Genomic DNA, 115,343 nt, shown 5'->3' with positions numbered 1-115,343 from the left:
AACCCTGCTCAACTGCCGCCGACAGGCTTTGCGCGAAGCCCAGCGAATCCTGCTGCAGCTTGGTGATGCGGTTGCCCTTGCTCGGATCGTTCGTGTACAGGCTGAAGGCGGGAGCCAGCGAACCGACCACCTCATTGAACAGCTGGCTGGCGGCGGCGTTGTCCAGATCGGTGAAGTCGAACACCTGGCCCGGCTGCAGATAGCGGGCGGGCACGAAGTTCTTCACGAACAGGATCGGATCGACGATCTTCAGCGTGTACGAGCCACGCGTGACCGCACCCACCTGGGTGTTGAGGAAGCCGTCGTCCCAGTAGATTTCCGACTGGGTGCCGAAGCGGTTGTCCGGCAGTTCCTTCAGCGACACGAAGTAAGCCGCCTGCTGCGAGCCCGGCTGGCCGCCGAACTTGAAGCGCTCCCAGCTCTGCTTGATGAAGGTGCTGACCAGGCCGTCGCCGGCGAAGATCGACTGCGAGTTCAGATCGTCCGAGCGCCATTCGTAGCCACCGGGCTCGGCGACGAAGGCGGTGATCGCGCCGTCCTGGAACAGCAGCAGGCCGTAGCCTTCCGGCACCACGATCTTCGAGCCGTTGCTGATGATGTTGGACGAGCCGCTGGTGTTGGAGCCGCGGCCGGCATTGGTGCCCTGCGGCACCGCCGCGAACAGGGCCGCCGTGGACGGCAGGCCCGCCGGCACGGTGTAGAAGTCCTTCCACTGGTCGGCCAGCACACCGCCTACCGCACCCTTGACCGCCTGTATAAGACCCATGTCCAACTCCCTGTGATTCGAGGACAGGCACCATGCCTGCCGAGCTGGACTGAATATAGCAGCGGGCAGGGACTGCTGTGGTGCCGGAAGATGATTCCAGTTCAGGCTCCGCTGGTGGCCTGTGGGCCGCCCCGGATCGCCTGGAGTACCGCGGCCATGTCCAGCCCTCCCAGCCCCATCCGCTGCGCCCGCGCGAACAGTGCATCGCTGGCGTCGATCAGGGGCGCCTGCATGCCCGCCTCGTGCGCGGCACCGGCCACCAGGCCGCTGTTTTTCAGAACATCGGTGATCGAGGCCTGGACCGCGAAGTCCTCGCGGATCATCTTGTCCAGCTTGATCCTCGATACCTCGCTGGCCATCGGCCCGGCGTTGAGTACTTCGGCGAAGCGCTCCAGGGCAATGCCGTGGACCTTGGCGAAGTGGACGGCCTCGCCCAGTGCGGTGACCAGCGTGATCAGATACAGGTTCACTGCCAGCTTCATGCGTAACGCCGCTGGCACCTGACCGCACGCGACGCACTGCCGGCCGAGGGGCGCAAGCAGGTGCGAGGCTTCTGCCACGTCAGCGGCGTCGCCGGCCAGCATGATGACCAGTTGCGCGGCTTCCGCCTGCACCCGCGAGCCGGAGACCGGCGCTTCCACGTAGCGCCCGCCTGCCGCGCGGATCTGTTCGCCCAACGCTTGGGAATAGGCTGCCGAGCTGGTGCCCATGTTGATCACCAGGCGGCCTTTGACGCGGGCAGGGAAGGTCGGCGTGTTCCGATCCAGCACGCTGTCGATGGCCTCGTCGTTGGCCAGCATGAGCAGGATCGTCCCGCACGCGTCGAACACGTCCTGCCGTTGCGTGATGGGCTGCACGCCGGCGGTGCGTGCAGCCTCGTGGTTTCGGCCGGAGCGGGACCAGCCCAGCACGGCGTGCCCGGCCCGCGCGAGGTGGCCCGCCATCGGCGTGCCCATCACGCCCAGGCCGATGAATCCCAATGGCATGGGAGGCTCCCGATCATGGCAAGGCGTCGATCATGCCGCAGATCGGCAAAGGGCGCGCAGGCCGTGCAGGTCGACATTCCCCCGCGTTGCATTGCTGGCAAAGATAATCACCGATATTCACGTGATTATCATCACGATTTTCTCGAAACTCGCTTTCGATAATCCCGGGGCCGAATGCGCGTATCTGCGTTTGAGGCGCCGGGATCCGTCCGACGTCCGCATCGTCGACCTACCGACGGCAACCTCCTGGGGGCATGGGGGCGGACAGTGTGCAGGTTCACCTGCGTGTGCTGCGGCTGGCGCGAGGCGCGGCGGGGGCGTCGCAGCATCACGCAATGAAGCCGCACGGTACCCATTGCGCGATCACCCGCTGCAACGGCAGCGGGTTGCCATTCGAAAGGGGAGTTTCAATGCACAGGCAAGTCAGTGAGATGTTGCAGCGCGCCTATCGACCCCACCGGTCCTTGCCAGACCTGTTGGGCGCGTTCGTGAAGGAGTTCTCGCAACACCATGCATTGCGTGGCGGCAGCGTCCATCTGCGCGGTTCCAGTGCTGGCCATACGGACGTGACTGCGGTGGCGGTAACGGACGACAACACCGCTGCCCGCCAGCGCTTGCCGATCCGCTATGGCAGCGAGGTACTGGGTGAGCTGCATCTGGAAGGTGAAGAGGGCCGGCTGGACGGTAGTGCCCTGGCGCTGGGTGAACAGTTTGCCCAGCGCTGTGCACACCTGATCAAGCGCTACGAGGCCAAGGCCTGGGCCGAACAGGCGCTGAGCCGACCGCTGCTGCTGGTCGGCGCCGGTGAGGCGCTGAAGCAGATGGACGAGTTCGTCGAACGCGCGGCGGCCAGTCCGCTGCCGGTACTGCTGCGTGGCGAGTTCGGTACCGAGAAAATGGAACTGGCCGCCGCCCTGCACAGTGGTGGCCGATACCGGCAAGGCCCGTTTGTCGAGGTGAACTGTGTCCATCCACAGGGCGAAGCCTGCGACTGGTTCGCGCGCGCGCAGGGCGGAACGCTGTACTTCCATGAAGTCGACGAACTGCCGGTGTCGCTGCAGGGCCAGCTGTCACATCGCATGCGTGGGCTGCCCGCCGCGCATGCCGATGCGCAGGCGACCGGTCCGACACGGGTGATCGCCTCGACCAGCGCGGACCTTGAACAACGGGTGAGGGAGAAGCAGTTCTCGCGCGCCCTGCTGGCCGGACTGGAGTTCCTGACCGTGGATATTCCGCCGCTGCGCGAACGGGTGGAGGACATCGCCGCGCTGGCGGCACGTTCGCTGGAGCTGCACGGGTTCAATCCCCATGTGCTGGGTGACGATGTGCTGGAAGCTTTGTGTGCGCATGACTGGCCCGGCAACCTGCTGGAGATGGAGCGGGTGGTGGTGCGGTTGGCGGTGATGACCGGTGGCCGCTGCATCCGTCGCGACGATCTGGCACGCCACGCGCCGGATCTGGCAGCGGGCAATGTCGCCATCGATGCCGGGCGCGCGCCGCAACTACCGCCCGGGGTTGAGGAAGCTGCCGCTCCCGAGCCTGGGCAGCAGGACGCGCCGAGGGCTGCGCATGAAGGCCTGCACGATGGCCTGAAGCGTGCCCTGGCCTATCTGAAGGACCACGCTGCCGAGCCGCTCACACTGGGTGACCTCGCCCGCCAGGCCCATGTCAGCCAGTCTCACCTGGGATTCCTGTTTCGCAGCGAGCTGGGTACGACGTTCAAGCTGCTTCTGCAGCAACTGCGCATCGAGCATGCCAAGCAGCTGCTGCGGGATGGGCAACGCCTGCGCATTACCGATGTCGCACTGCAGGTTGGCTTCGGTGACCTGAGCCACTTCGAAAAGAGCTTCCGACGCGCGGTGGGGGTCAGCCCGCGCAGCTACCGTCGAACGCCGGATCAGTAAAGCAAACGCCCCGGTGCAGGCGCGGGCCTGCCCGGGGTGCTGGGATGGCAGATCAGGCGTTACCGTGCGTTTGCTTCAGCAGCGCGCTGCACGGCCTGCTCGGCGGCTTCGTCCGCGCGGCGTGCCGCTTCGGCGGCGGCCTCGACAGCGCGTTGCGAAACCTCCATCGCGGCGCGGATGCCTTCTTCACTGGCAGCCATCGCGGCGTCCGCCAGCTCCTGGGCGATTTCCATCGGGGTTTTGCCCGCCGGATGGGCGGGAGTAGGCTTACCGGGAAGCGGGGTCGGGAAGGTCATCGTCGGTGCTCCTGCTGGGGATGAGGGGAGAACACCGTCGCTGCGTTCCCCCAGGATGTGGCGCAATGCCGCCTGGGCATCGGCCAGGATCTTCTGCGCTTGTTGTCGGGCCGCCATGCGTCCGGCAGCAACGGCCGTGCCTGCCGCCGAAGCGAGGGCCTCCGTCGCTGCCTGCACGCCATCGCCACCCGGCGCCGGAAGCGGGTTCACACCGTATCCGCCTGATAGCCAACCTGTGCTTCATCGCCCAGGTAGCGGCGGGTTCGGCGGTAGTCCTGCAGGGTGATCACATTGTCCTCCACCTGCACCAGCGCCTGCGCCCTGGAGCCATCGATCGCGAACTGCACGCTGGCACCATCCTGGCCGAGCTGGCCACGGGAGACCGGATGCTCGTTGAGGAACTCCTGCGCATCGCGCAACTGCCAACGCGCGGCCTCGCGCAGCCGGCTGTCGTCCAGCAGCAAGTCGGGATCGTTGTCGAAGCATGCGGCCATCTGCTGGGCGGCCAGCGAGATGCGGGCGTAGCCGATCTGCCGGTTCGCGGCCAGGCTTGCGGCGATCGCCTCGCGCACCTGCTCCGGCGACGGCAGCTGTGGCAACTGCGGCCCGTCCAGGAAGCCGAACAGGATCGGCAGCACCTGCTGCAACGCCCGGGTGGCACGCGTCAGCCGATGCTCGCGGCCGCCGCCACCTGCGCTCACCCGCTGGTAGAAGCGGAAGTAGTCGGCAAACTCGATGGGCCTGCGCGCGTGCAGCAGCGCGAAGCTGGCGGCGTCGGCCAGGTCCTCGCGCCCTGCGGCGGACATTCCCACCTCACCGGCGAGCTGGTGGAGCGCCACCGATTCACGAAAATCCAGTTGCTGCAGCAGCGGAGCATCGGCTGCGCCAATCGAGGCCAGGAACGCACGCGAGGCGCCGAGTTCGGTATTGGTCAGCAGCCGATGTCTTGCCAGTACTCCCTGTGCCTCGCTGTGCGACAGGCGCGTGTCATCGCCAAACTCGATGTCGCGCAGGGCACCGAGGTCACTGGTACCGAGACTGAGCAGCTTGATCGGGCCGATCTGCAACCCGATGCGCGGCAACCATGTCATGCGCGAACCGTGCAGACCCTGCTGCACCCCATCGAGCATCGTACCCTCGTCGGAGAAGGCGTAACGGTGCTCATGCGATTCCATGGCCCACTTCAGCCAGTGCTCGCCGCCGTCGATGAACTGAAGGACATGCCTGCAGGATTGACTGATCTGGTTGGCCTGGGGGATGGAACGACCGGCAATGAAAACGCTCATGCGTGGCTCTCCTGGCGGCCTCACTGGGCCGGAAAATCCTTGAGGACGGTCGCAGCGGCACTGCCGACCCGGGTGAAGTCGTTGGTGGCCCCCTGCATCATGGTCTGCGCCTGCGTGAGCACCCTCGCATACTTTTCGTCCCCCGTCGCCAGGTACTGGGCCATTGCCACGCCGGCTGCGGTGGTCGCGATGGTTGAGACATTGCGCAGTGCGTCGGCGGCATCCTGCACGGCGATCGCTGCAGACTGGGCTACCGACTGGTAGGCCTTGCCGGCGCCACTGGTCTTCACCACGGTCGCGGACATGGTGGCCGTCTGCACCTGGTTGATCACATCGATGACCTGGGCGTTGACGTTGCTCGGGTCCATACGGGCTCCTTGATGGGCGGGTGCGGCCGCAGGCGGCCTGTGTAGTGTCAGGCCCCGGCGTCAGTGTTGCCTGTGGCCGGGGAAGAGGGGGATTCTGGCGCGGAATCCTGGGCGGGACCTGCGGCCGGATCCGGACCGGACGAGGGGTCGGGCGCAGGACCGGGCGCGGGCGCTGCCGCATTGCCTGCGAGCGTTTCGAGTGCATGCAGGCTGCTGGTAGCGGCCGCAGCGTCGGCAGTGGCACCGTGGGTCTGTGCCTGCAGGACGCTGATGGCGGTCTTTCCTTCTGCGGTGGCCGCGGCGATCACTGCCGCAGGCGAAGGGGGCGCCGGCACCGGGCCGGGCAGGGGGATGACCTGCGGCGGTGGCGGCGGAGGAGGTTCCGGAGCGGGCGGCGGCACCGGCCAGGGGGCATTGATCATCTTCGCGCAGGTCGCGGTGACCGCTGCGTTGCTGACCATGCCCGCACCCTGCTGGCGCGCGACGGCGTTGTGCATGGCGGTGCCCAACGTCTCCAGCATCACCATGTCCAGCATGCTGAAGGACTGCGCCGGCCCCTGGGCCACCAGCAGGGTCGAGGCGGCGCTGACGCTGTCGACGATCTGGCTGTTGACGGTGTTCTCACTGCTCATGACGGAACGGCTCCCTTCTGGATGATCAGGGCCAGGACCTGGGCCAGGCTTGCCCCGGCGGTCACCTGGCCGCGTTGCTGGTTGGCCACCGCGTTCTGCATTGCCAGGCCAAGACTGTCGGCCATCGCCAGGTACGTGGCGGACATCGCGAACGAGGGGGCGAGGGCGATCGCCATCCCGGAGCCAGTGCTGGTTGCAGCCAGCAGGTAGCCGGTGGCAGGCGATCCGGCCATCGATCAGGGGCCCGACGTGACGCCGCCCTGAGCGGGGGCGCGGCGGTTGGCGTCACGCCGGGCCGACACGTCAGCGCAGGCCCAGGATTTCGCGGGTGGCCACGCCGTTGGAGGCGGTGTCGATCGCATACAGCGTGGACACCCCCTGGGTGGTCGACGCCTGCATGGTCACGTAGGACTGCTGCTGGTTGTTGGTGGCGTTGTGCGCCGCGTTGGACAGTGCCTGGCTGGTGGCCACGAACAGGTTGCCCATTGCGATGGCCGGCGCATCACCAAGCACCTTGGTGTTGACCTGCGAGACCGAATCGGTGATCTGGCTGTTGACGGCGGTGGGAAATGCCATGGTGGAAGCTCCTAGGGTGGACAGCACTACAGGAACGGAGATTGCCGGCACTCAATGGAATCAGCCGAGAATCTTCCGGGTGGCGGCGCCGGTGGCGCCGGTATCGACGGCGTAGAGCAGCGAGACGCCCATCGTGGTCGCGGCCTGTGCCGTGACATACATCTGCTGCTGGGCGAGCGTCGCGTTGTGGGCGGCATTGGCCAGCGCCTGCGCGGTGGCCTGGTACAGCGCGCCCATTGCCGTGGCAGGCGCCACGCCCAGCACCTGCAGGTTGGCCTGGCTGACCGAGTCGGTGATCTGGTCGTTGACGGCCGTGGGAAATGCCATGGCTCAGCTCCTTGCCTGCCGGCGCATCACGCGCCGAGGATCTGCTTGGTGGCCACGCCGGTGGTGGCAGTATCGATCGCGTACAGGGTGGCCACGCCCATGGTGGTGGCTGCCTGCGCCGTCACATAGGACTGCTGTTGGGCGTTGGTGGCGTTGTGGGCGGCGTTGGCCAGCGCCTGCGCGGTGGCCTGGTAGAGGTTGCCCATGGCCACGGCGGGGCCGTCGCCCAGCACTTTGGTATTGACCTGGGTGACTGAATCGGTGATCTGGTCGTTCACAGCGGTTGGGAATGCCATGTCTATCTCCTTGAGGTTGGCGGGTCAGCTACGGAACGACAGATCAGGAACCCAGGCCGCGGACGCGGGTGCTGAGGATTTCCTTGCTCGCTACCGCCGTGGTGGCGGTATCGATCGAGTACAGCGTGGCCACACCCATGGTGGTGGCCGACTGCGCGGTCACGTAGGACTGCTGCTGTGCGTTGGTGGCGTTGTGCGCGGCGTTGGCCAGTGCCTGGGCGGTGGCCTGGTACAGATTGCCCACCGCCACGGCGGGCGCGTCGCCCAGCACCTTGGTGTTGGCCTGGGTGACCGAATCGGTGATCTGGTCGTTTACCGCGGTTGGAAATGCCATGTCCTGCTCCTGCGAAAAGGTGGAAGTGCGTGGTATCCAGTGTCACGGTGCGTTGCCTGCAGCGGCCTGGGCTTCACCGTGGGGCCAGAGTAGGAAATGGCGTCGCCGCCGGATTGGCGGAATCGACGGAGAATGCGGGGGGATCACCGTGAAGGTGCGACGTGAATGCGGCGGAACTGATGATCAGCGCCGTCATCGCCAGAGCTGGCGGGTTGCCCCGGGGCACACACAGGGCGTGCACACGGGGGCCGCGATTCGGCGGCGACGGGCAGCGGCCACGTCGTCGCCGAATCGGGCGGGTCAGAGCATGTACGGGATCTTGAACGCCAGGGTGAAGTCCGGCGCATCCGGGGTCAGGCCGATGCCGAGCAGGGTCACCAAGGTGGTGTGCTGGTTCAGCGCATAGGTCACGCCCAGATTCAGTGACGCTGCGTTGGCGTCACTGCCGATCACCTTCATCCACTTGCCGCCCTCGAAGCGGGTAGAGGCGCGGGCGCTGATGCGGTCACTGAAGGACAGGCTGAGGCTGGTGCGCTCGTTGAACGCGAACGCCACGCCCGCGCCGAAGTACACCGAGCCGCCCAGCTTCACGTCACCGGGATTGACCGTGTCCGGATTGCTGTCGATGTCGTTGAACCCGCGCGGAATCGAGTGCACGTAGCCGATGTTGGCGAACAGGATCGCCGGGTCGGCGGTCTTGACCATCGACAGGCCGACATTGGCCTGCCACACGCCATTGCCAGTGGGTTGCTCGCGTGGCACGGCGAAACGGATGTAGTCATCGTCGTCGCGCTCGATGACCTTCCAGTCCAGGCCGTAGGGCGCTCGCCCGGTCGGCGCGGTCACGCCGGCAGTGAGCACGGTTTCCGGGCGCCAGCCGCGCTCGCCGAACAGGCGGTAGTTCGCACTCAGACCGATATCACCCAGGCCGTTGCCGTTGGTTTCCTCCTGCGCGATGGCCGCCGCTGCGCCACCGGCACCACCCTTCTGGTAGACCGTGCGTCGCGCCAGGTAAGGCACATCCAGATTCAGCGTCAGGTTGGGGCTGACGCCCCAGCGAGCCGCAACGTTGTAGGTCAACGAATCGGATTCGACGTTCTCGATGGCGATGTTGCCGAGGAAGATCGCGTCCAGGGCAAGGAAGCCGTTGAGGGTGAGCTGCTTGCGGTCGTAGCGGGCGTAGGTAAGGCTGTTCTCGATGGTGAAGCGCCGCGAGAACAGCGCGGATTGCTGCTGCTTGACATCATCCACGCTGCGCCTCGACTCCTGCTTGGCCTGCTGCGCCTCGGCGGCGGTGCTGGCGTAGCCTTCGCTGCTGGGTGGAACGGCTGCGGCGGCTGCCGCGGCCAGCGGCGCGGCGGGCGTCGCTGTGGCTGGGCCCACCCGGCCACTCAATCGTGCCTGCATCGCCTGCACCTGCATATCCAGTTCGCGCAGCCGCCGCACTTCCTGTGCGTAATTGGCCTTCAGCTGTTCCAACTGGTTGGCCAGCGCCTGCACGTCGGCGCCGTCGTCCCCTGTGGTCGGGGCCGCGAGCGCGGTGCCCGCCAGCGCCGCCAGCGCCAGCGGGGTGATCCTCAGAAGGGTGTGCATGTTCGTGTCCTGCGTTGTGAAGCGCTTCCCCCAATGCCGCGCCGCGCTACTGGCCCGGCCCCATGCCGCGGTTCAACGCAATCGCCTGGGCCACGTTCTGGCTCAACGGCAGGTTGCCGCCCACGGTGTTGCGAACCAGCTCCAGCCGCAGTTGGTTGCTGGCGATCTGGCCATCACCGGCCAGGGCAATGCCCTGGCCGACGCTGCCATTGCGGATCCACTGTTGCACCAGGCCCTGGCCATCCACCTGCAGGAGCAGGCGGGCCTGGTTGCCATCGAGCACCGCGGTCGCGGTTGCGCCGGACTGCTGCGCGCTGACCGAACGCGCACCCTCGCTCGCTGCAGAAGGCACCTCGCCATCACGCACGCTCAGCGTGGTGACATTGCGAGCGACGTTGCCATCGCCGGCCACCTGTACGCTCTGCACCAGGCCGCTGGCGTTGGCCAGGCCGCTGCTGTCGATGCTGCGGCCGCGGGTGTCCGGCAGTGGCGCATCAGCAGCGGTCACATGCACGCTGGGCTGGAAGCTCAGCTTCGGCGCACCGCCGCCGCGGAAGTCCATGGCCAGGGTCAATGCGCCCTGCAGGGTGGCGCCGTTGCCGGCCTGCCACTGCGAAACCATGGTCACCCCGAACCAGGCCACGTTGTTGCCGCCCACGGTGTAGCGGCCTCGCATCAGGCTCAGTTCCGGGTCCGGAATTTCCTTCAGGCCGCGACCGGGCGTGCCCTCTGCCGCCTGCAGGGACAGGGCAGGGAAGGCCAGCAGCAGGGCCATCATCAGCGGTTGACGGAACATGGTCGAACCTCCTTCAGAACAGGTCGGCATGGCTGAAGCCGAAGTCGACCAGTTCGGCATCGGTGATGGGCCCCTGCCGCGCATACAGCGCGCGCGCACTGGGCCGTTCGCTGGGTTGCAGCAGGGCGGTGTTGCGGTCGAAGTCGCTGCCGATCACCACGAACACTGCGCGTGATGGCCAGGCCGCAAGGAATTCAGGCAGCGCCAGGCTGCGGTTGCCAAGGATCGGGTCGGCCACCTCGACGATGCCGTTGCGGACCTGCTTGAGCACCACGAAATGGCGGAAGCCGCGCACGTCCATCAGCACCAGGCCGGGGACGCGCAAGGTGCGCAGACGGGATTCGTCGATACGGTAGCCGCGGCCGCGCATGCCCAGCGATTCCACGTAGCGCTTGATGTCGAGCAGCGAAAAACCGCGCTCGGCCACCAGTGCGGGATCGGAGACCCCCATCATCCCCTCGATCACCGTCGCCTCGTCGGTATCCAGGTGGTAGGCGTGGCGCAGGATGGTGGCCAGTGCGGCGGCCCCGCAGCTGTAATCGGTGTGTTGGCGCACCACGTTGCGGTAGCGTCGCTCCTGCATGCTCTCCACCTTCTGCTGCAGCAACGCGCCATTGGGCAGTACGCCGCTGAAGCGCACCTCGCCCGCGCACGCGGAGGCGGTACCCAGCAGCAACAGCATCGCCAGCAGGCGCATCGAGAGGCGGCAACGGATCATCACGTTCTCCGGCAGCAGGGGGGAGCCCCTGTCCCAAGGGGGAGGAGGAACAGGGGCTCCCGGGAACCCGGCCATTGGCGGACGGCCGGGGTGTTGCGCTTACTCGCCGCTGCCACCACCGCCGCCGGTGCTGGGCTGGGCGACAGCCAGGGCCAGGCTGTTGGCCTGCAGGTTGCCGGTGCCCGCCGCCACGTTCACGCCGATGTTGCCGGAGGCGCCAGAGAAGGCACTGCCGGACAACGCCGAGGTGTTGGTCGCGTTGACGTTCACCCAGCGCGTGGTGCTGACCGTGCCGCTGAGGCTGGCGTACAGATCGGCCACGCCCAGTTCGACGAACTGGCTGGTACCGCTCTCACGCGTATCGAAGCCCAGGCCGCCCACCCCCGGCCGGTTGGGGTTCATCGTGGCGTTCTGGATCTCGTTGTCCAGGTCGATGTGGCCGGTGCTGTTGCCACCCGGGTGCGGCAGCTCGCCATTCCACGTATCCAGGTAGTAGTTGGCCATCTGGTAGGCGTTGCCGGTGCCGCGGTAGGTGCCCGCGCCATAGGCCAGGGTCAGGCCGCTGACGCCGCCACGCATGCCGACCTGCACGGTGTCCGTGTAGGACTGCACGAAGCCGGCGTTGCTGACCGTGTTGCCGGTGGAGACCTGGTTGGAGCTGATGCTCGACTGCGCCACTGCGGTGGTCGCTACCGAGGCCGCGAGCGCGTTCTTCTGCTCGTTGTTGTTGCCCGAGGCGATGTTCACGCCGATGTTGCCCGAAGCACCACCGAAGGCGTTGCCGCCGAGGCCCGCGGCGTTGGTGACGCCGGAGTTCATGGTGGCGTTGCCGAAGCCGGCCTGGTTCACGAACACTTCGGCATCGGCCATGCCGAAGCTGAAGGATGCATCGGCCGCGGACAGCGACGCGGCGTTGTCCTGGGCGTTGTTGTCGCCGGACACCACGTTGAAGCCGAGGTTGCCCGAAGCGCCGGCACCGACACTGTCGCCGATGGAGGCACTATTGGTGACCAGGCTGTTGCTGGTGGCGTTGTTGCTGATCGACTGCCGGTTGTCGATCACCGCGATGGCGGCGGAGTCTAGATCGATGTCGCCGGTGATGTTCGGGTCACCGGAGAAGTTGATGTCGGTGCTCAGGCGCAGGTCCTTCTCCAGGTTCACGTCGACGCCGTGGTTGTTCTTTTCCTTGCGTTCGTCGGCCTGGATGTTGCTGTGCTTCTGCACATTGACGTTGACGGTGCGGTTGCGTACGTCGTTGTCGGTATGGTTGTGGGTGTCGTTGCGGGTTTCGCTGACGGTGTGGTTGTGGTTGATGTTCGCATTGGCGTTCTGGTTGTCCCAGCCATTGGCCGCAGCGGCGGTCGAGGCAGTGGCAATCGCCATGGCGAGCATGGTCTGTTTGACGGTCGCTTTCATGGTGCCCTCTCTCTCATCAGGTGGTGCATCGGTTGGGTGGTTGTCACGGGCGGTCCTGCACGACCAGGCCAAGCACGTTGGCTGTCTCGTTGCCGCTGCCCGCGATCTGATTGAGTTGCAGGACCCCGTCGAATCCCCGCAGTGCGGTGCTGGCTACACCGGCGCTGCGGGTCCCCGTCGCAACGCCGCGACCGGCGTCGTCCCGCCCCCCTGCCAACGCGGAACCTTCGGCGGCCAGGGCCGTGTCGTCGGATTCGCGTATGCCCTGTCGAGCCAACGTCGCGCTGACGACGTTGAGCGTCGTGTTGGCGATGCCGCTGGCCTGGTTGATCGAAGCGATGCCGCTGGCACCGGCCAACGCGTTGCCGCCGATGAGCGCGGACGCCTCCATCGGCGCCGACAGCACCCGGTTGCCGCGCTGCAGCTGCTGGGCGCTGATGGCTACGTCGGCGAGTCCGCCGTGGGCAATGCCGCGCAGATTGGCCTGCAGGTTGAGGTCGCCGGCGGCCTGGTTCACGGCGATGGCACCGCTGGCGCCGGCCAGTGCGTTGCCGTCGATGCGGGCGACGTTGAGGTAGGCGAGCATGCCGCTGTAGTCATCGGCCAGTGCGCCCAGCGGCGTCGCGCCGAGCAACAGCAGCAGCCAGCGCAGGCGTTTCATTTTCCACCTGCCGGGGCAGTGCCCTGCAGCGGGAACTGGGCCAGTGCGCCGCGCACGGTATCGGCGATACCGCGGGTACTGCTGCCGACCGCGCCCAGCGGGCCGCTCATGGCACCGCCCAGGCTGCTGCCGACCATGCCATCGCCGCCTCGCCCCAGGGTGCCGCCCAGGGCCTGTTGGGTCACGCGCTCTACCGTTGTGCCGCCAGGCGCCGCGACCATGGCCGTGTGGCCTGCACCCATCCCGGCATAGTCGTCGTCGCTGAGCTCGTCCATGCCAGTCGAGGAGCCACCGCTGCCGAGCGCTGCGGCAATCTCGCGCTGCGGCTTCGGGTCGGCAATCAACGCCATCCCCGGTGGCGCCATGCGATAGGCCGGACGTGCCGATACGTCGCGTAACAGGACGATTTCGCCCGGTTGCGGCTTCACCCCTTGGCGGGCGCCCGATGCGGCCGCAATTCCCGGCAGCAGCAACAGCAGGACGGCCACTGAAGGGGCGATTCTGCGAAGAACTGGGGTGACACCGTCCATGCCGATCTCCCGCGATGGGTGCGGCGGAACCACGCATCAACCGTGCCAACTGCAGAACGCCCAACAGGCAACACGGGGCGGACGCGGTGCGAGGCTTCGCTGCTGCCTGGGTGTTACAGGCACGTCGAAGAAATGTTGCGATTGCGCCGTGCCCAGCGCCGCAGGGCAAGGCGCCCGGTGGACTGTCGCATTGTTGTTACAGGTGTCGGTGCGGACTGCAACGGTGCGGCTTCAGCCGAGCATTCCTTGACGCGGCGCTCATTGCGCTGCCGTTTAGCGAAGCGCTAGGATCCGCCTAACAAAGGCCGCCGCGGTGGCCGTAGAGGTCTCGGCGGAGGGTGGCACGCCGGTGATTGGCTGACAGTCCGCCGACGGTGTCCGGATGCTGGGGGAAGCATGGCAGCGGTCCCGGAAGCTTCTACATCACGTTGCGTGCTGTGGTTTGGTGAGCCGTCGGCCAGCGAGCGCAGTGCGCTGGCTGCGGCAGGCTGGTATGTGCGCAGCATCCATCCTGATCCGGCCATGGCGATCGGCCTGCGCGGACGCGATCGTTTGCTCGCCGTGCTTGATCTACGGCACCTGGATGCAGCCGCGCTGCAACTGCTGCTGCCGTGGATCGAGCAACATCAGCACCTGCCGTGGCTGGCGGTAATGCCGCCGAGTCCAGGTGCCGTTCCGCCCGCGTGGTTGCCGTTGCTGCAGCGCTGCCTGGCACGTTTTACGTTGCCGTTCGGGTTGCAGGACATGGTCAGCGCAATGCGCCAGCAGTTCGATGCTGACGACCCGCCGCCGGATGAAGCGTGCAATGGCAGCACGCCACGTGCACTGATCGGCGAGAGCCCGGCACTGCACGCGGTGCGTACCGTCCTGCACAAGTTCGCACCGGTGGAGTTGCCGGTGCTGGTCACCGGCGAGACCGGCACCGGCAAGGAGCTGGCAGCGCATGCACTGCACGCGCTGTCAGGTCGCGCCGGCAAGCGGTTCATTGCGGTCAACTGCGGTGCGATCCCGGCCAACCTGGTGCAATCGGAACTGTTCGGGCACGAGCGCGGTTCCTTCACCGGTGCCGACAAGCGCCAGATTGGCGTGTTCGAGTCGGCCCATGGTGGCACCGTCTTCCTCGATGAGGTGGGCGACCTGCCCGCCGAAGCACAGACCAGCCTGCTGCGGGTGCTGCAGGAGGGCACCTTCGAGCGTGTCGGCAGCAGCCAGCCCCTGCGCGCCGATGTGCGGGTGCTTGCCGCGACCCATGTCGAGCTGGAGCAGGCGGTGGCGCAGGGGCGGTTCCGCAGTGATCTTTACTACCGGCTCAACGTGTTGCGGCTGCCGATGCCGCCGCTGCGCGAGCGCGGAGGCGACGTGCAGCTGTTGGCCGAGCACTTCCTGCGCTGCTTCCGCCTGCGCCATGCGGTGCGCGCACGTGGCTTCGCCCCGGCAGCGTTGCAGGCCCTGCGGCGCTTCGACTGGCCCGGCAACGTACGCGAACTGCTCAATCGCGTGCAGCGGGCGGCGATCATGGCCGAGGGCGAGCTGATCAGCGAGCGCGATCTGGAACTGGGCGCACCGGCCCCGAGCTTGCCGGGTGCAATGCTGCACGACGCACGCGGCCAGGCCGAGCGCGATGTGCTGCTGCAGACCCTGCGCCAGACCGGCTACAACGTCTCCGAATGCGCGCGGCAGATGCAGATCTCGCGGGTCACGGTGTATCGGCTGTGCCGCAAGCACCGGCTGGAACTGCCTGCGCAGCGCTGATCAGCCGGCCGGCAGGTGCTTGAACAGGCGCAACGGCTTGCCCGCGACGCGCTCGATCACGCCCTTGGCTTCCAGGTCCAGCTGCACCGCCTTCAACCACCAACCGGCGGTGGCCCCAGCAGGGAACAGGGAGGCGGGCAGGTGCGGCAACAGCGCCTGTTTCGCCTGCGCAACCGTCAGGCCCGGCGGTTGCGCAGGCAAGCTCCAGAGCAAGGCGTGGCGCATGGCGAGATACTTGGCGCGATCCACGCGCTGGATGTGACCGGGCGTGGTGATGCTTTCGATCTCGATCCGCTCGGGCTCAGACATGGCTGTCTCCGGCGACGTCGATGCGTGGGCTGCGGAAGCCCATGGCGATCCACGCCTTCATCAACCGGGCATAGAACCGCAGTGACCGGGTTTTCAGGTTCGGCACATCGTCGGGAAGGACAGACGCATCAGGAAGATCACTGACCATCGTCCGCATCTCCACGGCGGGTCTTGTCGATGCTGGCCACAACAGGCCATACAGACTCAGCCAATGGCCGCCGCTGAACTCCAGGAAAAGCGGCGTATTGCAGCAGCTCGCCAGGACGCGGCGGCTGCCGCCCCTGCTGGACAACCGCAACGCGCGCAGCAAGGGATGTCCTGCATCGATGCTGACGCGATCCTTGCGATGCATTACGAAAAGCGTCTGGCCATGCGGGCCCAGTACGTCCGGTGCTCGAGGCATCGACTGCAGCATGGCGCCGACCTTGCGGCAGCTGTCGCAGCAGCATTCGACGGTGGCAATGGGTTGGCCCGTGGCGGTCAGGCGGACCTGGCCGCAGGCGCAGGCGAGGGACTGATGGGGGGGCATCTGCATTTTCTCCTGGGGTGTTCATTCTCTCGACGAACCGGGGCTGCGAAAATCGACAACATCCACCGTCAAGGGCGCTTCATCTGGTAGCGGATGCGGTACAGATCCAGCCCTGTGCCGTCCGCGCGCCGCGCCGAATAGGTCAACGAGCCGGGTTGCGAGCCATCGAGCATTGCGCCGTAACTGTCGCCGGAGGCCTCGTTCAAGGGGGCCGGCAACGCATGGCCCGCGTCATAACGGCCCCCACGAGCGTAGGCAATGAACTGGCGCACCGGTGCATTGCCGAAGTCCAGAGCGCGGGCAAACACTACCGTTCGGCCGTCGCCCAGGAAGGTGGCATCGAACTCCTGTGCCGCGGTGTTGAGGTCGCCGGGCAGCGGCCGCGCGGGCTGCGCCACGCCACGGACCATCGCTGCGACGTAGAGGTCATGGCCGCCCGCACCGCCTGCACGATCGCTGGAGAACAGCAGTGTGCCTGCGTCCGGCGAGAGCATTGGCGCGAACTCATCGGCCGCGCTGTTCACTGCGGGGCCAAGATTGACCGGCTCCCCGAATCGACCCTCGCTACCCATGCTGACCCGATACAGATCGTCGCCGCCCTGGCCGCCTGCACGATCCGAACAGAAGTACACCACACGGCCATTGGCGGAGAACGCGGGATCGAACTCACGTCCCGGCGTGTTGAACGAGACCGGCGTCGCCGGTCGCCAGCGCTGCCCGTCGTGGCGCGAGACCCAGATGTCATACCCACCCGGACCTCCGGGCCGGTTGCGGCTGAACCACAGTGCGGTTTTTCCGTCCGGGCTCAAGGTCAGTCGAATCTCGTCGTACTGCGTGGAGGCAACGCCCGGGGCAAAGCGTTCGCCGGGGCCGACGATCTGCAGCACCCTTGATGGAGACGCGGGAGGCGACGCAGAAACCAGCAGCATCACGGCCAGTAGCGCCTTCATGCCTGTCGCTCGAAATCGCTGACCCAGTTGGTTTCCCAACTGCGCCCACCATCGGTCGAGGCCGCCTGTTCCCAGCGCGCCGAACGCGGTGTGATGCGTGACCAGATCACCCGCGTCTGGATCGCTCGCCCGTCGTGCTGGTCTTCGCCGAAGAAGCAGCCGACTCCGGCCTCGAAACCACCGCGCAGTGGCGCGCCGATCCGCGTCGGCTCCCGGCCATCCAGCCACCAGCTCAGCCAGTGCCGCTCAGCCGCATCCCAGGCGCGGATGCCCATGCCGCGCAGCGGCGCTCCAGGTACGTCCATCAGATTGTCACCGACGTTGCCGAAGCCTCCCAGTACCGGCCAGTTGTGCAGGGTGCCGTTGAACGCGTCCCAAGCATCGCTGCCTGTCAGCCGAGCGCGCAGGCGACGATGGCGCACGTTCCAATGGCCCACCAGGAAATCAAAATCACCCGGTGCATCCGGCAGCCTCGGAAGTGGAGAGGGGGTCGCAGCAGTGCGGCGGAACCAGTTGCGCCAGTTCACTTCCCAATGCGCACCGGCATCGTCGGAGAACGCCTGTTCCCACCACGGCTCCTCGCCGTGGATGTCATGCCAGCGGAACCACACGTCGATCGGGCGCCCGTCGATCCGGTCGGTGCCGCGGAAGCTACCGGCATCGCCCTCGAAAGCGCCGCGCACGGGGGCTTCGATGTGGGCAGGGTTGCGGCCATCGATCCACCAGATCGACCACATGGAAGACACCGGATCAAATGCACGCACGCCCAGGCCCCTGTAGGGGCCCGAAGGCAGCGCCATGACGTTGTCATCGATGGTGCCGAGTCCGCCCAGGGTCAGCCAGACCGCGCTGGAGCCAGTGAAGGACTCCCAACGGGTATCGCCGGCCAGGCGCTCCTTGAGGCGTTGGTGCCGGACATGCCAGTTGCCCTGCAGCCATTTCCAGTCTTCGCTGTGGCTGGCCAGGGCCCACCCGGAGGGCAGGACGCTGGACGCCGCCGTAGCGGTCAGGGTGGCCAGGAACTGCCGTCGATCCATGTGCGTGATCCCCTACCGAAGGTGCCTCCATCGTTGCGGGTGCGCGGGGGATTGACCACGCAGATATCGGGGCTCAGGCTAAGTCACACTTATGGTCACCCAACGCCAGCTGCCATCGCTTGCCGCCATCCGCGCCTTCGAGGCGGCGGCGCGGCTGGGCAGCTTCGCGCGTGCCGCCGAAGAGCTCGACACCACTGCGGCATCAGTGAGCTACCACGTGCAGCGTCTGGAGGCCCAGACTGGTACCTGCCTGTTCCTGCGCCACGCACAGCATGTGGAACTGACGGTTGCCGGTGCCAGCATCGCGCAGGAGGCCACACGGGCGTTCGATGCACTTCGTGCCAGTTTCATGCGCGCTGGGGACATGGATGCAGCGCGACTGCGCCTGTCCGTATTGCCAACGCTGGGCACCAGTTGGTTGACGCCGCGACTGGGCGGCTTCCGCGCGCGTCACCGGGAGCTTGTGCTGGAGCTGGATCTATCGGCGGAACCGCAGGACCTGGCAGCGGGTCGCTTCGACGCGGCCATCCGCAACGGGCATGGGGACTGGCCCGGCTTGCAGGCCACGCCCCTGTTTCCCAGCGTATTCACACCGCTGTGCGCACCGTCGCTGCTGCCGGCCGCACGTGACCTGGGTCGTGGCGGGCTGGATGTCGCGCTGCTCGGGCGACCAGACTGGTGGGCAGTGTGGTTCTCCGCTCATGGACAGATTGCACCGCCGGCGCGGGAGAATTTTGTTGCACCATTTGCTGTCGAGCACCTGGACATCGGTGCGGCGATTGCGGGGCAGGGGATCGCCATTGGTTCGCCGATCCTGTTCCAGGCAGAGCTGGACAGCGGGCGACTGGTACAGGCTCATCCAGGTGTGGCCAGTGACGGCCGCAGTTTCTGGTTCGTGGCACCAACTGCGCGCAGCGGCAGCATCAAGGTCAGCGCGTTCCGTGATTGGCTTGGCGAGCAGGCGGCTGAGGCACGGCGTGCAGCACGCCATCATCTGGCCCAAGCGGTGACACCGTGAACCAGAGCCCCGAACTACTGCGACGCCTGCTGCGTGCCAAGGACCGGATGGACCGCGCCAGCCACGAAGAGTGGTCAGTCGCGCGCTTGGCCGAGGTCAGTGCGGTATCGCCGGCGCACTTCGCGCGCTCGTTCAAGCAGGCCTTCGGGCTGCCGCCACACCGCTACCTGCTCAGCCGCCGCATCGAGCGGGCGGTGGCCATGCTGCGCGACACCGATCTGCCGGTGACCGAGATTGCCGCCCAGACCGGCTGGTCCAGCCTGGGTACGTTCGGCCGCATCTTCCGTGACATCACCGGCGATAGTCCGGGCAATGTGCGGGAGCGCGAGCGCGCCGGCCAATCGATACCCGTCACTGTGCCGGAATGCCACGCACGTGCCGCGCAGCGCCCGGACCTCAACATCGCAGTTTTGGAGAAGCGCCGCCGCCAGGCCGTTGCTAACGTGGATCCCACCTGAGGGAGGTCCCATGACAAACACTGTGAACACGGTCGGCCTGTATGTGCGCGACCAGGACGAAGCGCTTGCGTTCTACGTCGACACGCTTGGCTTTGAGGTGCACACCGACGTACGCAATGGCAGCTATCGCTGGCTTACCATACGCAGCCCCGGCCAGGGCGGTTTCCAGCTGGGTCTGTTCGTGCCGGGTCCGCCTACCCATGACGCGGCCACGGCTCTGGCGCTGCAGCAGCTGGTGGCCAAGGGCGCGATGCCGCCGCTGGTACTGGCGGTTGAGGACTGCCGGGCACGCCATGTGGAATGGCAGGCGAAGGGTGTCGAGTTCACCCAGGAGCCTATTGAACGCTATGGTGCGGTGGATGCGGGATTCCGTGATCCATCCGGCAATGGCTGGAAAATGATCGAAGCGCACTCCGAGGCGAGGCGCCAGCAATGAATCGCGGCCACTGGGCACGGCCTGTGCACCGCTGGACATCGATCGTTTTCACGCTGGCGGTGATCGCCAATTTCGTGGCGCGCGCGATGGGGCAGGGCGAGCCACCGGCGTGGATTACCTATGCGCCGCTGCCACCCTTGTTCCTGCAGCTGTTGACCGGCCTGTATCTGTTTGCCCTGCATTACGCAGGCATGCGCCGCAGCGCCTCGCTGGGCGCTGCGGGCTGAGAACGGATCAGGCGACTGCGTCGACCGCGTGGGCGGCAAGCAGGGCGGGCAGGTCTTCCATGCGCTGGAAGATCACCTGCGCACCCGCGGCACGCAGGGCCTCCGGCGTACTGTGGTGCGGACCGCCTTCGCTGAAGCCGAACACGGTGGCGCCGGCGGCCACACCGGCCGTTGCACCGGTAACGGTGTCCTCGATCACCGCGCAGCGTTTCGGGTCCACGCCCAGCGCAGCGGCGGCGGCCAGATAGACATCCGGATGGGGTTTGGTGTGCGGCATGTCCTGGCCGCTGAACACGTGGGCACCGAAGGCGTCGAGGATGCCAACCTTGCCCAGTTGCAGCTTCACCTTGTGCAGGTCCGCACCGGACGCACAGGCAATCCTTCCGCCGGTGGCGACGGCGATCGCACGCACCGCCTCGGGTGCACCCTGGATTGCAACCAGGTCGCGTTCCAGTGCCCGGTTGCGCTGCTGGCGGAATGCTTCCAGCCATTCTTCGGTGAACGGCTTGCCGGTGCGTTCTTCGATCAGTCCGGCCAGGTGGGCCACGGACTGGCCCAGGAACACCTCACCGGCCTGCGCCGGGGTCAGCGGCCAGCCGCGCTCGGTCAGCATCTCCGAGAGCACGCGGGCTACCAGCGGCTCGGAATCAACCAGTACGCCATCGCAGTCGAACAGCACGGCATCGAAGGGGAAACGGGACATCTACAACTCCTGGGGCAATGCAGCGGGGCAATCACCCGTCATTTTCCCACAGCCGCGCAAGCGGGGCACCCGTGGCCATGCCGAGCACCCCGCGTCCTTCCAACAGGATGATCAGCCCAGATCACAGCCCGTCGGCTGCGGCCAGGTGGTGGCCGGCAGCATGTTCTTGAGCGAAGCCGGCGCATTGATGGCCACGTAGCTGGCGCCGAGCAGCTCTTCCAGGTCGGCGATGGTCACCAGATAGTTGTCCAGGCTGCCGAGGTTGGCCTCATTGGGGATGATCCAGCTGATCGCCTTGGCGGTACCGGTGTTCGGGTCACGGGTGATGACGGTCTTCCAGAAGAACTCCGGCGTGGGAATACCGTGGCTGGCCAGGAAGTAGTCATTGGAGGCATCGCCATAGACCACGCCGCCATAGACATCCACCGGCGCGATGTCGCGGTAGCATTCGGCCACGTTCTCGGCCTTCACCCAGATGCCCTGGTTGAAGCTGGACACCTGCGGGACGATGTTGGTCATGTAGTTGGCGCGTCGGATGTAGGTCGCGTCGTAGTCCATGTGGTTGGAGGTCACCAGATGGCCGCGGTCATAGCCGCTGCGGATGCTGGCATACGACGCAGTGCTGTTCTGGCCGAGGCAACCGGCCGGCAGGTCCGGGTCCTTGTAGAAACTGGAAGGGCGCGCGGCGGAGCCGGTGTCGGCGGTGAGCGTGTACTCGTAGCGGGTTGCGCTGTGGATGCTGCAGTCGTAGGTCAGCACGAAGCCGCCCTTGTTGAGAGTAACGACCTGGGCCTGGGCAGCGCCGGCGAAGGCGCTGAGGATGAACACGAAGAAGAAGCTTGCAAGGCGCATTGCGGTTCTCCAGCAGAAGTTCAGGGCGCAGCCGTCCGCCACGACCGTGCCGGGGCGAGGTCATGTGAGGACGGGGCGTAACCGCGATGACAGGGCCGCAGAGGCCGTGCGGTGTCGTAAGCGTCACAAGCTGTCGCCTTTCGGTCAACGACGAAAGGGCGAAGCTGTGACCGCGCGCATGCACCGGACCTGTGTCAGATTTCGTGGCACGTGGATGAAACGCGCGCGTGCTAGGGCATTTCAGCGGTGCAGCGCCGCACTGCTGCTCATGGCATCACCCATACCAGTGCGTATTGAAGGGCGTCATCGCCGTGTCATCAAAAACTGTGCACCACGTCAAATTTTAAGGTAGTGTCGATTCCGCTACCGGGGGGTAGCGGGGTGCACGGCGTCGGGGACTACGCGTCGCACCTGCAATTGAAGCACCAGACATCACAGCGCCGGCGCTGACGCCGGCGTGCATCTCGGGCTTTCAATGGAAGGGGTATTCGATGCGCAATGCATGGATCAAACGAAACAAGTGGATCGCACTAGGCCTGGTCGCAGGTGCGGCATTGGCTGCGGCGGCGGTGAGTGTAGGCGGCATGGCCCCGTCCACGCCGTCAAAGACGGGCAACCCCTCGCTGGATGCGCGCGCCGGTGGTCCTGCTGCGCCCGCTGCCGCCGGGCCAGGAAGCGGACTGGGCGAGCTCTCGCACCGCTACATCGTGGTGTACCGCGAAGAGCCATTGGCCACCTACAAGGGTGACATCCAGGGTCTTCCCGCACCGGAACGCAAACGTCCCTCCGCCAGTGCCGCGCGCGCAGCGGCAGCCACCGGCAGCGTTGCCACCGACCGTATCGCGGTGCAGGGTGCCCGCTCACGTGACTACGTACGGTTTCTGGCTGACCGCCAGAGCCAGCACGAAGCGCGCATCAACTCGGCACTCGGTCGCAGCGTGAAGGTGGAGCGCCGCATGCAGCACGCGATCAATGCATCGGTGCTGCAGATGAATCCGCAGGAAGCCGAGCGCGTACGTGCATTGCCGGACGTGCAGTTGGTGGAAGAGTACCGCGAGTATGAGCAGGACACCGACGTCGGACCGGGCCTGATCGGCGCGTCGGTACTGTGGAGCGCCTCACCCACGCCATTCCGTGGCGAGGGCATCGTCATCGGCGTCATCGATTCGGGTATCAATTTCGGTAGTCCTGCGTTCACTGCCCGCGCCGAAGACGGCTACGAGCACATCAACCCGCTGGGCGCGGGCAATTACCTGGGCACCTGTGCGCCTGGTGGCGCCGATGAGGGCCGCTGCAACAGCAAGCTGATCGGCGGCTACGACTTTGTCTGCGCCGCACCGGGTAACCAGTGCGGCGTGGCCGATGTCCGCGAGGAACCCGGTTTCGGCGATACCAATGGTCATGGCAGCCACACCGCATCGACTGCGGCTGGCAATCCGCACATGGCGTCGTACCGCGGCAACCAGATCCATATTTCCGGTGCTGCGCCGCGCGCCAACATCATCGCCTACGACACCTGCTACACCGAGATCTCCACAGGCCGCGGCCTGTGCCCGAATACGTCGACACTGGCGGCGGTGAACCAGGCGCTGGCCGATGGCGTGGTCGATGTCATCAACTACTCCATTGCCGGCGGCACTGCACCGTGGGGTGAAGCGGTGTCGCTGGCGTTCCTCAACGCGTCGGACGCAGGCATCTACGTCGCGACCTCGGCCGGCAACTCCGGTCCGGGCCCGAACACGATGGGCCATCTGGAACCGTGGACCGGCAGCACGGCCGCCGCCACCCATGGCCGTGGTGACATCGAACTGTATGCGGCGGTCAGTGGCCCGGGCAGCGTACCGCCCGCACTGGGCGTCATTCTGCTGACCGAAGGTTCGGGTGGCGTACCGTTCAGCACGCCGATTGCAGCGACCACGCCGCTACGCGTCAGTGCCGGCATCGACAGCGCCAACGATGGTTGTACGGCCTTCCCGGCCAGCACCTTCCAGGGTGCGATTGCGGTGATCCGTCGCGGCTCGTGCAACTTCAGCGACAAGGTCAACAATGCCGCCGCCGCGGGTGCGATCGCGGTACTGATCGGCAACAACCAGCCGACGCCGATCCTGCCGAACGTTGCCGGGGCCTCGATTCCGGCCTTCGCCATCGATCAGGCCGACGCCGACGCGCTGCGGACCTTTGCCAGCAGCGTCGGCAACACCGCCACCGCTGGCATCGCCTATCCGGCGACCAAGGTCAGCAACACGCCGGACGTACTGGGCGATTTCAGCTCGCGTGGTCCCGCCGGCATCTTCGATCTGGTGAAGCCAGACGTCACTGCGCCGGGCGTGCGCGTGCTCGCCGTGGTCGCTGGCAATGAAGTGACCGGTTCGGAAAATGCCGTTGGCCTGATGGACGGAACCTCGATGGCCTCGCCGCACCATGCCGGCGCCGCTGCCCTGTTGCGCCAGGCCCGTCCGGACTGGACCGTGCAGGAAGTACGTTCGGCATTGATGATGACCGCACGCCAGGAAGTGCTGAAGGAGGACGGCGTGACACCCGCCGATGCGTTTGCGATGGGTGCCGGTCGTATCCAGGTCGACCAGGCGCTGCGCGCAGGGTTGGTGCTGAATGAAACCAAGGCCAACTTCTTCGCTGCCGATCCAGGCAACGGTGGCAACGTGGCTTCGCTCAACATCGCCAGCATGGGCAAGCGCACCTGCACCGACAGTTGCACCTTCACCCGCGTGTTCCGCAACGTGCTGCCGACCCGGCAGACCTGGACGGCGAAGGTGCAGGGCTTGACCGCCGTTGTCTCGCCGTCGGTCTTCACCCTTGCGCCGGGCGAGAGCAAGGCGGTGCGGGTGATCGTTACCACCGGATCGGTACCCAACGATGGCAGCTGGCGCTTCGCCAGGCTGACTCTGGCACCGCAGGGCGGCGATACCAGTCAGCCGCTGCTGCGCTTGCCGATTGCGGTTTCGGTACCGCCGCCGCAGATCGCAGCCACGCCGCCGTCGAACACGCTGAGCCTGCCGGCCGGTGGCAACGGCCTGTTGAACCTGCAGATCGCCAACACGGGAGGCTCGCCGCTGGAATGGCAGATCGACAACACCGGGTTGGGTACGCGCACCCTGGTCGCACAGGCACCGAACAATGCCAATGGCCGCCGCTCCACGCGTTTCACCGACGCTGCCACGGTCGGCGCACGCGCGCAGCTGTCTGCAGATGACTTCACCCTCGGCGAGGCAACCGGCATCAGGCGCATCGTCGCCGATGGTTTCGTCAACGGTGGCAGCCTGGCCACTTCGACCAACATCAACTGGTCGATCTACCGCGATGTCGCCGGCAATCCGGAAGGCAATCCGGAATCCAGCCCGCAACTGGCGGTGTGGTCATACACCTCATCGGCAACCGGTGTTGGTGTAAGCACGTCCGGCTTTGCCAGCATCAACCTGGACCTGGCGGCAGCGGGACAGAACGTGAACCTGGCGGCAGGGCGCTACTGGTTGGTGGTTTCGGTGCGTGCGCCGCTGGCAACCAGCTGGTTCTGGTTCAATGCCACCAGCGGCGACAACGTCTACCGAAGCGCGATCATCAACCCTGATGGCAGCGGTGCGTGGTCGGCCACCAGTGGTGCACCTGGCCTGGCGTTCGGCCTCGGCGGCAGCAATTCCTGCGGTGCCACCTGGATCGGCGCACCGACCCGTGCCCTGGGCCGCATCGTGGCCGGTGGCAACCAGGCCACGCAGGTATCGATCAGCGCCGCCGGGCTTGCACCCGGCAGCTACTCCGGCTTCGTCTGCGTGGGCAGCAACGACCCGATCACGCCGAAGACCGCCGTACGCGTGGCGTTGACCGTGACGCCGTAGGGCGACGCGGGCACCCGGACCGGCCCTGCGCAGGGGCCGGCCCGGATCCAACTGTTTCCGGCGCTGGCCGGGAACCTTCCTTGATGGACCTTGGGGGTACCGTGAAGACGATGCACAAGCACATCCTTGCCGTGGCGCTGGCCATGGCAACCGCGCCGGCGTGGGCCGGCGATACCTGCCAGCTGGACGATGGTTTCGGCGGCGTGTCCAACGGCGGCGCCAGTGCCGGCGGTGCCGCCTCGATGGCCTGCGGCAATGGTGCCGATGCCAGCGGCGATCTCTCGGCCGCTGTGGGTACCGGTGCCAGTGCCAGCGGCACCGGAAGCACCGCCATCGGCGCTGCCAGCAGTGCCTCGGGCAACCAGAGCGCTGCAGTGGGCGTAGGCGCATCGGCCACGGGTGCCAACAGCAGTGCGATCGGCGACAGTTCGACCGCCAGCGGCGACTTCAGCAGCGCCAGCGGCTCGGGCAGCTCCGCCACCGGCTCGTTCGCCACGGCATCGGGTGCCGGCAGCAATGCCACCGGCGAGAACAGCACGGCCGTGGGCAGCCTGTCCGAAGCCAGCGGCGCCAACAGCAGCGCCGTTGGCAACGGCGCGGTGGCCACCGCCAACGACAGCGTCGCACTCGGTAATGGATCAGTGGCTGACCGTGCCAATTCCGTATCCGTTGGCAGTGCCGGCAACGAACGCCAGTTGACCAACGTTGCTGCCGCCACCCAGGGCACCGATGCGGTCAACCTCAACCAGATGAACACCGCCAACGCCAGTACGCTGTCGTCGGCCAACAGCTATGCCGATGCCCGCGCCACCGCCACGGTCAATTCGGTCAACGCGTATACCGATGCGAGCAGCGCGGCAACGCTCTCTTCAGCCAATGGCTACGCAGATACGAAGGCTGCAGCTGCGGTGACCACCTCCAAGGCCTACACGGACGCCAGCAGCGCCAGCACGCTTTCATCGGCCAACACCTACACCGATACCAAGTCCGCGCAGGCGGTAACCACTGCCAATGCCTACACCGATCAGCGCCTGGCCCAGTTCTCGCTGGACAACAACGGCCTGCGGCAGGAGATGGAGCGTCGCCTGCGCCACCAGGACCAGCGCATCGACCGCATGGGTGCGATGAGTTCGGCGATGTTGAACATGGCCATCAACGCCGCTGGTTCGCAGAGTCCGCGCGGCCGCATCGCCGTCGGCGCCGGCTTCCAGGGCGGTGAGCAGGCGCTGTCGGTCGGTTACGGCAAGCGCATCGGCGAGCGCGCCTCGTTCTCCCTGGGCGGTGCCTTCAGCAACGGCGAGAAGTCGGCCGGCATGGGCTTCGGCGTGGATCTGTAAGCGCACGGTCGGGCAGGGGGCAGGTATCGCCCCCTGTTCAGCCTGCAACCGCGCGCAACATGCCGCGAACGTCATGTTGCGTCGCAAGGTGCCAGTCACCATTCGCACTGGTACGGTCCGACCCGTTGCACCACCAACGACGGGGACAGACGACGATGCGCAAGATATTGCTGCTGTTGATCCTGCTGACAGGGCTGGCGCCCACCGCCTGGGCGGCCACGGTCAAGACTACCCACCGCACCATTCCCAGCTGGGATGGAACGCCTCTCGGGGCCTTCGTCATCGAACCGCAGGACGCGGGCAGCGGCCGCTATCCGCTGCTGGTGATGCCCAGCAGCTGGGCAGTTCCGAGCGTGGAATATGTGGGCGTGGCCCAGTCATTGGCGCGACGTGGCTACGTGGTCATCAGCTACAGTTCGCGCGGCTTCTGGGAATCGGGCGGCGCCATCGACATTGCCGGACCGGCCACGGTCGAAGATGTCAGCGCCCTGATCGACTGGGCGCTGGACAACACCCAGGCTGATCCGGCGCGGATCGGCGTCTCCGGCATCTCCTACGGCGCCGGCACCAGCCTGCTGGCGGCGGCGCGCGACCCGCGGATCAAGGCGGTAGCGGCCCTGAGCGGTTGGGCTGACCTGCAGGCGTCGCTGTACAGCAACGACACCCCCAGCGCACAGGGCATCGCCCTGCTGGTGGCGGCCGGGCTGGCCACGGGGCGCCCAGGTGCGGAGCTGGCCACCATCAACCGCAGCGTGCTGCTCGGCAACTACCAGGGTGCGGTGGATTCGCTGTTGCCGGTTGCGGCTCAGCGCAGCCCCGGCGCCAGCATCGACGAGATCAACGCAAACCAGCCAGCCATTTTCCTGGCCAACGCGTTCAACGACAGCCTGTTCCCGCCGGGCCAGCTGGTGGATTTCTTCAATCGCCTGAAGGGGCCCAAGCAGCTGCAGCTGCGCCACGGCGACCACGCACTCAACGAGGCCTTCGGTGCGCTGGGAATTCCCAATGAGGTCTATGACCAGGTGGGGGCGTGGTTCGATCACTACCTGAAAGGCACGCCCAATGGGATCGAGCGCCAGGCGGCGGTGCAACTGAAGTCGCAGAAGGGCAGCTGGAGCCGCTATCCGGACTGGCAGGCCACCAACAGTGGCGCCGTCAGCTACGGACTGACCGCACCGGGCGGGCTGCTGCTGCCCACCGGTGGCCTGGCAGAGAACGGGCGTACCACGGGCTGGAACTATCGCATCGGCAGTGGCCTGCTGACGGCCGCCAACTCCGGCATCGTGATGGCGTCTGGCGCGCTGCAGATGATCAATCTGCCACCGGGGGCCTACGTGCCGTTCGTCGGACGCAATGCCGCCGGTGTCTGGCAGGGGCCGATCTACTGGAGCGCACAGCGCCTGGATGGTGCCCCCGAAGTGCGCGTAACCGTCACCCCCAGCCGCGCCAACACCACGCTGTATGCGTACCTGTACGCGGAAGATGTGCTGGGCAATGGCCAGCTGATCAGCCACAAGCCCTACACGCTACGCGGTGCCACGCCGGGCCAGCCGAAGACGCTCGACCTGCGCCTGGAGGCGAGCAGCTGGAACATTCCGGCCGGCAGCCGCCTGACCCTGGTGGTCGATACGGTGGATCTGCGCTATGCGGGCATCAGCCAGCTCGGTGGTGCGGTGACCTTCAGTTCGCCGGCCAATGCACCTTCGGTACTGAAGGTGCCGTTGCATTGATGGGGTGCCGCGCCCGTTGCGGCGGGCTCGGCATAGCAGGCCGGAAAGCTGCCAGACTGCAGATTGATCCAGGGCAGGGTTGAATCGATGACGATCACGGGGCTGCTGATGGGTGCGCTGCTTGCCGCTCCGGGCGCGCAGGATGCACCGACCGACTGGTCGGCCACACTGATGAAGGATCTGGATGCCGCCGACGCGGCCATGCGCGGCAGTCATCCAGGCATGGTTGACCGGCAGAATCCCGGTTTCGTTGCACAGCTGGACGATGCGTTGGCGCTTGCACGCTCACGTACGGGCCGTGTCGGCAGTTTCGCCGGGTACTGGTGGGCGATGAAGGGCTATGCGGCGGCGTTCAATGATGGCCATGTCAGCCTCAATGCACTTGCCGGTGCGCCCGAGCTGCCGACACGTTGGCCCGGCTTCCTGACCGGCTTCGACGGCGACAGGCAGGTGGTCATGACCGTGGAGGGTGGCCCGGGCCATCCGCCACTGGGCGCGCGATTGCTGTCGTGTGATGGCATTGATGCACAGACACTGGCTGCACGCCGGGTGGGTGACTTCAGCGGGCGCTGGAATCTGCAGGCCAGCCGCATCCTGACCGGCGGCGAAGTGATGCTGGACCAGGGCAATCCGTTCGTGACTACGCTGCACTCCTGCATTTTCGGAGCGGGTGGGCATGAGAAGGCCTATGCGCTGCAGTGGAAGCCGCTTGACCTGGAAACCCGCAAGCAGCGCCTGGCCGACACCCGCCGCAGTTTCCGCCCGGCCAATGATTGGCACACGATGCCCGATGGCGGCTACTGGATCACTACCAGCAGCTTCAACGCCGACCCGACCGAGCAGAACTTCAGGGAACTGACCGGCCTGCTTGAGCAGCTTTCGCTGAAAACCGAAGCGCTTCAGCAGGCGCCGCTGGTGGTGCTCGACGTACGTGGCAACAGTGGCGGTGCTTCGCAATGGAGCATTGAACTGTCACGATTGATCTGGGGGCGTACTGCCGTGGATGCGCTGCCTGACCACAGCTGGGTCGAATGGCGGACGTCCGATGCCAACATCGCCCAGCTCCGCGGGTTCCTGCAGAAGTTGAAGCAGGCGCCCGACGCATCGCCCGAGCTGCTGCGCATGCTGGAAACCGTGACGGCGGGAATGACGCAGGCGGCTGAGAGAGGGGAGGCGCTGTGGCATGACCCTTCCAGCATCCCGGCGGGTGAGGCATCGAAGCCGGTCCGTGCCGGATCAACGCGCAGCGGCAGGGTGGTGGTGCTGACCGACGCCTCCTGTGGCTCGGCCTGCCTGGATGCACTGGACCTGTGGAAGCAGCTGGGTGCAGAGCAGGTAGGCGTGGAGACCTCGGCCGACAGCCTTTACATGGATGTACGGCCGGAACGGTTGCCCAGCGGGCTGGCCAGGATCTCGGTGCCGATGAAGGTTTTTCGGGGACGGGTGCGTGGTTCGAATCAACCGCATGTTCCCCATCGCCGGTATGAGGGCGACATGAGAGACACTGCGGCACTGGAAGCATGGATATCGGGCAAATGATCCGGGCCTGGCGGCTCGGCAATCAATCGCACCAGAGCGTTAAACCTTTTCATCGGCATCTGCATCCAAGTCGCGATGAGCACAGCGCCCGCTGCGCCACGCTTTGGGAAGGAGCCTTTCAATGCATGCAATTCCCCGCGCAGCATTCCGATGCATGGTGATGATCCTGCTGGGGCCGCTCACGGCCAGCGCTGCGGTCACCGAGATCCCCTTCGAGCTGGGCAAAGACCATCGGATCTACGTCGAAGGCGCAATCAACGGTTCGCGCCCGCTTCGCCTCCTCGTCGATACCGGCGCATCGGCGCTGGCGGTTGCCAGGCACGTTCAACAGGATGCAAAGCTGGTCATTGACGACCAGAGCGAGAATACCGGCTCCGACGGAGTGACTTTTCTCGACTACAGCACGCATAACTCCGTCCAGATCGGCGCCATGCGGCGACCGATGGGAGCCGTAGTGATCGACTACCAGGGGAGACCCTTCGATGCGGTGCTGGGCTGGACCTTCTTCCTGGGAAGGGTTCTGGAGATCGACTACGACCGCAGCGTGCTGCGCGTGCATGACGATCTACCCGAACTCGTCGGGTATGTCAGGGCCAACGTGCGCTGGATCGACAATACCCCGGCCATCCAGGTCGCGCTCAGCAACGGCAGTCGTACCTTCATGCCCTGGCTTGCACTGGACACGGGCAGCAATGGCAGCATCGATCTGGCCTATGCATTCGGTGCTACCCATGATCTGCAGGCGGCGTTCCCGGAGCGGTTGGGAACATCACAGTTCAGCGGCAGCGCGGGCCGCAAGATCAGGGCGGTGGACGTGCGCGTGCCTGTGGCGACCATTTCAAGCCTGCAGCTGAAAGATGCCAAGGCCTCGATCACCCTTGATGACGATGGCTCCGGCGGTGAAGGAATCCTTGGCAGTGAGGCGCTGCAGCAGTTCAATCTCCTGCTCGATACCCGCACCGGCAGCGTCTACCTTCGGCTCAATCAGGGCACTGCGGCGCGGACTGCAGAGTAATCGGGCAACCGGTCCGATCAGCGCCGGACGTCGAACTGCTCGCTTTCCAGCAGCGCCCAGACCTCGGCCTCGCGCACGGGACTGAAGTCCCCGGGAATGGAGTGCTTCAATGCGCCTGCGGCCAGACCGAAACGGACGGTGTTCTCTGCATCAAACCCGGACACCAGGCCATGCAGGATGCCGGCCGCAAATGCATCGCCGCCACCAATCCGGTCAACGATGCCGGGCAGTGGTCGCGAGGGTGCCTGTGCGCGGGTGCCGTCGCGCCCGAGCAGCAGCGCACCCAGTACGTGATGATCGGCGCTGACCACCTCGCGCTGGGTACAGGCCAGCCACTGCAGTTGCGGGAAGCTGGCGAAGGCGGCAGCTGCGGCGGCTTCAACGCGGGCAACTACATCGTCCTGGGCAAAGCGCAGCCCAAGCACCAGTTCGATATCGCGATGATCGGCAAAGATGATATCCGCTTCGGCGAACAGCTCCCGCAGGATGGCGGCAGCGTTGCCACCCCAGCGCTGCCAGAGCGAAGGGCGGTAGTTGCCGTCGAAAGACACACGCACGCCTGCCTTGCGTGCGGCCCGTGCAGCGCTCAATACGGATTCTGCAACATTGGCGCCCAAGGCCGGACTGACGCCGGAAAGGTGCAGCCACTGCGTATCACGTAGCAGCGTCGGCCAGTCATGGTCGGCAAGGGTACCGTTGGCGAATGCCGAACCCGCCCGGTCATAGACCACCTCACTGGCGCGCTGCAGTGCGCCGGTGGCCAGGAAATACAGGCCCATGCGATCACGTTGAACCTGATGCACGCCGCACGTACCCACTCGATGCCGGCGTAGTTCAGCCACCGCATGCCGCCCCAGTGCATTGTCGGGAACAGTACTGATCATCTCGACGTCATGCCCGAAGCATGACAGTGACACGGCCACGTTCGCCTCAGCTCCGCCCACATGAACCTGCAGCTGAGGTGATTGCAGCAGTAGTTCATGGCCCGGTGCACCCAGGCGCAACAGCAATTCACCGAAACACACGATGCGACTCATCGGTTCTCTCTCAGCACGGGGACGGGCAGCCCAGCATGCCCAGGTCGATGGCATCGGCCATGCGCCGGTAGCCTTCGTCATTGGGGTGCAGGTGGTCGCGAGTGATGTCGTTGGGCAACGATTCCGCGGCCTTCGGGTCACGCAGCGCGGCATCGAAATCGATGATGCCATCGAACCCGGTCTTCCCGCCGCGTGCCCACTGGTTGATCGTTGTGCGGGTCGCTGCGGACACGGGCTCGTAGCGCTCGGAACCGCCGAATGGGGTCAACGTACCCAGCCAGGCGCGGATGCCGTGCGCATGCAGTCGCGCTGCAACCTGCTGATAGCCCATCAGCATGTCCGCCGCAGTACGGCCAGGCACCGGCTGCGTACCGCCGCCATGGCGGATATCGTTGATGCCTTCGAACAGGATTACCTGGTCGGCGTCGGCCACCGCGATCACATCGCGGTCCAAACGTGACAGGGCGCTGTGGCTGCGGCCATGGTCGAGCAGTTTGTTGCCGCTGATGCCTTGGTTGAGCACCACGAAGCGGTCCGGGCAGGCCTGCTGCAGGCGCTGCGCCAGGCGCTCCGGCCACTGGTTGAAGGTGCCACGGCGGGCGGTGGCACCTTCCGTGATGGAATCACCTAGTGCCACGATCACCTGGGGACGATCAGCGCGCTGCACCATCACTGCCGAGAACACGTTCTGCTGGTAGCTCAGCCGCACGCTGTCAGCAACCGATGTCTGCCTGCCGTCCGCTACCCGCACTTCGGTGCGGCGCACGGCGGGATGGGTAGGCTGCGGGAAGTAGGCCGTCACGCTGATCTCCTGCAGCGGCGCCACCGGCATCGGTACCGGGTCGCTCAGCAGCGCGGCACCCACCGGCACCTCGATGACCGCGCGGCCATCCACCGTTACCGGCAGAGGAGCGGACTTGCCGTTCTTCACTCCTACGCGCAGGTCCTCGACCCGTAACGGCGCAGTGCCGAGTTCGTTGCTGATGCGCAGCCGCAACGCGTCGCCACGGCTGCCGATCCGCATGTCCTGGCGCACGGTCTGCGCGGCGAACTGTACCGGTGCCTCGGGCATTCCGTCCTTGCGGTCGGGTGCCGGTGACGCGGTCCATGCGGTGACCCAGACCGGCGCCGCCCATGCGGCGGGGGCGGTCATGGCGGAACAGAGTGTCAATGAAAGTAGAAGTGTCCAGCGCTGCATGGGCAGGAGTCCGGTCAGGTATCAGGAGAAGTAGGTGCCGCCGTTGACGTCCAGGTTCGCGCCGGTGATGAAGGCCGCCGCATCCGAGGCCAGGTAGACCGCCGCATCCGCCGCTTCTTCCGGCAGGCCCTGCCGGCGCAGCGGAGTGGCGCCCGCCACCGCAGTGCGCACTTCCGGCTTGGTGAACTGGTCATGGAAGCGGGTGGCGATCATGCCGCAGCACAGCGCGTTCACGCGGATGCCCTTCGGACCCAGCTCCTTGGCCATGGCGCGAGTGAAAGTCATCACCGCCGCCTTGGCGGTGGCATAGATCGACGCGCCAGGGCCACCACCATCACGGCCGGCCTGCGAGGCGAAATTGACGATGGCCGCGCCTTCGCGCATGTGCGGCACCACCGCGTGCGTGGTCAGGTAGGTCGAGGTCAGGTTCAGGTCCATCACGGTGTGGAAGAACGCCGGGTCGATCTCGGCCAGCGGTCGACGCTGCACCATGCCACCGGCCACGTTCACCAGCAGGTCAATGCGCTCGCCGAACGCGGCCTGTGCCGAAGCGACCAGGCCGGCCACGGCAGCGGCATCGGTGACGTCGGCGCGATGGGCGATAGCCTGGCCGCCGGCCGCCTCGATGATCGCCAGCGTCTCCAGTGCACTGGCTTCGTCATTGGCGTAATTGAGGCAGACACGGGCGCCTGCAGCGGCCAGCTTGATCGAGACGGCGCGGCCGATATCGCGGCCACCGCCGGTGACAATGGCCACCTTGTCCTGGAACGACATGCGGAAAACTCCTTGGTTTGCGGGGGAATGGATGTACTTGGAAGAGAAGGAGACCCAGGCTCAGCCGCCGCGACGGTCGAGCTTGTGGATCGGCCCGGTCCACCACCACAGTGCAGCCAGCGACAGCGGCACCAGCGCGGCGACGAGGATGAAGATCGGGGCATAGGAGTGGCGGGTCAGCACCGGCACCAGCCAGGTGGTGATCAAGGTGCCGGCGACCGCCGCCAGGCCACCCAGGCCGGCCAGCGTGCCAACCGAGCGACCGTCGAACAGATCGCCGGGCAGGGTCTGGATGTTGCCGATGGCCACCTGGAATCCGAACAGCACCGCAGCGATCGCCAGCACGGCCAGCAGTGGCTGGTTGGCCAGCACCGCGCCCAGCAGGGCGGGGGCCATGATCACGCAGCCCAGCGTGATGGCCAGCTTGCGTGCACGGTCCACGCTGTGCCCCGCGCGGATCATGCGACCCGACAGCCAGCCGCCGCTGAGGCTGCCCAGCATTGCGCCGACAAACGGCACCCAGGCGAACAGGCCGATCTGCTTGATGTCGAAGCCGAACGTTTCAGCCAGGTAGATCGGCAGCCAGGACACGAACAGCCACCAGATCGGGTCCAACAGGAAGCGGCAGGCGAGCATGCCCCAGCTCTGGCGATGGGCCAGCAGCTCGCGCACGCTGGCCTTCGGCGCCGCCTCTGTCTGTTGCCCGGCCTGGTCTTCCATGATCAAGCGGCGTTCGGCATCGCTCACCCACGGATGCTTGTCTGGCCCGGCTCGGTACACGAACAGCCACGGCAGCAACCACAGGAAGCCGATCGCACCAACCAGCACGAAGGTACCGCGCCAACCCAGCCACAGGTACAGGCCGGCGATGGCCGGTGCGGAGACGATCGCGCCGATCGACGCACCTGCGTTGAACACGCCTTGCGCCAACGCGCGTTCGCGCGCCGGGAACCACTCGGCATTGGCCTTCACCGCGCCGGGCCACGCGCCTGCCTCGCTGATGCCGAGCATTGCCCTCACCAGGCTGAAGGACAGCATCGAATGGGTGATCGAGTGCAGAGCGATGGAGATCGACCACACGCTGATCGACAGGGCGAAACCCAGCCGAGTGCCGATCATGTCGAACAGGCGCCCGAACAGGAACTGGCCGGCGGCGTAGAACAGCATGAACACCGTTACCAGCAGGGCATAGTCGTCCTTGGTCGCGCCTACTTCCTTGGCGATTTCCGGCCACATCACCGCCAGCGCATTGCGGTCGATGTAGTTGATGACCGTAGCCACGGCGATCAGGCCAACGATCAGCCAGCGTACGGCCGACCGCACCGGCACCTTGCGCAGATTGGCCACCACCGCAGGGCCGTTCATTTTTCATCACCCTTGCTGCGGTCGATGCGCGCGTGGCTGCCGCTCCAGCGGTAGGCATGGCCGTCCACGGTCACGCTGTGCTCGCCCTTGGCGCTGCTGTCGTCGGCCACGCCCAGCGCGATGCGTGCACCGCTGGCCAGGCGCAGCTCGATCACTTCTGCGTCGCTGCCACGGGTGCGCACCACCTCGCGGATGCGGCTGTCGGCACCGTGCACGTACTCGGCGGTGCCGTTGTACTCGCCGTGGGGTTCCAGCACGCTGAAGAAAGTCACATCCTTCTGTCCTTCCACGCGCTGCAGCAGTGCAGGTTCACGGCGCAGGTTGAATTCGGGATCGTTGGCGCCGCTTTCCACCAGCAGTGCCTGCGATGGTGCGCTGCTGCCGAAACGATAGGTGTAGAAGCGACCATCCAGCAGCCAAGCCAGCGAGCGCGGTTCGCTGCCAGGCTTGCTGCGGGCATCCAGCCACAGGTGCTGGTAACCGTTGTCCGCACCCAGCACCGGGCGCTGTGCGGGGAAATGTTCGGCCTCGAAGCCGGTGCTGACGATATGCCCGTTGAAGTGCAGCGGCAGGTCGTAGCGCGCGGTCTTGTCACCGTGTACCTGCATCAGGTCCAGCACCACCGGAAGGGCAAGGTCCGGGTGGCGCAGCAGTGCCTGGGTACGGGTGAAGACCACGCCAGGGTAGGCGTCGCGCATCATTGCCGAGGCTATCTGGGTATCGGCATCGGCCTGGAAGAAACGCACCTGCGGCGCATGTTCCTCGCCGCGCTTCCAGTCGCCCTTGAAGTGGCTCTGCTCGTCCACCACCAGGGTGTTGTGGGCCACGGTCTGCTTGGCCCAGCTGCGGTTCTCGGCCAGGTAGATGCCGCCGCGCTTGGCTTCCACGTTGAGGAAGCGGGCGGCGCCGTAGTCGGTCACCACCGGGTTGCCTTTGTCGTAGAACAGCCAGTTGAGCTTGTCGAAGTGGCCATGGCCCATGCCCTGCATGGTGTCCTTCTGCACCAGCGCCTGGCCGCGTTCGCCGTTCATGCGCAGGATCGCCAGGCCGCCGCGATCGCCGTCGGGCCCGTCGCGCAGCAGCATCGGTCGATAATCGAAGGGCTTGGCCTTGTTGGCGGCCAGTGCCTGCGCCACTTGCAGGCCTTCGGGCGACAGCAGCAGGCGCTTCTGCTGCTGTGCCACCGACAGCAGGCGATCGTCGCCGGTGCGTGCATAGGCGATGCCGATGCCAGCCACCAGCTCCTCGGTATCGATGCCTTTGTCGAGGATGGCGTCGTTGATCGGGAAGAACAGGCCGCCGTAGCTGGTCTGCACCAACACGTCCACTGCCTTCAGCAGTACGCCATCGCGACGCTGGAAGATCTTCCGCTGCGGCTCGTTGCGCTCGATGGCGTTGGCGAACAGCAGGAACGGCGCCAACGCATAGCGCTGGTAGTAGGGGCCTTCCTCGTAATAGCCATCGGGCGAGAACAGTAGGTCGATCTGGCGCAGGAAGCCAAACTGGTCGTTCTTCTGGCTGCCACGCAGGGATTTCTCCACCAGCTCCGGGTCGCGCAGCACGTAGCCGGTCATGCCGGTCGCAGCCACCGCCCAGGTCGCATGGTTGTGGATCTGGTCGTAGTTCTTCGGCTCGCTCACCAGGAACTCCGCCATCGGTCGCAACACCTTCGATTCGATGGTGTTGCGATCCTCGGTGGACAATGCATCACGGATCGCGTCGTAACCCTGGATGGCGTTGACCAGCCACACCGAATCGTTCAGTACCTGCCAGAACACGCGGCCGGGAATCTGCCCGCGGCCTTCCGGATGCGGCCCAAGCGTGGGGTAGAGCTTCGCGTACTGCAGCAGCATGTCGCGCGCGTAATCAACATAGGCCTTGTCGCCGGTCAGCCGGTACAGCGTGCCGGCCGCAAGCAGCGCCTGGTAGTTGCGCTTGTGCTGTTCATGGGTGCGGCCACCGCCTTTGTCCCTGGGCACCGGCACGTCGATACCGGCTTTCATCATCTCCTGCAGAGTCTTCTGCGAGCGTGCCTGTTCCTTGGCAAACCACGGGTAACGGCTGCCTTCGCTGGCCATCTGCTGCCATTGCGCGGCAGTCACCAGCACTGGTGCGGCATCGGCCTGGCGCGCTGATGCCGAAGGTGCCGCCAGCAGCGGCGCAGCGGGAAGCAGGGCGAACGGAACGGTCAAGGCCAGGACCAGGGAAACGGACAACGGTTGCAACCTCATCGATCAACTCCGGTGCTGGTGCGTGACAGGGCAACCTCGCCCACCTTGGGATACCAGTCCACCCCGGTTGCTGTGCGCGCCGTCATCGCCAGGCCGGGATCTGCGCCGGCAGTTGGCAGGGCGGGCGCGGGTACCCATAAATCGTTGGCGGACTGCTGCAGGGTGATCGTGCGGCCTTCGACACCGCCAGGAAACACCGGGCTGGCCTGCGGTGACTGCAGGTTGCCGCTGAAGCTGATGCCGGCCAGCGAACTGGCGGCGTTGGGCGGGTTCCTGCTGGTGCGGTTGACGATCAGGTTGCCGGTGAAGCGGCTGTTGCTGGCGGCGACCACGATGCCCTTGGCTTCATCATGGCCGACGCCGAAACTGATCTTCGCCACATCCACGAAGGTGTTGCGGCTGATCGCGGCGTTGACCACCGGCGCATAACCGGACAGCGGCGGATCGGCTTGCGCATCCATCACCGCCAGCGCGGAACGGTTGCTGGAACCGGCCAGCCGTTCGAAGTAGTTGTTGCTGACGGTCTGGTCGGCATTGATGATGCGCACGCCGCCGGTGCCGGCCTTGTCATCGCCCAGGAACACGTTGTCGATCACGCGGTTGCCGTTGCCGTGGCGTAGCGTGAGCGCGCCGGCCGAGCGGTAGAACACGTTGCCGCGGTAGGTATTGCCGCCGGACTTGTTGCTGATGATCTCGGTCTCGCCGTCGCAGCCTTCGAACCAGTTGTTCTCCACCGTACTGTTGGAATCGCTCAACGAGGTGTCGCTGGTGCCGACGCGGATCGTTTCGCCACCGTTGACGCCCAGCGCCGGGCGCGGCCCGAACCAGTTGTGGTCGATACGGTGCTGGTTGTCCAGGCCCTGGGTGGCATCGCGCACCACCACCACGGTGGGGCCGGCATTGGTCTTGCCGCGCAGCTGGCTGTGGTCGAGGCGGTTGTGGCTGCCATAGAAGGAAACCCAGTAGTCCTGGTCGCTGGCATCGGGGTTGGTGTAGTCGTCGATCACCAGGCCGGTGACGCGGCTGCTGCTGGCGACCGCCTTGCTGGATTCGCGGAACGCCACCACCGCGTCGCCGGGTGCGTAGCCGTTGCGGAACACCAGATTGGACACCTGCAGGTAGCTACCCGCCAGGCGCAGGTCCGAGCGTCCGCTGAGGACGACCTTGCCGGCCGTCTGCGCGCGCAACACGATCGGCGCTGCGTCCGTTCCTTGGCCTTTCAGCAGGAGGCGGGCGTCGGTCCAGGTGCCGTCAGCCAACACGATCTCATCACCGGGCTGCAGCGCCGAGGCGGCCGTAGCGAACTCAGCGACATCGTGGACGAGCCAGCTGGCTGCACTTGCCGCTGAAGTGGTCAGGCACATTGCCAGACCAGTGGCCAGGCAAAACAGTGATGAATTATTGAGTGGGTGTCGCACGAGCGAGCGAATGCGCATGAAATCCTTCCAGAGGCGGCCGTGCCGTCGTTTCAGGGTGGGCTTGCATACCACTTCGGCGTCCTTTGTAAGCCAGCTTTGGCGCAAAGTCATGCTGCACAAGCACATTAAATGGCGGACAAGTGGTATGAAACAAAGGCATTTGAATAATTGCATACCAGTTGGTTGACATTTTCATGTCGCCGTGCCGAAGCTGCATCCCACGCCTGCCGTGCAGGCGATCCTTTGGGAGGAGGAAACCATGCGGCGACCCGCCGGAGCAGTGCACAGCATCTCGTTGTCCCCCACACCGCTGATCGTGGCGCTGCTCGCCGCATTGGCGGGCATACCCACTGCCCAGGCGCAGTCAGGCAAGGACGGGGCGGGGCAGGATCCCACCACGCTGGACCAGGTGCAGGTCACCGGCATCCGCGAGTCCATGCAGAGTTCGATCAACAAGAAGCGCGACGATACGGTCATTGCCGATGTGCTCTCCGCCGACGACATCGGCGACCTGCCGGCGCCGTCGCTGGCCGATGCCATCGAGACCCTGACCGGTGCCGCCTCGACCCGCGACAAGACCGGTGCCTCGGAGATCTCGATCCGTGGCCTGGGCGCCTTCCTCAGCAGCACCAACTTCAACGGTCGCGAGATCACCAACGGCAGTGGCGACCGCTCGGTCAACTTCAACATGTTCCCGGCCGAGCTGATCAACACGGTGGCCATCTACAAGACCCAGCGCGCCGACATCATCGAAGGTGGCGTGGCCGGCACCATCGGCCTGGAAACGGTACGGCCATTGGAGTACGGCAAGCGCTCGGCGCAGATCGATATGCGTGGCAGCTGGGCCGAGTATGACAAGAAGTACCGCGACGACGACGGCATCGGCTACCGCGGCACCGCCAGCTACATCGACCAGTTCGAGTTCGGCAATGGGCAGAAGCTGGGTATATCGCTGGGCTTCCAGCGCCTGGAAGGTTCCGATCCGGAAGAGAGCATCACCAGCGGTTCCACCTGGTATGCCTGCGATGGCATGCAGAACGTGGCCAATGCCAACTGTGGCGAAGTCAGTGCGCAGGCCATCGCCAACGGCGCGCCGTATTACCTGGTGCCGAGCAGTCGCATCTATCGCCTCAAGCAGGAGCGCAACGATCGGCAGAGCGAGTTTGCCGCACTGCAGTGGCGGCCCAATGACGTGGTCGAATTGAATGTCGACTTCGAGCACACCCAGCGCAACTGGTACGAGAACCGCAGCGACCTGAGCCTGTCCAATGCGCGCCGCGGCATCACCCAGCGCGAGGTGGACGACGAGGGTATCGTGAGACACCTGCATGGCAGCACTTCGATCGATTCCACCTCCAATCGCTATTGGCGCGGAGAGGAATACACCGGCGGCGGCCTGAATCTGATCCTGCGGCCAAGCGCGGCGTGGGAACTGTCCACCGATCTTTCCTACTCGCACACCAATCGTCTCGACAGCGAGCGCATGACCCGGCTGCGCGCGAACCAGCGCGACGTCAACAACGCTATCGTGCCCGGCATCAGCAGTGGCGCCACCGGGTACGTGGACTACGACTGGGACTGGCATGGCGAAGTGCCCAGTGTTGCCCTGGCGCCGAACTTCGACCCCAACAACTGGGACGCCTACACCGGCGCGGCGCGCGTCACTTCCAGCGCAACGGAGAACGACCACAAGATCAAGGCCGGCCGCTTCGATGCCAGCTTCATGCCGGAATCGGGCTTCTTCACCCGCATCAAGGGCGGCGTGCGCGCCAGCCAGGCCGACTACCGCCTGCGAGACAACACCCTGGTGACCGACTACGACCAGCGCGTGGCGGCCGACAAGGCGAAGATCATCGCCGCCAGCCAGGCCTGCCGCGCGCCGTTCCCGCAGGATGACTTCATGGATGCCGCCAGCGGCAACACGATTTCGTCCTGGGCCTACTTCGATCCGAACTGCCTGTACCAGTCGTTCCGTGGCAGCCTGGACAGCGGCCTCGATCCGGGCTTCCAGGATCCGAACAATGTCGATATCACCGAGAAGACCCGCGCGCTCTACCTGATGGGCGAGTTCAGCAGCTCGTTGTTCGGGCTGCCGGTGACCGGCAACCTGGGCCTGCGCTGGGTGAAGACCGATGTGCGTTCCGAAGGGGTACGTACCGGCCTGCGCATTGAAGACAACGGAGACGGTACGATCCGTCTGCAGCCCACCGGCGACTACAGCACCCAGGTGTTCAAGGCGGGCAACGACAAGCTGCTGCCCAGCCTGAACGCGGCTTTCGAACTGCGGCCGGACCTGTTGCTGCGGGTCGGCGCCTACCGCGCGATGTCGCGGCCGGATATCGCCGCGCTGGGCGCAGGGCGCACCATCAACGTCAGCAGCGATGCCACCTACGGCAATCTGGCCGATGCGCTGGACGACATCAGCGCCAGTGGCAACCCGGCTGCACAACCCCTGATGTCCTGGAACGGGGACCTGTCGCTGGAGTGGTACCCGAACCCGGACACCCTGCTGGCCGGTGCGGTGTACTGGAAAAAGTTCAACGGCGGCACCGCCACGGCGCTGGTGCCGGAGACCTACACCATCGATGGACAGAGCGTGACCGTGCCGGTGCGGCAGCAGGTGACCACCGACGAAGACAGCACGCTGACCGGCTTCGAGCTGAGCGCTACCCATCGACTGTCGTACCTGCCCAAGCCTTTCGACGGGCTGGGCTTCAAGGTCAGCTACAACTACGCCGATGCCGACTACCAGACCCAGGATTCGCGGCTGGGCGAGCAGCTGGCCAGTGATGGCACGATCATTCCGGCCATCGTGCCACCGGCGGGTCTGAGCGGTTTCTCGCGGCACGTGCTGTCCGGTTCGATCTACTGGGACGTTGGGCGCTTCAACATCCAGGCCATCGGCAAGTTCCGCTCGCACTATTACCAGGACTTCACTGGCAATACCGCTCAGCAGAACCGCTACTACGACGACAACACCAGCGTCGACCTGCGCCTGCGCTACCGGGTAAACAAGCAGTTGTCGCTGTCGCTGGAACTGATGAACCTGACCAACGAGCCGCGCGTGGCCTACCAGCCGCTTTATGGGAACTTCCGCGAAGTGGTGACCTACGGGCGGCGTGCGTATTTCGGTGTACGATACAAGTTCTGAACAGGGCGGCGCGGCCAGTGGTCGCGCCGTCGCTCCAACCGGACCCTTGCCGGCCGCGGTGGCAGGGCAGGGACCCGGAAGGAATCGCCAAGGGTCAGCCGCATGTCCGCCAACCGCCTTTACCAGACCATCGCCGCCAAGCTACGCAAGCTGATCGAGGACGGCGAATTTCCGCCGGGCTCGCGCCTGCCGGGCGAACGTGAGCTGGCCGAACGGTTCGGCGTCAGCCGGGTGACCATCCGCGAGGCCGAGATCGCACTGGAAGCACAGGGTTGGATCGCCATCCGCATCGGCTCCGGCGTGCATGTGAAGCCGCGGCCGACGCAGGTTCCGGGTGGGTTGCCGGATGTCAGTGCCTTCGACCTCACCGCTGCCCGCGCGGTATTCGAGGCCGAGGCTGCCGCGCTGGCCGCCAGCAACCTGGATGATGCCGGTATCGCCGAACTGCAGGTGTTGGCCGAAGCGCTGTGCCGTCGCGACCTGAGTGACGAGGAAGCCGGCGAGTACGATCGCCGTTTCCATCTGACCATTGCGCGCCTGTCAGGCAATCCGGTGGTGGAGTACTTCGTGCAGCAGATCTGGCGCATGCGCAGCGAGCTGCCGCGCGTCACCGAGGTCTATTCGCGGGTCTGCCATGACGATGGCGCCAGCCGAGCCGACGAGCACATGGCGATCTTCGAAGCCTTGCGTGCGCGTGATCCGGTGGCCGCGCGCAATGCGATGCGCCATCACTTCCAGCGCCTGTTCGAAGCGATGCTGCAGGCCACCGAGAGCCAGGCGCTGGAAGAGATCCGCCGCCGCACGCAGCAGGATCGCGAGCGGTTCATGGCGACGACGCGGATTTGATTCCGGGAAAGATCCTGGCCCGCCCCCACCACGCCCGTTGCCCCAGAACGGGGCTGCCACAACATTTGCTGGCCAATTGATGTCGCCGGGAGTGCCAATAGCGGTAGCTAGGAGCCAGCTCGTGCGCGCTTCCGCTTGAAATCCAGCGGCCTTTCATGACTCTTTTGAGCAGTCCCTACCAGATACTCGACGTATTTTAAGTACTCCGCACAATCTTCAGGACTCATCTGGAGTATGTAAGTAGGGCGTTTGCCAACTCCGCCGCGAGAAGTGCCCACCGCGCACGCGTGCCAGCGTGCGCGATCGTCCCGCTTCATCCAGACGCGATCGTGTAGATCGTCGACGACGCAGAACGTAGGCTTCATTCTAAATTCGCCCATACGAGCAGCAAATCGGTTCGCGACGCCTTGGGTTACTTTGATTGGCCCTCCGTCGGATCTGCCCGGATTTCCTTTGTAGATGAAATTAGTCTTCTTGTTCTTACCGATCACCTGCAGCAGATCATCGGCATACTTCACCTCAGCCGCAGCCCGTTCGTCTGCTGTCTCGGGCGTATCACTCCAAGGTGCTTCGCGCTTGAACAGGAATGGATCAAGGATTGTGATCTCGACAGCGTCTAGTAACCAGCTTTTCAGGAAGTCGTCAGCTAAGGCTCGGCCTTGCGCCACCGCCTTCGATGATGGCCCTCCTGCAACGATGAGCTGAGAGAAATCCCCCATTGGCGGCCCATCTCTGAATCGGCAAACTGCCGTTTCACTCGAACGTATCGACTCGATGCTCCTAAGAATGGACGCAGTTTCTTTGGAAACATGCTGTTCCAATCTCTGCTGCTGTTCTTCGAAAATGTCCAGCATTCTGTGTTCCAGACGGTATTCCCACAGTCGTTCCTCACGCAGGCTCCAAAGCAGCCGTTCATCGGAAACGATGCTTCGCACAAAGCAATACAGATCCTGTTCTTCCCCGGGCCATGGGCGCCCCGCTAGTTCGAGGTAGTCTCCGATGCGGCGAGCAATGTGCTCGGCCAACCTATCGCGCATATTCATCCTTGAGTTGCCCTTCGGAAAGTCGGTTTACACAAATGTATACGAATTCCACAATAGAATTGGCAGTCAAATGTCGTTGTTACGCTTGGCCGACGATGCGCCGTTGCCAGTAGCCTGGGGCTCGAACATCGATCACCAAGGCTTGACGCCCACATCATGCAGCCCCCGCAGCTTCTTCTTATTGATCTTGCCCACGCTGGTGCGCTCGATCGAATCCACGAAACTGACCCGCTCCGGAATCGCATAACGTGAGATATCCCCGGCGCGGCTACGGGCTGCGATCAGTTCGATGATCTCTGTCTCGCTTACTTCACTGCCCGGCTGCCTGACCACCAGCGGCAACGGCCGCTCGCCCCATTTCGTGTCGGCGATACCGATCACCGCGACCTCGCTGACCGCCGGATGCAGCGCGATGATGTCCTCCAGCGCAAGCGATGAGATCCACTCGCCACCGGTCTTGATCACATCCTTGATGCGGTCGGTCACGCGCAGGTAGCCGCCGCTGTCGATGTTGCCGATGTCCCCGGTGTGCAGGTAGCCGCCTGCCCACAATGCCGCCGATGCATCCGGATTGTGCAGGTAGCCCTGGGTGAGCCAGGGCGCCCGCACCACGACCTCGCCGGTGGCGATGCCATCGTGGGCGACATCGTTCATGTCCGGATCGACAATGCGCAGGTCCACCAGCGGCACCGGAATGCCGGCCTTGGTTCGCAGCGACAGAACCTCATCCATATCAATCACGGCATCCGCATCGATCTGCGCCAGGGTCAGCAGCGGGCAGGTCTCGGACATGCCGTAGCCACCGAAGATGTCGATGCCGCGTGCCAGTGCCCGCAGCGCCAATGCCCGCGGCAGGGCCGCGCCGCCGATGATCACCTTCCAGTTGCCCAGGTCCGTCTCCGCCGCGAGCGGGTGTTCCAGCAGCATGTGCAGGATGGTTGGTACGCAGTGCGAGAAGGTCACTTTCTCGCGGGCAATCAATGCCAGCAGGTTGGCTGGCAGATAACGGCCGGGGTAGACCTGCTTGATGCCCAGCAGTGTCGCCACATACGGCAGGCCCCAAGCGTGCACGTGGAACATGGGGGTGATCGGCATGTAGACATCGCCGCGGTGCAGGCGTCCCTGGTTGGCCGCGCTGCCCAGCGCCGCCATCCCCGTCAGCGAGTGCAGGACCAGCTGCCGATGGCTGAAGTAGACACCTTTTGGCAGGCCGGTGGTGCCGGTCGTGTAGAACACCGTTGCGCGGGTGTTTTCGTCGAAGTCCGGGAAATGGGTGGTCGCAGTGGCAGCCCGCAGACCGGCCTCGTACTCGGTCACGAAACCGTCTGGCAACGGGCCGCCGGCATCGTCCAGCAGGATGCGCGTGCGCAGGTCCGGCAATTGTCCGTCGATGCCTTCCAGTATCGCCAGGAACTCACGGTTGGCGAGGATAACCCGTGCACCGCTGTGGTTCAGCGTATAGGCGATCTGCTCGGGCGCCAGGCGCACGTTCACCATCATCAGCACCGCGCCGATCATCGGCACGGCGAAATACGCTTCCAGATAGCGGTTGCTGTCCCAGTCCATCACCGCCACCGTATCGCCGTGCTTCACCCCCAGCGAAGTCAGCAATCCGGCCAACTGGCCGATGCGCGCCTGCAGGGTGCGGTAGTCGAAGCGGACCGAATCGCCATAGACGATCTCCTGGTCAGGATTCACCGCAAGCGGCGTGTGCAGCAGTTGCTTGATCAGCAGCGGATAGGCAGAGGCATCGGGAGCGAATGGCATGGGGTGACCTCGTGGGCGGCCTGTCAGTGGCCGGTCTTCATTCGTCCACACTAGCAATCCCGCCTGAGCGCGCCAGCGTACCTAGGTACCCCTGTCCAACGGCAGACGATTTGCTACTCTCGCCTTGCCATGCCGACCCTGCTCATCGCCGATGACCATCCCTTGTTCCGCGCGGCACTGCATCGCGCGGCCGAAGAGGCGGTCGCCGATCTGCAGATCAGCGAGGCCGACTCGCTGGACAGCGTGCTCGAGGTCCTGGAACACCAGCAGATCGACCTGATGCTGCTGGACCTGCACATGCCCGGCAACCATGGGCTTGCCGGCCTTGCGACCATCCGTGCATTGCAGCCGGGACTGGCGATCATCATCGTCTCGGCCAACGAAGAGCCGCAGGTGATCCGCCGCGCAGTTGACCTGGGCGCGGCCGGCTACCTGCCCAAAAGTTCCGGACTGAACGAGCTGCAGTCCGCGCTGCGGTCGGTACTGGAGGGCGAACGCTGGATTCCTGCACTGCTGCGTGAGCCAGTGGCGCGGGTGGCGCCCTTCAGCAAGGATGCCGACCTGGCCGCGCGCCTGGCCAGCCTGTCCGCACATCAGTACAAGGTGCTGAGCCTGGTGGCCGAAGGACTGCTCAACAAGCAGATCGCCGACCGGTTGGGTGTACAGCTGCGCACCGTCAAGGCGCACATGACGCGTATCATGGAGCGACTGGGAGTCCGCAACCGTGCACAGGCGATCCGCGTGCTGCACGAAATGGGACTGGCCGATCCGTCCCGGCAGATTGAAGGCACCCAGGACACCTGATCTCTCAGGATGTTGCTGTGCCAGGTGCTGCCAGCAGATGGTTGATCGCCCAGCGCAGCGCCAGTGGCTTGAAGGGCTTGTTCAACAGTGAAAGTCCTGCCGCACGCACCGCCTCGCGCGTGCCGCTGCCGGTATCGGCGCTGAGAATGACCGTTGGCCGCTGCCCATGCTCGGCTTGCAGCCGCTGCCAGAGCGCCACGCCGGTATCGCCATCATCCAGGTGGTAGTCGAACAGCCACAACGCGGCCGCATGCGCTGACGCGCCGACCTCGCTGGCGGCACGCACCGCGACTACTTCGCAGCCCCAGGCCAGCAGCATCTGCCGCATCGCCTCCAGCGCGTCCGCGTCGTTGTCGACCACCAGCACGCGGATGCCCTTGACGGTGCTGGTACCCGCTGCGGCGGGCTCCGTGGGCGGGGCAGCCGGCGGTGCTGCCCGCACCACGCTGATCGAGAACGTCGAGCCGTGATCGAGCACGCTGCGCAACTGCAGCGGCGCATGGAGCAGCTCGGCGATGCGCTGCGCGATGGTCAGGCCCAGTCCCAGTCCCTGGCCGTTGCTGCGGTCGCCGCGATGGAATTCCTCGAACACGATCGCCTGCTGCTCGGGCGCGATGCCGGGGCCACTGTCATGCACGCCAACCAACAGTGCATGGCCATGGCGGCGCACGCCCAGCAGCACGCCACCATGGCGCGTGTAACGGATGGCATTGGCCAGGAAATTCTGCAGCACCCGGCGCAGCAGCAGCGGATCGGTGTGGACCCAGGCACGGGTCCGCAGGTAGCGGAACTGCAGCCCGCGCGCCGTCGCCAGCACCGCGAACTCCTGCGCGAGCGGATCGAGCACGGTCGACAGCGCGAACGCGCGTGGATCGGCCACCAGACCACCGGCTTCCAGCCGGGAGATATCCAGAAGTCCGGATAGCAGGTCATCGGTGGAATCCAGCGCACCGCGGATCTGGCGCAGGAAGCTGTCGAGGAACTCCGATTCGATGTGCTGCGACATCGCATCGGTCAGCAGCTGCGCCGCATGCAGTGGCTGGATAAGGTCGTGACCGACCGCAGTCAGGAAGCGGGTCTTGGCAACGTTCGCGCGCTCGGCTTCGTGCACCGCCTGTTCCAGCCGTGCGGTGCGGTCCTGCACGCGGCGCTCCAGGGTTTCGTTGCTGCGCTTGAGTGCTTCCTCGGCCCGGCGGAACGCAGTGACGTCGGTGAAGGTGGCCACGTAACCGCCGCCCGGCATTGGATTGCCACGGATCTCGACGATGGTGTTGTCGGGGAAAATCCGTTCGGACAGATGCGGCGTGCCGCGCTGCATGTGTGCCACGCGGCGCTGCAAGGCCTTGTCGCGGGAGTCACCGGGTCCTTCGCCGATCTTCAGTTCGTCCAGCGCCCAAGCCGTAAGGTTGATCACCGGCTGTCCTACTTGTAGCAGCTCGGGCGGAAACTTGAACAACGCGGCGTACTGACTGTTCCAAGCCACCAACTGCAGCTGCGCGTCGACCACGCTGATGCCCTGGCTCATGTTCTCCAGCGCCGCCTCCAGCAGGCGCTGGTTGAAGCGCAGCACCTGGGTTGCTTCGCCGACTGCACGGGTCACCGCATCCAGTGGCGCTGCACCGCCGTCGCGAGCGGCCTCCACCAGCAGCCTCGCCATGCCCGCACCGACCACAGCGGTCAGTTCGCGTTCGATGGTGATGACCCGGTCGTCATCCAGCAGCTGTCCGGCATGCCCGTCCATCAGTTGCCGCGCCCGCTCCTGGCCGAGAAAGCGTCCGGCCGTCTTGCGCAGCGAGGCGGCCGCCACCGCATCCCGTCGTCGCGGCAACGAAGGGCGCACCGCGCGCGACACCAGCGCAACCGTCAGCAGGTTCACCGCCAGGCTGGCGCCCATGCTGATGGCGATATGGCCCGGCTGCATGCGCAGCGAGACCACGGCCAGCCAATGCAGTCCGTCGCGGGCGGCCGACGCCGGCGCGGCGGGGATCACCATCGGCAACAGCACCAGCCACAACCAGGCCAGCGAACCCAGCACGATGCCGGCAATGATGGCCGGGGAGGGCGTGCGTGGGCGATACACCGCAAGCAGCACCGCCGGTGCCAGCTGCGAGAGGGCGGTGAATGACATCAGGCCGAAATCGCTGAGTGCCTCGGTGTCGCTCATCGCGCGGCTGTACAGCCACGACATCAGGAACACGGCAAGGATGCCAGCACGGCGGAAGGCGAGCACGCGCGGACGCAGGTCAGCTGCCGCCGCGCCGCCGGCGATGCCGTCCAGCAGCCTCGAACCGAAGCCATGGTTGCCGAGCATGATCGACAGGGTCAGCCCGGACAGGATCATCATGCCGGTGGCGGCGCTCAGGCTGCCCAGGTAGGCCAGCAAGGCCAGCAGGTGGTGGCCACCGGCCTGCGGCAGCGCCAGCACGTACAGGTCGGGCGACACCGATGCGGGCAGCTGCGCGGCACCGGCCAGCGCCATCGGCACCGATGGCAGCCCGATCAGCAACAGGTAGACCGGGAACATCCAGCGCGCCGTCTTCAGGTCCGAGGTCTGGCGCAGCTCGACCACGCCGACATGGAACTGGTGAGGCAGGGTGAACGCGGAGATCGCTCCCAGCGCGACCATGGTGAGGTAGTCCGGCATGATGGCTGGTGGTGGAAGCTGTGCCATCTTTTCCAGCAGTGGCGTGCCCGCCTGGCGCACCGACAGCGCCGCGTAGAGGCCAATAGCCAGCAGCGCCACCAGCTTCAATAACGACTCCAGCCCCAGCGCGACCACGATGCCACGATTGGGTTCGGTGGCCGACGCCTTGCGTGCGCCGAACAGCAGCGTGAACGCGGCCATGGTCAACGCGAACCAGAACGACATGTCCAGCTGCGCGCCAGCAGGCGCGAAGCGATCACCGAGCAGGGCGCCCAGGCCCTGGCTGACAGCCTTCAGCTGCAGGGCGATGTAGGGAATGATGCCGATCAGCGCGACCAGAGTGATGGTGAACCCGAGTCCCCGATCCGCACGCAGCCGCGCGACCACCAGGTCGGCGATGGTGGCGCTGTTATGCTGCTTGGCCAGCCTCCCCAGGCGGAGCAGGAACGGCAGGCCGAAGGCAAATATCAGCGCCATGCCCGCCAGGGTCGGAGGAATCGGGAAGCCCCATTGCAGGCCCTGTGACGCCGCGCCGTAATAGGTCCACGCGGTGCAGTGCACTGCCAGCGACAGCGCATAGATGAGCGGCCACACCTTCGAAAGCCGATGCCCCCGGCGCTCGCCCCAGAGGGCCACGCCGAACAGCAGTACGGTCCACGCAATACAGGCGAACAGAACGACGGAGGGCGTCAACATCGCTCCAGTGTAGGCAGAGGACCGGGCAGGGTGGTGCTAGGGGGCGAGCACGATCAGTGACAGATGCTCAGCGACCAGTGCCAGCTCGCCATCGGCAACGCGTTCGACAGCCTTGCGCTGGGTAAGCAACCATTGCCCGGGCTGCCGCGCCTCCAGTGCCACCAGCTGCGAGCGCACCCGCACCTCGGAGCCGCTGGGCACTGGCGCCAGGAAGCGGACCTTGTTCAAGCCGTAGTTGAGCACGTGGGCGATGCCGGAAAAGCCGGCCAGGGCTGCAACATCGTCTTCCACGGTGAGCGAAAGCAGCAGGAAGCCATGCGCGATGGTCTGCCCGCCGGGCAGCTCGGCCTGTGCCCGCAGCGGATCGACGTGGATCCAGTTGTGGTCACCGGTGGCGTCGGCGAAAGTGTCGATGCGCGATTGCGTGATGGGTGTGCCGGCGCCCAGGCGCTCGCTGGCTGCCCATTGCCGCAGTGCCTGCAAGGCAGCGGGTAGCGCGTCGATCGGAGCGCCGGCACTCACCGCAGACGCTCCAGCAGCGCCAGGATCGCGTCTCGCGCCTCGGGTTCGGACAGCATCGGCGCATGACCGACATCCGGCACTTCGACCAGGCGGGCGCTTTCCGAGGTCGCGGCCATCTGCCGCGCGACATCGGCCGGCAGGATGTCCGACAGCGCACCCCGGACTACCAGTACCGGCACCCGTGCGGTCAGCCCGCGAACCGCACGCCACAGCACCGGCCGCAGCAACCACAGCAGCCACGGCCGCGTGGTACGGATCACCGCCGGGTCATAGTCCAGCTCCAGCAGGCCATCGCTGCGTGGGCGGAAGGTGCGCACCGCCATTGCCCGCCAGTCATCAATGCTGAAACGCGGGAAGGCGGCCTTGCCGATCGACGCTACGTACGCCGTGGCCTGCTCCAGATCCATCGGCGGCACCGGCTTGCCGGCGTATTTGCCAATCCGTGCCAGCGCCTCGCGCGGCACCTTGGGGCCGGCATCGTTGAGCACTGCACCAGCGATCCGCTCGGGCGCGCGCGAGGCGAGGGTGATGGTGACCAGCACGCCCAGTGAGGTGCCGATGAACACTGCCTTGTCGATGTTCTGCGCGCGCAGCAGCGCGACCATGTCGTCGGCATAGGTGCGCGGGTTGTAGCTGGACGGATCATGCGCACGCTCCGAACCGGCGCGACCGCGGAGATCGACTGCGATCACCCGCCAGCCCACGGCGGCAAGCGAACCGGCAAGCACGTCGAAGTCGGCGCCATTGCGTGTCAGGCCGGGAATGCACACCACCGTGCCGCGGGGCGCCTGCCCTGCATCGGGTGCATGGTCACGCGCGTGCAGGCGCAGGCCATCGTCGCTGTTCCAATACAGATCTACGTAAGACTGCATCATGCAGGGGCTTCCTGGAAATCGTAACGGATGCTCTAGAAATCGTAACGGACGCTGAGACTATATTGGCGTGGTGGACCGTAGAAACCAATCAGCGTGCCCACTGCTGGAATGTTGTAGCCAGTGGTGCGGTATTCCTTGTCGGCCAGGTTGGTGCCCTGCAGCGAGAAGGTCCACGCATCATCCAGCCGCCAGATCACGCCGGCATTGACCAGCCCGTAGCCCTGCTGGCGGATCACCGGGCTCAGGTCGGTGGTCGGCCAGACTTCGCTCTGGTAGCTGTAGCTCACCCGTGCCGACAGGTTGCTGCCCTTGGCCAGCTCGGTGCGGTACTCCACGTTGAACGCGCCCGAGAACTCCGGCGCATTGGTGAACTTCATCTGCTTGGCCACATTCATGCCACGGTCCATGTACTCGTCGTACTTGGTGTCCAGCAAGGCGAGGTTGCCGGAGATCAGCCAGTGCTGGCTGGGCAGGTACTGGTACTCGACCTCCAGGCCCTTGACGGTACCCGCGCCGGCATTGGTGAAATCGCCGAAGAAGGAATCGTCGATGCCATCACCATTGGTATCCAGGCCGGTGAACACCGACAGCTGGATGTCCTTGTACTTGTTGTAGAAGGCAGAAAGATTCAGGAACAGGCGCTGGTCAAGGAAGGCCATCTTGCTGCCAACCTCGTAGCTGTCCACGGTCTCGTCATCGAAGGGCTCAGCTGAGCGCGGCACCGCCACGGCGTTGGCACGGATGTTGTAGCCGCCGGACTTGAAGCCACGCGTGGCCAGACCGTAGACCATGATGTCCGGGGTGATCTGGTAGTCCAGCGAGACCTTGGGGGAGACGTTCTTGAAGTTGGTCTTCTTGTCGAAGTCCGCGGTCACCGCCACCGGCCGGCTGAAGCCGGGGTCGGCGTAGAGGCGGTTCAGCACGATCGCGCGCTTGTCCTCGTCGGTGTAGCGAGCGCCCACATCCAGTTTCAGCTTGCTGGTCAGGTCGAAGGTCCAGTCCGCATACAGCGCGATGCTGTCGGTCAGCACCTTGCCCTGGTTGTCAGCGAACTGCGCGCTGAAGTAGTTGTTCTGGATCTGCCCACCGGCTTCGCCGCTGAACTGGTACAGGCCGACCACACCGCGCACGCGGCCGCCGGCATCGTAGTTCAGCTGCACCTCGTTGCTGACCTGGTTGTCGCTGTAGGTGCCGCCGACGTCGGCCAGCTTGACCGGGGTGGTGTCGAAGTCGATGTTGGCCTCGCTGTCCGATTCGCGCTTGGCCACCACGTACTTCACGGCGATGTCTTCGTTGGGACGCCAGTTGACCGTGGCCGAGGCACCCTTGGTTTCCACACTGTTGAGGTTGCGCATGCCCGAGCGGATATCGTAGCGGCTGTCCATCGGCGGGTAGGCGCGCAGGAACGGGTTGGGCGCCAGCATCTTCGAACCGCGCATGCCGGACTGGTCATCGATCCAGTCCAGCGCGAACTGCACGTCGAAATCATCGCCCGCATACGCGCCCAGGTTCAGGCGCGCCGCATTGATCTGCTTGTCGCTGACCGGCTGGCCATTGAAGGTGTTCTCGCCGAAGCCATCGTTGTTCATGCTGGCAACTGCCACGCGGGCACGCAGGCCGCTGTCGGCACCGCCGATCGGACCACCGATGGCCGCCTTGGCATCGAGCTGGCTGTAGTTTCCCACGGTGATCTGGGCGAACCCTTCGGTCTGGGTCGGCAGACCGCGCGAGATGTACTTGATCGCACCGCCGATGGTGTTCTTGCCGTACAGCGTGCCCTGCGGGCCGCGCAGCACCTCGATGCGCGAGACGTCGAACACATCCAGCAGCGCGCCCTGCGGACGTGCGATGTAGACATCGTCCAGATAGATGCCGACGCCCGGATCCGCGCCCCAGGTGGGATCGGACTGGCCGACGCCACGGATGTAGGCGGTAACCGTGCTGCTGGCGCCGCGTGCCGCGTAGATGGTCAGGTTGGGCACCTGTGCATCGAGGTCGCTGAGATCCTGGACGTTCATCCTGTCCAGCGCTTCGGAGGTAAACGCGGTGACCGCCACCGGTACTTCCTGCAGGGTTTCCTCGCGCTTGCGTGCGGTGACCTTGATGCTGTCCAGATTGATGGGTGAAGCCGTCCTGCCTGTCGCTGGCGCCGGCTGTGGCGCCTCCTGTGCCAGTACCGGCCCGGTGGCCAGCAGCGCACCGATCATCAGACTCAGACCATTCCGATTCATCCGTTCCTCCCCCAGGGCATGTCCATTGCGGATGGCCCTCTGCCACCCCTGCAGCCAAGGCTAGCGGTGTCACCGGGCGCCGGCGAGTGGACCTAGGTCCAGTCGGCAGCGGCACCGGGATGCGGATACTGGGCGCGCCCCCACCTGCAAGCGCTACCGGTACTCCTTCATCCACGAACCACGCATGAGGATCTGGCCATGAAATCCGGAATCGATTCAATCAAGGCACTCGCACTGCTGCTGTGCAGCTGGCTGGCAACGGCGGGCAGTGCCTACGCCGCAGGCCCCGCCGGGCATTGGGACATCGGCCTGTACGGCAATCTGTTCGGCGCCCGCGAGTACCAGGTGTGGGTGCCGGCCGGCTACGACGAAACCCGGCCACTGCCGCTGCTGCTGGTGCTGCATGGCTGCGTGACCGGGCCGAACCTGATGGGCGAGGCGTCCGGCTTCAATGACGTTGCCGACAGCGAGGGGTTCATCGTGGTCTACCCCCGGCAGAACGTCACCTCCAACCCGGCACGCTGCTGGAACTGGCAATTGCCGATCAACCAGGCGCGCGACAGCGGTGAGGCCTCGATCCTGGCTGGCATTGTGGACAAGGTGAAGTCCGGTTACAGCATCGATCCACATCGGGTCTACGTCACCGGCATTTCCGCGGGCGGTGCGATGACCTCGATCATGCTGGCCTGCTACTCGGATGTGTTCGCCGCCGGTGCCATCCATTCCGGCGGCATGTTCAAGGGCGCGACCACGATTTCCGGTAGCGCCTACGCGTTGCTGGCCGGCAGCATCTACTCGCCGGACAGCAATGGGCGGCTGGCCTGGCAGTGTTCGGGCTCGCCATCGCCGCGTCCGATCCCGGTGCTGGTGTTCCATGGCAGTGCCGATCTCACTGTCAATCCGGTGAACGGGCAGCAGGCCGTGCGCCAGTTCCTGCAGACCAATGACCTGGCCGACGATGGCCTGGACAACGATTCGGTGAAGTACCTGCCGACCAGCACCTACCAGGGGCAGGTGCCGGGTGGGCGCGCTTACACCGTGGATACCTATGCCTATGGTGGCAGGACGCTGGTGCAGCACTACGTGGTGCAGGGCATGGGGCATGCCTGGAGCGGCAGCCAGTCCGGCCTGCCGTTCACCGACCCGAAGGGACCGGATGCCACGCTGATCACGTGGTTGTTCCTGAAGGACTACCAGCGCTGAAGGGAAGGGCAGTCTTCGCCGGTGCGGGAGCCATGCGCTCCCGCATCCGTCAGCGTGGCTCCTGTGGCCGCTGATCGTCGGCGTCCGATGCCTGCTGCCGAGTGCCTCGTCCCGCCAGGAAGCGTTTGGGGGGCGCGCCCACGGTTTTGCGGAACATGGTCACGAACGCCCCGGCACTGTCGTAGCCCAGGTCATCGGCGATGGATTGCACCGTCCGGCCCTTGGCCAGCAGCGGCAGCGCGACCACCACATGCAGCTGCCTGCGCCAGCGTCTCACGCTCAGGCCGGTTTCGCCGGAGAACAGGCGCGACATGTTGCGCTCGCTCATTCCGATCCGGCTCGCCCAGACCTCAAGCGTTGCTCGTTCGGCTGGCGTGTCCAGCATCGCATTGGCCAGCCGGCGCAACCTTGCATCGGATGGCATGGGTAGATGGAGCCACTCCGGCGGCGCAGCAATCAGCTCATCCAGGAACACGCCCATCAGGCGGTCCTGCGCGCTGCCGGACGCATACTGCTGGGGAAGGTTGGACGCGCGCTCCAGCAGGGCCTGCATGAACGGAGTGATCGCCATCGCAGCGCATTGCGTTGGCAGTTCCGGAGCCGCCCCGGGTTCCACGAACACCACGAAGCCGTGCGGCCGTCCACTGCTGCTGGCGCGATGGGACAACCCACCGGGGATCCAGATCGCGCCCTGTGGCGGAACCACCCACAGGCCAGCCGCGGTCTCCAGCATGATCAAGCCACGCGTGGCGACCAGCAGCTGCGCCTTCCGATGCGCATGGAAGGGCATCTGCCAGGCATCTGGAATGGGGTCCAGCCCAAGCACCATCACCGGAAGATCGACACGGTCCGGATAGTCGGGCCCAACCTCGCTCAGCCCCGCAATCGAAATCTCCACGCTGGTACCTACGCCCCAAAGCCACGCCAGGCAGCACGGTGGCGCTTACTCGTCATCGCGTGCCGATCCCGGTTCGCGCCTGTGCCAGACACAGATCAGCCCCATCAGGACATGGATGATGGGTGGATCCCTCCTTCCTGCTTCGGCAGCAAGTGCTTTCTCGCTCACGTTGGCATCCTCTCTGTTCGAGGACCGGTAGCGTAGGCGGCAAGCCGAAGGGCGTCATTCGACAGTTCCGCCAGGTGATTCACCAATCCGGCCATATCCGCAGCCGGGCCAGGCAATCACCACGTGGGCGCGAGCTACAACGCCGGAACCGTGATCCTTTGCAGATCGAGCTTGGCCCGCAGGGCGTAGTGCTTGCGGGTAACCGGTACCACGCAGGTCAGGCGCGGGTCGACATAATCCTTGAACAGCGGCGGCCGCGGCGAAGACAGATAGAACGCGCGATCCTGCTTGACCGCTGCCGGCAGCAGAACCTCGCTGAGATCGCTGTCGGTGGCATCGGTCACGAGGCAGGGTGCTTGCCGGAAGCCGAGCTTGCGCAGCAGGTACAAGCGATGGGAACCGTTGGTCAGGATGATACGGCTGCCAAAGCGCGTCGCACTGATCAGGTTGTCGCTGAAACCCAGATAGATGACGACGGCGTGGCTGGCTGCGCCGAATGGTTCATAGTTGGCGATGCCAGCCGGATCGAGGGTCGCCACGTCGAGGAAGCGCAGGTCGTTCGAGGTGGACGCGAAGGTGTAGCTGCCATCGGACTGGGTGAACCGCACTTCCGGATGTGCATGGCTGCCGCTGCGAGCGACAAGCTGCATGATCTCCTGCGCGGTGGGTGAGGCAGTGACTGCAGCCGCCAACTGGTCGATGTGGCGAAGATTGATGCATTCCTGGAAGATCACCAGTCGATCGATCTCGACCATCTGCCAACGGCGCGGCAGGACACTCGTCATCCGGTGCATCGAGGGTTGTCGCAGCGCCTGCTCAGCCAGCGGCAGCATTTCTTCCGGCAGCGCATGGATACCGATCGCGTCTGCCGCATCGCTTTCCTCCCGCTGCAGCCGCAGCACCTCGGCGCGGGCCGTCCGCCAATCCTCCACGAGCGCGGCCTCGTCGAAGCTTGCCGGTGGGCAGCGCTCCCTGGCGAAGCGGATGAACTTCGGCAGAGGAAACACTCCCTTCAACAGAAGCGTGGGATCCAGGCTGTCGTCACTGATCTCGGTGTTCATCCCTCTTGCCTCTCATGGGTCGTATCGACAACGGGCCGGTGGCGTCGTTCATCACGCAAAAATAATATGTTATATCGTAACATTTGAGTGCCTTGGCGGCAATCGCTGTGCAATATGCGGCGATGGTGGCTTGGCTGCTCCGTATCCAATGCAACGCGATCCAATGCAACGCGTGGATACATCCACTGACTAGAGGAGATGTTCATGAACGAGCTGATTGAGCTGGGTGTAGTGGCAGGACAGCAGAACCCTGAAGAACAGGGCGTGGGTGGTGAACTGATCGAGCTGGGCTCGGTGGTTTCGGAAACCAAGGCGCACAACCACGGCACATTGTGGGATGGCGTGTTCCCGACCACGTCGCCCTGACCTGCCGCGCAACGTAGTACCTGCGGTGCATGCCCTGCATGCACCGCTTCTCCGGTTCCGGCGCAGGAGCGCATGATGGAGCAGGCTGCCGCCCCTTACTTCCTGTCAAAGCACGCCCACGTCTGCGTCACCGGCGATGCCATGGTGATCCTGGATCAGGCCACGGGTAGGTATCTTTCCCTTGAAAGACGCGGCGCCGCAGGCCTTGGCAACCTCATTCTCGATTGGCCGCTGCGGTCCGATGGCGCAAGCATTCCCACGCTTCTGCAGGCCCTGATCGACCGCCGTTTGATCACAGCAGACCCGCTGCAGGGCAAATCCGCCGCCAGCCCTGCCATTACGCTGCCACGGCATTGGGTGCGCGAGGGCGCGCCTCGTGGCCGTCCACCGATCATGGCGCGGGACCTGCGTCGTTTCATTGTCTCGTGTGCCTATGCCGCCTGCAGCAGAACATTCCTTCCTTTCAGTGCCACGGTGTCTGCCGCGAGCCGTCGAACGGATCACGACCACGACACGCACGTGAGCATCGAAGAACTGGCGTCGCGGGTTCGGGTGTTCGACTGGCTTCGACCCTTGGCCTTCAGGAAGACCGATGAGTGCTTTCTCTACTGCCTGGCGATGCGCGAGTTCCTGTCGAAGTACGACATCGTTCCGCGCTGGGTGTTCGCGGTCAGAACCCAGCCGTTCGCCGCGCATTGCTGGCTGCAGCATGGCGATCAGGTGCTGACCGACATTCCCTTCAACCTGCGCCGGATGGTTCCCATCCTGGTGCTGTAACGAAACCTGCCATGTACCGATACATCGCCGTGCTCTGGAACACCCACTCGGAATCCGCGACGGCGCAGGCGGAACGAATCGTGGAGAGGATCGGCGCCAGGCTGCCCGGCATTGCCTGCGTGATGAATGGCAATGGCGCAGCGATCCATGCGCAGAGTGACAACCACGGCTATTTCGAATGCCGTCGTGCGAACTCCCTGGTAGTACTCGGCAAGCTGTTCCACAAGGATTTCGGCGCAGGCACCGTGCCTGGTTGCGTGAACCTGGATGCCGAGACAGCGGACGACGCCTGCAGCAGCCAGGGGCGCAGCATCGTCGAACGGTGCTGGGGCCGCTACGTGGCGCTGGGCTTCCAGCAGGAAACTTCGAGCTGGTTCGTCCTGCGCGATCCCACTGCGGAGATCCCGTGCTACATGACCACAGTGGGCCAGCTGACGGTGGTCTTCTCCAACATGGAAGACTGCCTGCTGCTGGGCCTGCGCGATTTCAGCGTCGACTGGTCGTTCCTGTCCTATTCGCTGCTGTATCCGTTTCGTGATGGCCTGCAGACCGGCTTTGAGGAAGTCACTGCCGTCGAAGCCGGTGAGGCGATTTCGATCCGGAACGGCGAACCGGTGGGCCGGCAGTGCCAGTGGGACGTGGTGCGGATGGCCCGCGATGAACCGATCGAGGACATTGAGGAGGCCGTGCAGCTGGCCCGTTCGACGTTGCTGGGCTGTATCGGCGCGCTGGCCAGCCAGCACCGGCGCATCCAGCTGCAGCTCTCGGGCGGACTGGACTCCTCGATCATCCTGGCCGGCCTGTTGCACGCGCCCTCGGCGCCCGAGGTGACCTGCATCCATCATTACGATGACGGCATCGGCGCCGATGAACGGCTGTTCGCACGCATGGCCGTGGCAGGGGTCCGTGAATCGTCGGGCAGGAACTGCGAATTCATCGAGTACCGGCGGCAGCCACACTGCGCGTTGGAAGAGATCATGGCCTTCCCGCGCACGGCCCGGCCGGCGCATTGCTCCGGCTATCTGCTCCATCGCCGTGACGTGGACTTCGACGGCAACACCGTGCAGTTCACCGGCGTCGGCGGCGACGCGGTGTTCCTGCGCTTCAAGGGCAACGCCGCTGCGATCGACTACGCCTGGCGACGTGGCATCGACCGGACGTTCTTTCGCGTGGCGTTCGAAACCGCGCAATCCGGCGATTCTCTGTACGGCGTACTCAAGGATTCGGTCGTGCATGGCCTGCTGAAGCGGCCGGGCAGCATCAATGGCCGTTGGGGCAAGCCCTGCCCATGGGTGCGGGTGGACCGCGCCGAACAGGATGGCATGCAGCCGGCCTGGTTGCGGCATGCGCAGGCGCAGGGCCATCGCGTATCACCCTACAAGCTGGCCCATATCGGCCGGATGGTATTCCCGACCAGCGTCCTTGATCCGTTCGAAGGCGCCGGCCACTGGCATGGTGTATCGCCGATCAGTGCGCAGCCGCTTGTTGAACTGTTCGCGCGCATCCCGCTGCACCTGCTCATCGCGGATGCAGAAGACCGAACCATCGCGCGGCGTGCAATGAAGGGACTGTTGCCGAAAGCGCTGCTGTCGCGGAAGGTGAAATCCTATCTGGATGATCACTCCGTGGCGGTCACCCAGGGGCACCAGCGGTTCATCAGGAGTCTGCTGGTTGACGGCATGCTGGCCAGGCGCGGCTATCTCGACAGCGCGCTGGCCGATACGGGTATCCAGCAGGTCAGTCCGGATCACTCGTCGCAGGTGCTGGGCATCTTCGGCCCTCAGATCAACATCGAGGCGTGGCTGCGGCGCTGGTCCGGCCACGCAGGCGAGCCGGTTGCCGGAGCCGCCTAGGCGCTCCGGCTCATCTCTTCCAGATAGAGATTCTCAAGATCGTTCGCGGTGATCGCGCTGGCATCCAGCGTCCTGCGCAGGCGCCCGGCCTGCATCAGGCCAATCGTGGTCGCGACTTCACGGGCGCGGAACAGATCGTGGGTGGCCATCAGGATCGCCGTGCCGCTATCGCGCTGCCGCACGATCAGCTCATGGAACTCGGCTGACGCCGTAGGATCCAGGCCCGATGTGGGTTCATCGAGAAGCAGTGCCCTGGCTTCCTTGACGATGGCCAGTGCGATGCCGACCTTCTGCCGCATGCCCTTGGAATAGAGACCCACGCGTCGCCCGAATGCGTCGGTTGCCAGGCCGGCGGACCTGAGTGCGTCCTTCAGCCGCGCAGGCGAGCGTTCCTCGACACCGGCCAGGCGGGCGAAATAGTCCAGATTCTCGTAGCCGGTCAGCTCGTCGTACAGCGCCACGGTCTCGGGGATGTACAGCAGCCGTCGGCGTACCTCCTGCGGCCGCTGCTGCGCACTGAGACCGTCCACTTCGGCCGCACCGGAGGTGGGTTTCAGAAAGCCAAGGAACAGCTTGATGGTCGTCGACTTGCCGGCGCCGTTGGCGCCCAGCAGGCAGAAGATCTCGCCGGGCCGCACCTCGAAGCTGACATCATCCAGCGCCCGATGTGCACCGTGTTCCATGACCAGGCTTTTTGCAGACAGCATGTGGACGTCTCCTCAGGGCGTTGCCAGCCGGCTGCGCAGTGCTCCGGCCGCAAGCAGGACAAGCAGGGTGGCGATGATCAAGGCAGCAAGATCGGCCAGGACACCGGACCGGACGACGCCCACGTGCTCGCGGTATTGGAAGCGGGGCAGTGCGTCGTACTCTTCAAGGGTCTGCGGCGCGTCACGGTCCAGATAGGCCTTGTGCAACAGCCTTCGTGCCTGCCAGAAGGTGTGGACCTGATGCTGGAAGTCGAGCGCGCGGTCGGCATCCGAGCCTGCGATTCGGTCAAGCGCGTCCTGCGTTGCCACGGCCGGCAGCAGCAGCCGCAGCCGGTCCAGAAGCTGGCGGTGTGCGGCCTCGGCCTGCGCATGCGAGGCCATCAAACGGGCCAGTTCCCGGTCGGCCGCAACGCGGTCGGCATAGGCCTGGCGCACTGTATCGGGGATGAGGGATGACGAAGAAGCCAGTGGCACCGAGTTCGCATGCTCACGTTGCTGGCGCTTGGCGATATCGGACTGCATCGCTTTCACTTCGGTGGCGAACTGCATCTGTGACGGCGGCGGCGCGATCAGGTTCACCGTGGCCAGGGTCAGCGACGGTGCCATGACCACGATCAGCAGCCACAGCGCGCCAGCGGCGATGGCCGCCTCGGTGGTGCGCCGGGCAAGGCAACCGATCAGCAGTGCAAGGGCCAGCCAGAACGCGCCGTAGAGGAGGACGGTCAGCGCCAGCACGGCCAGGCCCGCAGGACTGTGCGCGCCGGCCCCGATCGCCACCGCGAGGATGATGGCCAGTGCGGGCAGCAGCACCGCCAGGCCACGGGCCAGCAACTTGACCACCAGAAGCCGTGTTGCTGACACCGGCTGCGACAGCACCAGCGCAGCGATGCCACGCTCGCGCTCGCGGGACCACAGATCATGGGTGACGACGAGAATGACCAGCGGCAGCAGGAAGACGATGACGAACGCCAGGTCGAACCGTCCCGCAGCCCGTGCTGCCGGATTGCCGATGTCGGCCCAGACGTGCTTGAGCAGCTGAGTCGGATCGCCCAGCGCGACCACATCGGCGGTGTACGGATAGGCGTCTGCTTGGCCGATCGACAGCGCTGCCATGGCGCCGGGCGGAAGCACCGGCTGGGCGCGGGGCAGCACCGAGGGCGCCTTGCCGACGAATTCCCGGCTGCGCTCCTTCGTCTGTTGCTCTTCCTGCTTGATCAGGGCGATGGCCGCCTCGCGCTGGTCCACCCATGCGCGGCCGTTCCACGCGGCGTAGGCACCCAGCCCGAGCAGCAGGACAACCAGCACCGGCAGCGCTCGATCACGCAGCAATCGGCGGATCTCGTAGCGTGCAATCGACGCAACGCTCATGGCGATCTCCCCAGCCGCCGCGCCGAGAGGGCGACCACCGCGCAACCCAGCAGCAGCCAGGCCAGCAGAATGGCGAGATTCACGCCTTGCGCGGCAGCGATGCCAGCCAGGGTCTGCTGTGGTGGCCGGTACTGCACCGACCGGGTGATGCCGGCGATGTCGGCCACGTGCTTCCCGCCCTGTGGTGCCTTGTGCAGCTTTACTTCCTGGTTGAGTGCCTGGATCAACCGATAGCGGTAGTCCTCCACGCCGCGCAGGAATGCCAGATGCGCCGGGAAATCCGTGCCGGCGATGGCGCGCGACCAGGACTGCAGCGCCAGTGTCGGCGAGGCAAGGCCAAACAGGCGCTGGATGGCGTCCTGCTGCTGGTAGGTGGCATGCAGGCGATCGAAATGGCGATTGTAGACGCGCGTCGAGTTGGCCTCGGCAAACTCAAGCGCCACGCCGCGGAAGTTCAGCGGCAGGTCGTCAACGCTGTCGACGCGGTAGCGTGCCATCAACGCGGCGCGCAGGGCATCAAGGCGTTTGTCGGCCGGGTCATGGCCATCCACGCCGTTCTCCGCTTCCTCGGTCACGCCGGCCCTGAACGACGGTGCCGAAGGAGTCGGGTACAGAGACTCGGCGACCGCAGGCGCCACCCTCGGCAGCAGCAGTGTGGACACCACCCAGAAGCCCAGCAGCACGACCAGTGACGTTCGTGCCGAGCCGGCAAGTGCCGACACCCCCACGGTTAGTGCACAGAACACCAGCAGATAGAGCAGGTAGGCGGTAGCCAGTGCGAGCAGGGCGGCAAGATCCGTGGCGCCGCCGTACTGGATGGACAGCCCCGGAAGACTGATCAGCAGCATGGCCATCACCAGCAGCAGCGAGGCGGCCGCCAGGGCAATCAAGCGTCCAGAGATCAGCACGCCGGCCGAGGCGCCGGTACCGAGTTCCTGGCGCAGCGTCTCGCGGGCCACATCGCCGGACAGTGTGGCGAAGCCGGCCAGGATGATCAGCAGCGGCGCCACGACCTGCAGCGCCCACGCCGCAGAGAAACCCTCGAAGCGGCTGAGTGCGGTGCCGCCATCCACGGCGCGGTGCCTGGCCGGGTTCTGTGCGTGGCCCTCGATGAACACCGAGGTTCCCAGGTAATCCGTCAGCCCCGGGTCCAGTGCAGCCAGGGGCCGCACCGGGGCAGCAATGGCACGCCCCACATGTGCTGCGCTATGCGGGTCGATCGTGCCCTGGCTGTCCCAGAGCCGCGCCTCTTCCTCGCTCATTGCCTGGCGCTCCTGCGCCTGCAGGGTAAGGCGTGCAGCACCGCTGAGCACCGACGCACCTGCAATGGACAAGAGGGCGAGGGCGAGCCACAGCACGCGCCGCTCTCGCCACATCAGCGTGAGCTGGGTTGCCGCGACAGCGAACGCCTGCTGGATGGCCACTACGGACCGCGACTGGGCAGGGGAGTCGGCGCGCATGCGGGGGCCTACCAGCGGTGCGTCAGCGTCATGGACAGGAAGCGGCCCAGCGCTGTCGCATTGGTGGGGTCGTAGCCGGTATTGATGCTGTTGACGACGAACGGCGGATCCCGGTCGAACAGGTTCTGCACGTTGAACGCAAGCGAGGTGCCACGCTGCGGGTCCGCCGATGCACCGAAGTGGTAGGCGAGGTTCAGATCGACCGTCGTCCAGGAGCTGACGTGGGGCCGGGCGACATTGGCGGGGTCGCGGTAACTGTCCACGTAGTTCACGAAGATCCCCGCCGCGGCCTGCTGCCGGCTCAGCGCGACACCGCCACGCATCTTCAGGTCCACCGGGTAGTACACCGAATTCACCGCATCCACCTCGGGTGACGTACTGGTCACACGACGCTTTGATTCGATGATGTACTGCCCGGCCAGGCTCGTCGCGATGTGGATCTGGCCGGCGTCGAACCCATAGGATCCGCTGAAGTCGACACCACGCTGCTGGGTAAAGGCGTTGTTGCGGAAGCGGTTGTCGAGGATCACCTGGCTGTTGGTTTCGTCCATGCCTGGCGGCAACGCGTACGGCCCCACGCGCGAGACGAACAGGCCCAGGCCAGACACGCCCAGCTGGCGTGCCTGCTGGATCTGCTGTTGCGTGGGATTGGTGGTCAGGATGTCTGCATAAGGTGCGGTTGACTGCTGGAACAGCGACGGGAAGCTGCCGCCGAAACCACTGCCGATGCGGTCAGCGTATTCAATGTGGTAGTAGTTCGCGTCGATCTTGAGGCCGGGCACGGACGGCGGCGCGAACGAGAAGCCGCCGGTCCAGGTCTTGGCACGCTCAGGCCCCAGATCCGGATTGCCGTTGGACAGCATCATCAGGATCGTATTGCCACCGGGCGCGCCTGGGTTGGGCACGTTCGCCACCACCACGGTGTTGTTCAGCTGCATGTCCTGGTACACCGGCGCCCGGTAGGAACGGCCATAGCTGGTGCGGAACGAAAGCCCCTGGGTCGCCTCCCACAGCAGGCCGAACTTGGGATTCAGCGTGGAACCGAAATCGCTGTAGTCGTCGTAGCGCGCGGCCGCGGTCAGGGACAGGCTGCGCACGCCCGGCAGATCCTTCAGCAGCGGAACGTTGAGCTCGGCAAAGGCGGACCTCACGGTGCGCTGCAGGTCGAGTGGCTTTTCCAGGCCGCGGTGATCGATCAGTTCATAGCCGTCGCGGCGGTAACCCGCGCCGAATGCCGCGCGGACCCCACCGGCGGGCAGGGTGAACAGCTCGCCGTCGGCGACCAGGTCCAGGTAGCGCGATTCGGAGTTGGTATTGGTGGGCGGTGCGGTACTGGCCGAGCTGCCGGTGATGGTCGTGCGCTGGTAGGACACATCGCTCCTGCCGAACCCCGAATCCAGGCGCGCCTGCCACCCGCGCGGAAGATCCAGCGTGAGTCCGGCGAACAGGTCGAACTGCTGCGTGTGCGGGAACAGCCGGGTTTCGTCGGCGGTGCCGGAAATGGTGGTATCCATCTCGCGCTTGGCGAACGAGCCGGTCATGTTCAGGGTCAGCACATCGCTGAGCTGCTGCACACCGTCCACATACAGGCTGTGGCGCTTGGATCCCGGGTAGAGGTCGTACGGCTTGACCCGCACGTTCTTCGAGAAATCCTTGTCGACTGCCGGCAGGTTGCTCTGCTTCAGGAACTCGTAGCTGGCCAGCACATGGCCGCCATCCCATGACCAGCCTGCCGACTGCGATGCCTGGTACTCTTCCATGCCGCCGGCGGTGACGGCGCCATAGCGCACAGCAGTTTCGTACCCGGTGAAGTCGCGGCGCAGGACGATGTTGACCACGCCGCCGACCGCATCGGTGCCATAGATGGCCGAGGCACCATCGGTGAGGATCTCAACGCGTTCCACCGCGCTCAACGGTATCAGCGAGACATCCACGTACTGGTAGCGGTTCGACGAGGTCACGCGATGGCCGTTGATCAGGGTCAACGTGGTGCCGGTTCCCAGGCCGCGCAGGTTGATGGCGGTGCCCTGGCCGAAGTTGTTGCCGGTATCGCGGTCGACGCCAAGGTTGGCGACGTTGGCACCATTGGCGCCACCGCCGAAGTTCTGCGGCAGTTTCTCGAACAGCTGCTGCACGGTAGCCACGCCGGTGCGGTCGATGGCCTCCTTGTCGATCACGATGATCGGGGATGCGCCGCCGCCAATGGCATCGCGGATGTTGCTGCCGACCACCAGCACCTGGTCCAGGGTCGCAGTCGGTGCCTGGGGCGCTGCGCCTGCCGCTTTCGAACCGCGGTCATTGCCGGAGTTCTGGGCCAGTGCGGGCAGGCTGGCCAGCAGTGCAGCGGCAATGCTGAGGGCCATGAGTGCGCGTGGCACGGCAGCGGATACGTTCGTCATTCCCCGATCCATCGATCCCATCCGAAAGTGGCCTGCGACGTGGCGACGCCGCTCCTGAATAGATATGTTCTAGCATATCATTCAAGGGTTGAATCCACGCCGGAACAAGGCCGATGAAGAAGACTGCTGTTCCGCCACCCGTCGCTGAGATCCTGGGCGCCTACTGGAAGGCTGACCGCAGGCTGCTGCTGCTCATCGCCGGCAGTGTCCTGCTGTCCAGCCTGGCCAGCGTTGCTGCGCCGTACCTTTTCTCGCGCCTGATCGACCGGTTGCCCATCGACGGGGCCAGCGCCCTGGCGGGGGGATTCCTGCTCTACGCCATCATCCTGGGCGCGGCCAGCGCCCTGCAGAACACGGTGCAGTACCTGTCGTTCCTCAGCGGCGAGAACCTCGGCTTCATCACCAGTACCCGCTACTTCGCCCGTCTGCTGAAGAAGACCAACAGCTTCTTCCTGGACTACAACGCCGCCGAGCTGCAAGTAGCAGGGGAGAAAGGCCGTGGCGCGCTGAAGATCGTGGTGCAGCTGGGGTTGGTGGCCTTCATTCCCAGTGCGCTGCAGATTGTGCTGACCCTGATCACGCTGGGCGCGCTGATCAACCTGCAGGTGGTGCTGATCGTGCTGGTCTACGGCACGGTGGCTGTCACCGTTTCCGCGATTGCTACCCGGCGTGCCCGCATCCATCGCGAAGCGGCGGTCGAGGCCGGGCAGCAGAACGCGCGCTTCGTCGGCAATGCCATGAATGCCATGGAGACGCTGCGCCAGTTCGGCGGCAGCGCCTGGATGGTGCAGCGCTTCGAGCAGAAGGCCCAGGAGGTGCGCGACAGCTGGCGCGCCTATGTACTGCAGCGGATCGGCTTCATTGCGCTGCTGGGCATCGGCCTGGCGGTCGAGTTCATCGTTACCTTCCACCTGTTGCTGCCGCGCTACCAGAGCGGCGGCCTGAGCGTCGGCGACATCGTCCTGTTCAACCTGCTGCTGCTCCAGCTCAACATGCCGTTCGAGATGATCGCCCGTTCGATCGATGACGTCGCGCGCTCGTGGAGCATGCTGGCCCCGCTTTGCACCCTTTGGGCAGCGCCCGAGGAGCGACAGGCAGCCGATGCCCAGCGCTTTGCGGGTGAAAGCGGCGGGCTGGCGTTCGAGCGGGTCAGCTACCGCTATGGCAACGGTCGCGGGGTAAGCGATGTCTCCTTCGAGGCCGGACGTGGCGGCATCAATTTCCTGATCGGGCCAACCGGGGCAGGGAAGTCGACGCTGTTCAAGCTTGCCCTGAAATCGATCGATCCCCAGCGTGGCCGGATCCTGGTCGATGGTGTTGACCTGTCCCGGATCGACCGTGCGGCGTGGCATGCCGCCGTCGCGGTGGTTCCGCAGGATGTCATCCTGCTCAACGAAAGCCTGGCCGACAACATCCTGCTGGGGCGCGCGCGTGACGATGATCGGCTGCGGCATGCCGCACGCAAGGCGTCGATCCTGCCGCTGATCGAGGCACTGCCCGAGGGCCTTGAAACCACGGTGGGCGAGCGCGGCCTGAAGTTGTCCGGCGGTGAACGCCAACGCATCGCGATAGCCCGTGCACTGTATGGCGAGCCGGCAATCCTGTTCCTGGACGAGGCAAGCTCTGCGCTGGATGAAGCCACCGAGCGCGAGATCATGGGGCATATCCGCGCACTGGCGAATGACGTAACCGTAGTGGCCATCACCCATCGACGCGGCATCGTGAGCAAGACTGACCGGGTGATTGATCTCGAGGGTGATCGCTGAGCGGTTTGGTCATGGCGACCGAACCCTGCCCGACTAGAGCAGCAACAGCGCCCCGATCAGCGCAGGCGGCATCACCAGCGCGCCGACGCGCAGGAAGTCGAGCGCGCTGACATGCTCGCCCTCGCGGCGCAGCGCCACCAGCCACAGCATCGTGGCCAACGAGCCGGTCACCGACAGGTTGGGGCCCAGGTCCACGCCGACCAGCAATGCGGCGCGGGTCTGTGCCGGCAGATCGGCCATCTGGCCCAGCGAGCCTGCGGCCAGGCCGACCGGCAGATTGTTGGCCACGTTGCTCAGCAATGCCGCCGCGCCACCGGCCAGCCAGCTGGCCCGGTGTGGCGATGCCTGCGCCACGGCCTGCAGCACGCTGGCCGCCGTCTGGATGACACCGGTCTGGGCCACCGCTTCCACCAGCACGAACAGGCCGGCCACCAGCGGCAGTACGCCCCATGACACATGGCGCAGCAGCGGCAACGGACTGCGCCGCTGGCGGATCGCCACCACCGCCACGCTCAGTGTGCCTGCGCAGAACGTGGCCAGGCCGAGCGGGCCATTCAGCGCGGAGGTCACCAGCAGCACGGTGCCGGTGAACAGCACGCCCAGTGCGCTGAGCCGGCCGCCTTCGGTCAGCGGGCGATATTCCGGGGCTGCCACCAGTGGCTGCGCGATCTCGCGCCGATGCACCCAGCGCAGCACCAGGTAGGTGGCACCGATGGCGGCCAGCGACGGCAGCGCGAACTGTGCCAGCCATTGCGTCAGCGGGGGCATGTGCTGGCCGTACACCACCAGGTTGGCCGGGTTGGAAATGGGCAGCACGAAGCTGGCCGCGTTGGCGATGAACGCACAGACGAACAGATAGGGCAGGGGGTTGGCGCGGGCGGCCTTGCAGGCGGCGTAGACCGCCGGGGTCAGCACCACCGCCGTGGCATCGTTGGAAAGGAACACGGTCACCAGCGTGCCGACCAGGAACACCAGGTCGAACAGGCGTCGTCCCGAGCCACCCGCATGGCGGACCGCGTACAACGCCAGCCAGTCGAACAGCCCTTCGCGGCGGGCCAGCTCGGCCAGCACCATCATGCCGGCCAGGAACAGATAGACATCGCGCCCCTCGGCCACCGCGTGCAAGGTCGTGCCGAACGACACCGCTCCCAGCAGTGGAAGCAGAAGCGCAGCCCCCAGTGCCCACACGTACTCAGGAACGCGGAATGGCCGGAACAGCAGGCCTACGGTGGCAACGGCCACGGCCACCCAGATGAGGAAAGAGGAGTAGGAAGCGAGCATCGGGCGGGGTATCTCAACGGCGCCGACGCGTACCTCGCAGGAACGCGCCCGCTGCAATCACGGCAGTTCGGGGAAGGCGGCATCATACTCCGTGAGCTGCACCCGAGCTGTAGAGCCGAACCCATGCTCGGCAGCTTGCCGCGCGCCCCTGGCACCGACGCTCCGCGAACGTTTTCTTCGGGCGCTCTTCACCGCCGCTCCGCTTAGAGTGAAAGCCACTCATGGCGCCAAGCGTGGAATCAACGATGTCCGAGTACCGGGACTGGATCTTCAATGCCAACGGCCGAACCCTGGTGGCCCGGGTGGAACTGGATGGCGATGGCGGCGGCACCATCAACCGCTACCAGTTGACTCCGGGTCCCGCGCAGTCCGGGCTGTGCATCAAGGTGGCCTCGCAGGCCGAAGCCGCAAAGAAGCTCGAAACCGAGGTGGCGAAGCTGCTAGGGCCACAGTGGTGAAGAGGCCGTAGCTGGGAGCTGAAGCTGCAGCGTTGCTTCGGCCACCCGCAATCTCAGTCCGTGCGACGGCCAATCGTATTCTTCCGGCCATGCATTCGCCTTCCGACCCTGCAGATTTCATGACGGCCCCCCGGCCCTCCGGCTGGGTGCAAAGCGGTGACCGCTGGGATCTGTGGTGGAACGGCCGCTCCGTGGCCATCATCGTGCCGCATGCCGTGTTGGGTTTCCGCCTGCTTCTGGACGTGCGGAAATCACCCCAGCCCAAGGTGGTGGCCGCCGCGAATGCTCGGCAGGCCAAGCGCTACGCCGAGCGCTGGTGCGCCGCCCGGCTCTGCCCGCAGTTGCGGTTGCGCGATGCGGTGGCGCGGCTGGTAGATGCCGTTACTCCACTTCCAATGACGTCCACGCGGCAGCAGCGGCAGCAGGCGCGGCGCCTGGCCGAGGCTGGGTCGCACGAGATGGGCCGGATCAAGGAGGCGCTGGCGTCGAGGCCCTCAGTGATGCTGACCAAGGCCGAGGTGCCGGGGCGGGGTGGAGCCTGGCCGATACCAGGCCAGGCTCCGTCAACCCGACGCCCGGATGGGAGGGTGTTCCCGGCCGGGGCTACGCCAAGAGCTCCTCGCGCACGATCTTCGCCCCTGCGCTGAGCGCCTGCAGCTTGCCCCGTGCCACCTCGCGCGCCAGTGGTGCCATGCCACAGTTGGTACTCGGGTAGAGCTTGTCGGCATCCACGAACTGCAGCGCCTTGCGCAGGGTGTTGGCCACTTCCTCAGCCGTCTCCACCTTGCTGGAGGCCACGTCGATGGCGCCGACCATCACCTTCTTGCCGCGCACCAGCTCGATCAGATCGATCGGTACGTGCGAGTTGTGGCATTCCAGCGAGATGATGTCGAGGTTGGAGGTCTGCAGCTTCGGGAAAGACTCCTCGTACTGGCGCCATTCCGATCCCAGGGTCTGCTTCCAGTCGGTGTTGGCCTTGATGCCGTAGCCATAACAGATGTGCACGGCGGTCTCGCACTTCAGCCCTTCGATCGCACGTTCCAGCGCGGCCACGCCCCAGTCGTTCACTTCGTCGAAGAACACGTTGAAGGCGGGCTCGTCGAACTGGATGATGTCGACGCCAGCGGCTTCCAGCTCCTTCGCTTCCTCGTTGAGGATCTTCGCGAATTCCCAGGCCAGCTTCTCGCGGCTCTTGTAGTGCGCGTCGTACAGGGTGTCGATCATGGTCATCGGGCCGGGCAGGGCCCACTTGATCGGTTGCGTGGTCTGCCGGCGCAGGAACTTCGCATCCTCCACGAACACCGGCTTCGGGCGGCTCACGGCGCCGACTACGGTTGGTACGCTGGCGTCGTAACGGTTGCGGATGCGCACGGTTTCGCGTTTCTCGAAATCGACGCCGTTCAGGTGCTCGATGAAGGTCGTGACGAAGTGCTGGCGGGTCTGCTCACCGTCGCTGACGATATCGATGCCGGCGTGCTGCTGCTCCTGCAGGGACAGGCGCAGGGCATCCTGCTTGCCTTCGGTCAGGCCTTCGTCCTGCAGCTTCCAGGGCGACCAGAGCTTTTCGGGCTCTGCCAACCAGGAGGGCTTGGGCAGGCTGCCGGCGGTGGAGGTGGGGAGCAGTTTCTTCGTCGACATTGCGTCTTGTGTCCTGAGGGGCGAATGGGAAATCAATGGATCAGCGGGCAGCCCACTGCTCAAGCACGGCGCGGTACGGCTTGATGAAGTGTTCTTCGGTGAACTTGCCCTGTTTGACCGCCAGCTGGCTGCGCTCTTCGCGGTCGTAGACGATGCGGGTGGACGAATAGTCCTGGTGCTTCAGGCTGGGCTGGTAGACCTTGCCGGCCACGGAATTTGCGTTGTAGATCTCCGGGCGATAGATCTTCTGGAACGCCTCCATCGTGCTGATGGTGCCGATCAGTTCCAGGTTCGAGTAGTCGCCCAGCAGGTCACCCTGGAAGTAGAACGCCAGTGGCGCGACGCTGCCTGGCGGCATGAAGTAGCGCACCTGCAGGCCCATCTTGTCGAAGTACTGGTCGGTGGGGGAGAACTCGCCCTGGCGGTACTCCACGCCCAGGATCGGATGGTGGTTCTCGGTACGATGGTAGGTCTTGCTGCTGGAGACGCTGATGCAGATCACCGGCCCCTTGCTGAAGTTGGCACGGTAGGCCTCCGATTCCAGGAAGTGCTGGAACAGCTTGCCGTGCAGGTCGCCGAAGCCTTCCGGAATGCCGAAGGTGGCCTTGCCCTCATTGCTGGCCGGCAGCACCACGCTGAAATCGTAGTCACGCACATAGGACGAGAAGTTGTTGCCGACGATGCCCTCGGTGCGAGCGCCGGTACGCGTGTCGACAATGGTCGGGCGCAGCACTTCGATCAGCGGGAACGGATCGCTGCCATCACCGCCATCGATGTGCATCTCCACCGAGATGATGTCCAGCTCAACAGCGTAACGGTCTGCACTCGGGTTGTCCCAGTGCGCCAGATCGTTGAAGCGGTTGTTGATCATGCTGATCGTGTTGCGCAGGTTTTCCCGGCGGGACTCGCCGCGAGCCAGGTTGGCGAAGTTGGTGGTGATGCGCGTGCCGTCAGCGGGCTGGTAGTCCTCGTTGAAGGGGATGCGCGTGATGCTGAAGGTGAAGTTCTCGGTCGTCATGGGCGGCGTTCCGGGTTGCGGGGGTGACATCCGAATGCGGGTCGCTGGCATTCGGCATTCAAAGGACTGCAGCGGCCTCGGCATTGGCAGGCGCTGCGCGATGGGACAGGGCAAGCAGGGGCATCGCCCGCTGCACCGCCAGCCGTGCGCGCTGGATCAGGGCGTCGTTGTGCACGCGGCCATCAGCGAAATCACGGTCGGTGGCGTACACGCCCAGGGGCAGGGTGCGGGCCTGGAAGAAGCTGAAGAGCGGCCGCAGCTGGTGGTCGATCACCAGTGCGTGGCGCTCGCTGCCGCCGGTGGCGGCCAGCAGGATGGGGGTGTCGACCAGCGCATCCTGGTGGATGAAGTCGAAGAAGTGCTTGAACAGGCCGGTGTACGAGCCGCGGTAGACCGGCGTGGCAACCACCAGTACGTCTGCCTGTTCAACGGCCACCAGCTGCCGCTCGACACCCTCGGGCAGCTGCGAGCGCCATAGCGCACCGGCCAGCTGCGGCGCCAGTTCGCCCAGCTCGATCAGGTGCGGCTCGCAGGCAACGTCCTCGCCGATCAGGTCCAGCAGGTGCTCAGCCAGGGTCGCAGCCCTGGAGGGGCGCTGCAGCCCGCCGGAAACGGCGACGATACGGAGGGGGCGGGTCATCTGTTCGCTTTCAGCAGGGGAGGGAGCTCCTTCGGGCGATCTGCGGGGGCGCAGTCCTGCAGGCCGGCGAGGTGACCGGGCTGGCAGGCAACCGAAGGCATGACCCGATCCTAGTCACGCCCTTCCATGACGTAAAATGGTATTACTTCACCAATCCATGAGCGGTATTCATCGTCATGCTGGAACGGATCCACCTCAGCATCGTGCAGCAGGTCGAGCAGCAGGGCTCGCTCACCGCCGCGGCCGGTGTACTCAACCTGACCCAGTCGGCGCTCAGCCACAGCATGAAGAAGCTGGAGCAGCAGCTGGGCACCGATGTCTGGCTGCGCGAAGGCCGCAGCCTGCGCCTGACCCAGGCCGGGCAATACCTGCTGGCGGTGGCCAATCGGGTGCTGCCGCAGCTGGACCTGGCCGAGGAGCGGCTGGGCCAGTTCGCCCAGGGCGAGCGCGGTGCACTGCGCATCGGCATGGAATGCCATCCCTGCTACCAGTGGTTGCTGAAGATCGTCTCGCCGTACCTGGCCGCGTGGCCGGACGTGGATGTGGACGTCAAGCAGAAGTTCCAGTTCGGCGGCATCGGCGCGCTGTTCGGCTACGAGATCGACCTGCTGGTCACGCCGGACCCGCTGCTGAAGCCGGGGCTGAAGTTCGTGCCGGTGTTCGACTACGAGCAGGTTCTGGTGGTGGCCAGGAACCACGCCCTGGCCAAGGTGGATCACGTAAAACCACGCCAGCTTGGCCAGGAAGTGCTGATCAGCTACCCGGTGCCGTTCGAGCGCCTGGACATCTACAACCAGTTCCTGCTGCCGGCGGGCATCACGCCGCGGCGCCACAAGACCATCGAAACCACCGACATCATGATGCAGATGGTGGCCAGCGGTCGCGGCGTGGCTGCCATGCCGCGCTGGCTGGTGGAGGAGTATGCCGCGCGCATGGACGTGGTGCCGGTGCGCCTGGGTGCGAAAGGCATCCCCAAGCAGATCTATCTGGGCGCGCGTGAGGCCGATACGGGTATCGACTACCTGCAGGCCTTCGTCGAACTGGCGCGTAACAGCACGCCGGTTGCCAGCAACGTGCGCGGGGGCGGTTGATGTCTGCACGCACGCCTGACCGGGCGGAGGCCTTCATCAACGCGTTTTCGCTGGAAGTGAGCGCGAAGACCATGCCGGCACTGCGCGCCGAGGCGGCCCGCATCGCCCCCGGAACGACGATCTCGATCCCCTATCTGGCGAGCGAGGACGACGATGCCCGGCTGGCGGCGGCACGCACGGTGCGCGAGCTTGGCTTCGAGCCGATGCCACATCTCTCTGCCCGCCGCATCGGGTCGCGTGCAGCGCTTGAGCGGTTCATGGAGCGTGCCGCCAGCGAAGCCGGGGTAGCGAAGTGCCTGCTGATCGCGGGTGATCTTTCCACGCCCGCCGGGCCGTATGCCGACAGTACTTCGATCATCGAAACCGGTCTTCTTGAGCGTTGCGGCATCAAGGTTGTTGCCATGGGCGGGCATCCGGAAGGGCATCCGGTGATGAACGCCGAGGATCGGTGGCGCGTGCTGGAACGCAAGTGCCAGGCCATCGAGGCGCGGGGCATGGCGCCGCTGATCATCTCCCAGTTCGGCTTCGATGCCGGTGTCGTTCTGGCGTGGCTGGATGCGCTGCGTGCCCGCGGCATCACCGCTCCGGTGCTGGTCGGCGTGCCGGGGCCGGCGAGTATCGCGCGGCTGCTGCGCTACGCCGCGATGTGCGGCGTGGGGGCCAGCGCATCGATGCTGGCCCGGTACGGCATCTCGATCGGCCGGCTGCTGGGAACGGCAGGACCAGAGGTTTTCGTTGATAGGCTGGTAAATGGGTTGGAGAACACCCATGGCCAGGTCAGCCCGCATCTGTTCCCTTTTGGTGGCATTGTGCCGTCGCTGGAGTGGATTGAGCAGTACCGGCGGCGTGCCTCTGTCACCGGCCGCTGATGCCGTGCACATGGTTCCGCAACCAGTTTCCCTGTGTTCGTCGTCCAGTACGGGGCCTTGGTCACATGGCCTGCTGAGCATCCACGTGTTCAACTAGGCTTGCAGCAACTGACCGCAAGGACGAGGCTCCCATGGTTCGCTGGCTGTTCCTGGCGCTTGCCGCGCTGCCGTTCGCTGCTGGAGCGGTGGTCATCCGTCACGATGTGGACGATGCCCGATACCGGATCGATGGAACCGAGTTTCCTGCCCTGGCCGACATGCCGGGCGAAGGGCAGGGCGTTCTGATCGCGTCGCAGTGGGTGCTGACGGCAGCGCATGCCGCACCGATGGAGGGGATGGGGCAGACCATCGCCATCAATGGCAAGGACTACAGCGTGGAGCGCGTGGTCGTGCATCCCGGCTACAGGAGAATGCCCGACGCATTGGGCAAGGAGGCGCTGGCGACAGGGAGCCCGGCGAAGATACACGCGTTCCTGGCCACATCGGATGACATTGCACTGATCCGGCTCGCAGCGCCCGTGAACGATGTGCAGCCCGTCGTGCTGTATCGCGGCAGTGCCGAGGTCGCGCAGGTCGCCGCTTTGATCGGAAAGGGCGCCACCGGCAACGGTGCGATGGGACTGGTACCGGGCGGACCGCACCGCACCAAGCTGCGTCGGGCATACAACGCGATTACCGGTGGCAATGATCGTTATCTCTGGTATCGGTTCGATGCCCCGCCGCAAGGTCTGCCACTTGAAGGCGTGTTGGGCAGCGGCGATAGCGGCGGTCCACTGGTGATCGAGGATCACGGCGTCTGGCAACTGGTTGGCCTGGGCTCCTGGATCACCGCTGTTCCCGAGCATGCCCTTGAAGCCGGCTTCTATGGCCAGGTGGTGCACAACGTCCGGGTATCGCGTTATGTGGATTGGATCGAGAGCACCCTCGGTGCGCCCGGTCACCGCCCAGCAACCCCCAATGACTGACAGCTGCCACTGGCTGCAGGGCGCGTGAGTGCGAATAGTGAGCGCCATGGCGATGACGCCGCACCGCCACTTACCAAGGGGACTGGCCGTGAACATGCTGCAGCAACTCGCCTCGCAGACGCCGACCTGGGTCTGGCTGCTTCGTTTCGTGGCGACTGGACGCGGCGGGCAATGGGCTGGAGGCCGCAGGCTGAGCTTGATCTGGCCGTGACGCGTCTCGTCAAGCGCCAAGCCCCAGGACATTGGCGCATGGACGAGGGGGATGAACCGTTCACTCCGAGGGCCTACCTGGCAGGCACCACTTGGCGGATACTCAGGATGATCAACCAGAGGGCCGACGCTTGAGCGCCTCGATGCTTCCCAGAATCATCGGCTTCGATGTGCCACAACTACGTGAGCATGTGAACTTGTCCGCGGACGAAGCAATTACCGCTCTGCTGGATCTGGAGCCCGGTGCGCGATGGACGGAGCTGTTCGTCATGAAGTGCGAAGCCCTGGCATCTCAACTCTCACTGGCCGAAGTCCGTGTCGAGGGCTCGAAGATCTTCTTCTATGGGTCAATCAGCGACGCCCGCGGACTGGCAAGCGCAGTCATGTCCATTGTGCACGTACTGAACGACCAGCTGATGCGAGAAGGAAATGATGTGGCTAGTCGACAGGGCGATGCCTGAGGTTGCCATTTCGATTGGACGGCTCGGTTACGGACAGAAGCATCCAGCATCCAGTGGCGATTTCTGCCGCGCCGGGATTACCGCGCAGGCTTGAACGCTTGGCGAGCCGTTCCTGCAGATCCTCGAGCCATGCTGAGCGTGTTCCATGAGGGTTCCTGACATAGATATCACACGCCAGCCGAATGACCGGGGCAACCTCGTGCCGGAAATTGACTGCGGGTAGCGCGCCCAGGTTGAACGCGGTTTCCCAGTGGGTGAGTTCACGGTCTACGTCGACGTAGTGCCTGCTTCTTGTGCGTTCCATTGCTGTTCTCCTTCAGGGAGATCACTGTACACCCCTTTGCAGGCCAGGCCTGTTCATGGCGCTCGTTCATCCGGGAGGGATCTGCGCACGTCGGAATAACGGATGGATGGGCACTGTCAACCGCAGCAGGGTGACAATGAGCATGACAAGTCAAGTTCCGGGCATGAGAAACCGAGTGATCCCGGCCGTGACATCCGTCACTAAGGCATAGGAAGAGGTCGCGCTCGGCGCGGCTACTTCCGCATTCATTGGGGAATGGCATGTCCTCCCGGTCCCAGGCTGTGAGTCTGATGACGAAGATCATGTTCCAGTGCCGTCCAGAGAAGACGACGACCATGGCGTGTTGCCGATTCTGTTGTGCGCCCAGCCATGGCGGAATGGAGTGTGCACGGTGCTTGACTGAGAAGCTTGGTGCAGCCATCGGGAATCGAGGGGTAGCGTTCAGTTGGTTGGAATCGTTCAGGGCTGTCCAGGAAGAAGAGATGCACGTTTTTCTATGTGCGAGGAAAGTCGACGGGTCAGCGTGGTAGGCGTCGCATTCGGAGCTGACATTGCCTGAGCGTATGCTTGAGGCTTCCAAGGGCACGGATCTACTGTGCTCCTCCAAAGCCGCGCACACTTGTCTGGACCCTGAGTTCTCAGTGATCCATGCAGAGGAATCCGGGAATCGCAATGGCCAGACTGGATCAAGCTCGACCGCCAGGGGTGCGCTGGCTGTTCTTTCGCCTTCGCAGCGGGCAGTCGATCAGTCCCGCAAGGCTGATGTCCGTCTGGTGCGAAGCTGCTGAATCGAACGAGTGCGCTGTACGCCGCGAGACCATTGACGGTGCTGGCTACGTGTATGCCCTTTATGCACCGAACGGCCTGCGCTCACCCCGCGGTGTTGAGCTGCGCATGAGGGCGCTTCTGGAGCAGGCAGGTTACGCCTTTACGATGGGGTCGCTGGCTGGAAGGCATCCGGGCGACGGGTAGATCATTGGCGCCGGCATTGCTCGAGCCAGTGGTGCCATATCTCCATTTCATCCATCAGCCCTGTAGCCCCGCAAGCCGGGCACGTCAGTGTCGTGCCTGTCGGGCCCGCTCTGAGCCCGGCGCTCTCGGTCATTGAGGACCGCAGCCCACAGTTCTTGCATGTTGATCGCACCTGCTCGAGGTGGACGATTGCATCATTGCGCGCGAGAAGAAGTTGGATCGTGTGGATCCTGAAGGCATTGGGAGGATGCATGTGCCGAGCCGTCTGGGGGCTGGACTTGGGGGCGAAGCATTTCGCGCCTGGGAAGAGCCGTGAGACAGGAGTGTGGCACCTGCAGGTTAACGGTTGATCAAACCACGTCCGGCGACCTGCATTGCCAGGCATGCCACTCGGATTGCCATCACATGGATGCATTGGAGCTTTGGCGGCGACGGGGTGTTCATGCGGGGTGTTCATTTTCCGCTCTGAAAGCGACCTGTGAACAACAGGGGTGGGCGCATGCTGCTCATGCGGTGAATCCATCGCGATGGAGTAGACCATGAATGACTTTAAACGTGACGCCTCGAACTCGAACAAGCCCGCGGTTGCCGAACCGGACGCTGGGAAGCAGAAGCAGCAGCAGGCACAGCAACTTCAGGACAAGGAGTCCAAGGACCGCCATGCCAACAAGGATGGATCGCACAAGCCGAACAAGTAATCTCGGCTGCAGGTAGTTGGAGGAGGGCGGCGCAGGCCTGCGTTGCCCCCTTTCTGTGGAAGGAGTAACGGGTGTGAGCAGGTTGAATGACAGAAGCACGGACGCGGAGGCCCTGATGGTACGCATTGCCTATCAGCTCCGAAGTCCCTCGGAGACCACATTGCTGCCTTGCAAGAGATGCCGCAGGCCGAGCCCTGGAGGCTACCTTTGTGCGAACTGTCTGTGTGACGATCTTGCGAGGGCTATCGAGAATCAGGGCGCAGCCAGCAGGTGGCTGTCTTCGGCGAAGATTGCCATGCAGGATGAGGAAACGGTTCTGCGCTACGCACGGAAGGTTTCTACGAGGTAGTTGTTGCCGCCCGCAGCGCTTTGCCAGCATCGCAGGCGGCCTCGAACAGCTGGCATCGCCGCCTGGAGATGAGCAGGTACATCAGGCTGCAACTGTATTTCGGGGCGAACGTTCATCCTGGCGCCGCCCCCAGGTCAAGCGCGATGCGGTAGTGATGACCGTCGTCGCGGAGCAGCACGCTGAGATCCGGTTGCAGCGCGCCATCCACATGCAGCGTCGGCCGGCCCTGCGCACTGCGGGTCACCACGAATTCATAGAAGCTGCGGCCGAAGCGGTAGCTCAATTCGAATGACGGCCAGTGATCGGGCAGACACGGTTCAAGCGACAGACGATCACCCTCGCGACGTATGCCGAGCAGGGATTCGACCAACAGGCGATACATCCAGCCGGCCGACCCGGTATACCATGTCCAGCCGCCTCGCCCGACGTGCGGAGGCACGGCGTATACATCCGCCGCCAGCACATAGGGTTCGACGCGGTAGGTCTGGATCGCCTCCGGGTCCAGCGTGTGACTGAGCGGGTTGATCATGCCCGCCAGCTCCCAGGCACGTTCCGCATCGCCCTGCTGTGCGAATGCCATCGCCGCCCATACGGCCGCGTGGGTGTACTGGCCGCCATTCTCGCGCACGCCCGGCACGTATCCACGAATGTAGCCGGGGTCCTCCGGGGTCTGGTCGAAGGGCGGATCGAGCAGCTGGATCAGCTTGGCGTCCTTTCGCACCAGGTGCGTGTACAGCGAATCCAGCGCCTGCGAGGCGCGCTCGGGCGCGGCGACGCCTGACAGCACCGACCAGCTCTGCGAGATCGAATCGATGCGGCATTCTTCGTTCTGTGACGAGCCCAGCGGGGTCCCGTTGTCGAACCAGGCGCGGCGATACCACGCCCCGTCCCAGGCATGGTGTTCGAGGTTCCGTCGCAGGCGTTCGGCCTGCTCCTGGCACCACTGCGCACGGGCTGCATCGCCGCGGGCATTGGCCAGCATGATGAAGCGACGAAGCGTGTCATGCAGGAAGAATCCCAGCCACACACTTTCTCCGCGCTGCTGGTCGCCAACGCGGTTCATGCCGTCGTTCCAATCACCGGTTCCCATCAACGGAAGGCCGCGCTCGCCGAGCAACCGGCAACCACGCTCGAGCGCAACGATGCAGTGGTCGTACAGTGTGCCGCGCTGCGTCGAGGGTGTGGGCATGTCGTAATACCCTTCCTCTTCCGCGGTCACCGCACGCCCCTCGATGAAACCGACCACTTCGTCCAGCACGCTGGAGTCGCCGGTGACTTCCAGATAGCGGCACGCGCCCTGGGGCAACCAGAGATAATCGTCCGAGCAGCGGGTGCGCACGCCGCGCCCTTGCGGTGGGTGCCACCAGTGCATCACATCACCTTCGGTGAACTGGTGTGCAGCGCATAGCAGCAGGTGATCGCGGGTCAGGTCCGGGCGGGCGTGTACCAGGGCGAGCGCGTCCTGCAGCTGGTCGCGGAAGCCGAATGCTCCGCCTGACTGATAGTAGCCACTGCGCGCCAGGTAGCGGCAACCCAGTGTCTGGTAGACCAGCCAGCCATTGGCCAATGCGTCCAACGCCGGGTCCGGTGTACGCACCTGCACCGTGGCCAGCACATTGCGCCAGTGGATGCGTACCGCGTCCAGCGCGTCGATGGCTTCCTGAGCCCCCTGGCGGCTTCGTGCCAGCGCCAGCGCTTCCTCGCGGTCGCGCCCCGCGCCAAGGCGGAATGTTGTTTCACTGCGATCGCCCGGGGCCAGCTCCAGCGGTACCTGGATCGCCGCGCAGGGATCCAGGCCCGCACCCAGGCGTCCATCCAGGCGTTCGCGCCGCAGCGCCGCAGGTGCTTGCAGGCTGCCGTTGCGGCCGATGAACTCCAGGCGATCACAGGTCCAGCCGCAGCCGTCTGCATCGGTGTCGAAGAAGGCCATCCGGCCGCCGAAATCGGTGTTGTAGGCATTGCGCGCCAGCAGCGCCCCGCTCTGGTGGTCGCGCTCGGTCGCCACGTGCATGCGCGACTTCGCCCGCAGGTCACCCATCACCCATTCGACGTAGCCGATGGCCGACAGCCGCCGTGTACTGCCCGACAGGTTGTGCAAGCGCAGGACCGAGAACTTCAGCGGCGCGGTGACGTCGACAAATACCCACAGCTCGCTGGCGATGCCGTCCTCGACATGCTCGTAGACCGTGTAGCCGAATCCGTGCCGTGTCCGGTACGCCCCGCTGCCCCTTCGCGGCAGCGGCATCGGCGACCAGACATGACCGGTCTCCTCGTCGCGCAGGTAGAACGCCTCGCCGCCCGTGTCCGACACCGGATCATTGAGCCAGGGCGTCAAGCGGAATTCGTGTGCATTCTCGAACCACGTGTAGCCCGGCGCACTCTCGCTGACGACCGTGCCCAGGCGGGCGTTTGCGATCACGTTTGCCCAGGGCGCTGGCGTCGGCGTCCCTTCCCGCAGCACTACGACGTACTCCCGACCGTCCTCGCTGAAGCTGCCGGTACCGTTGTCGAACTGGCCGGTGCCGCGATGGGGGAGGAAAGGCCACGGGTCGTCCATCTCTTCATCGTGCCCGGCGCCCGGGGGCAACCCGACGTCGGGGCCCGAGTCGGCGACGATGGGCAACCCGGGAGCCGACTCCATCGAGAGCGCAAGTTCCTCCTGCACTGCCTGCGGCAACAGGGGCGGGATCCTTCGCGGGGGCAGCGGTTGTCGGCCGACCTGCGCGGCAAGGGTGCCGTCCTCGTCGCTGATCACCGCCCGCGCCACCGCCTGCAACAGGATGCGGTCCTCGTGGGTCATGTTCTGCACCGGCCGCACGAAAATGCCGCCGGGGCGATCAAGCAGGCCTGTCTCCGAACTGGCGGCCACCATGCCCAGGATCTGGTCCTGCAGTTCCTGCCGATAGCCGGCCTTGCTGTCGTTCCAGATGACCAGGTCGGTGTTGAGTCCCTTCTGGCGCCAATAGGCGTGAGCCTGCACCAGTTGCCTGACCAGTTCCACATTGTCCGCATCGGTGACCTTGAGAAGCACGATGGGCAGGTCGCCCGAGATGGCATGGCTCCACAGCCCGGATTGTCCGCGCTGGTTCTGCAGGAGGACGCCGGCACCCGCGCGCAGCAGGGGGCCGGCATACAGCACGTGGCTGGCAAGGCGCTCGTACAGCGCCGCCTCGGCCTGGCTGGCATTGATCTGCCGACGCACCACCTGGCTGTGCGTCCAGGCCAGATCGAAGACGCGGTCCGCCAGACGGCGGTCACGGTATTTGTCCACCAGCACCTCGCAACCGGGGCGGTCGGCGCCGACGCCATACACCATGTCCAGCTGCACGGTCTGCTCGGGCTCAAGCACCACGCGGACGCGGATGGCCACGATCGGATCGAGCACCGAGCCATCGGTGCCGGAAAGCTCGGCATCGGAAGTCAATGCCTGCGGCGTCCGCGGTGTGTTGCCACGGCCCAGGAATTGTGCGCGGTCGGTTTCGTATGAGATAGACACCACCTCCGCGTCATGCACCGCGACCAGATGGAACATCCACGGCGGCACCTCGTCGTGCGAACGGGGCCGACGCGTGCACAGCACCGCCTGCTTGGCCGCCAGGATTTCGCTCTGCACGAAGAGGTTGCTGAAGGCCGGATGCGCATCGTCGGCCGCCGCAGGTGCCAGCACCACTTCGGCATAGGTGGTGATCTCCACCGTGCGCGGGCGACGGCTGCGGTTGGTCAGGCGCAGGCGCCTGAGCTCGATGTCGTCCTCGGCGGAGATGGCGACCTGCAGGTGGCTCTCGCAGCCGCGGCGCGAACCACGGAATTCCGCCTTGGCGTCCGAGAAGATCGCCTCGTAATTGTCCACCGCCACGCACGTCGGCTGGTACGCGGCAGACCAGAACTCGCCGCTGTCGACGTCACGCAGGTAGCAGAACGACCCCCAGGCATCGGTGGTGCCGTCCTCGCGCCAGCGGGTAAGCGACAGGTCGCCGTGGCGGCTGTAGCCGCCGCCGGCGTGGGTCAGCATGCCGTGGTAGCGTCCATTGGACAGCAGTTGCACTTCCGGGCGCGGGCCACCCGGGTCCCGTAGCACGCGCAGCGACGTCTCGTGCTCGGCCAGGGCGGAGTGCTCGCCCAGCGCTTCCACTTCGTGCGGATGGAAGACGCCGATGCGCGGGATACGCTCCTGCAGCAACAGCAGGGTGGCCTGGAACTCGGCGTCGGCAAGGAAGCGGCGCTGCATTGGCTGGTCGCGCAACAGGTAATCCAGCGACAGCAGGCCCATGCCCTGGTGGTGGGCCATGAACGAACGCAACAGCACGTGATCCTGCCCGGGTGGCAGGCGGGCAGGGGTGTAGTCGATCGCCTCGTACATGCCGAAGCGCCCGGCGAACCCCAATCCTTCCAGCACCTGAAGGTTCTGGCACGCAGCTTCCGGCGCCACCATCAGCGCCATCATGCTGGCATAGGGCGCGATGACACGGTCCTGGCCCAGACCGCGCTTCAGCCCCAACCCCGGCACACCAAACGCCCGGTACTGGTAGTTCAGGCGCGCATCGACAGCGTTGTAGCCGGACTCGGACACGCCCCACGGCAGGTTCAGGGTGCGGCCGTAGACGATCTGGGCCTCGACCGCATGCCGCGCGGTCTGGTCCAGCAGCGTGTCCGGATAGCTGGGCATCACCAGCTGCGGCATGAGGTACTCGAACATCGAGCCGCTCCATGACAGAAGCGTCGGCATGCCGTTGACCTCGGTGAGCATCCGGCCGAGCGCAAACCAGCTCTCCTGCGCCAACTGGCCTTGGGCGATGGCGACGAAGGCGCACAGTCGTGCTTCGGATGCCAGCAGGTCGTAAAAGCTGTTGTCGAGGCGATGGTCGTCGACGTTGTAACCGATCGAGAGCAGGTTGCGGGTGCGGTAGAACAGGAACCCGTATTCCATCATCGAGAACTGCCCGGCACGGTGCGCCAGGGCATGCATCTGCTGGATGCGCGCGCGTGCGTCCGCGCCGGCCTTGCCGGACAGGGCAGCCAGCTGGCGCAGGCTGGGCACCGGCGCTTCGTCGTCTGCAATTACATCGGCAGGGAGATCGGCAAGCGACGCGTGGGCGGCATGGCATTCGGCGGCGAGCAGGGCCGGCCAATGCAGTTCGCCTTCCTCGGGCGATGGCGGTGCCGGCCATTGCAGCAGCAGGTCGTCGGCCAGACCGGCCAGTTCCTGCAGACGGGCCAGCGACTGCGCCGTCCCGACGGGACGGTCGACACGCGTAGACGCCAGACGCTGGCGAAGATGATTGAGCGCCTCGACCAGCGACGCATCATCGGCGCGATGACGCTGCCGCTCCTCTTCCAGCACGCCCAGCGTATCGGCCAGGCCATCGAACGTGTGCGGCGCCAACACCGGCGCATCCACCAGCGCGAGCAGGCCCTGGCGCAGGGTAAGCAGGTGTCCGGCAAGGTTGCCGCTGTCGACGGTGGAGACGTAGCGCGGCGGCAGCGGCGCCAGGGTTTCGGTGTCGTACCAGTTCAGGAAGTGGCCGCGATGGCGCGGCAGCTGGTCCAGCGTATCGAACGTGCGGGCGGTACGTTCAGCCACCGCGCCCTGCTGCAGATAGCCGAAATCCCACGCAGACAGATTGGCCAGCAGGGACAGGCCGATGTTGGTCGGCGAGGTGCGTCGCGCGACCACCAGCGCCGGATGCTCCTGGATGTTGTCCGGCGGCAGCCAGTGATCCTGCTCGCGCACCCAGGCCTGGAAGAAGGACCAGGTGCGCCGCGCAAGCCGGCCCAGGAACGCCCGTTGCGTGACCGACAACTCGGCCACGCTTGCCGCCGGCGGGCGACCCAGCCACGCCATCAATGCCGGCGCAAAGGTCCACGCCAACAACAAGGGCAGAGCGATCGGCAGTGCCTGCGGACGCACGCCGGCCACCACAGCCACCAGCGCGAGCGCCAGCAGCGAGGCCGGCGCCATCACCCGCCATTCCGCGCCGCGATCGCTGCCAAGGCGGCGCTCGACTTCGCTGGAGGGGTTCCATTGCAGCAGGTGACGTCGCGTGACGGCCATGCGCCAGAGCGTGCGCAGCACGGCGTCACTGGCCAGCAGTGCTTCGTAGGGCAGGCACGCTATCTGGGTGGACGCGCGCAGCAACGACTGCAACGTACCGCGCCCGACCTTGATGTAATGCGCTTCCAGCGGAGTGTCTTCCGGAACGCTCAGGCCATCACGCAGCATGCCTATCAGCGGCGGCGCGAACCACAGCCCCAGCACCCACGCGGTCCACGCAGCAGGGTTGCGCGCGTACAGCCAACCGGCTACCAACAACGCCAGGGCAGCGATCGGCACCACGCTCCGGCGCAGGTTGTCCAGCAACTTGCCGCGCGAGAGCAGGCTGAGCCGGTTGCGTTCCCAACCAGGGCCCGGGCGCGGTGTCCACGGCAACAACCACGGCAGCAGCTGCCAGTCGCCACGGATCCAGCGCGCACGGCGCTTGGCGTCGGCGGCGTAGCGCTCGGGATAGTCCTCGTACAGGCGCACATCACTGACCAGGCCTGCGCGTGCATAGCAGCCTTCCAGCAGATCGTGGCTGAGGATGCGGTTCTCGGGCAGGCGGCCCTCCAGCGCATGCTCGAAGGCGTCGACGTCATAGATGCCCTTGCCCACGAACGAGCCTTCGTCGAACAGGTCCTGGTAGACGTCCGAGACCATGCGCGTGTACGGATCGATGCCGGGCTCGCTGCCGAACATCCTGGCAAAACGCGAGGTGCGGCGCCTGCCCAGGCTGGTGCCGACGCTGGGCTGCAGGATGCCGTAGCCCTCCACCACGCGTTGCAGCTGCGGATCGAAGCGCGGGCGGTTGAGCGGGTGCGCCAAGGTGGCGACGAACGCGCGTGCCGCATCCCGCGGAAGCTGCGTGTCCGAGTCCAGCGTGATGACGTAACGGACGCCGATCAGGGCCGACGCGTCTCCGACGATGCGCATGAACGCAGCCGCATCGCCTTGGCGGAGCAGGGCATTGAGCGCGGCCAGCTTGCCGCGCTTGCGCTCGTGGCCCATCCACACGCCTTCGCCGGGGTTCCATTGCCTGGGCCGGTGCAGCAGGTAGAAGCGGTCGCCGCGCTCGGGCGCGTAACGATGGTTCAATTCCTCGATCCGTGCCACGGCGTGCGCAAGCAGAGCGTCGTCCATCGGCGCCTGTGCTGCTGGCGCGTCGAGAAAATCCGTCAACAACACGAAGCGCAGCTGGGGATCGCGGTTGGCCAGGAAGCGCACCTCCAGCGCTTCGACCAGAACGTCGATGCCGTCGACGCTGGACAGCATCGAGGGGACCGCGACCACGGTGGCGCACGCGGCAGGAATGCCTTCGCTGAAATCGAGCTTGGGAAGCGGCCTGGGGGCGACCAGCACCGTCGCGGTCCAGTTCACCAGCACGATGCCCAGCTCACTGAACACCAGCAGCCCGAGCAGCGCGGCCAGCCAGACAGGTGCCGAGCCGCTGCCGGTTGCCAGCAGGCCGCTGGTGGCCAGCACCGCCAGCAGGCCGATCGGCAGCAGGTACAGCGCAAGCGGCACGCGATGCGCCAGTCGCCGTGCCTTGCGGTGGCGCGGTGCTGCCTCGGCCACCGCTTCAATAGTCGCGTGCAGGCCTTCGCCGACAAGCCAGTAGCCAACGTGCGTGCGCTGCCCATCCGGCGGCGTAGCCGCCCGTGCCAGGTCCAGCGCGATGGTTGCAACGCGTTCCTCTGCCATGCGGCTCCCGCGGGCGATCTTCTCCACCACGTGGCGATAGGCGTCGCGGGTGGCGAAATCCATCTGGGCATAGACGCCCATCGGGTCTTCCAGCAGCCGCTGCTCCACCACACTCATGTCTTCAACAAAGGTGCGCCAATCCATGGTGGAGAGAAAGCGCAGGCTGCCGATGCTGTTGCCGATGGATACCTGATCGGCCGCCTGCTGCTGCCCTTCAGCGGCGACCAGCTCGTCGACGCGCTGCCCGGCCGCCGCCGCCCACTGTTCCAGCCAGGCGATGGGCATGGCCCACGCGCCGCCGCGCCCCTGCAGCGAGCGCGTCAGCTCGGCGATGAACGCGCCGGTCAGGGGCGGCGCGGACCGTGCCATGTCGGCAACAACCAACACCACATCAGTAGGGGTGTCGGAGGCCGCGAGATTGAGATTGTCAGCCCATTGTGCAGCCAGGCTTCGGTCCGTGCCATCGCGCATCACCCGGGCGGCCATACGCCGCAGATTCTCAAGCAGCGCCAGCCGCAGCATGATGGGTACGGCCCACAGTTCGCCCAGGCTCAGCGGCGCGAGCGACTGGTACGAGGCGATGAACCGGCCCAGCGTGTCGGCATCAATGCGGCCGTCGCCGTGCGCGATTGCCTGCATCGACAGTTCGTACACACGCGGCAATCCGGCCGAGGGGCCGGAGGCAAGTGACGGCAACTGCCGGCTGTAGCCGCGTGGCAGGTGGCGCCGTGCGGTCTGGATCTGTTCTTCGATCAGGTAGTAGTTGTCGAGCAGCCATTCCCCGGCCGGGGTGACCGGCCGCTGCTCACGCACCACGCTGCTGAGCAGCGTGTTGGCGTCTTCCAGCACACGCTCGTTGGCCTGCAGGCGATCGAGCAGGCGCTCCGCGCCTGGTCGCATCCGTACCCGATGCTGGCGCGCAAGCGCGCGGCCGTACACCTCCATCTGTTCAACGCTGTACAGCGCCGCACGCAGGGGGCCCTCGGTGGCCTCGATGGCCGGTGCTGAAGCCTGGCGCTCACGCCAACGCCAACGCACGCGACGACGCAGGCGCAGCCAGCGGCCAAACAGACGGCGAAGGTGGGTCATGGTTTACCGAGGGGAGGGAGGGCGCGTCCTGCATAGTTGCATTGCAGGTGCCGTGGTAGCCGTGAAGGCCGGGCTGTCGGCCCGTGAGGCCGGAGTTGAGCCCCGAGGACGGAACTCCCTCACCACATTCACCTCGCAGCAGCGAAAATGCATCCCTCGGTTTGCTCCAAGGCGCACCACTCACTGCCCGCAGGAACGCAATGATGTCCAACAACCCTTTCGGTGAATCCTCATGCGCTGCCGCAGCCAGCGGTTGCGTGGAGCTGCGTGGCGCGCGCGAGCACTAGTAGGTCAGCTTCCGGAAACCAACCTGCGTTGAAATCTCGTCTTCGCATTCCACCACGAAGGCAACCGCGTCATGAGGAAGATGCAGGCGCTGCCGAAGCTCCTTCCCGCCGAATTCGAATGCCCTCACAGCGAGGAGATAGTTGGGGTGCGAGGCATCCAACTCGACACACGCAAGGCACGCCTGCCCGTACCACGTTCCATCCACTCCCTTTCCGGCATAGCACTTGCTGGATGTGGACAGCGGATCAAGTATCACCAGGTAGCGCATGCTGGGCCGTGCAAGGGAAGTGGGGCAGGTTGCCAGCTTCGTGTGCGATCCGTTCACCGGATATAGGACGCGACCGATTTACCCGCGAAAGCGGCCGATAAATTAATCCTTGTCCTAGAGGATGTTGCCGCCGAGCTGAGGATACTGCGGGCATCTAGTACGCCCAGCCCCAACCTCGAGGTCATCGTGACGCTCGTTGACCCCCTCTCAACGCCGAACGCAGCCCCCATCAACGCGCTCAAGCCGCTCCACCTTCATTCGCGCCGGATGATGGTGGCCTGCGGCATTGGCTTCAGCATGGCGATGGTCGCGGTATTGGTACTGGTTGCGTTCACCTATATCAACCAGTTCCAGGCACAGCGGATCTCCGAGTTCCGTCGCGCGCACAACGCCGTACAGCTGGAGCTGTCGCGCCGCGAGGCAAGCTATGCGCGCCTGGCCAGCATGGCCGAATACACCTGGCAGCATCCACCGCAGCTGCATGGCAGGCTGGACGACCTGCGCCAGCGCTATCTGGACGGCGGGCAGCGCGTGATGATCGTCGGCGATGCCGATGGCCGGCCACAGATGGCGCTCGGGCTGCATACCGATCGCTGGGACCCTGCACACCTTGATCGCTACCTGCAGCTCAGCCAGGCGATGTCGCATGCCCAGGTGGTGGCGGGCCCCGGCGAACGTGTGCCAGCTGGCATTTCCTACTTCTTTGACCCAACCGCCAACTATCTTTCCCTGTGCCACGGGTTGAGCGAGGCGCAGCTGAAGCACTCGCTGGGTGCCGCCACCCGTCAGCAGTTGTTCGACACACTGCGCGCATCGGCCGGGCTGATCTCCGCTGCATCCAGCAACGACAGTATTCCCATGCTGGCCGGTGTAGGGCGCAAGGCGCATGCACGCTGGTCGACGGGCCGCCATCCACTGACCGGCGAACCTTCCCTGGTCGCCTCGTTCTACGCCCATCAGAACGAGACGCCCGTTGCGGCCTTCGTCTCCTACGAGCCGATCGCCACCATGGTCGCCCTGATGCGCTCGAACAGCGGTGGCCGTATCGCGCTGGTGAACGATGGCGGCGCGCCGGTCGCAGCGACCTACACGGTTACCGACAGCCAGGAACGTGAGCTGGAGAAACTGGCGGGCACCTGGCTGCTGCTGGGTGATGCGGTACGCGCCCGCCCGCACGATGGCGGCTTCACCCTGGCGCTGCCGGTCGAGGGTACATCGTGGTTCCTGGTGGAGCGCTTCACCTGGCAGGACGTTCTGGGCGGAGTCCTCCCGTCCATGCGTGCCGTGCTGGTCATTGCGGCAGCGCTGCTTGCTGCATTGTGGATGGTGCTGTTGCGCCTGCAGCGACGCACCTGCGTGCCCGCGCAGAAGGCCGCCGACGAACTGTGCCAGCGCCAACAGCTGCAGCAGGCGCTGATGGACCGGCTGCCACAGGGCCTGGTGCTGCTGGATCCAGCCACCGGCAGCATCACCTTCAGCAATCGCTCGATGCGCAGGATGTCCGAGCACACCAGCCCCCCCCTGTTTTCGCGCCTGCAGGACGGTTCCATCAGGCAGCGCGCCCTCGACGCCGGGGACGTGGGTACGGCAGTCATCCCGTTGCACGACAACGAGCGGCAGCGGTTCCAGGTGCGTGCGTTTCATCTGCACACCGTCCCCGGCTGCCCGATCCTGGCCGTTGTCGAGGATGTACTGCCGTGGACCGAGCAGATGGATACGTGCCGGCTTGCACTCGCTGCGGCCGACGAGAAGATGCAGGCCAAGTCCGCATTCGTGGCCTCCATCAGCCACGAGATCCGCACGCCCATGCACGGCATCATGGGGCACCTGGAACTGCTGGCACGCAGCACGCTGGAACGTGAGCAGCAGCAGCGGGTGGCACGGCTGCGGCAGGCCACCGACTCGCTCATGCGGGTGATCGGCACAGCGCTGGACTTCTCCCAGGCCGAGTACGGGCAGTTGGTTGCGCCGTCGGTCAACTTCTCTCCGGCCGCGCTGCTTGAGCGGGTGACCCTGCTGTTCGCGCCGCTGGCCCTGGCCAAGGACCTCGACCTGGATCACGCCGTCGATCCCCGTGTCCCGGCAGTGTGCCTGGCCACGGAAGATCACATCGAGCGCATCCTGCGCAACCTGGTCGGCAACGCCATCAAGTTCACCGCCTCGGGCCGTGTCCAGCTCACCCTCGGTCATCAGCGGGTGGCCGACCAGGACGCCCTGAAGTTCGAGATCGTCGATTCCGGCATCGGCATGAGTGCCGAGGAGCGGGCGCAGCTGTTCCAGCCGTTCGTACAGGCCAACGCGGGCATTTCCAAGCGCTTCGGCGGCTCAGGCCTGGGCCTGGCACTGTGCCGCCAGCTCTGTGAGGGGCTGGGTGCCTGGATAGACATTGAAAGCACCCCCGCGGTCGGCAGCCGGTTCATCGTCACCGTGCCGGTGGAGGTGGTGCAGGGTGCGCGCCCCAGTTCCTGGCCGCTGGATCCGGCAATGGCGCCCAAGTCCAGCTGGTGCACCGATCTGGAGAGCATGCTCTGAACCGGGTCCTGCTCGCGATGGGGTGGCCATGCGCGTCGCGGCACGATCACGCCGCTCGGGATGTGCTGATCCCGTCACGCCATGCCGGATATGGCCCGAATGAAGTAGATTCACCGCATTCAATTACGGCGACATCCGGATGTCATCTGTGAGTCTGCAGCCGAGCCAGGACCCCAAGGCCTTCACTGCGCGCCTGGATGGCCTGCGCCGCCTGCGTCGGCGCCTGATCTTCGGCGGCGGCGGCCTGTTGACCGCACTGGTGCTGCTCACCGCGGTGGTGAGCGCGCTGGGCAGCGTCGAGGACTTCCATGCCCGTGAGCGGCAGTCGTTCCTGGAAGCACGATCGGCCATCGACTACTTCCTGTTCCAACGTGATCGTGCCTATGCCAGTTCCATCAACGGCAACGATCTGATCTGGACCGAACAGCGGCCCCTGCTGGAAGCGGCTGGTGCACCCCTGGCCGAGCGCTTCCGCGCCCAGGGCGATCAGTTGATCGTCCGCGCCGAAGGGCGCACGGCCGTGCCGTGGCTGGTACTGGGGTTGCCCGAGAACCCGTTGAACGCCGCGGAACTGCGCGCCTATCTGGGCATGCTGGAAGCCTATTCGGCTTACAGTGCGGCCACCATCAGCTCGCTTGAAACCACCGGCCCCGGTGTGATGTATGCCTACGAGCCGCAAGGGCGCCTGCTGGCAATCAGCAACATGCACGATGAAGCGCAGCTGCTGCAGACGCTGGGGGTGGCCACGCGCAGGCAGGCCTTTGCCCTGCTGATGCGCGAGGAGGAAACGGCGCGGACGCTGCCGCCGCAGGCCGGTCCGATCAGCAGCGCCTTCCGTTCGGGGCGCCTGGCCTCCCGGTATGGCATCAATCCGCTCAGCGGCCAGCCATCGCTGATCGGCATCCTTACCCTGGCCGACGGAACCACCCCTTACTTCCGCCGGGTTGTGTTCGAATCGGTGGAGAACATCAAGGCCCGGCTGGCCGCCAGCGAACGGGGCCGGTTCATCACCGTTTCCCGCGACGGCAAGCTGATCTTCAGCAGTGGCGGCATGTCCGCAGCGGAGGCCTCCGCGCTGGCGCCGTGGGCCACCGATACGTCCTCCAAGGAGCCGCTGCGCCGCTACGAGGCAGGGCAGTTCATCGTCACCGGCAACCTGCTCAGTACCGATTGGGCGCTGCTGCACGCCTATGGCTGGGGCGATATCTGGGCCGAGCAGGGCGACAAGCTGCTGGTGACTGCGGCCGCAGCGCTGTCGATCATCCTGCTGTTGTGGGCGTTGCTGCTGAGGATGGATCGACGCGTGTTTGCCCCTGCACTGGCCGATGCATCACGGGTCTACGAAAGCGAGCTGCTCAGTAACGCGATCATCGGCACCGCGCCGATCGGGCTGGCGCTGATTGCCCGTGACAGCGGCGCCCCGTTGCTGGAAAACCAGGCCGCGCAGCGCCTGGTCGCGGCCTGGGGGCAGGGCAATACCGGGGGCGCTGCGGTGCCCACGCTGTACGCGGAGTTGTCCGCCCACGGCCGCGCGCACGGCAGTGACAACGCCGGCGAATTCCAGTGGCCGGGTGAAGGCAGTGGCCGGGCCAATCGCATGCAGTTGCAGGTCGGCATGGCGCCGGCGTCCTACCGCGAGCAGCCGGTCTGGGTCTGCGCCATGCGCGATATCACCGACCAGGTGGAACTGGAGGACAACCTGCGGCGGGCGCGCGAGGACTCTGAACGCGCGCGTGAATCGGCCGAAGCGGCCACCCGGGCCAAATCGGCCTTCGTGGCCACCATGAGCCACGAAATCCGCACCCCGCTCAATGGCGTGCTGGGGCATCTGGAACTGCTGGCACGCTCACCGCTGCAGGCCAGCCAGCTCGAGCGGCTGGCGCGTATCCGATTTTCTGCCGACTCACTGATGAGCATCATCAGCGACGTACTGGATTTCTCCAAGATCGAGGCCGGCCAGCTCGACATTGAGTCTGCACCGTTCCCGGTGCGTCCGTTGCTGGAGGAGACCGCGATCCTGTTCGCGCCGGCAGCGCAGCGCAAGGGCGTGCGCCTGTACATCGCGCAGGAGTTCAGCATGGACCAGGGCGTGGTGGGCGATGTCCATCGCATCCGCCAGATCCTCAACAACCTGGTCGGCAATGCGGTCAAGTTCACCGAATCGGGCAGGGTGATGCTGCGCGCCGGCCTGCACATCAGGGACGAGGACTCGTTCCTGTTGTGCCTGGACGTCATCGACTCGGGCATCGGCATGTCGCCACAGCAGCTGGCGCAGGTGTTCGAGCCTTTCCAGCAGGCCGATGCCAGCGTGTCGCGGCGCTATGGCGGCAGCGGCCTGGGTCTGGCGCTGTGCCAGCAACTGGCCACGGCATTGGGGGGCAGCATCGAGGCGGAAAGCTCGCAGGGTATCGGCAGCCGGTTCAGCCTACGCCTGCCGGTGGGCAAGCTGCCGCTGCCGGTGCCCGCCGCGCCGCTGGCCGGGCAAGCGGTTACGCTGCTGTCGAGCAGCCCGGAATGGCGTGCCGAGTACGCGCGGGTGCTGGACCACTGGGGCGCAACGGTCACCGCGATGGACGTGCCGCAGGAGGCCGCGCCCGGGCAGGGCAGCAGCCCGTTGCTGATCGTGGGCGAGCAACGTGCCTGGACCGAGGCGGAAGAGGCGTTGGCCAGGGCTTCGCATGCGCGGGTGATCCGCGCCGAACCGAATGGTCCGCTGCACCCGGAGCTGCGCAGCGATGGCGTGACCGTGGTCAGTGCCTTCGCCAGCGAGGCGCTGCTGGCGGCCCTGCGCCCGGATCAGTCCGGCGCCGCCCTGCAACGGTCCGTTGGCGCCCCGTCCGAAGCTCCGTCAGCGCCGCGTGGTGAACGGCGGGTGCGCGTGCTGCTGGTCGAGGATAACGAGGTCAACCGCGAGCTGCTGCAGCAGCAGCTGGAAGAACTGGAGCTGGACGTGGATGCCGTGGAGAACGGCCAGCAGGCGCTGGACGCCTTTGATCCGGTGATCCATGTCGCCGTGCTGACCGACATCAACATGCCGGTCATGGACGGCTACGCGCTGGCCACCGAGCTGCGCAATGCCGGCCACCGGCTGCCGATCATCGCCATCACCGCCACCGCGCTGGCCAGCGAGCGTGAACATTGCCTGGCGGCGGGCATTGATGAGCTCCTGCTCAAGCCGTTGAACCTGGAGCGCCTGCAGGTGGCCATGACGGCGCTGATGGAGCGCAACACGGGGCAGGCACCCCAGCCCGAACCCGAGCCGCCCCCCGCTGCGGTGCCACCACCCAAGCGCGAAGTGTCGTCACGCATCAAGCGGGTGTTCGTGGACAGCGGCCGCAACGACCTGGACAACATCCAGCAAGCCCGTTCGGCCGGCGATTCCGCCCAGTTGCTCGACCGCGTGCATGGCCTGAAAGGCGCGCTGATGATGATCGGTGAACGTGCCTTGGGCGATCGATGCGGCGCGGTTGAAGAGCAGTTGCGCAATGGCCGGATGCCCCCCAGCGATGAGCTGGATGTGCTGATGGCCGATCTGCACGCCTGCATTGACACCTACGCAGGCGAGCTTGCGCAGGAAGGACCATGAAACCGACGTCAATCCGCCGCGGGGTCCCGGCGCAGCCCCAGTTCGCTGGCGTAGGTGAACAGCTCGGCATCGTTGGCCACGCCCAGTTTGCGCAGTGCGTTCATTTTCTGCGTGCTGACCGTCTGTTTCTTCCGGTCCAGCCGCGCGGCGATCTCGGCGATGGTCAACCCTTGCAGGTACAGCTGGATGACCTCGTCCTCACGCGGCGACAGGGTCTTCTTGCGCGCAGGCGGGCGCCGCTGTTCCTGCAGCGCCACAATCGCCGGCGACGCATACGGGCGTCCTGCATAGACAGCCATCACTGCCGCCGTTACGTGACGCAGGTCATCGGCCTTGCTGACCACCGCCTGGACGCCCACCACGCGCAGCGCCTCGAGCAGGGCCAGCTGGTCCAGGCCGGTCACCACCACGATGCGCAGCTCCGGGTAGGCGGTGCGCAATCCGGCCAGCATGTCCTGGCCATCGCGGTGCTCGGGGTCGGGCATCGCATAGTCCGTGACCAGTACATCGCAGGGCTGCGTTGCCAGCAGGTCGCGCAGCTCACCGGCGTTACCGGCCACTCCGACGCACCGAAGAACGGGCTCCTCCTCCAGCGCGTTCTGCAGGCCCAACCGGATCACCGGATGGTCGTCTGCAATGACAACACGAATGCTCAATTGGGTCATGGATGCGAGTCTGCCTCAGGTCCGGTTCCGATCATCGCCGCGCATAGCGCAGCGAGCGGCCAACATAACGAAGGAAAAGCACGATGACGATCCGTATTGCAATCGCAGACGACCATCCGGTCATCCTGGCTGGCGTCATGGAGGCGCTTCAGGCAGAACCCACCATAGAAATCGTGGGATCGGCGCCCGATTCTACCGCACTGCTCAGCCTGTTGGGGACGACGTCCGTGGACGTCGTGGTCACCGACTATGCTATGCCGGGCGGGCGATATGGTGACGGCGCCACGCTCATCAACCTGCTGCAACGGCGCTTCCCGCACGTGCCAGTGGCCGTCCTTACGGGCACGGAAGGGCCGCAGATACTGCAGAACATCGGCAAGTCCGGCGCGCAGTGCATTGTCAGCAAGATCGATCCTCCTGAAGACATCGTACGGGCGATTCACGCCGCCTACGCGGGGCAGGCGTTCTACTCGCCCACTATCCGGGAAAGGCTGGATGATCTTCAGTCGGGCGATGATACGCGCCTTACCCGTCGTGAATCCGAAGTGCTGCGTATGTTTGCCGAAGGAACGAGCCTGCTGGAAATCGCCGCGCGACTGCAGCGCAGCCGGCAGACGGTAAGTACGCAGAAGCGCTCTGCGATGCGCAAGCTCAATCTGAAGAGCGACGTTGAGATTTATCACTATGCGCTAGCCAATGGCTGGGTATCTCGTTCGCAGGCGGCGCGCGATACGGGTTCGCGCGAAGGTGGTGCAGCATAGATGCCGGCCGGCTGACTCTTTCCAGATCCGGATCGCTGCGATGCGCATTACCGCATATTACGTACCGGTCCGATGGTTGTCTGGATACGTCGACGTAGCTTGGGAGAGTCTCTTTCCCCTGTGACAAATCAGGACGCACATGCCCCCCAGCCCGCACGAGAATGTTGATGGCCTGGTGATCGCCTTCGCGAGCCTCAGTAAACAACAGCAGAAAACCTTCCTTGATGCGCTCAACACCTATCTCTATGCGTCACCCTGTCAACGCAAGATCCAAATACAGACGATGCGCTCGCGCCTGGCGAAACAGTGTGAATCGGATGACTGAGGCAATGCTAGCTTGAGCGCATGACGGAAAATGAAGCAATACGGCATTATCCTGCCCGGCGCCCGGTTACTACGCTGCGCCAGCGTTGCTCCCAAGAGTAGAGTGCTGCGCCGTCACCTGCGTTTATAACGGGGTCACCAGCACCCCAATCCTCGTTGATCTGCTCGATCGAAACGCCATCCAGCGCAGGCGCAGCGCTCATCATGCGGCTGCATACTCCACAGCGACGCACGCGATCGAATCCGAGCCCATGCGAGCAGCAGAACACCGGTGGAGATGGAACATGCCGAACTGCTGACAAAGCTATCAGAGTGGCGCGCTGACATTAATGGACATCTCTGCAGCAGAGCCTGCCTGCACTTGCGGCGTACGTACGGCGCCAGAGGCGTTCGTGCAACCATGGCCATCGTTGTCGAAGAGGTCATCGAAGAAGTCGCCTGCACTGCGCCAGGCAGACGTAATGCACCTCTGCGCTTGGGGATCACGGAGACGTGTGCATCATTGGCTCGAAGGTGATGGCTCCATCACTGCATCGCATGGCGGGGGCGATCTCCCTTGCATTTCAGGATAGTTCGCTCTCCAAATGCAAGCGAAACAATTGTGCGAACGAATGACCTCAGAATGAAAGCGGGGCGCCATCGGCGCCCCGCTATGTCTCAGTTTTACGCTTGCTTACAGGTAATGCAGAACCATGGTGGCGCTGCCATCCAGATCAATGTCAGCACCGGTCTCGAGGTTGTCCTTCGCATCAACCGCCACGGAGATCGCGAAGCCGGCGTTGACACGAGTAAAGGCTTCGGGCTCCAGACTGGCGCCGCTGGTGATCGCCCAGCCCGCGCGGCCAACGCGAGGAACGATCGCGCGCGAGCCAAAGCGACTCCAGGTAGCACCGTCCGAAGTGTTCACGTTCGAAGCGGCGACGGCAACGTTGCCACTCTCGTCACCGGTACCAGTTGCATCGAAGCGCACGATGTACCCGCCGATATTGCCGTCGTTCGAATCGGTACCCAGGCCGAAGAGGCGATTTGCAGCGGCCTCGGAGCCCAGGGCAGCGACGACGGCAGCATTCGCAGTGCCTGCCTTGTTATCGACAACCTGGATGGCGAACTTGGTGTCTGCCGTGCAAGACACCTCGATGGTTGAGCCCCTGGTGCCGCCAATGGCGGTGGGCGTGCTCTCATTCAGATCGTCCAACGAGATGCGGCCAATAGCGAAGTTGGTCGTTGCCAGGCTCAAGTCGCACGCGCTGGGCGAGAGGGTGCCAGTAACGGTCAGGTCAGCCGTCTCCGCAGCGGAGACGCTGGTGGAAGCAAGTGCTGCGGAAATGGCCAGGCCGACCAGGGAGAAGTGCTTGACGTTCATGGGTGCTCCTAAGTGATGTGCAATCAATTGATTGCGGATTGTCGGTTCCATTTCGCAATGTCACCGTAGTGGCAGGGCGGCTCACCGTCCCTGTGTTGAACTTTGGCTTGCTAGCTGATTCGATCAAATAGGACGCGACTGAAGTTTCTTCGTGTCCAATGACCTAGATCATTTGCTCTTTATTAGTCGCTGGACAGAATCAGCCGAGCATTCAATCGGGGGCGCTGCTGATCGCGAATCTTCGAGGCTGCCGCGTCAAACAGCGGCTCAATCTGCAGTTGCGCCGTGAATTCGGAGCCGGTTACAGGCGCTCCACCATGCACCGCAGCGACGGTGAAAGTTGGTGAAAGCAGTACCGATTGGCTTGGGACGCCTTGATCGACGGCCAGTTGGACGATGCGCCCATCAACCCGCGCTTCGGAAAGCCTGAATCGTATGCTCCCGTGCGGGCCAAAGGCCGCCTCTTCCGGATTGAGTGCACTTTCTGCATCCAACCTCAGGTGGAAGCTGCGGGGTTCTGCGCAGCTGATCTGAATCGAAGTAGTCCGCGCGCCTGCCTCCTGCCGGCCATCCGCACCTTCGATCAACTCGTGTGGTGAAATCTGGCCGTAGTCGATGACCGCCTGGCCCACACTGAGCTCACACGCTCCCGCGGCTCCCGCGGCTCCCGCGGCTCCCGGCAACACTAACGCAGCAGCGAGAAGTCCTTTAAATGCCATGGCAGATGGCCGTTGCAGTTTCATAGAACGCGTCCTCTTTCTGGGCGTCGGGCAGGGTGGTCTCCACGCGACACTGAGATTGGTCGGGGAGGGTGATCAGCAGCTCGGAATCTGGCTGGAAGTTGTTGACGAAGGCGGCGCCATTGCCGGTCACGCTACTTATGAAGGCACCATTGGCGGCCACGGAGGCGCCCCTCAGAACTGGATTTCCGTCCATGTCTACGATGCGCAGCAGCACGCGCCGCGTGGTGTTGGCACTGAACTCAATACGACTGACCGACCCGCGGGTGACTTCCAGGGTGCGTACGCCGTTCTGCAAGTCGTAGTTGCGCGGCAGGCTGGTTGGATCGACCTCGATGCGGCTCTTGCCGAACGCGGTCAGATGGGGCAGGGCAGCCAGTCCGCGACGATCGGTCCAAACGGTACCGGCGGGCGTTGAGATCCGCGTACCTGCACGCTCACCCACCTTTACCAGGCCGATGGTTTCGCGCAGTGCATACGGCGATAGCGTGACGCCCTCGCCATGCAGCAGCATTCCGCCCCCCAAACGCGTCGACAGGCTGCGGCTGTTCGCTTGCTGTGTGTAGCCCATTGCCACCTGCGCATAGCGGGGGACGGCATGGAAGCCCGCGTTGTAGGTGAGATCGCCCCCACGGCTGTCGCGTTCGATGCCCGCCTGATAGTTGAAAGCCGGGTTCACCTGTTGATTGACGGCGACGCCGGCGCGGGTTCGATCTCCTGTCCGGCGCACTGTGCTGCGCACTGTGGCTGCCCCCAATGGGACAGTCAAACTGGCATAGACAGACGTATCGGACCGCTTGCTTTGCGCATCGGTACGGGCGCCGTGCTGCAGATTCAGGGAAAGGCTGCCAATGCCTACCTGGCGGCTCCAACTGGCACTGGCAATGTTATTGCGCCGCCCTGCAAAGATTTCCTGTTGGCCGTATGACGCAGCGAAAGCACCAAGCGAAGGCGATGACCAGCCCACGCCCGCACTGAGCCGTCGCTTGGCTTGCGCATTGGCCCAGTGGTCGGATGCATGGGTTGACTCCAGGATATCCCGGTATCCTGGCGTACGTTGAGCCGCAGATAGATTCACGCTCAAGCGGTCGGCCAACTGCGTACTTAAACGAGCTTCGAGTTGGGCGCCGCTGACATCATGGGCGCGATCCGTCGCCCAGTTGGCCCGGGTGGAAAGAACCGCACCCTTCGGCAGCGGCGTATCCACTCCCACGGCGACCGCATGATATTTCTGGGTAGCGGCAGCACCGGCGCTGACAATGGAGTTCAGTCGCTTCGGACGCCATGCGGCTGTTGCAGCGACCAGCACTGGGTCCGCAAAAGCGGTTTCGCTTCCGAACGAACGGATTCGACCTGCGGCGAATGTCGTCCCGGGCACGTTGAGCCTGGCGCGGTGGAAAATCCCGGCTGGCACGCTGAACTGACGATCCCCCCCGGCCTCGCGCACCGTCACATCCAGATCCAGATCCTGGCTCATCAATCGGAAGTCGCCGATGGAGAAGGGCCCTGGCGGCACCACTGTGCTGTGCAGCAGAACTCCGGCTTGGCGGATCTCGACGGTTGCCTCGCTGGAAGCGGTTCCTTCCACAAACGCCACGCTGGAAGAGCCTTGTTGCAGTGCTTCCTCGGGCAGCAGCTGCATGCCCGTAATCGGAGCGCCCGAGAACAACGGATTGCTGAACGACAGCTCGCCGAGCTGAAGCGCCTGCTTGGAGCCAATCAGAGTGCGTTGGGCATAGGCCTCGATCTGGTCGAAGCGCGAAGGGCCATTGCCATACCTGGACAACGATTGGCGGCTGCGGACGATCCAATCGCCGGCATTGAATCCGACTTCAGTCAGTGCCGACAGGGAACGCCGGTTGCGGCCATCCCTCCTCAGAATGGAGGAATTGATATCGTAGTTCACCAGCGCGGCGATACCGCCACTACTGTAACGGCGCTGGTCGGTCGAGCGGACGTCCAGCGCCTGGGAAGGGACAACCAGGCCGACTTCTTCGGTATCCGGCGCCAGCTTGACCAGTGCCTGCGGCCACGCGGCAGTGAAGTCATAGACATCTGCCTCCGGCGGTTCAAGCAGGTACTCGGCGGCAGGTACCTTGAGCCCCGCGTCGCGGAGAAAGCGCGCATCGAAGCGTAGCGCTCCGCTGTCATCAAAGCGCGCATCTACCATGCCTCGGGGCTGGCCGTTGATGACCAGACTTACGCGCCGCTCGCCCGAAGAGAATCGCGGCGCCTCGCGGAAGTATGTGGCCACTTCCGGGTCGAGACCGATACTCCGTAGCTTGTTGACATCGAAATCCGCCATCGTTGCTGCGCCCGCGCCCACAGCATCGCCAGCTGCGAAGGTCAACGCGGCCGCCACGGCTACCGCCAGAGCTTTGGGAGTGAGGGGGCCTGCAGGTGCAGCCCAGTGAGCGGCGCACGTGTCGGGGCCAATGATGTGGCTCATGGCGGTTCCTTGCTACAGAAGAAGTCAGTTGGTACTGGGGGAGGCGAGCTGCTGACCAGAGCGGCGCTCTACTTCAGCGGGGCCTCGTAGGCCTTCACCGAGAAACCGTAGACCGTCGCCGGCTTGATCTCGACGCGATCATCGGTCGTCGCGCCCGCCGCGCTGGCAACGGCGTGCTTCTCGCCGGGCAGGAGATAGCTTTTCGGCAGGCTGGCCTTGGTGCCGGACGGGAGCAGGGTCACCTCGGTTTCAAGGCGGACCACATAGGCGCTGTCGTTATGCACGGTCAGCTGGTTTCCCTGCAGTGACCACTGCAGCAGCTCCCACGGCTTGGCGTTCTTCGGCAGGCTGGCCGGGTGCAGGAGCAGCGGAATGTCCTGGCGCACGCTGAGGGCTACCGTTGCCTGACCAGGTGTCGACTTGGCCTGGCCAATGCTGTCGAAGGAGACCCGCTTAAGGCGCTGCGTCTGCAGGTCCTCGCCTTGGTACATGAAACGCACCTGCTGCTGCTGGCCCGCCTCCACCCGCGCAACGGGCGGGGTCACCACGACAACCGTTTCGGTATCTTCAGGAATGTCATAGACATTGGTGTGCAGCAGGGCAGCTTCGCCGTCCGTGTTCTTCACCCGCATGGTGGTTTCACCTCGTCCCTTGTCAACATTGATGATCACAAGGGGGGATTCAGGCTTCATGCCGTCGGCGTAGGCCAACGCTGTGATGCCGAACAGGCTGATGCCTGCAAGAGCAACTGCGGGAAACTTTGAGTAGATCGATTTCATGGCGATTATCCTCATCGAGCCGTGGGCTCCCGCTTGGCGGGAGTGGACATCGAATTCTGGATATCGCAGCGCAGGACAACTATCGGACGCGACCTAAATTACTGGACGAGGCGTTTTATCCGAACGAGTCAATTGACGCAGGCGTTCGCTCGTTACCCAGCGGCACGCTGCCGGATGGTCTCATTCAGCTTTGAGTGTTCCATATCCACGTCCAGTTGGCCTGGAGTGCGCGACGCCAACTTCGCTGCTGCATCCTGCAGGCGCTGCAGTGCCTTGGAGTGCGACTCCAGCGCCGAGAGCTGCCTGATCAGCTGCGTTCTGGCCACGACCAGGGCGGCATCTGGACAGCGTTGCAGATCCACATCGACCAGACTGGCTTCAGCCTCCTGATAGCGGGCGTGCTTGGCCGGGCCAAGCAGAACCTCCGCTTCCATGGCGAGCATCGTGGACCACGCGACGCGCACCGGAGTGCAGGCCTGGGTTCCCGCCTGGCCGCGATAGTGGGCGTGCATCTGACGCAGGTGGAGCAGTGCGCCGGTTAACGACTGCGCACTGGCGTGCGACAGGTCGGCCTGCATCGCGTGGCACGGGCAGCCGGCTGGGCATATCGCCGCTGACACGGAGGCCTGCGGCGTCTCCATTTCGCGCGAGGATGAGAGAGAAGCGCCTGTCGAGGCGACCAGCACCTGCTGGACAGTCTCTGACATGGCATTGGCAGCATCGGGGGCGGGCCCCTCAAGGCCGTCGTGATACGGCGCGTATGCGGGTTTCCCAGTAGACAGAAGCGTGCATGACCAAGCGTCATTGCCCTGCCACCCGATGTCGACTTCGTTGACCACCACGCTCGGCCACAGCGGTGCACGGGTTACCGAAGGGGAACTCAATGGCATTTGCTTCATGTCAGCTCCTATACGAAGGGGAGGGGAGGGCAGGGGCAGCCCCTGGCCCACTTGGTGCTTTCTCAACGCGCTGCGTGCCCGGCGCCACCACAGGGGTGACGAAGCGATACCCAGCAGCCCGGCCGCCGTTGCTCCCAGCGCCAGCAGCGGCACACCGCTGCCAGGTGCCGGTGGTTTGAACGTCTCCAGCGGTACGTGATGACCCGTGGCAGGCCCCGCCTGGGAAGCAGACGTAGGGGGAAGTGGTAGACGGTTGGCGCTTGTGGCGCCAGCAACGGGAGGCAGTGGGCTCGTATTCCCGGCTATCGCCGGTGTTCCCGCCGGGATGCGCGTGTAGGCCATCCCGCGAACGGGCGCGGACGCGCGGACGCGATCGATCGGTGCCAGGGCACGGTGATCGGCCACGGGCACAATCGGCGAGCGTTCTGGTCGCATCAACTCGCTGCGTCCATCCTGCGGCGCGCAAGCGGTTCCACAGCAGACCCCTGCCAGCAGGGTGCCGCCCACCATGAGGCTTTCATGGCCGCGCACCCTTGGCATGTTCAGAGTTCGATGAGCTGCGGTAGATCGAATGCGGCTTCCACAGGAAGCGCGAGCACCGACTGTTGCACCCGGCCGGGGAACAGGTTGCGGGTTTCGCCGAGAGCGTTGCTGGCGCTGAACAGGTACGTCACGTGCGACCAGCATCGATATCCGAGTGCCTTGACCATCTCGATCTCTTCAGCGGCATCTTCAAGATCGCCCTGGAGAAAATGGACGTACGGACGGCTTTGCCGCAGCGTGTCCTGGGCGCCCGCAAGCAGCTCCTTCAACGCGCCTGGAATGTTCACCTTCAGTAGATTCAGCTGAGGAAGGGCGAGGGCGTCCACGCTACCCGGCCTGGCCACCGCCGGGCCTGCCGCCACCTCTCCAGTGCTCGACCCCAGCCACTGTTCGCGCGCATGCGCATTGCAGATGCCGTTGATGGCGAGATTGGCGCAGACCTGCTGGAAGGCCAGGCGCTCGGGTTCGACCACGTGCACTGCGCCGGTCTCACCCACCAGTTTGGCGAAGGGCAGGGTTTGTGCGCCATAGTGGCCACCGAATTCAAGGACATGATGACCCGGCAGGAGCAGGCCGGCCAGAAGCTCCAGCTCCTGCTCTGCCCATTCGCCATAGCGGCGCAGGCAGCGCGCCACCACGCCCTGTTCCTGGGGAAGCAGGCTGAGCAGGCCGTGGCGGCCCTGGATGAATCGGGAGGAGGCATCAACGATGGAGTCTTGCGGATTCATGGGCATTGTCTTCCGGAGAGCGAAGGCGGGCGCCGGGATGGGCTTCGGCGAGGGCAAGGCGCTGCGGAGGCGTTCGGGCACGCGGCAGCTGACATCGCACATGGTGCGGCAGCGCTCGCCCCATAGGCATAGGACGCGAACTAATTCCGTTGGCGATGTTCCATCCGCAGGGACTCGGAAGCCGCTGTAATGCTGATGCCGGCGATGGCAGTCGCGAGGGCGATCGGGAGCCCGGCAAAGATCAGAGCCGGCACCGAACAAGGTTCGTCCGCAAACATCTGCAGCGAATCGAACGCCATGAATACCAGGATGGCCTGCAGTGGCATGGCAATGCGGGTCAGGTGTGCTCTCTTGCTCTCCATGTAGTGGAGAATTCGCTATGGGAGGTGCAGCGCATGCTGAAGCCCCGAAGCAGGCCATTCCATCGGATCCGTACGAACGTGTCTACGCGTCATGATGCAGGTGTCGCGATTCGAGCGGGCTATGCGCCCACGATGTGCCGCAGCGGCTAACCGTCCCTGCTGGCCAGATAGCGTTCTCCCCACAACTTCATTGCTTCCAGCGTCGGCGCCAGTGTGGTGCCCAGCGGCGTCAACGTGTATTCAACACGCGGCGGAACTTCTGCAAACACTTCGCGCCGGACGATGCCGCTTGCCTCAAGCTCGCGCAGCTGCAAGGTAAGCGAGCGCTGGGTCACGCCGCCGATCAGCTTTCGCAGTTCCCCAAACCGTTTGGTGCCGCTCAGCAGGTAGTGAACGATCAACGGCTTCCACTTCCCGCCGGCGATCTCGACAGTCACTTCTACGGCACACCGGTAATCCGAAGGCAGGCCAGCGGGCATCATCACTCCAATAGGATACTTTGTATCCCTATATATACAAAGTGTGCCTGGTTGTAAATTTGCCACTGGCCTCTGATAGTGCTGGCCCGGAAGGGAGCCCCTTCGCAATCAGAGAGAAGATGCATGAGAGCTGCGTATTACGACCGCCAGGGCCCGGCTGATGAGGTGCTCTGCGTTGCAGAGCTGCCCACCCCACAACCGGGGCCAGGTGAAGTCCGGGTGCGGATGCACATGTCCGGGCTCAATCCCACAGACCTCAAGGCCCGCACAGGGTTCTCCGCGCCGATGCCCTTTCCACGAATCATTCCCCACCAGGACGGTGCCGGTGTCATCGATGCGGTGGGCGACCCGGAAGAGGTGGGCCGTATAGGGCAGCGCGTCTGGATCTATGAAGCCCAGTACGGCAGGGCGAGCGGAACGGCTGCAGCGTTCGTGGTCGTGCCCGCTGGGCACGCCGTGCCGCTGCCTGGCGATGTCTCTTTCGAGGTGGGTGCATCGCTGGGTATTCCGGCACTGACGGCGCATCGCTGTCTCTTCGCGGATGGCGACATCAACGGCCGAAGGGTGTTGGTGCAAGGCGGGGCAGGCGTGGTCGGCACCGCCGCCGTCCTGCTGGCAAAGTGGGCGGGCGCCTGGGTCGCGGTCACGGTCATGAATGCCGAGCAGGCAATCATTGCCAGGGCGGCCGGAGCGGATCTGGTGCTGGACCGTCTGAATGACGATGTCGCCGGCGCGATCAACACCCATACCCGGGGCGCGGGCGTGGATCGCATCGTAGAGGTCAATGTGCAGGCAAATCTCGACCTTGACCTGGCATGTCTCGCCTCTGGCGGCGTCATCAGCGCTTATGCGGCCGCGCAGGCAACCGATGAGCTTTCCCTGCCACTGTTGCGTGCCATGGTGCACGGATGCGTGCTCCGCTTCGTGTACATCTATTCGGTCCCCCAGGAAGCGAAGATCCACGCGATCAGGGACATCACTGCGTGCCTTGCCAGTGGCGCCTATTCGCCCCATGTCGGTTTGAAGGTGGATCTCCAGAAGATCGCTGAAGCGCACCAGGCACTTGAAGCTGGAACCGTGGTGGGGAAGGTTCTCATCGCCATCTGAGCGATACGTTCGCCGCCACGCGCCCCTTGCAGTCGGCGGGTGAATGCGGCTTGCGGGTCATTTGCATGTCCGCAGGGCGGGGCCGCACGTGCCCTCACCACATTCACCTCGCAGCAGCGAAAATGCGTCCTTGGGCGCGCTCCAGGGCGCACCGCTCACTGCCTGCAGGAACGCAACGATGTCCAACAACCCTTTCGGTGAATCCTCATGCGCTGCCGCAGCCAGCGGTTGCGTGGAGGTGCGCGGCGCGCGCGAGCACAACCTCAAGAATGTCGATGTCTCCATTCCGCGCAATGCACTGGTGGTGTTCTCCGGGGTGTCGGGGTCGGGCAAGTCGTCGTTGGCCTTCGGTACCGTCTTCGCTGAGGCGCAGCGGCGTTACTTCGAATCCGTAGCGCCCTACGCGCGGCGCCTGATCGACCAGGCGGGCGTGCCCGATGTGGACGCCATCGACGGGCTGCCGCCGGCGGTGGCGTTGCAGCAGCAGCGCGGCGCCAGCAATGCACGTTCCTCGGTGGGCAGTGTCACCACGCTGTCCAGCTTGGTGCGCATGATGTACTCGCGCGCCGGGGCCTACCCGGCCAACCAGCCCATGCTGTACGCCGAGGACTTCTCGCCCAATACGCCGCAGGGCGCCTGCAGCACCTGCCACGGCCTGGGGCATGTGTACGAGGTGACCGAAGCGCTGATGGTTCCGGATCCGTCGCTGAGCATCCGTGAACGTGCCATCGCCTCGTGGCCGCCGGCATGGCATGGCCAGAACCTGCGCGACATCCTGGTCACGCTGGGCTACGACATCGACGTGCCGTGGAAGAAGCTGCCGAAGAAGGACCGCGACTGGATCCTGTTCACCGAGAAAACGCCAACCGTGCCGGTCTATGCCGGCTTCACGCCCGCAGAGACCCGTGCCGCACTGAAGCGCAAGCTGGAACCCAGCTACATGGGCACCTATACCGGTGCGCGCCGCTACGTGCTGCACACCTTTGCCAACACCCAGAGTGCGCTGATGCGCAAGCGTGTTTCGCGCTACATGGAAGGCAAGCTGTGCCCGACCTGCCACGGAAAACGCCTGAAGCCGGAAGCACTCTCGGTCACCTTCGCCGGCGTGGATATCGGCGAGTTCATGCGGCTTCCGCTGGATCAACTGGCGGATCTGCTCGGGCCCATCGCACAAGGTGATTTCGGCGCGCACACCAAGGGCACTCGCACCAGCAGGAGCGCGACACCACGTGATCGCGCCCGGAGGGCCGCGAGTGGCCAAGCGACCCACGAGGGCGCCCCCGACGTCCGGCTGACCTCGGCCTTGTCCGAAGAGAAGCGACTGGCCGCACAGCGGCTGGCAGGCGGTGTGATGGCGCGGGTACGCCAGCTGCGTGACCTGGGCCTGGGGTATCTCTCGCTGGATCGCGCCACGCCAACCCTGTCCGCTGGCGAACTGCAGCGCCTGCGGCTGGCCACCCAGCTCAGCTCGTTGCTGTTTGGCGTGCTGTACGTGCTCGACGAGCCCTCGGCCGGCCTGCACCCCGCCGACAGCCAGGCGCTGTACGACGCGCTGGACCGGTTGCGCGACGGCGGAAACTCGGTGTTCGTTGTCGAGCACGACCTGGAGCTGATGCGCCGCGCGCAGTGGCTGGTGGATGTTGGCCCGGAGGCGGGTGAGCACGGCGGGCGCGTTCTCTACAGTGGCGAGCCCGACGGCCTGCGCAAGGTCCAGGAGTCGCGCACCGCCCGGTATCTGTTCGACCAGGTGCCCGCGGCCGCCAGCCGGCAGCGCACCGCCAGCAGCTGGCTGGAACTGAAGGGCATCCACCGCCATAACCTGCGGGGTGTGGATGCGCAGGTGCCGCTGGGGCTGCTGACAGCCGTGACCGGCATTTCCGGCTCAGGCAAGTCCAGCTTGATGGCGCAGGCGCTGCCCGAGCTGTTGCTGCTGCACCTCGGGCATGAGCCCATGGACGACAGCGCCGACAACGCGCCCACGGATGGGCCGACCGTGATCGAAACCACGCGGGGCAAGTTGGCAGGCGATGTGGACGCCATCCAGCGGGTGGTGCAGGTCGACCAGAAGCCCATCGGCCGCACGCCACGCTCCAACCTCGCCACCTATACCGGGCTGTTCGACCACGTGCGCAAGCTGTTCGCCGCGACACCCACCGCGCGCCGCCGCCGATTCGACGCGGGCCGCTTCTCGTTCAACGTGGCCAAGGGCCGGTGCGAGACCTGCGAGGGCGAGGGTTTCGTCAGCGTCGAACTGCTGTTCATGCCCAGCGTCTATGCACCGTGCCCTACCTGCCATGGCGCGCGATACAACGAGGCCACGCTGGAGGTGCAGTGGAATGACCGCAACATCGCCGAGGTCCTGCAGATGACGGTCGACCAGGCGCATGCGTTCTTCAGCGAGGAAGATGTCATTGCCCGGCCGCTGCACTTGCTGCAGGAGATCGGTCTGGGCTACCTGAGGCTGGGCCAGCCGGCCACCGAACTTTCAGGCGGTGAGGCACAGCGCATCAAACTGGCAACCGAGCTGCAGCGCAGCCAGCGCGGCCGCACGCTGTACGTGCTGGATGAGCCCACCACCGGCCTGCATGCATCGGACGCGGACAGGCTGCTTGTGCAACTGCAGCGGCTGGTGGACGCGGGCAATACGGTGGTGATGATTGAGCACGACATGCGCGCGGTTGTGCAGGCGGACTGGGTGATTGACGTTGGGCCTGGCGCAGGGGCTGCGGGCGGCACCATCGTGGCGAAGGGAACGCCGCAACAAGTGGCTCGAGCCAAGGGCAGCAGGACGGCGCCGTTCCTTGTGCGTGAGCTGGGGCAGCGCGTGTGAAGCCATTGGTTCTGTAAAGCCGAGCCATGCTCTGCTCGACCCTCGAGCCAGTCGCTTGCCATGGACAGCAGCGCCTCCATCACCAGCAGAGAGCCAGTTGCCGGAGCGGGAGGAGGCGAGAAAACAAGGAAGTCTGACGAAACCGTGCAATGGCGAATCCTCTGGTGACTCTCCAGCCAAAGGCGTCCACTTTGATGCTGCAGTGCACACAGAAAAACACGGTCCAGCTAGTCCCATCCGGCTATAGGTCGCCAACGCAACTCGACTCACACTTCGCCACGTAAAGGCCGACGGGAGGGCGTGATATGAGTCTGCATGTGGGGAAACTGCGCGGGCTGGCAGTGCTTCTGTTCCTGCTTAATCCCTTGCTCGCGGGCGCGCTGCCGGCAGCGCCGCCCGCACCGGCACCCGAGGTGGTTCCGCTGTGGCCGCAGGGCCACTGGCAGCAACGCGCACGTGGCCCGGAACGGATCGGTATCGAGGGCAGCGCAAAGGGCGCTGTCTCGGGAATCAGTAACGCGCGCATGGAGATCTACCGGCCACTGAAACCGAACGGGACAGCCGTGGTGATCTTCGGCGGTGGTGGTTACTTCCGCATCCAGATCGGCAGCGCTGCCAAGCCGACGGCGCAGTGGCTGCAGTCGCTGGGTGTCACGGCCGCCGTGGTCTACTACCGGCTGCCCGCTGATGGGTGGGCACCGGTCTCGCCCTTCCAGGATGGCCAGCGCGCCATGCGGCTGTTGCGCGCGCAGGCGGCAAGCCTGGGGGTCGATCCGGAGCGCATCGGCGCATTGGGCTTTTCCGCGGGGGGCAATCTCGCCGGTATCGTTGCCACGCGCTTCGATGCCCCGTTGTATCCGCCGGTGGATGCAGCCGACCAGCTGTCCGCGCGCCCCGACTTCCTTGGCATGATCTATCCGGTCGTTTCGATGCGCGCGCCGCTGGACCAGACCCGGTCGAAGCGGGAACTGGCGAGTCAGGACGACGCACAGCAGGCTTATTCGGTCGAACAGCACGTGCGCAAGGACATGCCGCCGGTGTTCCTGGCCCAGGCCGTGGATGATCGCACCGTGGATGTCGGCCACAGCGTGGCCATGTACCAGGCCACGCATGCGGCAGGCATTCCGGTGGAGCTGCACCTGTTCGAAGCCGGAGGTCACAGCTGGGGGTTGGGCAAGCCCGGGACATTGGTCGCGCAGTGGCCGCGCCTTTTCGCCAACTGGGCACGCAGCCACGGCTACCTCGGGCCGCCGCCTGCGCGGCTGCCGCCGCACGATGCCAACGCGATACCCACGGCTGCAGCTCAGCCACCGCGCTCGCTGGACGATGACGGCGCGGGCGACTGAGCCGCGCACTGTCAACAAGGCGGCAACGCGCAGGGGCCGGATTCCGGTAACACCGTCGGCGTGCGAGCGCAGGTTTCGTTCTGATGTGGATGGGGCAGCAGGGTCATGGCTGCGGCTGAAGGGCTTCCAGCACCCTGCAATCGGCCACGCGGCCGCCCGGGCAATTGCCGATCATTCGCTTCAGTTCGCCCTGCAGCGCCTGCAGGTCATGGATCCGGCGCGTGATATCCGCGATGTGCGCTTTCACCACGTCGTCCACCGAACTGCATTCGTGTTCGCGCTGCTCACCAAAGGCGATCAGCTCGCGGATCTGCTCGATGGAGAAGCCAAGCTCGCGGGCGCGGCGCACGAATGACAGACGCCGCTGGTCCTGGGCGCTGTAATAGCGGTAGTTGCCGTCCGACCGCAGCGGTGGTTGAAGCAGGCCGATCTTTTCGTAATAGCGGATGGTTTCGGCCTTGGTGCCGGTCTGGCGGGCCAGCTGGCCGATGGTGAGGTGGGCGGACACGGGCTTGACCTTGTAGTGGCTACAGGGTTGATAACGACTATCCCAACCTTTTTCAAGCCCGGCCACAGCCTGGCGGGAGTCATCCATGAACCACTGCTGCGGCCACAAGCGCCAGGAACTGGAAGCGTTGGCCCTCCACAGTGCGCAGCGGCGCGTACTGGTGGCGGTACTCATCATCAACCTGGCGATGTTCTTCATCGAGTTCGGCGCGGGCATCGTGGCGCGCTCCAGCGCCCTGCAGGCCGATGCAGTGGACATGCTGGGCGATGCGATCGTATACGGCCTGAGCCTATGGGCAGTGAACCGGGGGGCGCGCTGGGAAGCCGGTGCAGCCCTGGCCAAGGGTCTGCTGATCCTGGGCTTCTTTGTCTTCATCGCGGTGGAGGTGGTCGGCAAGCTGGCCCACGGCGTTCCGCCTTCCAGTGGCTTGATGCTGGGGTTCGGAGCCATCGCGCTGGTGGCCAATCTGGTGTGCCTGGCACTGCTGTGGCGGTTCCGCGCGCTCAACATCAACATGAAAAGCACCTTTGCGTGCTCGCGCAACGACGTCGCCGCCAATATCGGCGTACTGGTGGCTGCCGGTGGCGTTGCGCTGACCGGACGCGGCTGGCCGGATATCGCGGCGGGCGTGGTCATCGCGCTGCTGTTCCTGAAGTCCGCGATTGGCGTCATCAGCGAAGCGTGGCCCGCGTGGCGTGCGGCTGCGAAAGCGTGAGGTGATGGAAAGGGCTCCGGCGAGATGCCAGAGCCCCAGGGGACTCACTTTTCCTGCAGGAACGTCAGCAGGTCCTGGTTGACGCGATCCTTGTGCGTGTCAGTCAGGCCGTGCGGCGCACCCGGGTACACAATCAGCCTGGCGCCCTTGATCAGCTTCGCCGACTGGCGGCCGGAGATGTCGATCGGCACGATCTGATCGTCGTCGCCGTGGATGACCAGAGTGGGCACATCGAACTTCTTCAGGTCTGCGCGGAAATCGGTGGCCGAGAACGCGGCAATCGAATCGTAGGTGTTCTTGTGGCCACCCTGCATGCCCTGCGCCCACCATGCATCGATCAGACCCTGCGACACCTTCGCGCCCGGGCGGTTGAAGCCGTAGAACGGGCCGGACGGGATGTCCTTGTACAGCTGTGCGCGGTTGTTCATCTGCGCCTTGCGGATGCCATCGAACACTTCAATCGGGAGGCCATTGGGGTTGTCGGCGGTCTTCAGCATGAGCGGCGGCACCGAGCTGATCAGCACCGCCTTCTTCACCCGGCCGGTGCCATGGCGGCCGATGTAGCGCGCCACTTCGCCGCCGCCAGTGGAGAAGCCCACCAGAGTGACATCGTGCAGGTCCAGCGTGTTGATCACGGTGGCCAGGTCATCTGCGTAGTGATCCATGTCGTTGCCTTCCCACGGCTGGCTGGAACGGCCGTGGCCACGACGGTCATGGGCAATGACGCGGTAGCCGTGGTTGGCCAGGAAGATCATCTGCGATTCCCAGCTGTCCGAGTTCAGCGGCCAGCCGTGGCTGAAGGTGACGACCGGGCCGTCCTTCGGGCCCCAGTCCTTGTAGTAGAGCTGCACGCCATCGGCGGTGGTGATGTAGCTGGCGGTGCGCGCGATGCTGGTGACTGCTGCCGGCTTGGCCGGTTCGACGGCCTGGGCGGACAGGCCGGCCTGGACCGAGAGGGCGAGGGCGGCAACGGCCAGGGTACGGGTAAAGGTGTTCATGCGAGGCGTCTCATGGGTGGTGGTGAGACGTACTTTGCGTCCGAAATCGGGCGTCTGGATGATGACATGTACGAATTTCTTGATAGATCGTCCTGAGCGAGCTTGCCCGCGCGAGAGGTCGCCGCGCCGCCCGTTGACAGAGTAGAACGATCGTTCTACCTTGGCGTCGTGAACACACCCCCCACCGATACCCAGCAGAAGATCCTGGCCACGGCCGAGGCGCTGATCTACCAGAACGGGATCCACGCCACCGGCATGGACCTGCTGGTGAAGACCTCGGGTGTGGCACGCAAAAGCATCTACCGCCACTTCGAAAACAAGGACCAGGTAGCCGCAGCTGCACTGAACGCGCGCGATGTTCGTTGGCTTCAGTGGTTCCAGCAGGAGTGCGACAAGGCCGACACCCCGGAAGCACGCATCCTCGGCATGTTCACCGTGCTCAAGGGCTGGTTCCAGTCCGAGGGCTATCGCGGCTGCGCCTTCATCAATACCGCGGGCGAGGTGGGCGATCCCGACGATCCGATTCGCCACATCGCAAAACATCACAAGCAGAAGCTGCTCGATTACACGCTGGAACTCACCACGCAACTGGATATCAAGCAGCCTGCTGCACTGGCGCGGCAGCTGCTGGTTCTCATGGAAGGCGCCATCACCGTCTCGCGCGTGATGGGCGACTACAACGCCGCAGACACTGCCAGGGATGTTGCAAAGGCGTTGTTGGAGCAGGCCAGGCGCTGACGCCTGAGTGATCAAAACCCGTCGAAGCACCCCGTTCATCCACTTGATTGGAGGCCCCACCGTGTCCACTGAAGCACCCCGTCCGCCGTTGCCGCCGTTCACCCTTGAATCGGCCATCGAGAAGGTTCGTCTTGCCGAGGATGGCTGGAACTCCCGCGATGCTGACAAGGTCGCACTGGCCTATTCGCTCGATACCCGCTGGCGCAACCGTGCCGAGTTCACCCACGGCCGCGAGGAAGCGCGGCAGTTCCTGGCCCGCAAATGGAAGAAGGAACTCGACTACCGTTTGATCAAGGAACTCTGGGCCTTCAGCGGCAACCGTATTGCCGTGCGCTACGCTTATGAGTGGCGCGACGACTCCGGCAACTGGTTCCGCTCCTATGGAAACGAGAACTGGGAATTCGGAGCCGATGGCCTGATGGAGCATCGGTTCTCGAGCATCAACGACATGCCGATCAAAGAAGGCGAGCGCAAGTTCCATTGGCCGCTCGGGCGTCGCCCGGATGATCACCCAGGGCTTTCCGATCTGGGCATGTGAGCGGCCGCAGCGGCGCTGTCAAAAGTGCGCCTCGGCTTCGATGAGGCCAGCGCCCCTGTAGAGTCAAGCCGTGCTCGACTACGGCATGCCACATCGCACCCCATCAGGCACCTCGCCAGCGAGCATCTGCAGCACCCGATCCATCAGAACAGGCTCCGGCACACCAGCCAGCACCTGTTCCAGATAATCCAATGGCTCCAACTGCCATTGGAGGATTGCCCGCATCTGCAGAACTGCGGGCGCCCGCTGCTTCGCATCCAGTGATGCCTGCAACAGCACATGCGGCGAGCGCCTCTCCAGCCACAGCACTGGTATGCCTCGGCAATGAACCTGGAACTCGGCATCTCGATGCCGTTCCACGAACTGGAATCCCTGTGGTGGCCGAGACTCCACGAACTGCATCGCCTGGCGGCGCAGTTGTGAGAATCGATCTTCGTTGATGCTTTGGAATCCGATGGGAGATGGCAGTGGGGGCACCAGCCACCGCGTCTGTGCCGCAACCACCGCCACGAGGCACAGCGCAGTGGCCGCCCAGCAGTACCGCGCCACTCAGTCGTCCGGCCGTACTCGTGTGCTGGCGTGCGCCGTAAGTCCCAGCCCAGCCATGATCAGCCCCTCCATGACGCGCGGGCCAACGTATTGCTCCAACTCGCCGTTCTCGCGGGCACGCTGTGCGGCCAGCAGGATTTCCAGCACCACCCGAAGGCCGGCCAAGGAGCAATCGGTGTCCGCCAGGGCAATGCGCCGCCCGGGCATCTGATGGCGCTCCGGCCAGGGCTGGCCATCGGAGGCAGCGCCGGAGCCGATGCTGTGCAGCAGGGCGATGAGCGTATTGGGATCAAGCACAGGGCCGTTGGCGGGCACGTCTTGGATCGGGTGTGGGGCAGGGGAGTAGGGCTGGGTCATGGCTGGGCTCCTTGCGTGCATGCAGAAGCCGCCACCGATAAAGGTGGCGGACGGTGCGGGGCTCGAAATCCGGTGTGCAATCTTCCCGGCGGGCACAAGGCCCCCACGCACCGCCCGCCATAGCCGGCCGACGGATTGCCAGCCGGCACCACAGGGCGTGGTGCCGGCTGACAAGCGCATACTTCTCTTGCACAACCGAGGATTTCGAGGCCTCGGCCACCCGTTTTCGGTGGCATGAACAGGAATACGCCTGGCTATGCGCGATGCCAATGCAGTAAGGCCGATGCCGTCACTACTTTCAACATTTTCAGAATCGTTGCATGCGGCACGAGGGGGCAGCCGCCTTGCGCTGCAATGCTTTCGGCGCTATCGGTGGCGCAGGCCTGCGGACTGTCGGCATCCGCCCAGCGAGGTCATGAGCGAGGCGGATGCGACAGGATTGAAAGGCTGCCAGACGTCAGTAGCTCTTCATCGCGGCTTTGGTTCGCTCCAGCCAAGCGGCATTGTGGCTGCGCGCGTGGCGTGACCAGTGTTGGGCATCGTCGATGATGCTGGCGAACAGGCTGCGGGCCTGCTCGCTGTCGGCGGGCTGCGGTTGTGTCATCAGCCATTCGGCATACAGGCAGCGGGCGGCCGCATCGTTTCCGCATTCGACGGCGCGCTCGAACGCGGCGCGGGTGCCAGTTGCTTGGGCGGCGGCCAGTGTCTGTGCATAGAGCAGGGTCTGTTCCGGCTTGCGGCGCACATCTGGATGACGGGCGAACAGGCCGTCCAGCGTCTCAACTGCAAGCGCGGCGTGCCCGGACTCGAGGCGGGCGCGCGCCAGACCGGTAAGGATGTAGGGGTCGTCACCCAGTGGCGAGCTGGCCGCCTGCTCAAGCAGGGTCCTGGCTTCCTCCGCTTGGCCTGCATCCAGCAGCGTCATGCCGAGGCGAACCCGGTTCTGCACGGTGGGCGTTCGCGACAGCTCAGCGCGTGCGTTACGCAGGTCCTGGCCCGGGTCCATGAGCTGCTTGGCGGAGCGGATTGCCTGCCGTGCGCCGCGCGAGTTGCGGGCTTCCGGGAAGTAGATCGCAAGGAAGTAGACGACGCTGCCGAGTAGCGGGAACGAGAACAGCAGGATCAGCCAGTAGAGGCTCTGGCCCGAGCGAATGGCGTGCACCGCGAAGTAGATGGCCGCCAGTACGTGGAGTCCGATTCCGATATAGGGCATGTGTGCCGCCTCGTCCTTGTGGGGGTTGGCACTATAGTGGGGGA

General features: G+C 65.2%; 95 protein-coding genes and 3 pseudogenes (1 of these 98 running past the window's edge). 37 read left to right on the top strand and 61 right to left on the bottom strand.

The genetic code is table 11. The features are described 5' to 3' along the window. On the bottom strand, nt 1-766 hold the 5' portion of the coding sequence (locus tag DI041_RS00490; RefSeq protein WP_046983343.1) for an SPFH domain-containing protein. The gene continues 374 nt to the left of window position 1, outside the view; the window shows 766 of its 1,140 coding nt (coding positions 1-766); the start codon lies at nt 764-766; its stop codon lies beyond the left edge, outside the window. Between the two features lie 101 nt (nt 767-867). Beyond that, entirely contained in the window at nt 868-1,752 is an 885-nt protein-coding gene (locus DI041_RS00485; RefSeq protein ID WP_136637977.1) for an NAD(P)-dependent oxidoreductase, read from the bottom strand. Nucleotides 1,753-2,162: 410 nt separating this feature from the next. On the opposite strand from DI041_RS00485, the gene DI041_RS00480 reads away from it, so the two are divergent. Beyond that, entirely contained in the window at nt 2,163-3,656 is a 1,494-nt protein-coding gene (locus DI041_RS00480; protein ID WP_046983342.1) for a helix-turn-helix domain-containing protein, read from the top strand. A 59-nt stretch (nt 3,657-3,715) separates the two neighbouring features. Here DI041_RS00480 and DI041_RS21370 read toward each other — a convergent pair whose 3' ends face one another. From DI041_RS21370 to DI041_RS00405, 15 genes are all read right to left on the bottom strand, one after another. Continuing rightward, on the bottom strand, nt 3,716-4,162 hold the full coding sequence (locus DI041_RS21370; RefSeq protein WP_248298397.1) for a hypothetical protein: 447 nt from the start codon (nt 4,160-4,162) through the stop codon (nt 3,716-3,718). Next, nucleotides 4,159-5,238 (bottom strand): hypothetical protein, encoded by a 1,080-nt coding sequence (locus DI041_RS00470; RefSeq protein ID WP_136637978.1) that lies wholly within the window; start codon nt 5,236-5,238, stop codon nt 4,159-4,161. The genes DI041_RS21370 and DI041_RS00470 overlap by 4 nt, the downstream gene beginning before the upstream one ends. A 20-nt stretch (nt 5,239-5,258) precedes the next feature. After that, nucleotides 5,259-5,606 carry a hypothetical protein gene (locus tag DI041_RS00465; RefSeq protein ID WP_136637979.1) on the bottom strand — a complete coding sequence of 116 codons (348 nt, stop codon included), beginning with the start codon at nt 5,604-5,606 and terminating at the stop codon, nt 5,259-5,261. A gap of 47 nt (nt 5,607-5,653) precedes the next feature. Then, nucleotides 5,654-6,238 (bottom strand): RebB family R body protein, encoded by a 585-nt coding sequence (locus DI041_RS00460; RefSeq protein WP_136637980.1) that lies wholly within the window; start codon nt 6,236-6,238, stop codon nt 5,654-5,656. After that, a complete protein-coding gene (locus tag DI041_RS00455) occupies nt 6,235-6,471 on the bottom strand; it encodes a RebB family R body protein (protein ID WP_046985584.1) in 237 nt (78 codons plus the stop codon). The genes DI041_RS00460 and DI041_RS00455 overlap by 4 nt, the downstream gene beginning before the upstream one ends. Before the next feature lie 70 nt (nt 6,472-6,541). After that, nucleotides 6,542-6,814 carry a RebB family R body protein gene (locus DI041_RS00450; RefSeq protein WP_005416651.1) on the bottom strand — a complete coding sequence of 91 codons (273 nt, stop codon included), beginning with the start codon at nt 6,812-6,814 and terminating at the stop codon, nt 6,542-6,544. A 60-nt stretch (nt 6,815-6,874) separates the two neighbouring features. Further along, on the bottom strand, nt 6,875-7,141 hold the full coding sequence (locus tag DI041_RS00445; protein ID WP_046985583.1) for a RebB family R body protein: 267 nt from the start codon (nt 7,139-7,141) through the stop codon (nt 6,875-6,877). A gap of 26 nt (nt 7,142-7,167) precedes the next feature. Further along, entirely contained in the window at nt 7,168-7,437 is a 270-nt protein-coding gene (locus DI041_RS00440) for a RebB family R body protein (RefSeq protein ID WP_046985582.1), read from the bottom strand. Between the two features lie 43 nt (nt 7,438-7,480). Continuing rightward, a complete protein-coding gene (locus tag DI041_RS00435) occupies nt 7,481-7,771 on the bottom strand; it encodes a RebB family R body protein (protein ID WP_005416648.1) in 291 nt (96 codons plus the stop codon). Nucleotides 7,772-8,071: 300 nt separating this feature from the next. Further along, complete coding sequence (locus DI041_RS00430) at nt 8,072-9,364, bottom strand: transporter (protein WP_136637981.1); 1,293 nt, start codon at nt 9,362-9,364, stop codon at nt 8,072-8,074. A gap of 46 nt (nt 9,365-9,410) precedes the next feature. After that, nucleotides 9,411-10,160 carry a hypothetical protein gene (locus DI041_RS00425; protein ID WP_136637982.1) on the bottom strand — a complete coding sequence of 250 codons (750 nt, stop codon included), beginning with the start codon at nt 10,158-10,160 and terminating at the stop codon, nt 9,411-9,413. Nucleotides 10,161-10,173: 13 nt separating this feature from the next. Then, nucleotides 10,174-10,878: a C39 family peptidase gene (locus DI041_RS00420; protein ID WP_136637983.1), complete on the bottom strand. Its 705-nt coding sequence runs from the start codon at nt 10,876-10,878 to the stop codon at nt 10,174-10,176. A 99-nt stretch (nt 10,879-10,977) separates the two neighbouring features. Next, nucleotides 10,978-12,294 (bottom strand): FapB/FapC family functional amyloid domain-containing protein, encoded by a 1,317-nt coding sequence (locus tag DI041_RS00415; RefSeq protein ID WP_012511147.1) that lies wholly within the window; start codon nt 12,292-12,294, stop codon nt 10,978-10,980. Nucleotides 12,295-12,337: 43 nt separating this feature from the next. Then, entirely contained in the window at nt 12,338-12,955 is a 618-nt protein-coding gene (locus DI041_RS00410) for a FapB/FapC family functional amyloid domain-containing protein (protein WP_136637984.1), read from the bottom strand. Then, nucleotides 12,952-13,485, bottom strand: coding sequence for a FapA family amyloid fibril periplasmic chaperone (locus DI041_RS00405; RefSeq protein WP_136637985.1), 534 nt, complete (start codon nt 13,483-13,485; stop codon nt 12,952-12,954). The genes DI041_RS00410 and DI041_RS00405 overlap by 4 nt, the downstream gene beginning before the upstream one ends. A 396-nt stretch (nt 13,486-13,881) precedes the next feature. On the opposite strand from DI041_RS00405, the gene DI041_RS00400 reads away from it, so the two are divergent. Continuing rightward, nucleotides 13,882-15,237 (top strand): sigma-54 interaction domain-containing protein, encoded by a 1,356-nt coding sequence (locus DI041_RS00400; RefSeq protein ID WP_136637986.1) that lies wholly within the window; start codon nt 13,882-13,884, stop codon nt 15,235-15,237. On the opposite strand, the gene DI041_RS00395 is transcribed toward DI041_RS00400, so the two are convergent. From DI041_RS00395 to DI041_RS00380, 5 genes and pseudogenes are all read right to left on the bottom strand, one after another. Next, the gene (locus tag DI041_RS00395; RefSeq protein ID WP_136637987.1) at nt 15,238-15,546 is read right to left on the bottom strand and encodes a DUF6958 family protein; all 309 of its coding nucleotides are present in this window, start codon (nt 15,544-15,546) and stop codon (nt 15,238-15,240) included. After that, the gene (locus DI041_RS00390; RefSeq protein ID WP_248298399.1) at nt 15,539-15,961 is read right to left on the bottom strand and encodes a GFA family protein; all 423 of its coding nucleotides are present in this window, start codon (nt 15,959-15,961) and stop codon (nt 15,539-15,541) included. The genes DI041_RS00395 and DI041_RS00390 overlap by 8 nt, the downstream gene beginning before the upstream one ends. 15 nt (nt 15,962-15,976) lie before the next feature. After that, nucleotides 15,977-16,075 (bottom strand): annotated as a pseudogene (locus DI041_RS21610) (hypothetical protein); the annotation flags it as partial. Between the two features lie 68 nt (nt 16,076-16,143). Further along, nucleotides 16,144-17,025, bottom strand: coding sequence for a TolB family protein (locus DI041_RS00385; RefSeq protein WP_136637989.1), 882 nt, complete (start codon nt 17,023-17,025; stop codon nt 16,144-16,146). Beyond that, a complete protein-coding gene (locus DI041_RS00380; protein WP_136637990.1) occupies nt 17,022-18,062 on the bottom strand; it encodes a hypothetical protein in 1,041 nt (346 codons plus the stop codon). The genes DI041_RS00385 and DI041_RS00380 overlap by 4 nt, the downstream gene beginning before the upstream one ends. Before the next feature lie 91 nt (nt 18,063-18,153). Here DI041_RS00380 and DI041_RS00375 point away from each other — a divergent pair, with 91 nt between their 5' ends. Genes DI041_RS00375 through DI041_RS00360 form a run of 4 tightly spaced genes read left to right on the top strand, consistent with a single transcriptional unit; the run spans nt 18,154 to nt 20,201 of the window. Next, nucleotides 18,154-19,080, top strand: a complete 927-nt coding sequence (locus DI041_RS00375; RefSeq protein ID WP_136637991.1) for a LysR substrate-binding domain-containing protein — start codon at nt 18,154-18,156, stop codon at nt 19,078-19,080. Next, on the top strand, nt 19,077-19,538 hold the full coding sequence (locus DI041_RS00370; protein ID WP_136637992.1) for a helix-turn-helix domain-containing protein: 462 nt from the start codon (nt 19,077-19,079) through the stop codon (nt 19,536-19,538). The genes DI041_RS00375 and DI041_RS00370 overlap by 4 nt, the downstream gene beginning before the upstream one ends. 10 nt (nt 19,539-19,548) lie before the next feature. Beyond that, nucleotides 19,549-19,974 carry a VOC family protein gene (locus DI041_RS00365; RefSeq protein WP_136637993.1) on the top strand — a complete coding sequence of 142 codons (426 nt, stop codon included), beginning with the start codon at nt 19,549-19,551 and terminating at the stop codon, nt 19,972-19,974. After that, nucleotides 19,971-20,201, top strand: a complete 231-nt coding sequence (locus DI041_RS00360; RefSeq protein WP_136637994.1) for a hypothetical protein — start codon at nt 19,971-19,973, stop codon at nt 20,199-20,201. The genes DI041_RS00365 and DI041_RS00360 overlap by 4 nt, the downstream gene beginning before the upstream one ends. Nucleotides 20,202-20,208: 7 nt before the next feature. On the opposite strand, the gene DI041_RS00355 is transcribed toward DI041_RS00360, so the two are convergent. Next, a complete protein-coding gene (locus DI041_RS00355; protein ID WP_046985571.1) occupies nt 20,209-20,904 on the bottom strand; it encodes an HAD family hydrolase in 696 nt (231 codons plus the stop codon). A 111-nt stretch (nt 20,905-21,015) separates the two neighbouring features. Continuing rightward, a complete protein-coding gene (locus DI041_RS00350) occupies nt 21,016-21,756 on the bottom strand; it encodes a DNA/RNA non-specific endonuclease (protein ID WP_136637995.1) in 741 nt (246 codons plus the stop codon). Nucleotides 21,757-22,247: 491 nt separating this feature from the next. On the opposite strand from DI041_RS00350, the gene DI041_RS00345 reads away from it, so the two are divergent. The 6 genes and pseudogenes from DI041_RS00345 (at nt 22,248) to DI041_RS00325 (ending at nt 31,228) form a co-directional block, all read left to right on the top strand. Beyond that, a complete protein-coding gene (locus tag DI041_RS00345) occupies nt 22,248-25,607 on the top strand; it encodes a S8 family serine peptidase (RefSeq protein ID WP_136637996.1) in 3,360 nt (1,119 codons plus the stop codon). Between the two features lie 83 nt (nt 25,608-25,690). Next, nucleotides 25,691-26,410, top strand: a pseudogene (locus DI041_RS21605) (YadA family autotransporter adhesin); the annotation flags it as partial. Between the two features lie 273 nt (nt 26,411-26,683). Next, a pseudogene (locus DI041_RS21600) lies at nt 26,684-26,944 on the top strand (YadA C-terminal domain-containing protein); the annotation flags it as partial. Between the two features lie 155 nt (nt 26,945-27,099). After that, entirely contained in the window at nt 27,100-28,674 is a 1,575-nt protein-coding gene (locus DI041_RS00335) for a S15 peptidase family protein (RefSeq protein WP_136637997.1), read from the top strand. An 87-nt stretch (nt 28,675-28,761) separates the two neighbouring features. Beyond that, nucleotides 28,762-30,213 (top strand): S41 family peptidase, encoded by a 1,452-nt coding sequence (locus DI041_RS00330; protein ID WP_136637998.1) that lies wholly within the window; start codon nt 28,762-28,764, stop codon nt 30,211-30,213. 154 nt (nt 30,214-30,367) lie between these two features. Next, on the top strand, nt 30,368-31,228 hold the full coding sequence (locus tag DI041_RS00325; RefSeq protein ID WP_238378251.1) for a retropepsin-like aspartic protease: 861 nt from the start codon (nt 30,368-30,370) through the stop codon (nt 31,226-31,228). 17 nt (nt 31,229-31,245) lie between these two features. Here the strand turns inward: DI041_RS00325 and DI041_RS00320 are convergent, their stop codons facing one another. From DI041_RS00320 to DI041_RS00295, 6 genes are read right to left on the bottom strand one after another with little or no spacing between them, the layout of a single operon-like run. Beyond that, nucleotides 31,246-32,265: a sugar kinase gene (locus DI041_RS00320; protein WP_136637999.1), complete on the bottom strand. Its 1,020-nt coding sequence runs from the start codon at nt 32,263-32,265 to the stop codon at nt 31,246-31,248. Nucleotides 32,266-32,275: 10 nt separating this feature from the next. Further along, nucleotides 32,276-33,463 (bottom strand): GDSL-type esterase/lipase family protein, encoded by a 1,188-nt coding sequence (locus tag DI041_RS00315; RefSeq protein ID WP_136638000.1) that lies wholly within the window; start codon nt 33,461-33,463, stop codon nt 32,276-32,278. A 21-nt stretch (nt 33,464-33,484) separates the two neighbouring features. Next, the gene (locus DI041_RS00310; protein ID WP_136638001.1) at nt 33,485-34,237 is read right to left on the bottom strand and encodes an SDR family NAD(P)-dependent oxidoreductase; all 753 of its coding nucleotides are present in this window, start codon (nt 34,235-34,237) and stop codon (nt 33,485-33,487) included. A 60-nt stretch (nt 34,238-34,297) separates the two neighbouring features. Further along, nucleotides 34,298-35,602, bottom strand: coding sequence for an MFS transporter (locus tag DI041_RS00305; RefSeq protein ID WP_046985562.1), 1,305 nt, complete (start codon nt 35,600-35,602; stop codon nt 34,298-34,300). Further along, the gene (locus DI041_RS00300; protein ID WP_136638002.1) at nt 35,599-37,833 is read right to left on the bottom strand and encodes an oligoalginate lyase; all 2,235 of its coding nucleotides are present in this window, start codon (nt 37,831-37,833) and stop codon (nt 35,599-35,601) included. Before DI041_RS00300 ends, DI041_RS00305 begins: the two co-directional genes overlap by 4 nt. Continuing rightward, entirely contained in the window at nt 37,830-39,197 is a 1,368-nt protein-coding gene (locus tag DI041_RS00295) for a polysaccharide lyase 6 family protein (protein WP_248298400.1), read from the bottom strand. The genes DI041_RS00300 and DI041_RS00295 overlap by 4 nt, the downstream gene beginning before the upstream one ends. Nucleotides 39,198-39,510: 313 nt before the next feature. On the opposite strand from DI041_RS00295, the gene DI041_RS00290 reads away from it, so the two are divergent. Together DI041_RS00290 and DI041_RS00285 are read left to right on the top strand one after the other, a co-directional pair. Continuing rightward, complete coding sequence (locus DI041_RS00290) at nt 39,511-42,402, top strand: TonB-dependent receptor (protein WP_136638004.1); 2,892 nt, start codon at nt 39,511-39,513, stop codon at nt 42,400-42,402. Nucleotides 42,403-42,504: 102 nt separating this feature from the next. Then, the gene (locus DI041_RS00285) at nt 42,505-43,248 is read left to right on the top strand and encodes a FadR/GntR family transcriptional regulator (RefSeq protein WP_046985559.1); all 744 of its coding nucleotides are present in this window, start codon (nt 42,505-42,507) and stop codon (nt 43,246-43,248) included. 107 nt (nt 43,249-43,355) lie between these two features. On the opposite strand, the gene DI041_RS00280 is transcribed toward DI041_RS00285, so the two are convergent. Both DI041_RS00280 and DI041_RS00275 read right to left on the bottom strand, forming a co-directional pair. After that, complete coding sequence (locus DI041_RS00280; RefSeq protein WP_136638005.1) at nt 43,356-44,291, bottom strand: hypothetical protein; 936 nt, start codon at nt 44,289-44,291, stop codon at nt 43,356-43,358. A 132-nt stretch (nt 44,292-44,423) separates the two neighbouring features. Beyond that, nucleotides 44,424-46,058 (bottom strand): fatty acid--CoA ligase, encoded by a 1,635-nt coding sequence (locus DI041_RS00275; RefSeq protein WP_136638006.1) that lies wholly within the window; start codon nt 46,056-46,058, stop codon nt 44,424-44,426. Nucleotides 46,059-46,187: 129 nt separating this feature from the next. Between DI041_RS00275 and DI041_RS00270 the strand changes: the two genes are divergently transcribed. After that, nucleotides 46,188-46,862 (top strand): response regulator transcription factor, encoded by a 675-nt coding sequence (locus tag DI041_RS00270; protein WP_046985556.1) that lies wholly within the window; start codon nt 46,188-46,190, stop codon nt 46,860-46,862. Nucleotides 46,863-46,866: 4 nt separating this feature from the next. Here DI041_RS00270 and DI041_RS00265 read toward each other — a convergent pair whose 3' ends face one another. Genes DI041_RS00265 through DI041_RS00250 form a run of 4 tightly spaced genes read right to left on the bottom strand, consistent with a single transcriptional unit; the run spans nt 46,867 to nt 53,830 of the window. Beyond that, nucleotides 46,867-50,202 carry a hybrid sensor histidine kinase/response regulator gene (locus tag DI041_RS00265; protein ID WP_136638007.1) on the bottom strand — a complete coding sequence of 1,112 codons (3,336 nt, stop codon included), beginning with the start codon at nt 50,200-50,202 and terminating at the stop codon, nt 46,867-46,869. A gap of 36 nt (nt 50,203-50,238) precedes the next feature. Next, complete coding sequence (locus DI041_RS00260; protein ID WP_136638008.1) at nt 50,239-50,724, bottom strand: MaoC family dehydratase; 486 nt, start codon at nt 50,722-50,724, stop codon at nt 50,239-50,241. Next, nucleotides 50,721-51,599: an alpha/beta fold hydrolase gene (locus tag DI041_RS00255; protein ID WP_136638009.1), complete on the bottom strand. Its 879-nt coding sequence runs from the start codon at nt 51,597-51,599 to the stop codon at nt 50,721-50,723. Before DI041_RS00255 ends, DI041_RS00260 begins: the two co-directional genes overlap by 4 nt. 32 nt (nt 51,600-51,631) lie before the next feature. After that, a complete protein-coding gene (locus DI041_RS00250; protein WP_248298401.1) occupies nt 51,632-53,830 on the bottom strand; it encodes a TonB-dependent receptor in 2,199 nt (732 codons plus the stop codon). 198 nt (nt 53,831-54,028) lie between these two features. Here DI041_RS00250 and DI041_RS00245 point away from each other — a divergent pair, with 198 nt between their 5' ends. After that, nucleotides 54,029-55,033, top strand: coding sequence for an extracellular catalytic domain type 1 short-chain-length polyhydroxyalkanoate depolymerase (locus tag DI041_RS00245; protein WP_136638010.1), 1,005 nt, complete (start codon nt 54,029-54,031; stop codon nt 55,031-55,033). A 49-nt stretch (nt 55,034-55,082) separates the two neighbouring features. On the opposite strand, the gene DI041_RS00240 is transcribed toward DI041_RS00245, so the two are convergent. Both DI041_RS00240 and DI041_RS00235 read right to left on the bottom strand, forming a co-directional pair. Then, a complete protein-coding gene (locus tag DI041_RS00240) occupies nt 55,083-55,931 on the bottom strand; it encodes an AraC family transcriptional regulator (protein WP_136638011.1) in 849 nt (282 codons plus the stop codon). Nucleotides 55,932-56,233: 302 nt separating this feature from the next. Next, nucleotides 56,234-57,160, bottom strand: coding sequence for a hypothetical protein (locus tag DI041_RS00235; protein WP_136638012.1), 927 nt, complete (start codon nt 57,158-57,160; stop codon nt 56,234-56,236). Between the two features lie 204 nt (nt 57,161-57,364). On the opposite strand from DI041_RS00235, the gene DI041_RS21170 reads away from it, so the two are divergent. The 3 genes from DI041_RS21170 (at nt 57,365) to DI041_RS00225 (ending at nt 60,156) form a co-directional block, all read left to right on the top strand. Beyond that, nucleotides 57,365-57,526: a hypothetical protein gene (locus DI041_RS21170; RefSeq protein ID WP_169050313.1), complete on the top strand. Its 162-nt coding sequence runs from the start codon at nt 57,365-57,367 to the stop codon at nt 57,524-57,526. 75 nt (nt 57,527-57,601) lie between these two features. Beyond that, entirely contained in the window at nt 57,602-58,303 is a 702-nt protein-coding gene (locus DI041_RS00230; protein ID WP_136638013.1) for a lasso peptide biosynthesis B2 protein, read from the top strand. 11 nt (nt 58,304-58,314) lie between these two features. Next, nucleotides 58,315-60,156: an asparagine synthase-related protein gene (locus tag DI041_RS00225; protein ID WP_136638014.1), complete on the top strand. Its 1,842-nt coding sequence runs from the start codon at nt 58,315-58,317 to the stop codon at nt 60,154-60,156. On the opposite strand, the gene DI041_RS00220 is transcribed toward DI041_RS00225, so the two are convergent. From DI041_RS00220 to DI041_RS00205, 4 genes are read right to left on the bottom strand one after another with little or no spacing between them, the layout of a single operon-like run. Further along, nucleotides 60,153-60,863, bottom strand: a complete 711-nt coding sequence (locus DI041_RS00220) for an ABC transporter ATP-binding protein (protein WP_136638015.1) — start codon at nt 60,861-60,863, stop codon at nt 60,153-60,155. The genes DI041_RS00225 and DI041_RS00220 overlap by 4 nt on opposite strands. Before the next feature lie 12 nt (nt 60,864-60,875). Beyond that, nucleotides 60,876-62,231: an ABC transporter permease subunit gene (locus tag DI041_RS00215; protein WP_136638016.1), complete on the bottom strand. Its 1,356-nt coding sequence runs from the start codon at nt 62,229-62,231 to the stop codon at nt 60,876-60,878. Beyond that, nucleotides 62,228-63,691: a DUF3526 domain-containing protein gene (locus DI041_RS00210; protein WP_136638017.1), complete on the bottom strand. Its 1,464-nt coding sequence runs from the start codon at nt 63,689-63,691 to the stop codon at nt 62,228-62,230. Before DI041_RS00210 ends, DI041_RS00215 begins: the two co-directional genes overlap by 4 nt. 8 nt (nt 63,692-63,699) lie before the next feature. Next, nucleotides 63,700-66,090, bottom strand: a complete 2,391-nt coding sequence (locus tag DI041_RS00205; protein ID WP_248298402.1) for a TonB-dependent receptor plug domain-containing protein — start codon at nt 66,088-66,090, stop codon at nt 63,700-63,702. Nucleotides 66,091-66,203: 113 nt separating this feature from the next. On the opposite strand from DI041_RS00205, the gene DI041_RS00200 reads away from it, so the two are divergent. After that, nucleotides 66,204-67,856 carry an ABC transporter ATP-binding protein gene (locus tag DI041_RS00200; protein ID WP_136638019.1) on the top strand — a complete coding sequence of 551 codons (1,653 nt, stop codon included), beginning with the start codon at nt 66,204-66,206 and terminating at the stop codon, nt 67,854-67,856. Nucleotides 67,857-67,889: 33 nt separating this feature from the next. On the opposite strand, the gene DI041_RS00195 is transcribed toward DI041_RS00200, so the two are convergent. Next, a complete protein-coding gene (locus DI041_RS00195; RefSeq protein ID WP_136638020.1) occupies nt 67,890-69,137 on the bottom strand; it encodes an arsenic transporter in 1,248 nt (415 codons plus the stop codon). Nucleotides 69,138-69,382: 245 nt separating this feature from the next. On the opposite strand from DI041_RS00195, the gene DI041_RS00190 reads away from it, so the two are divergent. Continuing rightward, a complete protein-coding gene (locus DI041_RS00190) occupies nt 69,383-69,595 on the top strand; it encodes a hypothetical protein (RefSeq protein WP_046985540.1) in 213 nt (70 codons plus the stop codon). An 89-nt stretch (nt 69,596-69,684) separates the two neighbouring features. Next, nucleotides 69,685-70,242 carry a hypothetical protein gene (locus DI041_RS21365; protein WP_248298403.1) on the top strand — a complete coding sequence of 186 codons (558 nt, stop codon included), beginning with the start codon at nt 69,685-69,687 and terminating at the stop codon, nt 70,240-70,242. Here the strand turns inward: DI041_RS21365 and DI041_RS00180 are convergent. From DI041_RS00180 to msuE, 3 genes are read right to left on the bottom strand one after another with little or no spacing between them, the layout of a single operon-like run. Continuing rightward, entirely contained in the window at nt 70,199-71,233 is a 1,035-nt protein-coding gene (locus tag DI041_RS00180) for a methionine synthase (protein WP_136638022.1), read from the bottom strand. The genes DI041_RS21365 and DI041_RS00180 overlap by 44 nt on opposite strands. Before the next feature lie 40 nt (nt 71,234-71,273). Beyond that, nucleotides 71,274-72,251, bottom strand: a complete 978-nt coding sequence (locus tag DI041_RS00175; protein ID WP_046985538.1) for a DUF1852 domain-containing protein — start codon at nt 72,249-72,251, stop codon at nt 71,274-71,276. 58 nt (nt 72,252-72,309) lie between these two features. Next, complete coding sequence (gene msuE, locus DI041_RS00170; protein ID WP_046985537.1) at nt 72,310-72,891, bottom strand: FMN reductase; 582 nt, start codon at nt 72,889-72,891, stop codon at nt 72,310-72,312. Between the two features lie 176 nt (nt 72,892-73,067). Between msuE and DI041_RS00165 the strand changes: the two genes are divergently transcribed. From DI041_RS00165 to DI041_RS21165, 5 genes are all read left to right on the top strand, one after another. After that, complete coding sequence (locus tag DI041_RS00165; RefSeq protein ID WP_136638023.1) at nt 73,068-73,982, top strand: LysR family transcriptional regulator; 915 nt, start codon at nt 73,068-73,070, stop codon at nt 73,980-73,982. Next, nucleotides 73,982-74,851 (top strand): methylenetetrahydrofolate reductase, encoded by an 870-nt coding sequence (locus DI041_RS00160; RefSeq protein ID WP_136638024.1) that lies wholly within the window; start codon nt 73,982-73,984, stop codon nt 74,849-74,851. The genes DI041_RS00165 and DI041_RS00160 overlap by 1 nt, the downstream gene beginning before the upstream one ends. 131 nt (nt 74,852-74,982) lie before the next feature. After that, entirely contained in the window at nt 74,983-75,816 is an 834-nt protein-coding gene (locus DI041_RS00155) for a S1 family peptidase (protein ID WP_136638025.1), read from the top strand. A gap of 341 nt (nt 75,817-76,157) precedes the next feature. Further along, a complete protein-coding gene (locus tag DI041_RS00150; RefSeq protein ID WP_248298404.1) occupies nt 76,158-76,487 on the top strand; it encodes a hypothetical protein in 330 nt (109 codons plus the stop codon). Nucleotides 76,488-78,302: 1,815 nt separating this feature from the next. After that, complete coding sequence (locus tag DI041_RS21165; RefSeq protein WP_169050314.1) at nt 78,303-78,461, top strand: hypothetical protein; 159 nt, start codon at nt 78,303-78,305, stop codon at nt 78,459-78,461. Between the two features lie 461 nt (nt 78,462-78,922). On the opposite strand, the gene DI041_RS00125 is transcribed toward DI041_RS21165, so the two are convergent. Both DI041_RS00125 and DI041_RS00120 read right to left on the bottom strand, forming a co-directional pair. Continuing rightward, nucleotides 78,923-87,634 carry a glycoside hydrolase family 94 protein gene (locus DI041_RS00125; protein ID WP_136638030.1) on the bottom strand — a complete coding sequence of 2,904 codons (8,712 nt, stop codon included), beginning with the start codon at nt 87,632-87,634 and terminating at the stop codon, nt 78,923-78,925. Between the two features lie 283 nt (nt 87,635-87,917). Beyond that, nucleotides 87,918-88,190 carry a hypothetical protein gene (locus DI041_RS00120; protein WP_136638031.1) on the bottom strand — a complete coding sequence of 91 codons (273 nt, stop codon included), beginning with the start codon at nt 88,188-88,190 and terminating at the stop codon, nt 87,918-87,920. Nucleotides 88,191-88,376: 186 nt separating this feature from the next. Between DI041_RS00120 and DI041_RS00115 the strand changes: the two genes are divergently transcribed. Together DI041_RS00115 and DI041_RS00110 are read left to right on the top strand one after the other, a co-directional pair. After that, nucleotides 88,377-90,722 carry a sensor histidine kinase gene (locus DI041_RS00115; protein ID WP_136638032.1) on the top strand — a complete coding sequence of 782 codons (2,346 nt, stop codon included), beginning with the start codon at nt 88,377-88,379 and terminating at the stop codon, nt 90,720-90,722. A gap of 139 nt (nt 90,723-90,861) precedes the next feature. Further along, nucleotides 90,862-94,308 carry a hybrid sensor histidine kinase/response regulator gene (locus DI041_RS00110; RefSeq protein ID WP_136638033.1) on the top strand — a complete coding sequence of 1,149 codons (3,447 nt, stop codon included), beginning with the start codon at nt 90,862-90,864 and terminating at the stop codon, nt 94,306-94,308. An 8-nt stretch (nt 94,309-94,316) separates the two neighbouring features. On the opposite strand, the gene DI041_RS00105 is transcribed toward DI041_RS00110, so the two are convergent. Continuing rightward, nucleotides 94,317-94,973, bottom strand: coding sequence for a response regulator (locus DI041_RS00105; RefSeq protein ID WP_136638034.1), 657 nt, complete (start codon nt 94,971-94,973; stop codon nt 94,317-94,319). 83 nt (nt 94,974-95,056) lie between these two features. On the opposite strand from DI041_RS00105, the gene DI041_RS00100 reads away from it, so the two are divergent. Both DI041_RS00100 and DI041_RS00095 read left to right on the top strand, forming a co-directional pair. After that, nucleotides 95,057-95,734 carry a response regulator gene (locus tag DI041_RS00100; protein WP_136638035.1) on the top strand — a complete coding sequence of 226 codons (678 nt, stop codon included), beginning with the start codon at nt 95,057-95,059 and terminating at the stop codon, nt 95,732-95,734. Between the two features lie 139 nt (nt 95,735-95,873). Then, a complete protein-coding gene (locus DI041_RS00095) occupies nt 95,874-96,059 on the top strand; it encodes a hypothetical protein (RefSeq protein WP_136638036.1) in 186 nt (61 codons plus the stop codon). A 672-nt stretch (nt 96,060-96,731) separates the two neighbouring features. Here DI041_RS00095 and DI041_RS00090 read toward each other — a convergent pair. From DI041_RS00090 to DI041_RS00060, 7 genes are all read right to left on the bottom strand, one after another. Next, complete coding sequence (locus DI041_RS00090) at nt 96,732-97,421, bottom strand: DUF1120 domain-containing protein (protein ID WP_169050315.1); 690 nt, start codon at nt 97,419-97,421, stop codon at nt 96,732-96,734. A 182-nt stretch (nt 97,422-97,603) separates the two neighbouring features. Then, nucleotides 97,604-98,164 carry a DUF1120 domain-containing protein gene (locus DI041_RS00085; RefSeq protein WP_136638038.1) on the bottom strand — a complete coding sequence of 187 codons (561 nt, stop codon included), beginning with the start codon at nt 98,162-98,164 and terminating at the stop codon, nt 97,604-97,606. Beyond that, complete coding sequence (locus DI041_RS00080) at nt 98,130-100,610, bottom strand: fimbria/pilus outer membrane usher protein (RefSeq protein WP_136638039.1); 2,481 nt, start codon at nt 100,608-100,610, stop codon at nt 98,130-98,132. The genes DI041_RS00085 and DI041_RS00080 overlap by 35 nt, the downstream gene beginning before the upstream one ends. 68 nt (nt 100,611-100,678) lie before the next feature. Beyond that, a complete protein-coding gene (locus DI041_RS00075) occupies nt 100,679-101,389 on the bottom strand; it encodes a fimbria/pilus chaperone family protein (RefSeq protein WP_211195171.1) in 711 nt (236 codons plus the stop codon). A 152-nt stretch (nt 101,390-101,541) separates the two neighbouring features. Then, nucleotides 101,542-102,288 carry a hypothetical protein gene (locus DI041_RS00070; protein ID WP_136638041.1) on the bottom strand — a complete coding sequence of 249 codons (747 nt, stop codon included), beginning with the start codon at nt 102,286-102,288 and terminating at the stop codon, nt 101,542-101,544. 542 nt (nt 102,289-102,830) lie between these two features. Then, nucleotides 102,831-103,559, bottom strand: coding sequence for a class I SAM-dependent methyltransferase (locus DI041_RS00065; protein ID WP_136638042.1), 729 nt, complete (start codon nt 103,557-103,559; stop codon nt 102,831-102,833). Nucleotides 103,560-104,067: 508 nt separating this feature from the next. Continuing rightward, nucleotides 104,068-104,400 carry a winged helix-turn-helix transcriptional regulator gene (locus DI041_RS00060; RefSeq protein ID WP_136638043.1) on the bottom strand — a complete coding sequence of 111 codons (333 nt, stop codon included), beginning with the start codon at nt 104,398-104,400 and terminating at the stop codon, nt 104,068-104,070. Nucleotides 104,401-104,523: 123 nt separating this feature from the next. On the opposite strand from DI041_RS00060, the gene DI041_RS00055 reads away from it, so the two are divergent. The 3 genes from DI041_RS00055 to DI041_RS00045 all read left to right on the top strand — a co-directional run bounded on the left by DI041_RS00055 (nt 104,524) and on the right by DI041_RS00045 (nt 109,683). After that, nucleotides 104,524-105,507: an NADPH:quinone reductase gene (locus DI041_RS00055; RefSeq protein ID WP_136638044.1), complete on the top strand. Its 984-nt coding sequence runs from the start codon at nt 104,524-104,526 to the stop codon at nt 105,505-105,507. A 178-nt stretch (nt 105,508-105,685) separates the two neighbouring features. Continuing rightward, nucleotides 105,686-108,337 (top strand): excinuclease ABC subunit UvrA, encoded by a 2,652-nt coding sequence (locus DI041_RS00050; protein ID WP_136638045.1) that lies wholly within the window; start codon nt 105,686-105,688, stop codon nt 108,335-108,337. A 305-nt stretch (nt 108,338-108,642) separates the two neighbouring features. Further along, nucleotides 108,643-109,683: an alpha/beta hydrolase gene (locus DI041_RS00045; RefSeq protein WP_046985531.1), complete on the top strand. Its 1,041-nt coding sequence runs from the start codon at nt 108,643-108,645 to the stop codon at nt 109,681-109,683. 103 nt (nt 109,684-109,786) lie between these two features. On the opposite strand, the gene DI041_RS00040 is transcribed toward DI041_RS00045, so the two are convergent. After that, complete coding sequence (locus tag DI041_RS00040) at nt 109,787-110,278, bottom strand: MerR family transcriptional regulator (protein ID WP_248298406.1); 492 nt, start codon at nt 110,276-110,278, stop codon at nt 109,787-109,789. Here DI041_RS00040 and DI041_RS00035 point away from each other — a divergent pair. After that, entirely contained in the window at nt 110,277-110,906 is a 630-nt protein-coding gene (locus DI041_RS00035) for a cation efflux transmembrane domain-containing protein (protein WP_136638046.1), read from the top strand. The two genes, DI041_RS00040 and DI041_RS00035, sit on opposite strands and share 2 nt — an antisense overlap. 44 nt (nt 110,907-110,950) lie before the next feature. Here DI041_RS00035 and DI041_RS00030 read toward each other — a convergent pair whose 3' ends face one another. Further along, nucleotides 110,951-111,904: an alpha/beta fold hydrolase gene (locus DI041_RS00030; protein WP_136638047.1), complete on the bottom strand. Its 954-nt coding sequence runs from the start codon at nt 111,902-111,904 to the stop codon at nt 110,951-110,953. A gap of 168 nt (nt 111,905-112,072) precedes the next feature. Between DI041_RS00030 and DI041_RS00025 the strand changes: the two genes are divergently transcribed. Together DI041_RS00025 and DI041_RS00020 are read left to right on the top strand one after the other, a co-directional pair. Continuing rightward, nucleotides 112,073-112,642 carry a TetR/AcrR family transcriptional regulator gene (locus DI041_RS00025; RefSeq protein WP_136638067.1) on the top strand — a complete coding sequence of 190 codons (570 nt, stop codon included), beginning with the start codon at nt 112,073-112,075 and terminating at the stop codon, nt 112,640-112,642. Nucleotides 112,643-112,703: 61 nt separating this feature from the next. Next, the gene (locus tag DI041_RS00020) at nt 112,704-113,180 is read left to right on the top strand and encodes a nuclear transport factor 2 family protein (RefSeq protein WP_136638048.1); all 477 of its coding nucleotides are present in this window, start codon (nt 112,704-112,706) and stop codon (nt 113,178-113,180) included. 78 nt (nt 113,181-113,258) lie between these two features. Here the strand turns inward: DI041_RS00020 and DI041_RS21355 are convergent, their stop codons facing one another. The 3 genes from DI041_RS21355 to DI041_RS00005 form a co-directional block, all read right to left on the bottom strand. Next, nucleotides 113,259-113,489, bottom strand: a complete 231-nt coding sequence (locus DI041_RS21355) for a hypothetical protein (protein ID WP_248298407.1) — start codon at nt 113,487-113,489, stop codon at nt 113,259-113,261. A 240-nt stretch (nt 113,490-113,729) separates the two neighbouring features. Beyond that, the gene (locus DI041_RS00010) at nt 113,730-114,086 is read right to left on the bottom strand and encodes a hypothetical protein (protein WP_136638050.1); all 357 of its coding nucleotides are present in this window, start codon (nt 114,084-114,086) and stop codon (nt 113,730-113,732) included. Between the two features lie 457 nt (nt 114,087-114,543). Continuing rightward, nucleotides 114,544-115,299: a tetratricopeptide repeat protein gene (locus DI041_RS00005; RefSeq protein ID WP_136638051.1), complete on the bottom strand. Its 756-nt coding sequence runs from the start codon at nt 115,297-115,299 to the stop codon at nt 114,544-114,546. Nucleotides 115,300-115,343: the final 44 nt, after the last annotated feature.

This window comes from Stenotrophomonas maltophilia (genome assembly GCF_004920835.1).
Lineage (GTDB): Bacteria > Pseudomonadota > Gammaproteobacteria > Xanthomonadales > Xanthomonadaceae > Stenotrophomonas > Stenotrophomonas maltophilia_AQ.
Note: the sequence above shows the minus strand (reverse complement) of the source record. Positions and strands in the feature narration are given on the sequence as shown.

Excerpts from the sequence above, each read along its gene's own strand:
- DI041_RS00485 (WP_136637977.1), bottom strand. The coding sequence starts at position 1,752 with ATGCCATTGGGATTCATCGGCCTGGGCGTGATGGGCACGCCGATGGCG.
- DI041_RS00480 (WP_046983342.1), top strand. The coding sequence starts at position 2,163 with ATGCACAGGCAAGTCAGTGAGATGTTGCAGCGCGCCTATCGACCCCAC.
- DI041_RS00470 (WP_136637978.1), bottom strand. The coding sequence starts at position 5,238 with ATGAGCGTTTTCATTGCCGGTCGTTCCATCCCCCAGGCCAACCAGATC.
- DI041_RS00465 (WP_136637979.1), bottom strand. The coding sequence starts at position 5,606 with ATGGACCCGAGCAACGTCAACGCCCAGGTCATCGATGTGATCAACCAG.
- DI041_RS00460 (WP_136637980.1), bottom strand. The coding sequence starts at position 6,238 with ATGAGCAGTGAGAACACCGTCAACAGCCAGATCGTCGACAGCGTCAGC.
- DI041_RS00455 (WP_046985584.1), bottom strand. The coding sequence starts at position 6,471 with ATGGCCGGATCGCCTGCCACCGGCTACCTGCTGGCTGCAACCAGCACT.
- DI041_RS00450 (WP_005416651.1), bottom strand. The coding sequence starts at position 6,814 with ATGGCATTTCCCACCGCCGTCAACAGCCAGATCACCGATTCGGTCTCG.
- DI041_RS00445 (WP_046985583.1), bottom strand. The coding sequence starts at position 7,141 with ATGGCATTTCCCACGGCCGTCAACGACCAGATCACCGACTCGGTCAGC.
- DI041_RS00440 (WP_046985582.1), bottom strand. The coding sequence starts at position 7,437 with ATGGCATTCCCAACCGCTGTGAACGACCAGATCACCGATTCAGTCACC.
- DI041_RS00435 (WP_005416648.1), bottom strand. The coding sequence starts at position 7,771 with ATGGCATTTCCAACCGCGGTAAACGACCAGATCACCGATTCGGTCACC.
- DI041_RS00430 (WP_136637981.1), bottom strand. The coding sequence starts at position 9,364 with ATGCACACCCTTCTGAGGATCACCCCGCTGGCGCTGGCGGCGCTGGCG.
- DI041_RS00425 (WP_136637982.1), bottom strand. The coding sequence starts at position 10,160 with ATGTTCCGTCAACCGCTGATGATGGCCCTGCTGCTGGCCTTCCCTGCC.
- DI041_RS00420 (WP_136637983.1), bottom strand. The coding sequence starts at position 10,878 with ATGATCCGTTGCCGCCTCTCGATGCGCCTGCTGGCGATGCTGTTGCTG.
- DI041_RS00415 (WP_012511147.1), bottom strand. The coding sequence starts at position 12,294 with ATGAAAGCGACCGTCAAACAGACCATGCTCGCCATGGCGATTGCCACT.
- DI041_RS00410 (WP_136637984.1), bottom strand. The coding sequence starts at position 12,955 with ATGAAACGCCTGCGCTGGCTGCTGCTGTTGCTCGGCGCGACGCCGCTG.
- DI041_RS00405 (WP_136637985.1), bottom strand. The coding sequence starts at position 13,485 with ATGGACGGTGTCACCCCAGTTCTTCGCAGAATCGCCCCTTCAGTGGCC.
- DI041_RS00400 (WP_136637986.1), top strand. The coding sequence starts at position 13,882 with ATGGCAGCGGTCCCGGAAGCTTCTACATCACGTTGCGTGCTGTGGTTT.
- DI041_RS00395 (WP_136637987.1), bottom strand. The coding sequence starts at position 15,546 with ATGTCTGAGCCCGAGCGGATCGAGATCGAAAGCATCACCACGCCCGGT.
- DI041_RS00390 (WP_248298399.1), bottom strand. The coding sequence starts at position 15,961 with ATGCTGCAGTCGATGCCTCGAGCACCGGACGTACTGGGCCCGCATGGC.
- DI041_RS00385 (WP_136637989.1), bottom strand. The coding sequence starts at position 17,025 with ATGAAGGCGCTACTGGCCGTGATGCTGCTGGTTTCTGCGTCGCCTCCC.
- DI041_RS00380 (WP_136637990.1), bottom strand. The coding sequence starts at position 18,062 with ATGGATCGACGGCAGTTCCTGGCCACCCTGACCGCTACGGCGGCGTCC.
- DI041_RS00375 (WP_136637991.1), top strand. The coding sequence starts at position 18,154 with ATGGTCACCCAACGCCAGCTGCCATCGCTTGCCGCCATCCGCGCCTTC.
- DI041_RS00365 (WP_136637993.1), top strand. The coding sequence starts at position 19,549 with ATGACAAACACTGTGAACACGGTCGGCCTGTATGTGCGCGACCAGGAC.
- DI041_RS00360 (WP_136637994.1), top strand. The coding sequence starts at position 19,971 with ATGAATCGCGGCCACTGGGCACGGCCTGTGCACCGCTGGACATCGATC.
- DI041_RS00355 (WP_046985571.1), bottom strand. The coding sequence starts at position 20,904 with ATGTCCCGTTTCCCCTTCGATGCCGTGCTGTTCGACTGCGATGGCGTA.
- DI041_RS00350 (WP_136637995.1), bottom strand. The coding sequence starts at position 21,756 with ATGCGCCTTGCAAGCTTCTTCTTCGTGTTCATCCTCAGCGCCTTCGCC.
- DI041_RS00345 (WP_136637996.1), top strand. The coding sequence starts at position 22,248 with ATGCGCAATGCATGGATCAAACGAAACAAGTGGATCGCACTAGGCCTG.
- DI041_RS00335 (WP_136637997.1), top strand. The coding sequence starts at position 27,100 with ATGCGCAAGATATTGCTGCTGTTGATCCTGCTGACAGGGCTGGCGCCC.
- DI041_RS00330 (WP_136637998.1), top strand. The coding sequence starts at position 28,762 with ATGACGATCACGGGGCTGCTGATGGGTGCGCTGCTTGCCGCTCCGGGC.
- DI041_RS00325 (WP_238378251.1), top strand. The coding sequence starts at position 30,368 with ATGGTGATGATCCTGCTGGGGCCGCTCACGGCCAGCGCTGCGGTCACC.
- DI041_RS00320 (WP_136637999.1), bottom strand. The coding sequence starts at position 32,265 with ATGAGTCGCATCGTGTGTTTCGGTGAATTGCTGTTGCGCCTGGGTGCA.
- DI041_RS00315 (WP_136638000.1), bottom strand. The coding sequence starts at position 33,463 with ATGCAGCGCTGGACACTTCTACTTTCATTGACACTCTGTTCCGCCATG.
- DI041_RS00310 (WP_136638001.1), bottom strand. The coding sequence starts at position 34,237 with ATGTCGTTCCAGGACAAGGTGGCCATTGTCACCGGCGGTGGCCGCGAT.
- DI041_RS00305 (WP_046985562.1), bottom strand. The coding sequence starts at position 35,602 with ATGAACGGCCCTGCGGTGGTGGCCAATCTGCGCAAGGTGCCGGTGCGG.
- DI041_RS00300 (WP_136638002.1), bottom strand. The coding sequence starts at position 37,833 with ATGAGGTTGCAACCGTTGTCCGTTTCCCTGGTCCTGGCCTTGACCGTT.
- DI041_RS00295 (WP_248298400.1), bottom strand. The coding sequence starts at position 39,197 with ATGTGCCTGACCACTTCAGCGGCAAGTGCAGCCAGCTGGCTCGTCCAC.
- DI041_RS00290 (WP_136638004.1), top strand. The coding sequence starts at position 39,511 with ATGCGGCGACCCGCCGGAGCAGTGCACAGCATCTCGTTGTCCCCCACA.
- DI041_RS00285 (WP_046985559.1), top strand. The coding sequence starts at position 42,505 with ATGTCCGCCAACCGCCTTTACCAGACCATCGCCGCCAAGCTACGCAAG.
- DI041_RS00280 (WP_136638005.1), bottom strand. The coding sequence starts at position 44,291 with ATGAATATGCGCGATAGGTTGGCCGAGCACATTGCTCGCCGCATCGGA.
- DI041_RS00275 (WP_136638006.1), bottom strand. The coding sequence starts at position 46,058 with ATGCCATTCGCTCCCGATGCCTCTGCCTATCCGCTGCTGATCAAGCAA.
- DI041_RS00270 (WP_046985556.1), top strand. The coding sequence starts at position 46,188 with ATGCCGACCCTGCTCATCGCCGATGACCATCCCTTGTTCCGCGCGGCA.
- DI041_RS00265 (WP_136638007.1), bottom strand. The coding sequence starts at position 50,202 with ATGTTGACGCCCTCCGTCGTTCTGTTCGCCTGTATTGCGTGGACCGTA.
- DI041_RS00255 (WP_136638009.1), bottom strand. The coding sequence starts at position 51,599 with ATGATGCAGTCTTACGTAGATCTGTATTGGAACAGCGACGATGGCCTG.
- DI041_RS00250 (WP_248298401.1), bottom strand. The coding sequence starts at position 53,830 with ATGAATCGGAATGGTCTGAGTCTGATGATCGGTGCGCTGCTGGCCACC.
- DI041_RS00245 (WP_136638010.1), top strand. The coding sequence starts at position 54,029 with ATGAAATCCGGAATCGATTCAATCAAGGCACTCGCACTGCTGCTGTGC.
- DI041_RS00235 (WP_136638012.1), bottom strand. The coding sequence starts at position 57,160 with ATGAACACCGAGATCAGTGACGACAGCCTGGATCCCACGCTTCTGTTG.
- DI041_RS21170 (WP_169050313.1), top strand. The coding sequence starts at position 57,365 with ATGAACGAGCTGATTGAGCTGGGTGTAGTGGCAGGACAGCAGAACCCT.
- DI041_RS00230 (WP_136638013.1), top strand. The coding sequence starts at position 57,602 with ATGGAGCAGGCTGCCGCCCCTTACTTCCTGTCAAAGCACGCCCACGTC.
- DI041_RS00225 (WP_136638014.1), top strand. The coding sequence starts at position 58,315 with ATGTACCGATACATCGCCGTGCTCTGGAACACCCACTCGGAATCCGCG.
- DI041_RS00220 (WP_136638015.1), bottom strand. The coding sequence starts at position 60,863 with ATGCTGTCTGCAAAAAGCCTGGTCATGGAACACGGTGCACATCGGGCG.
- DI041_RS00215 (WP_136638016.1), bottom strand. The coding sequence starts at position 62,231 with ATGAGCGTTGCGTCGATTGCACGCTACGAGATCCGCCGATTGCTGCGT.
- DI041_RS00210 (WP_136638017.1), bottom strand. The coding sequence starts at position 63,691 with ATGCGCGCCGACTCCCCTGCCCAGTCGCGGTCCGTAGTGGCCATCCAG.
- DI041_RS00205 (WP_248298402.1), bottom strand. The coding sequence starts at position 66,090 with ATGACGAACGTATCCGCTGCCGTGCCACGCGCACTCATGGCCCTCAGC.
- DI041_RS00200 (WP_136638019.1), top strand. The coding sequence starts at position 66,204 with ATGAAGAAGACTGCTGTTCCGCCACCCGTCGCTGAGATCCTGGGCGCC.
- DI041_RS00195 (WP_136638020.1), bottom strand. The coding sequence starts at position 69,137 with ATGCTCGCTTCCTACTCCTCTTTCCTCATCTGGGTGGCCGTGGCCGTT.
- DI041_RS00190 (WP_046985540.1), top strand. The coding sequence starts at position 69,383 with ATGTCCGAGTACCGGGACTGGATCTTCAATGCCAACGGCCGAACCCTG.
- DI041_RS21365 (WP_248298403.1), top strand. The coding sequence starts at position 69,685 with ATGCATTCGCCTTCCGACCCTGCAGATTTCATGACGGCCCCCCGGCCC.
- DI041_RS00180 (WP_136638022.1), bottom strand. The coding sequence starts at position 71,233 with ATGTCGACGAAGAAACTGCTCCCCACCTCCACCGCCGGCAGCCTGCCC.
- DI041_RS00175 (WP_046985538.1), bottom strand. The coding sequence starts at position 72,251 with ATGACGACCGAGAACTTCACCTTCAGCATCACGCGCATCCCCTTCAAC.
- msuE (WP_046985537.1), bottom strand. The coding sequence starts at position 72,891 with ATGACCCGCCCCCTCCGTATCGTCGCCGTTTCCGGCGGGCTGCAGCGC.
- DI041_RS00165 (WP_136638023.1), top strand. The coding sequence starts at position 73,068 with ATGCTGGAACGGATCCACCTCAGCATCGTGCAGCAGGTCGAGCAGCAG.
- DI041_RS00160 (WP_136638024.1), top strand. The coding sequence starts at position 73,982 with ATGTCTGCACGCACGCCTGACCGGGCGGAGGCCTTCATCAACGCGTTT.
- DI041_RS00155 (WP_136638025.1), top strand. The coding sequence starts at position 74,983 with ATGGTTCGCTGGCTGTTCCTGGCGCTTGCCGCGCTGCCGTTCGCTGCT.
- DI041_RS21165 (WP_169050314.1), top strand. The coding sequence starts at position 78,303 with ATGAATGACTTTAAACGTGACGCCTCGAACTCGAACAAGCCCGCGGTT.
- DI041_RS00125 (WP_136638030.1), bottom strand. The coding sequence starts at position 87,634 with ATGACCCACCTTCGCCGTCTGTTTGGCCGCTGGCTGCGCCTGCGTCGT.
- DI041_RS00120 (WP_136638031.1), bottom strand. The coding sequence starts at position 88,190 with ATGCGCTACCTGGTGATACTTGATCCGCTGTCCACATCCAGCAAGTGC.
- DI041_RS00110 (WP_136638033.1), top strand. The coding sequence starts at position 90,862 with ATGTCATCTGTGAGTCTGCAGCCGAGCCAGGACCCCAAGGCCTTCACT.
- DI041_RS00105 (WP_136638034.1), bottom strand. The coding sequence starts at position 94,973 with ATGACCCAATTGAGCATTCGTGTTGTCATTGCAGACGACCATCCGGTG.
- DI041_RS00100 (WP_136638035.1), top strand. The coding sequence starts at position 95,057 with ATGACGATCCGTATTGCAATCGCAGACGACCATCCGGTCATCCTGGCT.
- DI041_RS00095 (WP_136638036.1), top strand. The coding sequence starts at position 95,874 with ATGCCCCCCAGCCCGCACGAGAATGTTGATGGCCTGGTGATCGCCTTC.
- DI041_RS00090 (WP_169050315.1), bottom strand. The coding sequence starts at position 97,421 with ATGAACGTCAAGCACTTCTCCCTGGTCGGCCTGGCCATTTCCGCAGCA.
- DI041_RS00085 (WP_136638038.1), bottom strand. The coding sequence starts at position 98,164 with ATGAAACTGCAACGGCCATCTGCCATGGCATTTAAAGGACTTCTCGCT.
- DI041_RS00080 (WP_136638039.1), bottom strand. The coding sequence starts at position 100,610 with ATGAGCCACATCATTGGCCCCGACACGTGCGCCGCTCACTGGGCTGCA.
- DI041_RS00075 (WP_211195171.1), bottom strand. The coding sequence starts at position 101,389 with ATGAAATCGATCTACTCAAAGTTTCCCGCAGTTGCTCTTGCAGGCATC.
- DI041_RS00070 (WP_136638041.1), bottom strand. The coding sequence starts at position 102,288 with ATGAAGCAAATGCCATTGAGTTCCCCTTCGGTAACCCGTGCACCGCTG.
- DI041_RS00065 (WP_136638042.1), bottom strand. The coding sequence starts at position 103,559 with ATGAATCCGCAAGACTCCATCGTTGATGCCTCCTCCCGATTCATCCAG.
- DI041_RS00060 (WP_136638043.1), bottom strand. The coding sequence starts at position 104,400 with ATGCCCGCTGGCCTGCCTTCGGATTACCGGTGTGCCGTAGAAGTGACT.
- DI041_RS00055 (WP_136638044.1), top strand. The coding sequence starts at position 104,524 with ATGAGAGCTGCGTATTACGACCGCCAGGGCCCGGCTGATGAGGTGCTC.
- DI041_RS00050 (WP_136638045.1), top strand. The coding sequence starts at position 105,686 with ATGTCCAACAACCCTTTCGGTGAATCCTCATGCGCTGCCGCAGCCAGC.
- DI041_RS00045 (WP_046985531.1), top strand. The coding sequence starts at position 108,643 with ATGAGTCTGCATGTGGGGAAACTGCGCGGGCTGGCAGTGCTTCTGTTC.
- DI041_RS00035 (WP_136638046.1), top strand. The coding sequence starts at position 110,277 with ATGAACCACTGCTGCGGCCACAAGCGCCAGGAACTGGAAGCGTTGGCC.
- DI041_RS00040 (WP_248298406.1), bottom strand. The coding sequence starts at position 110,278 with ATGGATGACTCCCGCCAGGCTGTGGCCGGGCTTGAAAAAGGTTGGGAT.
- DI041_RS00030 (WP_136638047.1), bottom strand. The coding sequence starts at position 111,904 with ATGAACACCTTTACCCGTACCCTGGCCGTTGCCGCCCTCGCCCTCTCG.
- DI041_RS00010 (WP_136638050.1), bottom strand. The coding sequence starts at position 114,086 with ATGACCCAGCCCTACTCCCCTGCCCCACACCCGATCCAAGACGTGCCC.
- DI041_RS00005 (WP_136638051.1), bottom strand. The coding sequence starts at position 115,299 with ATGCCCTATATCGGAATCGGACTCCACGTACTGGCGGCCATCTACTTC.